This window comes from Devosia rhizoryzae, from assembly GCF_016698665.1.
Classification (GTDB): Bacteria; Pseudomonadota; Alphaproteobacteria; order Rhizobiales; family Devosiaceae; genus Devosia; species Devosia rhizoryzae.
On sequence record NZ_CP068046.1, the window covers coordinates 2531816 to 2646130 of the forward strand.

Below are 114315 nucleotides of genomic sequence, written 5' to 3' on the forward strand. Positions count from 1 at the left end.
GACCGAGGTGGCGAACTCCCCTGCTCCGATCTCGGGACGCCGCGGCACGCCAAGCTTGTTGATAATGAGCTTGGGGGCCGCTTCGGTGGGCCGCATGGCCTTGACCGCATCAGCAATATTCTTGGCATTGCGGAGGCTCGCGAGGTCCGGTTCGGCGACGATCACCACTTCATCGATGGAAGAAAGGGTCTGCCGGGTCCAGGCATTCCAGGCATGGGGAATGTCGAGGATGATCACCGGCACCGACTTCTGGCAGATTTCGAGCACCTGCTCGAAGTCGCGCTCTTCGAAATCCCAGGTGCGGTCCAGCGTTGCGGGCGCGGTCAAGAGGTTGATGTGATTGGCGGCCTTGCTCATCAGCCGGTCCAGCATGGTCTGGTCGACCTTCTGGTTGGCGAGAAGCGCATCGGCCAGGCCATGCGGCGGGTCCTGGTTGAAGTTGAGACCCGCCGTGCCGAAGGCGAGGTCCATGTCGACGATCAGACAATCCTGCCGCAGGTTCGTCGCCACGGCCCAGGCCACGTTGTGGGCTACGGTCGAGCCGCCCGCACCGCCCTTGGCGGAGATGAAGCCGACCGTGCGGCCGATCGGGGCTGCCCCTTCGGCGGCATAAAGCTCGGTGATGGCGGTGACGATGTCCTGCGAGGTGGCTGGCAGGACGATGTATTCGGAGATGCCGGAGCGGATCAGTTCGCGATAAAGCAGCACGTCGTTGACGTGGCCGAGGACGATGACGCGGGTGGAGGCGTCGCAGACTTCAGCCAGGCGGCCAAGAGCGTCGGGGATTTCCTGCGGCGGCAGGCCGGTTTCGACGATGATAAGATTGGGCGTCGGGTTGGACTTGTAGGTTTCAACGGCGCCTTCGACGCCGCCATTATGCGTCGTCAGCGCAACCTTGGACATGCGGCGATCGAAGGCGGCGCTTTCGACCAGTTGGGCCGTCTGCGAATTTTCGCAAAAGGCCTGAATGGTGATGCGCGGCACAAGACGCGCGCCGGTCGCGATCTCGGCGGCCGGTTCCTCGATCTTGGGCGGCTGTTCGGGGGTAAGGAAACTCATCAAACTACTCCTCTACCGCGATCAATCGAGCGCAAAGCCGACCGAGCCGGAGAAACCGCCCCGGAACTCGCCGGTGGCGCCAACGCCATAGCGCTTCTCAATGGCACCAAGGAAAAACGCCTCGGCATCATTGGTGATGTAGGAATTGTCCGTCGGCACAGCGATGGCGTTGGCGGGCGTGGTGGGCTGAACCAGGTAGGGCGTGACGAGGATCACGAGCTCGGTTTCCTGGCTCCGGTAGGCATTGGAGCGGAACAGGGCGCCGAGAATCGGGATATTTCCGAGGCCCGGAATCTGGTCGACGGTGCGGCTGGCACTTTCGCTGAGAAGTCCGCCGATGGCGAGGGTGGTGCCGGGCGGCAGTTCTACCGAGGTCTTGACGTCGCGCGTGGTCAGCGCCGCCGAACTGCCGGCCTGCAGCTCGGAAACACCGGTATCGATGGTCAGCGCCACCTGACCATTGGCGCGCACGGTCGGCGTGAAAGCGAGCTGAATGCCGTATTGCTTGTACTGGATCGAGGTGCCGTTGATGCTAGACGTCTGGATCGGGATTTCGCCGCCAACCAGGAACTCAGCCGGTTGGCCGGACATCGCGGTCAATGTCGGTTGCGCCAGAAGGCGCAGGGCACCGCGGTTTTCCAGCGCCCTTATGCCAGCATTGATCTGAACGGAGTCACCCAGCGGGAACGAGCCACCGATGCCATTGGAAACATTGGTTTGGCTGCTGTTGAAACCAAAGGTCGAGTTGCCCAGGGTAACGGAACCGGAGAGGTTGATGCCCAGTTGCCTCGCCACATCGCGGCGAATTTCCGACACCGTGACCTGCAGCATGACCTGCTGCGGGCCGGTCACCTGGATCAGGCTGCCGCTGGGGCCGTCGCTTTCCGAAAGCTGAGCGGCCATGGCCTCGGCAACGGCTTTATCCTCGGCGCTGTTCACCGTACCGGTGAGAACAAAATAGATCTTGTCGTTGATCGAATTGTTGGAGAGCGTTTCGACACGAATATTGGAGCCCGGAATGACGCGTGCCAAGGTCGATTCGAGCGCGCGGCCCACTTCGAGCGGCGGCTGGACGATGTTGACGTCGAGGATGCTCATGGTGCGCCCGGCATCGTCGATGAAGATGATGTTGGTCGCACCTTCGGCGATACCCTGAATGATCGCGCGAGTGCGCGACCGCATCACCGCCGCCGCGATCGAAGGCTGCGAGACCACCACTTCAGCAACGCCCGCTGGCAGATCGACAATCATCGACTTGTTGAGCTCGACCTCGAGGCTGCGCACAGCACCGTAGGCTCCGGCGGAGATGGCGATCTGTGCGTCGGCAGCTGGATAGACCGGAGCCGCTGGATAGGCGTTGCCGCCGGCAAAGACCGATGCCGGTGCCATGGCTGCCAGGAGAGTTCCGATCGCCAGCGCCAGAACCAGCCGCGGGCGGAAACGGTGCGTGTGGGCTTTTGCGTGTTCCATCTGCATCTGTTGCCTTACTGCGGCAGGACCTGCGGCACATCGGGCGCCGCCGGGACCTGGGTCTGAATCGGTGGGAGTTCGGTGTCCGTCACGTAGGGCTCGGCCGAAGACACCGGAGCGATGACATTGGGACTGGTGGTGATGACGCTCTGCTCGCGGCCGTAGCGGATGATGCGCACCGGCTGGTTGCTGGCGGGCGCGGCCGGACCGGTCTCGACGCGGTTGAAATCGGCAACCGAGCGCAGGGTCAGTGCCAGCTGGCCTAAGGTCGAGGCATTGATCAGCGTTTCGGCTTGCGGCGGGCTCAGTTCCAGGGTCGCAATCGTGGAGTCGTCAAAGGTTTCGGGCACGGGACTGGCGCCGTCGCCTTCCGCATTGCCGCCGGTCGTACCCATTTCGCCCAGGCGTTTGCCGATGGCGAGCACCCGCACGTCGGAGAGGATAACTTCAGAGCGCTGGCCAGTGGCCGTCGAGGTGGTGAGGACGACGTCTACGTGGTCATTTGGAACAACGAAGCCACCTGCGCTTGAAGCAGCAGTGACGCCGACCGACACGCCGCGCTTGCCTTCAGCAAGAACGGCAGAGAGGTAGCCCTGATCGGCGCGGACCAGCTTGGCTTCGCGGATCGGTTCACCGGGGAAAAATTCAAACCGCGCCACGGCGCCGTCCAACTGCACCGGTGCATCGGGCATGGCGTCTATGGTCACGTATTCAGGTCGGAGGGCGGTTTCCGGCCATTCCTGCCATTCTAAGCCTTCCGGGTTCAGCCTTTCGCCAATGCCGATTGCGGTCTTGGCAACAAGGATCTCGGTCTTAAGTTCCGGGACCACTTCGGTGACGATCTGTGTGTCTGGCGCAGGCGCCCTGCCGCCGCGCATCACCAGGATGGCCGCAAGGCCACCGGCGACGATAGCCACCAACAACAGGATAATACGCGCCGGTCTCATGACCCACTCCGGTTGTACGAGAGGGCCAGACAAGCCCAGTTCCACCGGCTTAACTATGAAAGCAAAGGGTCAAGGTTTAGTTAATCAGCACTTTGCGAAATGCGTTAACAACCGGTGAATACTCGCTTTTTGCAAAGGGTACCACCAAAACAACAAAGCACCCGCAGCCAGTGCGAGTGCTCCTTCTTCATATCTGTGCGCGCTCTTAGCCGGCGAGGCGCTCGAAGATGGGTGTATTGGAGTAAGTCAGCAGACCTGCAAAGGCCATGGCAATTCCATAAGGCACGCCTTGCTTGCGATCGTGGAGCCTTTCGAGCCAAGGCATGGATGCGGTATAAAGTTCGAGCGGCAGGCGGCGGATAAAAAGGATGATCAGCGTCAGCACGCCACCCAGAATTGCCGTATAGGCCAGGTATGGCAGGGTCAGTCCGAAGCCCAGCCACAGCGTCGTGGCCGCAGCAAGCTTTGCATCGCCGCCGCCAATCCAGCGCATGGCGAACATGCCGAAGGCGACCACCAATACGACAGCAGCGCAGGCAAGATGCATCAGAAATTGCTGCAAGGGTAAGCCAACCAGAAGTGCCACAATCACGAAGCCTGCCGCGAGAACAAGCACGAGCTTGTTGGAAATGCGCATGGTCAGGAGGTCGGACGTTGCCGCAAGAGCCATGGCGAATGGGAAAAACAGCAAAGCCAGCGTCGACATGGTGCTCCCTCGGCAAGCAATTCCCAATGGTAGACCGGCCGCGTTAATAAAGACCGAAAACGAAAAAGGAGGGCTCGCGCCCTCCCCTTCCAATTTCGGATATTGCTAATCAAGATGTGGCGGTCGGAACCGTCACGTCCAGACGGCCAGCGATACCGTTGAACAGGTCACCAAGATTGGTGCCGAGTGTGGTGGCGGCAAGAATAATACCGACAGAGATGAGTGCGGCAATTAGGCCGTACTCGATTGCAGTCGCGCCCGACTCGTCCTGCGCGAAACGTGCGAAAATTTTCATTCCCAGGCTCCTTTTTACACGTCCTCGAGTGACATCGTCGAACGGTCACACATCGAACATGACCGGGACGCTAGTCCTCACACGTTGAAATAGCGTTAATCGCATGAAGGTTCGGAACCAGGTGTAGAGGCACGATTTTCTTCACTTCCAACGGACTAACAAGAAAGATTGCAATTGAACTATCTCTTCATGACGTGCCCGTTACAATAGCTGTTGCATCAGTTGCTTCTTGCCCGCGCTCTTGCGCGATCCGCGCGAGTATACGCTCGAAAAAGAACTTACCTGACCGCTCTGAAGAGAAGTGTCCGGCGTTTGCCAAACATTTACCATTCGGGTGGATCGTAGAGGCAGTACCAGTACCCCGTGGATTGCTGATCATGTCCCGCCTCTTTGCCGCCATCGCCCTCGCCCTTGGCTTTGCCCTGCCCATGCCCGCGCAGGCCCAGGACGGCGCTCCGGTCAGCGTCAATGTGAACATGGCCCGCGTCCTGCGCATCAGCGCCCCGGCGGCGACGGTGATCGTCGGCAATCCCGGCATTGCCGACGTGACCATCCAGGATCCGCTGACCCTCATCCTCACCGGCAAGAGCTACGGCCAGACCAATCTCATCGTGCTGAACACGGCCGGCGAGCCGATCGCCGATACCTTGGTCGAGGTGGTACAAATGCAGGCGGGAATCATGACCGTTTACCAGGGCCAGGCCCGCACCACCCTTTCTTGCGCACCGGTTTGCCAGCCAGTCGTCATGCTGGGCGACGATAATGCCTTCGCCAGCGAAACCCTCGCCTCCTCCCAGTTGGTGCAGTCCGCTGCTGCCAACTGAAGTGTTAATCCTCCGTTAACCGGTTGGGCAGTCAACGCGAGTTTTATAACATCTGGTTAGCCTTGAGCTCCTAGCTTAGGGGGCATGATCAGGGTACTCGCCGCCCCATTGCGAAGACTTCGCCGCTGCCAGAAAGAGCTGCTGGCCGACGAGCGCGCCGTCACGGCCATCGAGTTCGGCCTGCTCGGCATCCCGTTCTTTGCGGTGATCGGCGCCATCCTGCAGACTTCGGTAATTTTCCTTGCCAGCCAAGTGCTTGAGAGTGCCGTCAACGATGCCGCACGCGAGATCCGCACCGGCCAGTTGCAACAGCGCAGCGCCACCGTCGAGACGTTTCGCACCGAAGTCTGCAACCGGCTTTTTGGCCTTTTCCCCGATTGCGCCGGACTTCATGTGCGGGTGACAACCGTCACCGATTTTCAATCCGCGACCCCCGTCCCCCCCGTCGATCCGAACTGCAGAGCGCCCTGCGATTGGACCTCGTCGGAAAGATATGAGAACCCGGTCGGCGGAAAAGTCGTGCAGGTGCAGGTGCATTACCGCTATCCGGTGTTGCTGACGCTAGGTCCGCTTGGCCTGTCCAATATGGGCGATGGGCGGCGGCTGATCGGCTCTGCCACGGTGTTCAAGACCGAGCCCTTCCCCTCATGATGCGGCTCGCCAGAACCTTGGTGGCAGGGTTACGCAGACTGGCACGGTCTCAGAAAGGTGCGGCTGCCGTAGAGTTTGCGCTGATCATGCCGATCATGCTCACGGTTTATATCGGCTCCATCGAGGCCAGCACGCTGATCATCATCGATCGCAAGGTGCAGTCAGTGGCCGGCGCGGTGGGTGACCTCGTCGCGCGCTCGGACAAGGAGATCCTGACCAAGGACCTCAAGGACTATTTCCGCGCAGCCAGCGGCATCATGACCCCCTATTCGTCGCAAGACGTGAGACAGGTTGTGACGGCCGTAAAAGTGGCCAGTAATGGTACGACTTCCGTCCTATGGCAGAGCAAATTCGAGCGCGGAACCTATACGGCCGTAAGAACGACCGCTCTGCCCAGAACCTATAGACTGCCCGACGAAATGATCGCCATCTCCAAGGGGCAGATGGTGATCGCCGCGGAGGCGAGCTATTCGTATACGCCGCTCTACGGCATCGTCATCGGCCAGGAAATCGATCTCTACCGATCCAACTTCTTCATGACGCGCTTCGAAGACGAGATCAAACTCGTTCCCTAGCGCGCTTGCCGGGGGACCGGCACCATGCAACAAGCCAGGCACCTCCCCCCGAACCGGCTTTTCGCATATGAACGATACCATCATTCCCGTTTTCGACCTGGGCGGCGTCTTCGTCGACTGGAATCCCGTCTACCTCTTCCGCAAGCTATTCGAGACCGAGGAAGAGGCGATCTGGTTTCACCAGACCATCTGCACGTCGGATTGGAACCTCGAATTCGATGCGGGCGAAATCTATGCCGAAGGCGTAGCCAAGCTGGTGACGCGATTTCCCAAATATTGGCGCGAAATCAAGGCTTTCGACGAGCGATGGACCGAAACTTTCGGGCCGTTCATCCAGGGCACGATCGACATCCATAACGAGCTGATCGAGCTGGAAATCCCGACCTTTGCGATCACCAACTTTTCCTGGGAGAAGTGGATGACGCGCCTGGGCGAATGGCCGTTCCTGGAAAAGTTCGATGGCGTGATCGTCTCGGGGCTCGAAGGCCTGGTGAAGCCTGACCCGCGCATCTATCGGGTGTTCTGCGAGCGCTATGGCTTTGCACCGGAATCCTGCGTTTTCATCGATGACAGCGAGCCCAATATCGTGGCGGCGCGCAAGTTCGGGATGCACGGCATCCATTTCCGCGACCCCGCCGAGGTGCGCAAGGAACTGATCGCGCTGGGGCTGCCGCTCAAGGCCTAAATACAAAAACCCCGGAGCGATCCGGGGTTTTCTCTTTGCGCTATTGGAAGCGCCCGCCTTTTTGGATGACTTCGATCTTGTAGCCATCCGGGTCGGTAGCAAAAAAGAAGCGGGCCACGGGCACGTTGCCGTTCTTGAAGTCGACCACCTTGCCGACGGTGAAACCCTCAGCCGTGAAACGCTCGTGCTCGGCCTGGAGATTGTCGATGACGACGGCGAGGTGCCCATAGCCGTCGCCAAGCTGATAAGGCTCGGTGCGGCCATGATTGATGGTGAGTTCGAGTTCGAAGCCGTCGAGTTCGTGGGCCATATAGACCAGCGTGAAATCGGCAAATTCCAGGCGATTGACGATTTCGAGGCCAAAGGCGCGGCGATAAAAATCGACGGAGCGCGCTTCGTCGATCACCCGGATCATCGTATGGGCTAGTTTTGCCATGGCTTACTTCGTCCCGTACATCCGATCGCCCGCATCGCCGAGGCCGGGGATGATATAGCCCTTCTCGTTGAGGTGACTGTCGATCGAGGCGGTGAAGACCGGGACGTCAGGATGCGCCTTGTTGAAGCGCTCGATGCCCTCGGGCGCGGCGAGAAGACAGAGGAAGCGGATGTTGTTGGCGCCGCGTTCCTTGAGCTTGTCGATGGCGGCCGTTGCCGAATTAGCGGTGGCCAGCATGGGGTCGACAACGATGATCAGGCGGTCTTCGAGGTTGGACGGCGCCTTGAAATAGTATTCGACCGGTTCCAGCGTTTCATGATCGCGGTAAATGCCGATATGGGCGACGCGGGCGGCGGGAACGAGGTCGAGCATGCCATCGAGCAGGCCATTGCCGGCGCGCAGGATCGAGGCGAAGACGAGTTTCTTCCCCTTGATGGCGGGCGAGTCCATCTGCGCCATGGGCGTCTCGATGGGGATCATTTCCAGTTCGAGATCGCGCGTGACTTCGTAGCACATGAGGTGGGCGATCTCGCGCAGGAGGCGCCGGAAACCGGCAATCGAGGTCTCCTTGTTGCGCATGATGGTCAGCTTGTGCTGGATCAGCGGGTGATCGATGACGGTTGCGTTGCTCATGTGATCACCTCTTAAAGGAAAATCTTGCCGTGGCGGCCGGGGGGGAGGCCGAGCCAATGGGCTATGCTCTCACCTATATCAGCGAAGGTGGGGCGAATGCCAATCTCCCCGGGCGGCAGGGCTGGGGAAAAAACCAGGATCGGGATCTGCTCGCGCGTGTGGTCGGTCCCCGGCCAGGTCGGGTCGTTGCCATGGTCCGCGGTGAGGATCAGGAGGTCATCGTGCCGAAGCTTGCTGATCAGCTCCGGCAGGCGTCGGTCGAACAGCTCCAGTGCAGCGGCATAGCCGGGGACGTCGCGGCGGTGGCCGTATTCGGAATCGAAATCGACGAAGTTGGTCATGATGAAGGCGCGGTCGGCAGCCATTTCCATGGCTTCGAGCGTGCGATCGAAGAGCTGCGGGATGCCGGTACCCTTGAGCTTGTGGGTAACGCCGGAGCCGGCATAGATGTCCGAGATCTTGCCCACGGCAAAGACCTGGTTGCCAGCCGCCTGATTGCGATCGAGCAGCGTTGGCTCAGGGGGCGAAATGGCAAAGTCGCGGCGGTTGCCGGTGCGCTTGAAGGTGTCCTGGGTCTCGCCGATGAACGGGCGGGCGATGACGCGGCCGATATTGAGCGGCTTGGTCAACTCGAAGGCGATCTCACAGAGCTTGTAGAGCCGGTCGAGGCCGAAATGGCTTTCGTGCGCGGCGATCTGGAACACCGAGTCCACCGAGGTGTAGCAGATTGGCTTGCCGGTTCGGATATGCTCCTCACCCATGGCCGCAATGATGTCGGTGCCCGAGGCATGCTTGTTGCCCAGAATGCCGGGGAGATCGGCACGGCGGATCAGTTCTTCGACAAGCTCGGGCGGGAAAGCCGGTTCGCTTTGCGGGAAGTAACCCCAATCGAAGGGGACCGGCACGCCGACGATTTCCCAGTGACCGGACGGCGTGTCCTTGCCGCGCGAGACTTCGCGGCCGACGCCAAAACGGCCGCCTTTCGGCGTCTCGGTCAGGCCGGGCGGAAGGATGCCGGTGGAGAGTTTTAAGGCGGCTCCAAAACCCATGGCATCCATGTTGGGGACGTGTAGCGGGCCGGCACGAAGTCCGTCGCGATCAGCGCGGCCATCGGCGGCCCATTCGGCAATGTGGCCCGCGGTGTTCGCGCCCTGGTCACCGTAGAGGTGGGCATCGGGCGCACCGCCGATGCCGACGCTGTCGAGGAGGCAGACAATGGCGCGGGGCATGGCGCTACTCCGTGGGGCCGACGCGATCGGCGATCAGCGGATTGCTGGAGGCCGCATCGCCCAAAGTATATGCGGCCCGCAGACGCGCCGTGGCGTCGGCTGCGCTGGCTTCGTCAGCGGCGTGAATGCGCGCGATGGGGGTGTGGCTGTCGACGACGGCGCCAAGACCGAGCAGGCGATCAAAGCCGACGCGGTGGTCGATGCTGTCGGTAGGCGTGGCGCGGCCGCCACCCAGCGCTACGACGGCCATGCCGACGCCGCGCGTGTCGATGGCGCTGATTGTCCCCTGCCCTTGCGCAAAAACGTCGAGGACGATGGGCGCGGGCGCGAGATAATCATCCATGCGCTCGACGAAATCGGCTGGCCCACCGAGGGCATGAACCATGATGGAGAAGCGCTGCGTGGCGCGACCGCTGTCGAGCGCCGAGGTAGCAAGGAGGAGGCCGGCTTCGGGCGTCGCAGCCTTGCCGGTCATCACCGCCAGTTCGGCACACAGCCCCAGGGTGACCTCGCGCAGGCGGACGTCTTGATGCGTGCCGGTCAGGAAATCGACGGCGTTGCGGACTTCGAGCCCGTTGCCGGCGGCGCTGGCCAGCGGCTCGTTCATGTCGGTAATCAGCGCGGTGGTCTTGAGCCCGGCGCCGTTCGAAACCTGCACCAGGCTCTTCGCCAGCTCGCGAGATTTTTCCAGCGTCGGCATGAAGGCGCCGGTGCCGGTCTTGACGTCGAGGATCAATGCGCCGATTCCGGCAGCGAGCTTCTTGGACAGGATCGAAGCGGTGATGAGCGGGATCGACTCGACTGTGCCGGTGACGTCGCGGACGGCGTAGAGGGTCTTGTCGGCCGGCGCCAGGTCGGTGGTCTGGCCGATGATGGCGCAGCCGGCTTCGCGCACGACCTTGCGGAAGAGGTCGTTGTCCGGGCTTGTCTGGTAGCCGGGAATGGCGTCGAACTTGTCGAGCGTTCCGCCGGTGTGGCCAAGGCCACGGCCCGAAATCATGGGCACGTAGATGCCCATGGCGGCAAGGATGGGCGCCAGCATCAGCGAAACGTTGTCGCCAACGCCGCCGGTCGAATGCTTATCGGCAACCGGCCCATCGAGATCGGACCAATCGAGCACCGTGCCACTGTCGCGCATGGCAAGGGTCAAGGCGACGCGCTCCGGCATGGTCATGTCACGGAAATAGGTCGCCATGGCGAAGGCCGCGGCCTGGGCATGAGAGACTGTGCCGGAAGCAAAGCCGGCGATGAACTGGCCGATCTCGTCCGCAGCCAGTTCCTCGCCGTTCCGCTTCCTGATGATGACTTCTTGGGGAAGAAAAGCCATCACGCCCCGTAGGGAATCCAGACGTTCTTGACCTGTGTCGCCTTGCCCAGGAAATAGTCGCCGGCAAAGCGGGGGTCGGCGAGGTCGTAGTCGAGACCGCGGCTGGTCCAGGTCTGCTTCAGGTTGCCGATCGACGCCTTCTCGATCATGGCGGAGCCTTCGGCCGAGCCCATGAACCAAAGACCGTCAACGCCGTCATGTTCGGCCAAGGTCTTGGCCAAAGCGACACTGTCGCCGGTGACGATGTTGACGACGCCGGAGGGCATGTCGGAGGTTTCGAGCACCTGGTAAAAGTCGGTCATCGAGAGCGGCGCACGGGCGGAGGGGACCAGAACAACCGTGTTGCCCATGGCGATGGCCGGCGCGAGCAGCGCGACGGAGCCGAGCAGCGGCTGGGTGTCCGGCGCAACGATGCCGAGGACGCCGAGGGGCTCGATCATCGCCGCGGCGATGGCCCGCATCGGCGGGTTGTGCACGGCGCCATCATACTTGTCGGCCCAGCCGGCAAAGGCGAAGAGCCGCTCGATGGACGCTTCGACTTCGGCCGAGCCGTCTTCGCCGGTCTGCGCCTTGAGACGGGCGGCGAATTCTGCGCGACGATAGTCGAGGTTTTCGGCAAGGAAGTAGAGGATCTGCGCGCGCGAATGCGCGGCGGTGGTGGCCCAGCCGGAGGCGGCGCGGGCGGCTTCGACGGCGTTGCGGATGTCCTTGCGATTGCCTTCGCCGACTTCACCGATGCTGAAGCCATCGGGTCCGAGCACGGGGCGGTTATAGCCGCTGTCAGGACGGGCTTGCTTGCCGCCGATATACATTTTGGCGGTCTGGTCCAGGGGGGCGGCGTCGAGGGGATTTACCTGACCTCGTGGTTCGACAAGCTCACCATGAGGTCTCACGATGCCCGGCTGTAAGTCCTTTTCCCACTTCAGCTTGAGGTAAGCGCTCATGCCTTCACGGCCGCCTTCGCGACCGAAGCCGGATTCCTTGTAGCCGCCGAAGCCGACGGCGGCGTCGAACTGGTTGGTGCCGTTGATCCAGATCACGCCGGCCTTGAGCTTGGGTGCAATGTCGAGGGCGAGGTTGATGTTCTCGCTCCAGACCGTGGCGGCAAGGCCGTAGCGGGTGTTGTTGGCCAGTTGCACCGCTTCTTCGGGCGTGCGGAAGCTCATGGCAACAAGAATAGGGCCAAAGATTTCTTCGGCCACCAGGGAATTGGCGGGCGAAACATTGGTGACCAGCGCGGGCTTGAGGAAACAGCCCTGTGCCGGCACGTCGCCGTCGGGCTCGTAGACATGGGCGCCTTCGGCGACGCCGCGCTTCATGAGGTCGCGGATGCGCTCGACCTGTACCGGGGCGACCATCGCGCCGATATCGACGGACTTGTCGAGCGGATCGCCGACGCGAAGATTGGCCATGCGGCTCTTCACCTTGGCGATGAAGCGCTCTTCAATGCTCTCCTGCACGAGAAGCCGCGAGCCGGCGCAGCAGACCTGGCCCTGGTTGAACCAGATGGCTTCGACAAGGCCTTCGACGGCGCTGTCGAGGTCGGCATCTTCGAAGACGATATAGGGCGACTTGCCGCCCAGCTCGAGCGACAGGCCCTTGCCCGAACCAGCGGTGGCGGCGCGGATGATCTTGCCGACTTCGGTCGAGCCGGTGAAGGCGATTTTGTTAACATCGGAATGGTTTACCAGCGCCGCACCGGTGTCGCCCTCGCCGGTGACGATGTTGACGACGCCCTTTGGCAGGCCGACGCGGTCGCAGATGTCGGCGAAGAGCAGCGCGGTGAGCGAGGTGAACTCGGCAGGTTTGAGGACCACGGTGTTGCCGGCGGCAAGGGCCGGGGCGATCTTCCAGGCCAGCATCAAGAGCGGGAAGTTCCAGGGGATGATCTGACCGCAGACGCCGTAGGGAACGTGGTCGGGAAACTGGCTGGCCAGATGCGTCGCCCAGCCGGCATGGTGGTAAAAATGCCGCGCCACCAATGGGATATCGGCGTCGCGCGACTCGCGGATGGGTTTGCCGTTGTCCATGGTTTCGAGCACGGCGAAGAGGCGCGCGTGCTTTTGGATCATGCGGGCAATTGCGTAGAGGTACTTGCCACGTTGGTAGCCGGGGAGTGCGCTCCAACCCGGGAAGGCGGCGCGGGCGGCCGCAACGGCGGCGTCAACATCTGCTGCACTTCCGGCGGAAATGTCTGAAAGGTGAGAACCGTTTGCCGGATTCGTGCTGGCAAAAGTCTTGCCTGGTGCGGTCCATGCGCCATCGATGAAGTGACCGAACTTGCGGTTCTTACTGTCGAGCCAGGCATTGGCCTGTTCGGCCGATTCCGGCGCCAGGCCGTAGTCGAGCGTGTCGAAGATTTGGGCGATCTTGTTCATGTCAAATCCTCAAACCAGCGGCTGGCGATAGTCGGCGGCGTAATGGCCGGTTAGGCCGTGTTCGAGCTGGCGCTCGATGTCAGTCAGAAGGCTCGAGGCGCCGAAGCGGAAGAGGTGCGGCTGCAGCCACTTGGTGCCGAGCTCTTCCTTCATCAGCGCCATGTATTTGAGCGCGTCGCCCGCGGTGGCGATGCCGCCGGCCGGCTTGTAGCCGATCTCGATGCCGGTCTCTTCGGCGAACCAGCGGATCATGCGGATCATGGTCAGCGAGGTGACGAGATTGGCGTTGACCTTTTCCTTGCCGGTCGAGGTCTTGATGAAGTCGGCGCCGGCCAGCATGCAGACGAGCGAAGCCTTGGCTATGTTGGTTTGCGTGGCGAGTTCGCCGGTGCCGAGGATGGTCTTGATATGGGCGTCGCCGCAGGCCTTGCGGAAGGCGCGGACCTGGTCGTAGAGCGCCTGCCAATCGCCGCGCAGCACCATGCCGCGTTCGATGACGATGTCGATTTCCTCGGCCCCGTCTTCGACCGACATTTCAATTTCGCGCAGCTTGGTTTCGACCGGGGCCAGTCCGTGCGGGAAGGCGGTGGAAACGGCGGCGACCGGAATGCCGGTGCCGTCCAGCGCTTCAACGGCGGTCTTGACGAAAGAGTGGTAGACGCAGACGGCGCCCGGAAGTATGCGGCGGTCGGCCATGCCGAGCTCAGCGAGGATTTCGCGGCGCACCGGGTGGCGTGCCTTGGCGCAGAGGCGCTGGACACGGCCGGCAGTGTCGTCGGCGTTGAGCGTCGTCAGATCGATCAGCGTGATGGCTTTCAGCAGCCAGGCGAGCTGATGGTCTTTCTTGACGGTACGGCGAGCGCCGATTGTCCCGGCACGGCGCTCGAGGGCGGAACGGTTCATGCGTACGCGGCCGACCCAATCAAGGTCGAGCGGGAAGCCGGGATTACGCCGATGCGTGGGCGCGGCGACGCTGTTGTCGACGACCTTCAAACTCATATCTGTCCTCCACTGCGGTGGATTGGCCGGTGATCCGGCTCTTACTTGTTCAAGAACTCGGGGCCGAAACTGTGGGGGAGAAGTTGCCCCAGAGTTTGGACCAAAGGTTGACCATCGACGCCGTGCGAGACGATTTCTACGTCTAGATCGGCGAATTCGCGGATGCGTTGGCGGCAGCCGCCGCAGGGCGTGACCGGCATGGCGCCGGGACCGGTTACATAGATGCGCTTGATGCGCTTGCCGCCGCCCGCCAGCATGGCGGCGATGGCGCTGGGCTCGGCGCAATTGCCGACTGGATAGGCGGCGTTTTCGACATTGCAGCCAGCATAGATGTTGCCGTCATCGGCGAGGATGGCGGCGCCGACCTGGAAGTTGGAATAGGGCGCATAGGCGCGGGCGCGCACGGCTTCGGCGGCGGCGAAGAGAGCTTGGTCAGTATCTGCTTGGCTCATACTAATCCTGCATTGGGGCACCATCCACCGCCCCCACCCTATCTCCGCTACGGCCTGCGGCCTAGCTGCAATACCCTCCCCCTCGAGGGGGAGGGAACAATGAAGATCACCGCTCCTTGACGTAGGGAATGCCCGAGGCCTTGGGCGCGATGGCGCGACCGATGAAGCCGGCAAGGAGAATGATGGTGAGAATATAGGGCAGCATCTGGATGAACTGCACCGGCACCTGGCCGACCACGGCGAAGTTGATGCCCTGGAGGCGGAACTGAAGTGCGTCAAGGAAGCCGAAAAGCAGGCAGACGAGGAGCGCCGGCCATGGACGCCACTTGGCAAAGATCAGCGCTGCGAGCGCGATATAGCCGCGGCCATTGGACATGTCGGGCGTAAAGCCAGCTGACTGGGCGATGGAGAGATAAGTGCCGCCGATGCCGACCAGAACCGCGGTGATGACGAGGGCCTGGTAGCGCAGCAGCGTAACCGAGATGCCGGCAGTGTCCAGCGCCTTGGGATTTTCGCCGACGGCGCGCAGGCGCAGGCCGAAACGGGTGCGGAACAGCACGAAGGCGGTGAGCGGCACGGCGAGGAAGGCGAAATAGGTCAGGATATTCTGGCCCGAGATCAGCTCGGAATAGATCTCGGCCGGGATGCGCAGCAGCGGGTTGTTGTCTGCGTTATCGGCGAAGGCGCCGAGCTCGGCGGCGTAGGGCCATTGAATGGGGCTGAGGCGCTGCGGCCCGGTGAGTGGCGGGGTTTCGCCGCCGCGGCCGAACCACGACTGGCCTAGAAAAGCGGTGAGACCGGCAGCAAGGAAGTTAAGAGCAACGCCGGAAATCGTCTGGTTGCCGCGAAGGTTGATCGAGGCAAGGCCATGAATGCCGGAAAAGGCCATGGCGACGCCCACACCGGCGAGAAGACCGATCCAGGGATTGCCGGTAACGGCGGTCGCAGCGGCGGCGCCGAAGGCCGAGCCCAAAAGCTTACCCTCAAGGCCGATGTCGACGATGCCAGCACGCTCGGAATAAAGGCCGGCAAGGCAGGCGAGCAGCAGCGGGATCGAAAGACGGATGGTGGAATCGAGGATCAGCACCATGTCGAAGAAGAACTGCATCACTTGGCCTCCGCCGACGAGAAGCGCCCGAAGAGGCGCTCCAGCGGAATGCGCAGCATGTCGCCCATGGCGCCGGTAAAGAGGATGACCATGGCCTGGATGGTGACGATCATATCGCGGGTGACCGAGGGCATGGAGAATGCCAGTTCGAGCCCGCCCTGGGTCAGCGCACCGAAAAGAATTGCCGCAAGGCCGACGCCGACGGGATGGGCGCGGCCCATGAAGGCCACGGCGATGCCGACGAAGCCGGCGCCACCGACGAAGTTGAGGATGAGGCGGCCTTCGGCGGCCCCGCCCGTGTGATTGACGGCAACGAGGCCGGCCAGGGCGCCGGAGATCACCATGGTGATGATGATCATCTTGGAGATGGAAATGCCGGCATAGCGGGTGGCGGTGGGGTTATGGCCCAGGGCGCGCATGGCGTAGCCGAACTTGGAGCGCCAGACGAGCCAGTAAAAACCCACCAGCGTGCCGATGGCGACGAAGATGGTGAGGTTGGCCGGGGCGCTGCCGAAGAAGGGAATGAAATCGCGGAGGCGCGGGATGCGAGAGATCATCTCGATCGGCGCGCTTTCGTCGGACTGCACGCCGGCGGGACGCAGGATGCGCGAGATGATGAAGTTCATCAGCGGCGTGGCGATAAGATTGAAGAGGATGGTGGTGATGACGATGTGGCTGCCGCGCTTGGCCTGCAGCACGCCGGGGATCAGCGCCCAGAGGGCACCGAAGGCTGCGCCGCCGATGATGAAGAGCGGAAACATCAGCGCCCAATGCATGCCATTGAGCGGCAGGGCGATGAGGATGACGCCCAGGCCGCCGAGATAGGCCTGGCCTTCAGGGCCGATATTGAACATGCCGGCGTGGTAGGCAAGCGAGACGGCGAGGCCGGCGAAGATGAAATCGGTGGTGTAGTAGAGCGTATAGCCAAAACCGCGACCGCTGCCGAAAGCGCCGGTCAGCATGATGTTGAGCGCTTCGAGCGGATTCTGGCCGACGGCGAGAACAATGAGGCCGCCGATGATGAAGGCCAGAAGGACGTTGAGAAGCGGCAGCAGGGCGACATCGACCCAGAGCGGCAGCGGTACGCGCGTGCTCATGGCGAGACGTCCTTGCTGGAATTGTCTTTGGGGCTGAACTCGGTGAGCGTGCGCTCGACCGGGGTCACGTGCTCGGGCATGGTGCCGGGGCCAGGCGTGCCGCCTTCGCGAGTAACGCCAGCCATGAGGAGGCCGAGCGCGCCTTCATCGGCGGTGGCCGGATCGGCTTCGCCGACGATGTGCCCATCAAACATAACGAGGATGCGGTCCGAGAGCGAGCGGATTTCATCGAGTTCGACTGAGACGAGGAGGATGGCCTTGCCCTCGTCGCGCATCTTGATGATTTCGTTGTGGATGAATTCGATAGCGCCGATATCGACGCCGCGGGTCGGCTGGCCGATCACCAGAACGTCGGGATCGCGCTCCATTTCGCGCGCCAGCACGATCTTTTGCTGATTGCCGCCCGAGAAGTTGGCGGTCTTGAGCTCGGCATTGGTGGGGCGGATGTCGAACTTGGCGATGTGCTCGCGCGCCGCCGCCTTGGCATCGGCAATGGAGAGGCCGGGGCCGCCGCCATACTTGTCCTGATAGCCGAGGACGGTATTTTCCCAGGCCTGGAAATTGGTGACGAGACCCATGCGCAACCGATCTTCGGGCACGTGGGCGAGGCCGGCAGCACGGGCGCGGGCAGCGCCGTCATCGCCTTCGAGCGAAAGCGGCTGGCCGTTGAGGTAGACGGTGCCGGAGGTCTGGTCGCGCATGCCGGTGATGGCTTCGAGAAGCTCGCTCTGGCCATTGCCGGAAACGCCGGCAAGGCCGACAATTTCGCCGGCACGCACGGAAAAGCTCACATCCTTGACGCGCGGGATCTTGAAATCGTCGGCGACGACGAGATTTTTGACCTCAAGCATGACCTTGCCCGGTGCGGCTTGGTCCTTTTCGACGCGCAACAGCACACGGCGGCCGACCATGGCTTCGGCGATTTCCGCCGGCGAGGTCTGTGCAGTTTCGAGGGTCTTGACCATGGCACCCTGGCGCATGACCGACACTTCGTCGGTGATGGCCATGATCTCGCGCAGCTTGTGCGTGATCAGGATGATGGTCTTGCCCTCGTCGCGCAGGGTGCGAAGGATGCGGAACAGGTGATCGGCCTCGGCAGGGGTGAGAACACCGGTGGGCTCGTCGAGGATGAGGATTTCGGCGCCGCGATAAAGCGCCTTGAGGATTTCGACGCGCTGTTGCTGGCCGACCGAGAGATCCTCGATGATGGCATCGGGATCAACTTCGAGGCCGTAATCCTTGGCGAGGGCGCGCAGCTGTTCGCGCGCGCGGCGCAGCGAAGTGTCGAGCAGGCGCGAGTCCTCGGCGCCCAGAACGATGTTTTCGAGGACGGTGAAATTTTCGACCAGCATGAAATGCTGGTGCACCATGCCGATGCCGAGCGCCAAGGCGTGGCGGCTGTCGGTAATGGCGTGGGGCGTGCCGTTGACGAGGATCTCGCCGCTATCGGCGGTGTAGAAGCCATAAAGGATCGACATCAGCGTCGATTTGCCGGCGCCGTTTTCGCCGACGATGCCATGCACCGTGCCGCGGCGGACAAGGAGGTCGATGTCCTTGTTGGCGTGGACCGGACCAAAATGCTTGTTGATGCGCCGCAGCTCGATGGCCGGAGACGCTGCAGCGACTGTTTCCAGTCGCTGCGATGATTGCTTGGTGACCATCAGGGGATCAGTTCCGACCCTGCATCAGACCGGGCAGGCCTGATCGGTGCGGTAGTCGTGAACTTCGAGCTCGCCGGCAATGATCTGTGCCTTGGCAGCTTCAACGGCGGTCTTCATCTCGTCGGTGATGAGCGAGGCGTTGTTGTCGTCGAAAGCGGCATCGACGCCATCTTCGGCGAGGCCGAGAACGATGGTGCCGGCAGACCAGGAACCGTTCTGCTCGTCCATGAAGGCGTTGTAGGTGGCGACGTCGACGCGCTTGACCATCGAGGTCAGGACCGAGCCGGGATAGAGGTGGTTCTGGTTGCTGTCGACGCCGATCGAGAACTTGCCGGCGTCGGCTGCGGCCTGCAGCACGCCTGCACCGGCACCGCCGGCAACCTGGTAAACAACGTCGGCGCCCTGATCGAGCTGAGACTGGGCAACTTCAACGGCGCGCGGACGATCGTTGAAGGCGTCAAAACCGGTGCCGATATAGGTTTCGAGGACGTTGATGTCGGGGTTCACCGCGACGGCGCCCTGCTTGTAGCCGCAGGCAAAGGCTTCGAGCAGATCGAGGTTGAAGGCCGGGACGACGCCGATGGTGCCGCTTTCGGACTTCATGGCGGCAAGCATGCCGACGAGGTAGGAGCCTTCCTGTTCCTTGAACAGAACCGAGCGCACGTTGGGCAGATCGACGACGGCGTCGAGGATGACGAAGTGCGTGTCGGGGAATTCGGGGGCCACGGTTTGGAGCGCGGTCACGAAGTTAAAGCCCGGGGTGACGATGGGGGAGTAGCCGCGCTCGGCGAACTGGCGCAGGAACTGCTCGCGCTGGGCGTCGCTCGAAATTTCGAGTTCGCCGAAATTGCCGCCGGTCTCGGTCTTCCACTGGGTCGCGCCGTTGTACGCAGCTTCGTTGAAGGACGCGTCGAACTTGCCGCCGCCATCATAGATCACGGCCGGATCGGCGAAGGCAGCGCCGGCAAGAACCGCGCTCAGCGCCACGCCGCCAGCGATGGCCTTGGTAAGTTTGGAAATTGTCATTGTTTATCTCCCTGTATCGCGACGCCGCAAAGGCCAGAGCCCTCTAAGCCGCCTGCGCTAACTGGCGATAAAATCGTGCAATGACGCCCTTCGCAAGAGGGGAGGCGCGATATTTTTCCGGTTGGTCAAATTTGAGGTGCACTGCCGCAGATGCAGGCAGCTTTCGCCCACAATAGGAGCAAGCTGACCGCTACCAGCGCGCCAGCATCGCCTCGAACAGGCGGCCGAAATCGAGGTCGGCATAAAGGGTGACGAGCACGGCCAAGGCGGCGATGACGTAAAGAGCGATGCTGTCGCGGGACTGAGTGGTCATGATGCAATTTGAGATAAATTGGAAAGGTCGGGTTTATCTCTAACGCAGCGGCAGCGGCGAAATCGTGGCGCCACAAAGGCGATTTTTGCTATGGTTAGCGGACGGTTAAGGCGTGCCCAGCGGTTCGATCTCGGCACCCATGGCGGTGGCAAAGCGCTCGAAGAAGCCATCGATGATGCGCTGGGCGGAATTGCCGACGATGGCCTTGCCGAGCTTCATGACCTGGCCGGAAGCGCCGCCTTCGGCGGTGAAGGCCAGAAGCGTCGCTTCACCGTCATCGGCGAGGGTGATGTTGGCGGCGCCTTCCGCCATGCCCATGAGCCCGCCCTTGCCGCGGCCGGACAGCGTATAGCTTTGCGCAGGGACGACATTGGCAAGGGCCAGCTCGCCTTTGAAGGTCGGCTTGACCATGCCCAGATTGACGGTGATCGCGAGGTCGAGGGTATCGGGACCAGACCAGGCGATGTGGCTGCAGCCGGGAATGGCGGCTTTGAGGACCTCGGGATTGTTGAGGGCTGACCAGACGGCCTCGCGGCTGGCGGCGATGCGATAGCGTCCACCAAAATCCATCAGTGAACCCAGGCCGCGCGCAGGGCAGAAAACATTGCCGAACCCAATCTTTACGTGCGGCTTTTGCGCACCAATATGGACTAAATAGTCGGCTGACCCACGAGTTGCAATTGTCAGGGGGGACGCCAGACGCAATCTAGTTTCCAGCGGGCCGCAATCCGTTCAGCGAGGAGCCGAGCATGACCGACCAAGCCACCACCACCGCAAACACCGCCACCCAGACCACAACGGCGCTGAGCGAGCGGCCATTGCAGTATCTGGACAAGGCGGTGGGGGCGATCCGCGAGCTTGGCATCTGGCCGGAAACGCAGGGCGAGCAGCCGATTATCGGGCTTCTGGAGCAGATTACCGAGCTCGATGAAACGCGCGTCATCCTGATCGGCCGCACGCTGAGCCAGGCTTCGGCTTTCAACGAAGTGGTGCGCGAGCAGGTCGCGGCGATGAAGATCGGTGAGCGCTACGAGGACATTACCAAGGGTTTCGATTCGATCCGCGACGACGCCAAGATGCTGGTGGACCAGTTGCAGGACAACAAGCTCGACTTCGGCGAGCGGGTGCAGAATGTCTGGATGAAGGTCAGCCGTGGCGATATCGCGACACGCTTCAACTCGATCCGCGACACTTATCTCGCGGTCAACCGGGACACCAAGGACCAAATCGAGCGCGAACACACGATCCTCGAGGCCTATCGCGATTTCCGCGGCGCACTGAAGCAGGCCGAAGTGATGGCGCTCGAAGTGCTGGCGACGGCTGAAAAGCATCTCGAAGACAAGAAGAACGTCCTTCAGGGATCAGCGAACGAACTCGCAGCCTATACGGGCACCGTTCCAGCGGATCGGGCGCGTCTCGAAATGGCGCGCGACGAGCGGTTGCGCGAGATGCAGAACGAGGAAAAGCGCTACCAGATCGCCAAGGATCTCGCCGACAACCTCACTATTTCCTACAATACGTCGGAAGTGGTGATGGCGCGTCTGATGCAGACCACCAATGCCAAGGAGCGCGTCTACCAGCAGTCGATCTCGTTCTTCTCGACAAATGAAACCGTGCTGACGGCGCTTTCCGCATCGTTTACCGGCATGTTCGGCCTGCATGAATCCACCGCTACACTCAATGCCATGAAGGAGGGCATGAGCAAGTCGCTCGAAACGCTTTCCGAGATCGGCGACCGGGTTCAGGAAGAAGCGGTGCGGGCTGGCTATGGCCCAACGGTGCGCGCCGATGCGGTCAAGAAGCTGGTCGATAGCGTCGTCAACTTCCAGGAAAAAAGCCGCACCATCATCAACGAGATGCGTGTCGCCTCGACCAAGAACTCGGCCGAAATCCGCGATGCCGTGGAAGACGGCAAGCGGCGCCTCGCAACGCTTGCGGCGGAGGGCAATGCCCTTCTGCTTGAAACCCGCAGCTAAGGGCTGGACCACCTCACCCCCATGAGCACCGTGACGGCGAAATCCGCAGCACCCCTCGATGAAGTCATGCTGGCGATGGACGTGGTCGATACGCTCCGTCACCGGCAGGACCTGGTGACGCGCGAACTCGACGGCGCGGCGCGCGAAAAGCAGCTGATCGAACGGTTGCGTTCGGTCTATCACCAGCAAGGCATCGAAGTGCCGGACCACATCCTCAAGGAGGGTGTGGCGGCGCTTGCCGAGGCGCGGTTCAGCTACGATCCCCCCGCCCCGGGCTTCGGGAAGACGCTGGCGCGGCTTTATGTGAGCCGCAAGCAATGGGGCGTGCCGTTTCTCGCCATTGCCGGCATGCTTCTGGTCATCGGCTTTGGATTCTTCGGCGTCTGGCAGCCCCTGGCGCGGGGACAGGCGGAGCAGGCGCGCATCGAGCTCAGCGAAGGCCTGCCAGCGCAGATCGATGCGCTCTACCAGACCATTTTCGAGGAAACCAAGGTACAGCAGGCGGTGGCGCAAGCGGACGCTTTGGTGGAGCGCGGCAAGGCTTTCGCCGCCGAGGGCAATCGCAGCGGCGCGGAGGGGATCGTGGCGCAGCTGACTGAACTGCGCGACCTTTTGCGGCAACAATATACGCTTCGAGTGGTAGGCGACCTCAACGGACTTTCCGGTTTCTGGCGCACGCCCGCCAACAATACCGATGCAACGAATTTCTACCTTGTGGTGGAAGCGCTGGATTCCAATGGCAACCCGGTGAAGCTTCCGGTGCTCAACGAGGAAACCAACCGGACCGACACGGTGTCGACCTGGGGCGTGCGCGTGCCGCCCGAGGTTTATGACAGCGTGGCGGCCGACAAGCGCGACGACGGGATCATTCAGGCCAATGTCGTTGCCCGGAAGTCCGACGGGTTCCTGGAGCCGGAATATCTGATGCCAGTATCCGGCGGCGCCGTGACGGAATGGGAAAACCCATGAGCATTCGCGGACCGCAGGCGCTGGCAAGCCTTGAAGAGGCGATGCGCGATATCCGTCGCGAGGAGGACGAGATCTCGCGCCGTGTGTCCCGTTCGGCCGAGCGCGTCACCAAGATCAAGGAAAGCGAAGCCGAGCTGTTTCGCCAATTGGCGCAGCTGCGGCTCGATCCTGCGGTGCAGTCGCAACTGGACGGGCAAATCTCAAGCGCCGAGATGCGCGCGCGGGAAATGCTCAAGACCCACGGGCGCGATGTCAGCAAGGCCGAAGAAGCGATCAGCGATCTCGATCGCAAGCGCGCGGCGCTGGTTGAACGCCGGAGCGCGGCGCTGGCGCTGCTGGAAGACCGGCGCGCCTCGCTCCAGGCACTGACGGCGTCGCTAACGGCGCAGTTGCAGGTCGACCCCCAGTTCCAGGCCAAGCGGGCGGAGGCCGAAGAGCTCGATCGCATCGCCGAACAATCGATGCGCAAGACCGAGCAGGTGGAGGCCGACCGCGAAGCCAAGGGCAAGCCTTATCGCGACGACCCGCTGTTCATGTATCTTTGGGACGCCGGCTATGGCACGTCGGCCTACAAGGCGAGCAATCTCACGCGCTATTTCGACGGGCTCGTGGCCAGCCTTGTCGGCTATCACAGGGCCCGTCCGAACTATGCCATGCTCAACGAAATCCCGCTGCGCCTGCGCGAGCATGCCGAGCAGCAGGAAGCCAATGTGCAGGCCGCCGAGGCCGAATTGGCGGCCCTAGAAGTGGGGGCGGTGGATCGTGCCGGCGGCAAGCCGCTGCGCGAGGCCATTGCGGTGACCGAAGGCGAAATCGCCAAGCTCGATGCCGAGATCGTCGCTTGCGAAGACCAGCGTGATCAGGCAGCGGCCGCTTTGCGCGCCTTGGCCGAGGGGCGCGACCCTGCCTTCGAAAGCGCCGCGGCGGAACTTGCGGCGGCGCTTGGGCGCGAGGACATCAAGACGCTTCTTGCCGAAGCGCGGCGGACGCGGACTGGGCAGGATGACACGATTGTCGCCCAGATCGACGATGCCCGCACGCGGCTGCGCGAGGAAGAAGCGGAAAGCCGCGATCAACGCGAGCGTCTCAAGGTGCTCGCGGCGCGGCGGCGCGAGCTCGAAGACATCCAGTGGGAATTCAAGAAGCAGCGCTTCGACGATCCGCAATCAAGCTTTGGGGAAGACCGGCTGGTGGGCGACCTGCTCAACGATTTCCTGCGTGGCGGCATTTCGGCGGCCAGCTACTGGGATCAGTGGCGCAAGAGCCAGAACTGGGCGCCGGGCAATGAATGGGGCGCCGGGTATCAGCGGACGCGGCAGCCGCGCAGCAACAGCCCGTGGGGCCCATCCAACGGTGGCGGCATGAGCTGGCCCGACAGCAGCTTTGGCGGCGGCGGCAACAGCAAGCCCCGCGGCGGTGGATTCGGTGGCGGCTGGGGCGGCGGTGCCGGTGGTGGCTTTTCCCGTCCGCGTACCGGGTCGATGGGCGGTGGCGGCAAGAAGGGCGGCGGCGGGTTCAAGACCGGCGGCGGGTTCTAGAGCGATCAATCACCACGCACCGGATGTCACCCCGGCGAAGGCCGGGGCCCAGCTTGAAATCTCAGGATGGGCCCCGGGTCAGGCCCGGGGTGACAATCGAGTTCGTGGCGCTGATTATGATCAGTTCACTACCGACTGGTCGCCATCAATTCCCAGACATTGCCTTCGCTATCCTCGAAGTAGGCCGAATAGCCCCATTCGGACTCGGTGCCCGGCGTGATGATGGCGCCGCCGGCGACGAGGACGCGGGAGAGGATGGTGTCGACTTCCTCGGGGCTTTCGGCGCGGTGGCTGAGGACGAAGCCGGGCGTGCCTTCGAGGCTTTCCGGCTTGCCTGCGGTCGCCGCGATCTGGTCGCGCGGGAACAGCACGAAGGAAAAGTCGTCGTCGAAAAAGAAGGCGACGTGGTCTTCACCGGCGCCGATCTGGTCATCGGCGATGTCGAACAAGGCGCGGTAGAAGGCGAAGGCGCGTTCGAGGTCGTCGACGCCGATGGTGATGATCGAGATGGATGGCTTCATCGCTCAGGCCTTTTCTGCACCGGTGGAGAACAGAGCCTCGAACTGGCCTTCCTCGATGCGCGCAGCAGCGATCACCGCCTGGGTGCGGCTATCGACATCAAGCTTTTGCAGGATCGCCGAGACGTGCGCCTTGACGGTGGCTTCCGAAATAGTGAGCTCATAGGCGATCTGCTTGTTCATCAGGCCATCGCTCAGCATCATCAAGACGCGAACCTGTTGCGGCGTCAGGGTCGCAAGGCGCTTCATCAGGCCCGATTGTTCATCCTCGCCGCCCAGCGTCGTGCCGGTGGGGACGAAAACCTCGCCCGACAGGACGGTTTCGATGGCGCGGCGGATTTCGGTGGGGCCGACGGACTTGTGCAAATACCCGGCAGCGCCAAGCTCGAAGGCGCGGCGCACGACCGTATTGTCCTCGACCGCCGAAATGATCATCACCGGGATGTCGGGATATTGCGCGCGCAGCAGCAAAAGCCCGGAAAATCCGCGGACGCCCGGCATGTTGAGATCGAGCAGCACCAGGTCGCAATCGCGGTCGGCGTCGAGCGCGGCACTGAGGCTTTCGAGATCGCCCGCTTCCTCGACGCTGACGGTGGCGTCGCCGCCGGCAAGGGTCTGGCGCAGCGCGGCGCGGAACAGGGGATGGTCATCGACGATGATGATGCGGCGGCGGGTCATGAGCGGGCCTTTCGTCTTGCGGGCCGATATTAACCCGGAACTACAAGGCTTTCCGGCATTCGTGAATGCATATTGCGACAATGCTTAACGGGTTCTTTACCATAAGTTCGCCAGTGTGGCCCCTATACCTTCGTGCTGAATCACGAGGGGTCCGTCTTTTCTTGACAGGGACCACACATGCCCCGCGCTTACCCTCAATCGGAAACTGCCGGCCTTTCCCGTGATCCGGCTGCGGGCGAGTGGCAAGCCTTGCGCGGCGAACTGGTCGCCCTGCTCGACAAGGTTGAAAGCCGCTATGCGCCGGCAGAAGCCGAAGTGCCCGAGCCGGCGGTCAGCGCCCTGTCGCGTCGCATGCAGCATCTGCGCGACCAGGTGGAAGCGCCCGAACCGACGCTGCGCCGCCGCGAGGCGCTGCGCACCGTCAAGCGCGCGGTCGACCGCTTCAGCGAGCGCGATGACGACGAAGCGCCCGCGGTGGATGACCTTACCTCTGCCATTGCCGAAATTCGCAGCCGCCAGGGCGCGCCAGGACAGCCGGCACCGATGCCGATGCGGCGCGGCTCTGATGGCGGGGAAATCCGCGAACTCAATGGCCTCGTCACCGGCATGACGCAGCGGCTGGAGCGCCTCGAGGGCGAGCTCAAGTCGCAGCGCAGCAATGCCGGCAGCGTGCGCGAGGTCGCAAGCCAGGTCGAGCAGCTGACGCAGGTCGTGGAACTCCTGGCTGGCGCCATCGGCGAGACCGGACAGGTCAAGCGCCTCGAAGGGCAGATCGCGGCGCTCAGCGTCATGATCGAACAGGCGCCCAAGACCGACCTTTCGGCCATCAACCAGCGGCTCGACGATGTGTCGGCGACCGTGGGCAAGCTTGCCGAGCTGCAGGCGCAGCAGATGGAGCGCGAAATCGGCCGCGAACAGCGCGCCACGCCCGAGATCGCCAAGATGGCCCCGGCCATGGAAAGCATCGAGGCGAGCGTGCGGTCGGTCTACGACCGGATCGATGCGATCGAGCGCAATGTGGCAATGTCCTCGGCCGATTTCGAACGGCTAACCGGCGAAATGGCCGCTTTCACCCAGGCGATGAAGGACAATACCGCAGCGCCCAAGGCGCTGATCGGCCTTGTGGAAACCATGGCCGACCGTATCGAGGCCATCGAAGGCAATGCCGAGGTGCAGGCGCTCAAGGGCGAGATCGCCGGGCTGCGCGCCGCGGTGCTGCAGGGGATCGAACCGCGCTTCGTGCGGCTGGAAAACCAGATCGAGGCGCTGAGCGACCGCATCGTGCCCGTGGATACCAGCGTGGTCGAGAACCAGCTGACGGCGCTTATGGCGCGGATGGACGATGCCGGTGCACAACTCGATGGGCTCGCACGGCTTTATAATTCAGGCGACGACCGGCCGGATTTCGAGTCGCTGGCCACGATGGTTGCGGAGCGCACCAGCGAAGCTGTGGCGCGCAAGGCGACCGCCCCGGTCGCCATGTTCGGCGCCGACAGCCTCAAGAGCATCGAAGACCGCATCACCGGTTTGATCAAATCGGCCGGCAAGACGCCGGACTATGAGAGCCTCGCGGACCTCGTGGCGGCCCGGACCTCCGAAGCGGTGGCGCGGTCGGTGCCGGCGACGCCGGACACAAACGGCAATATCGATGCGCTCGAAAAGCGCATGACCTCGCTGCTCAACACTGCCGGCAAGGATACGGCGGAACGCTTGACGCGGCTCGAGGCCATGCTGGCCGAGCGCAACGAGGCGCCTGCGCCGGTTCCGGTGCGCGCCAAGGCCCCGGCGCCAGAGCTCAAGGACGATCCGTTCGAGGCGGTCACGCAGCCGCGCCAGGGCGGTACCGAAAAGCTCGACTCCATCCTCCAGACCCTGAGCAAGGGTCCGAGCGACGCCATGCCGGTCAATCCGGCCGATGAACATCCGCTGGTGGATCGCGGGCCCAAGCCGATGGCTCAGGCTCCGAGCCGTGCACCGGCGCCGCGTGCGCCTGCGGCCTCGCCGGCGAAAGAAGTTGCGGTCCCGGTGATCGATCCCGAAAGCGTGCAGCGTCCGCCGCGCCCCCAGTCGAGTTTTGCCGAGCCGGACAACAATCCCTTCTCCGAGCCGCCCCGTGCGCCGGCGCCAACGCCGGAAGCAGCCGCAGGCCCGACCAGCACCAGCACCTTCGTCGCCGCGGCCCGCCGCGCGCAGCGCGCCAAGCAGGAAGACGTCAAACCTGCTCCCGGCAGCACCTCGCTGATCGGGCGGGCGCTGGCCCGCGTGCGCCAGAACAAGATCGACAAGGTTGAGAAGACCGAAGAGGTGTCGCTCGACGCCATGCCGGTGGCGCCGGTCGCCAAGCCGGCGGAAAAGCCGAAAAAGGAAAAGCCGGTCCGCGCCAAGCGCGAGCCGAAGGCTGCGGCAGCACCGGTTGCCGACATGCGCATGCCGATGCCGCAGGTGGCGCAGGAAAGCTTCCTCACCAAGCATCGCCGTCCACTGCTATTGGCGGCAACGCTGGTCGCGGTGTCGCTCCTGGCGCTGAACCTTGTGTTGCAGCGCATGGACACCGTCGACCCGGTGCCTGCGCCGGAAGCCGCTGCCGCTCCGGAAGAAGCGCCGGTGGGTGATGTTTCGACGATCGCTCCGCCGCGCGTCATCGACATGGTCGATCCGACCGCTACCGGATCGATCAATCCGGGCGCGCCGATGACGTTCAGCAAGCCCGCCAGCGCCAAGATCACGGCGCCGATTACCCCTGCCCTGCTGCCGGACGAGACCCCGGTCGCGATCGCACCGGCTAGCCTTGGTGCAGCGCCTGCTCTGCCTGATCTCACCCCCGTCGACCCGCCAGCCGACGTTGCGGCCGTGGCCGAGCCGTTCGACTTGCCGGCTGAAGGCGTGGGCCCGCTGGAACTGCGCGAAGCGGCTGCCAAGGGCAACGCCAAGGCGCAGTTTGAAGTCGCGGCAATCTATGGCGAAGGCCGCGCCGTTGAAAAGGACCTCGAGGAATCCGCCAAGTGGTATGAGCGCTCGGCTGCACAAGGCTTTGTGCCGGCGCAATACCGTCTGGGCAATCTCTATGAGCTCGGCAGCGGCGTTGAAAAGGATCTCGAAGAGGCCAAGCTCTGGTACCAACGCAGCGCCGAAGCCGGCAATCGCATGGCCATGCACAACCTTGCCGCGCTCCATGCTGGCGGACAGATGGGCGAGCAGGAATTCGAGGTTGCCTCGGAATGGTTTGCCCGCGCCGCAGCCCTCGGCATGACCGACAGCCAATTCAACCTCGGCATGCTTTATGCCCGCGGCCTTGGCGTCGAGCAGGATTTCGAGCAGTCCTACAAGTGGTTCTCGCTGGCAGCGCTGAGCGGCGACAAGGACGCGACGCAAGCGCGCGACGATATTGCCAAGTCGCTCACTGCCGAAGCCGTTAGCCGCATCAATGACGAGGTCAAGGCCTGGAAGATCGAGCCGGTCGACTTTGCCGCCAACTTTGCGCCGATCGGCACATGGACCGACAGCTTCGCCCCGGGCGACGCGATCGGCAGCCGCGAAGTGGTCTCAAAGGTGCAGCAGGCGCTCAACAAGCTTGGCTTCGACCTCGGCACGCCCGATGGCGTGGCCGGTCCCAAGACGCGCGATGCGATCAGCGCGTTCGAGCGGAGCACCGGCATGAGCGAGAGCGGCGCCGTTAATCCGCGGTTGCTGGCGGTTCTGGGGAGCCAACCGGTCTGATGACCGGGAGAAAGATTTGACACTGCCATGGCCCGGACATAAGCCCGGGCCATATCTCTTTTCCGCTGTGGCGGGCTTTTACGGGACCTAAAGATCTTGCAGATCTATCTGCCGATCGCCGAGCTTTCCGTGAACCTCTTCTTTCTCGTGGGGATCGGAGGGGCGGTCGGTTTCCTGTCGGGCCTGTTCGGGGTCGGCGGCGGGTTCCTGTTGACGCCCTTGCTGATCTTTTCGGGCGTGCCGACCGCCGTGGCCGTGGCCTCGGTAACCGGACAGGTCGTGGCCGCCTCGACCTCGGGTGCCTTGAGCCATTACCGGCGCGGCGGCATCGATCTCCATCTCGCCATGTATCTCGTGCTCTCCGGCGTGCTTGGCGCTTTTGGCGGCGTGGCAGCGTTTTCGCTGCTGCAGGACGCCGGTCAGCTCGATCTTGTGATCTCGCTTGGCTTCCTGATCTTGCTGGGCTCGGTCGGCGTCCTGATGCTGCAGGAATCGGTGCGGGCTTTGCTCAAGCATCGGCAGGGCATTGTGGTGCGCGAGCGGCTGCCCAACCAGCATAGCTGGATCCATGGCCTGCCCTGGCGCGTGCGGTTCAAGAAGTCGCGGCTCTATATCAGCGTCTTGCCGGTGCTGGGGATTGGGCTCTTTATCGGCTTTGTCGGTTCGCTGTTGGGCATTGGCGGCGGCTTCATCATGGTGCCGGCGCTGGTTTACCTCTTGCGCGTGCCCGGCAATGTGGTGATCGGCACCTCGCTCGCGCAGGTCGTGGCCATGATGTCGGCCACGACAATCCTTCATGCCGTGCAAAGCCAAAGCGTCGATATTCTCCTTGCCTTCTGCCTCATGGTGGGTGGTGTCGCCGGGGCACAATTTGGTGCAGCGGCAGGCAAGAACCTGCGGGGCGAACAGTTGCGCGGGCTCCTCGCGCTCTTGATCCTTGCCGTCGCCATCCGCTTCGGCCTCTCGCTGGTGCTGACGCCTGCAGACCCGTTCAGCATGGCTGTGACGAGCGTGGCGCGATGACAAGGCTCTTCGTGCTCTTCGCTGTGCTCCTGGCTTTCGCCCTGCCGGCGCAGGCACAACGACTGATTTCCGGCGTCTCCAACGACACGGTGCAGATCACATCAAGCTTTGATGGCGAGCGGCTGACCTTCTTTGGCACGATCGCGCCGGAAGCGGGTTCGACCAGCACGACCGTGGAGGGACCGTTCCAGGTTGTGATTGTGGTTCTGGGGCCGACGCAGAACCGGGTGGCGCGCGAGAAGACCAACAACTTTGGCATCTGGCTCAATACCGATCAGGTCGAGTTCCAGCGCTTTCCGAGCTACTTCCACGTGCTGTCGAACAAGCGTCTGCTCGAAATCAGCGACATTGCGACGCTCAACGCCAATTTCATCCTGCCGGAATCCTACGCCATGGCGCCAAACCCGGCCGGCTTCATGAAGACGCTGAATTTCGGCCGCGAACTGATCCGGCTGATGTCGGAGGACGGGCTGTTCGGCGTGCAGGAAACCGGCGTACAGTTCATGTCGGACACGTTCTATACTGCACAACTGACCCTGCCGAGCAGCGCGCCGCCGGGGCCCTATATTGCGCAGACATACCTTTTCAAGGATGGGGCACTGATCGCCCGCAAGTCGGAGGGGTTTGCGGTGCGCAAGATCGACTTCGAGCGCTTCCTTGCGCAGTCATCGACGCAGTATCCGCTGCTCTACGGCATCGCCTGCGTGATCCTCGCGCTGTTTACCGGTTGGCTGGGCGGCGTGATCTTCAAGCGCTAATGCCACGCCCTCGTGGTTCGAGGCTGCGCTTCGCTCCGCACCTCACCATGAGGGCTACTGAAGATCTCGAAGTAGTCCTCATCCTGAGGTGCGCAGCGTCAGCGAAGCCTCGAAGGACGAGGACGTGCCGCTAGCCGTTGACCAATCGCTTTGTCGGCACCGGATAGGTGCGGTCGCGGCCGAGCATGGTCACTTCGAGCGCCGGCATGTGGAAGAGGCCGAAGAAGGCTGGCGACAGGATGTTGATATTGCCGGCGGAGCTGCCATAGGCGGGCAGGATCATCAACCGGTTGTCGTGGACGAAGCAGGGCTTGCGCGCAGTTCGGCCGTCCATGGCGATGCGCGCGGCCGGATGAAGATGGCCACTGACATGACCCTTGGCGCCCTTGGACGGGTGGTGGATGAAGGTGAGGCCTTCGACCTGGATTTCCGGCAGGCAGGTGCCGCCGATGCAGTGCGCAATGGGGTCGTGATTGCCTGAAAGCCAGATGCATTCGACCGTGTCGCAGATGGTGTCGAGCCGCAGCCGATCGGCCGGGGTGAGCAGCGAGCTCGAGTCCGGACGATGAAAGGTATCGCCTAGCGACAGGAGGCGCCTCGCGCCGGTGCGGCGGAGGTCTGTCTCGAGCCGGGTGATGGTCATCGCCGTGTCGTAAGGCGGCAGCATCTGCCCCTTGCGGGCAAAGCTTGCCATCTTCTCGAAGTGCAGGTCGGCGACAAGCAGGGTCGACTGCGCGCGCCAGAACAGGGCGCCCGACGGCAGCGGTTCGAAATTGTGGCCGGCAAAACGCAGCAAGACTGTTTCCGTGACGGGAGCCGAAAGGGCAGCAGCGGTGTTCATATGTTCGTTCAACGCCCCAAAGTAAGGCCACCTCACCCGACGCTCACGCGTCGAATCGCCATTCGAGCTTAGCTCTCATGGCCTTCTCGCTTCAAATCACTCCACTGGAGTGATTTGCCCTCTGGGTCAGCTCGAAGTCCCCGAGGGGGCGAGGTAAGAAAGGTCAGCGCTCGCCCATCGCTTCTCGAATGAGCTCGTCTGCAGCTTCCGCCATAGCTGATTCGCGGCCTTCGCCATGAATGATCTCGCGGCCGATATCGAGGAGGATGGGCACGGCCAGGGGGGAGACACGCTCCAGCGGCTTATGGACGATGTGGTGCCGGATGCGCGTCAGCATCTGGCCCAAACGCCCGATATCGAGGAGCCCGCGGGCTGCATCGTGGCGCGTCGCCTGGATCAGAATGTGGTCGGGCTCATGGGCATAAAGCACGTCGTAGATCAGATCTGAACTCATCGTGATCTGCCGACCGGTCTTCTCCTTTCCCGGATGGCGGCGCTCGATCAGCCCGGCAATGACGGCACAGTTGCGGAAGGTCCGCTTCATCAGCGCCGATTCATCGAGCCAGGATTCCAGATCGTCGCCGAGCATGTCTTCGTCGAAAAGCTCGTCGAGCGAGAGGCGATCGGTGCGGATCAGTGCCGAGAGGTTTCCCAGCCCCCAGATGGCCAGCGAGTATTCGGAAGCGACAAAGCCGAGCGGGCGGGCGCGCATGCGCTCGAGCCGGCGGGTCAGCAGCATGCCCAGCGTTTGGTGCGCAAGCCGGCCTTCAAAGGGGTAGCAGACCATGTAGTATTGCGTGCCGCGCGGAAAGGTTTCGACCAGGAGGCTGTCGCGGCGCGGCATGACCGAGATGTCGCGCTGAAGCCGCAGCCAGTCGGAAACCTGGTCGGGCATTTTGCTCCACTCCTCGGGAGAATCCATGATGCGGCGGACGCGCTCGGCCAGGTAGGTGGACAGCGGGAAGCGGCTGCCGCCATAGGTCGGGATCTTGGGATCCTTGGAGAAGGCGCGCGACACATAGGCCTCGTTGTCCTTCATGCCCTCGAAGGCGACGATTTCGCCGCCGAAGATAAAGGTGTCGCCGATGGTCATCTGGCCGAAGAAGTATTCTTCCATTTCGCCGAGGACGCGGCCACCGGCGCCGATCGGCCCCGTGGTTCGGCCCTGCTTTTGCCCCCTGCCCCGCACCAGGCGCACCTTGATCATCGGCTCTTCGACGATGGTGCCGATGTTGAGACGGTATTGCTGGGCGACCTTGGGGTTGGCGATGCGCCACATGCCGTCCTCGGTCTGGCGCAGGCGGGCATAGCGTTCATAGGCCTGGAGCGCGTAGCCGCCGGTGGCGACGAATTCGAGCACCCGGTCGAACTGTCCGCGCGGCAGGTCGCGGAAGGGCCAGGCGCGGAGGACTTCGGCGTAAAGATCATCGGCGAAAAAGGGCGCGGCGCAGGCCATGCCGAGCACGTGCTGGGCCAGAACGTCATAGCCGCCGGGCTGGGGGTCTTCGCTATCCTGATGCCCTTCGGCGACAGCTTCCACCGCCGCTTCGCATTCGAGCACTTCGAAGCGGTTGGAGGGCACCAGCAGCGCCTTGGAGGCATCATCGAGCCGGTGATTGGCGCGGCCGATGCGCTGCAGCATGCGCGAGGAGCCCTTGGGCGCTCCGATCTGGACCACGAGATCGACATCGCCCCAGTCGATGCCAAGATCGAGGGTCGAAGTGCAGACCACGGCCTTGAGCCGCCCATCGGCCATGGCGGCCTCGACCTTGCGTCGCTGCTCGACCGATAACGAGCCATGGTGGAGGGCGATCGGCAACATCTCCTCGTTGATGTCCCACAGGCCGGAAAACAGCATTTCAGCCTGCGAGCGGGTATTGACGAAGAGGAGCGTCGTCTTGTGGGCGCGGATGATGTCGAGCAGCTCGAGGTGCGCATATTTGGCCGAGTGCCCGGCCCAGGGCAGCCGTTCTTCGGTTTCCAGAATTGCCAATTCCGGCGGCGCGCCGCCGACCATGCGCAGGAGATCGGTGGGGCGATCGAGGTTCGGTTGGGCGATCCATTCCTGCAAGAGATCTGGCCGGGCGACGGTGGCGCTGAGCGCTGTGATGCGCATTTCGGGTGCAAGGGTCGCGAGCCGGGCCAAGCCGAGCGACAGCAGTTCGCCGCGCTTATTGGTGACCAAGGCATGAAGTTCGTCGAGCACGACGCGGCGCAAGCTGCCGAACATCAGTTCGGCCTTGGGGTGGCTGATCAGAAGCGCAAGCTGTTCGGGCGTCGTCATCAGCACATGCGGCGGGCTGGTGCGCTGACGCGCGCGCTTGGCAGCGGAGGTGTCGCCGGTGCGGGCTTCCACCTTGATCGGCAGTTTCATCTCGTCGATCGGCGTCGACAGATTGCGCTGCACGTCAACGGCGAGGGCCTTGAGCGGGGAAATGTAAAGGGTGTGAAGGCCATCGAACTTGCCGTCGACCAGCTCGGTCAGGGTTGGAAGGAACCCGGCCAGGGTCTTGCCGGCACCGGTTGGGGCTATCAGCAGCTGCGAGGCGCCGCGCTGATAGGACGCAAGGACGTCGAGCTGATGTTGGCGGGGGGCCCAATTGCGGGTGGCGAACCAGTCGGCGATGACGGGGGGCAGCGTTGCAGCGCTCATGTTCTCGTCGCTTTCCCTCTCCCCTCGCGGGAGAGGGTGGATCGGCCAAAGGCCGAGACGGGTGAGGGGTATCGGGCAACATAGTGCCAAAATACGGCACCGCACCCCTCATCCGCCCTTCGGGCACCTTCTCCCGCAAGGGGAGAAGGGAGGACCGCGCTTGGGGGGACAGCCAACAAACCTGACAACGAACACCTACTGCAATTGCTCCGCAAGACTATATGATGGCGTGAACACTGCCAAACGGAGCGGACCGATGACAGAAGACTATAGGCCTCAGACTCGTTCCGGCGCCGAGCGCTTGTTTGGCGGGCGGCCGAGCTCGGTGGTGATGCGGCTGGTGCTGCTGTCGCTTCTGGTCGGCTTCGTGATGTCGGTGTTCGGCTTCAATGCCAGCGACCTGCTGCGCGGCGCAGTGGACGCCGTGCGCGAAGCGCTGCGCGATGGTGGCGGCATCGTCCGGCAGATCATCGGCTATGTCCTCGCTGGTGCAGCGGTCGTGGTGCCGATCTGGCTGCTGATGCGCCTCGCGCGGGGTGGCCGATGAGCGTCTTGCGGCTAACGCCGGCCGAGGCTCTGGCGCGGCTGGTGCCGCATATTCTGCAGATGGAAAGTGCAGCCGGTGGGCAGCGGATCGCCATTGGCCTTGCGGGTGGCCCGGGGGTCGGCAAGTCGACGCTCGCGGCAGAGCTCGTCACCATGCTCAATGCGGTCAAGCCGGGCAGCGCGGCTTTGGTGCCGATGGACGGCTTTCACATCAAGCACGCCAAGCTCGAAGAGCTGGGGGAGACCGACCGCAAAGGGGCGCCGCATACATTCGAGGGCGCGGCGTTTGTGAGCTTCCTCCACCACCTCAAGCGCGCCACCGAGCCCGTGAGCGGGCCAGGCTATAGCCGCAAGATCGAGGACACGGTCGAAGACGCCTTTACCGTGCAGCCGGAGGCACGGGTGCTGGTGGTCGAGGGCAATTACCTGTTGCTGACCGAAGGCCCTTGGGCGGGCGTACGGTCGCTGCTCGATTACGCGGTCTTCATCCACGTGCCGCGCGACATGGTCGAAGCGCGGCTGTTACGGCGGCATGGGGAAGAAGGGCTGTTCACCGACGAGCGCAACCGCGCCCATATCGCGTGCAACGACCTGCCCAATTACGAGCTGGTGGAGGGCTCGCGTGATCGGGCCGACGTGGTAATCGAGCTGGTGGTCGAGGCTTAGGAAGGCACCCCCTTCCGAGCGACGCTAGGCTCCTTCGTCGCCAAGCTTTGCTTGCCTTCCCCTCTTAGGGGGAAGGTAGCTCCTGTGACTTTGGCTCGATAGTGCCACATCAGCTGCGTTCACCTTCCCCCTCAGAGGGGAAGGCAAGCGGAGCTAAGGTGCGCAGCGCCTTAGCGAAGCTCGGAAGGGGGTGCCTTACCAAAGGCCCAGTCGTCCACCTTCGTCCCCACCAGTTCTGAAATATTAAGCTTACCCTGGGCTCGGACGGCAGCGACGAGGCCGCGCTTGACGCGGTCGAGCAGGTCGAGGCCGCCGAAGACCAAGGCTGAGTAGAACTGGATGGCGTCAGCGCCGGCTTCGAACTTGGCGAGCGCGGTTTGCGGGGAATGGATGCCGCCGACGCCGACGATGGGCATGCTGCCGACGCGCTGGCGCATCTGGGCAAGGCGCTGGGTGGAAAGCGCGAACAGCGGCTTGCCAGAGAGACCGCCGGTTTCGCTGGCATTCTCCAGGCCCGAGACTGGGTCGCGGCTGATCGTGGTGTTGGAGACGATGAGGCCATCGAGGTCGGTGTCGAGAATAACACGGGCCACGGCATCCATGCCGGCTTGGTCGAGATCGGGGGCGATCTTGAGAAGGACGGGGACGCGCGTCCTGGCCTTGGCGCGGGCACTCAGCACTTCGCCCAGAAGCCGCCGAAGGGCTTCGTCGGCCTGGAGATTGCGCAGGCCAGGCGTATTCGGCGACGAGACGTTAACGGTGAGGTAGTCGGCAAGGTCGGCAAAGCGCTGGACGCCCAGCACATAGTCGGCGACGAAATCGGCGCTGTCCTTATTGGCGCCGATATTGACGCCGAGCGCGGCGGGCACGCGCAGGCCCTTGAGGCGTTCGAAGGCGGCCTCGTGTCCTTCATTGTTGAAGCCCATGCGGTTGATGACGCCTTCGGCCTCGGGGATGCGGAACAGACGCGGCTTGGCATTGCCCTCCTGCGGGCGCGGGGTGACGGTGCCGATCTCGACCATGCCAAAACCCATCAGCGCCAGCTGGCGCGGCACTTCGGCATTCTTGTCGAAGCCTGCAGCCATGCCGACAGGATTGGCGAGGTCAAGGCCGCACAGCGTGGTCGCGAGCTCGGGCGCGTCCTTGTCCTGCTGGGTCGGCGCGAGGCCCAGCCGTAGAGCGCTGATGGTTGCGCCATGCGCCGTTTCGGGGTCCATGCGCAGGAGCGTGTCGCGCGTCAGCGATTGGAGGCCCTGAAGGCGCAGCAGCGGAGCAAGGGCGGAAAGGATCACCGGACAGCCTCTGGCAGCGTGCAATTGCCTTCGGCATCGACATCGACGGACGCCTCCCACTCGACGGCCGATAACGGCAGCGGGCCGCCATAAAGATGCGGGAACATCTGGCCGCCGCGTGACGGCTCCCAGATCAGCTCGGGCAGGTCAGCCGTGCGGACGGCTAGGATCACGAGGCCGAACTGGCCCTTGAAGTGGAGACGAAGGGTTTCAGCGAGCTGGGCGGCGGTCGAGAAATGAAGATATCCATCGGCGGCATCGATCGGCATGCCATCATAGTGGCCTGAAAGCCGTGCCGGCGCGAAGGAAGCGACTGTGGCAATCTTGTAGATGAGGTCTGGCGTGTCGGTCACGTGCGGCTCCCTGCTGTGCCGTTTGCGGTAAAGTGGATGGGGGCGCTTTACAAGCGGGGAGAGGATGGATAGGTTAGGACGATTTTCCTTAAGTGTGACTGATTTCCTTTCTGGTGAGATCCATGCTCTCGCATCGCGCCATCTGGGACGGTATTGACGGCATCGCCCGGCGTCAGGGCGTGTCGGTGTCGGCGCTTGCAAAATTGGCGGGGCTCGATCCCACCGCGTTCAACGTTTCCAAGCGCGTCAGCAAGGATGGACGGGAGCGTTGGCCCTCGACCGAAAGCATTTCCAAGATTTTGGAAGCGACGGGCGAAAGCTTCGATAGCTTCATCGAGGGGACCGGCGCCTATATCAAGGCGCATGGCGGCTTTGGCGAAAGCTGGCGCACGGCGACGGTGCCGCTCCTGGGCCTGGCGCAGGCGGGTGCAGGCGGGTTCTTCGACAGCGCTGGTTTTCCGGTCGGCCAGGGCTGGGACGAAGTGGCCCTGCCCTCGCCCGAGGACAACGGCATCTATGCGCTCGAGATTACCGGCGACAGCATGGAGCCGCTTTATCGCGAAGGGGACCGGATCGTCGTTTCCCCCACCGAGCAGGTGCGGCGCGGCGATCGGGTCGTGGTCAAGACGCGCGACGGCGAGGTGATGGCCAAGATCCTTCATCGCCAATCGGCCAAGCAGATCGAGTTGCGGTCAATCAACCCGGCCTATGAGCCGCGGCTGATCGATGTCGCCGATGTGGAATGGATGGCGCGGATCATCTGGGCCAGCCAATGAGCGCTGGGCCTGCTGCCAAACAGATGGAGCGGGTGGCAAGATGCTTTGACGCCAAGGGGCGGCTGCAGCGCTGGCCGTCCAAGCGCAGCGAGCAGGTGCTGGTGCTTTGGGTTGTGTGGTCGCAACTGCCCGACGATGTGCAGATGAGCGAAAGCGAGGTCAGCGCCATGTTGCGCGGCTGGCACGATTATGAGGACTTTGCGCTATTGCGGCGCGACCTCTGCGACCTTGATCTGCTGCGCCGCACGCCGGACGGCCGGATCTATCGCAAGATCGCTCAGGACATGCCTGAGGAAGCCCGGATCCTGGCGGAGCGGGTTGGCTAATCTTACGCCGCAGTATTCGTGGCGCGCGGATCGGCGGCCGGGAAGGTCAGCGTGGTGACGGCGCCGTCCTTGTTGGTGAAGCTCAGCGTGCCGTCGAGTGTTCGGGCAAAGCTCGAAAGGACACGGAAGCCGAGGCGGTCGCTGCCCGCCGGATCGAAGCCTTCGGGGAAGCCCGGACCAGTATCGGAGGTGGTCAGGACGTAGTCGGCGCCTACTTGCGCGAGGCTGACAACAAAGCGCCCGCTGCCGCCCGGAAAAGCATGCTTGACGGCGTTGGTGGCCAGTTCGCTGAGGATCAGCGACAGGGTGATCAGCCGGTTGACGCCGAGACGCGCGACGCTGCTTTCAACTACGATTTCGATGTCAGGGCTGCCGGCGCTCTGGAAGACATCGCGCAGCAGGTCGCCGAGATAGGCGTCGATGGCAAGATCGATATTGGTCGGGTCATAAAGCCGACGATGGATGCGCGCCATGGAGTCGAGGCGCGTCGACGCATCCTCGAAGGCGGAGACGGCATCGGGCGTGCCGCGCACGCGGCGTTTGTGCATCGACAGCAGCGCGCTGATAAAGGCCATGTTGTTGGCGGTGCGGTGCTGGAGTTCTTCGAACAAAGCCTTTTGCTGATCGAGAAGGGCCGTGGTGCGCTGTTGTTCGGCCACAAGGCGGCGTAGCGCGACGTTCATGACGTGGATAATCAGAATATCGGCGGCCAGAATAGCGACAAAGAAGAGGACGGCGATGGCGCTCTGCGTGTCGAGCGCGAAACCGCCAAAGGGCGGGATAAACCAGTACCAAGCCGAGAGGATCGAAAGGATCGCGACCACGACGCCCGGCCCGGTGCCGCAGAAAAAGGCGGTGAGGAGAACGGCGGGGAAGAAGGTGAGATATGGAAATCCCGCAGGCAGGACGTCGTTGAGCACGAACCGCACCGCAAGAGCGATGGCGAAGGCCAGAATGGCGGTGGCATAGGCGATCGCTGGACGCTTTCGGAACCACTCGCCATGGCTCAGGAGCGCCGCACTCAGACTTCCTTCAAGCACGACAAGTCCTCAAGGGCGCCCACGCCCGGCTATAATGGAAAACCTAAGCCAGGGCGCCCTGCCCCGGCATCCTGGATCAGGCCGACACCATCTTGCCTGCCAGCGCGTCGGCGATTAGCCGGCGCGTATTGACGATACCATAAAGCGCGGCGAAAGAACCAAAGCGCGGGCCGCGTTCCTGGCCGATCAGCACCTGATAAAGCATCTGGAAGAAGTCGCCGGACACGCCCGGGCCGCCCGTCGGGCTCTTCTTGGTGTGGTCTTGATAGCGCTCGAAAGTGCGCGCGACATCAAGCGCAGCGTTCTGGATGTCTTCGTTGCTGGCGTCGGCCGGCAGTTCCGCAAAGCTGGCGGAAAGCGCTTCCAGCGCCTGGCGCTCGACATCGTCGGGAGCGCGATAGGTCTTTTTCACGAAATCGCGGAAGTAGCGCATGGCGTAGCCGACCAGCGCATCGAGATGCGGATGGGTCTTGGCCGAAACGCCGGGCGCATAGGCCGAAATATAGCCCCACATGACTTCGGGCGTTTCCGGGTTGGACGCCGTCGCAAGGTTAAGCAGCAGCGCGAAGGTGACCGGCATGTCGATCTTGGGCACATTGCCGTAATGAACATGGAAGGCCGGGTTTTCGAGGCGTGCAGCAGCATCCTGGCGCTCATAGGCGGCGACGAAGCTGGCATATTCGTCGACGGCGCGCGGGATGACGTCGAAGTGGAGGCGCTTCGCGACGCGCGGCTTCTGGAACATGTAGAGGCCCAGGCTCTCGGTCGGCGCATAGGTCAGCCATTCGTCGATGGTGAGGCCATTGCCCTTGGATTTCGAGATCTTCTGGCCTTCGCTGTCGAGGAACAACTCGTAGACGTAATGCTCGGGCGGGGTGCCGCCGAGAATGGCGCAGATCCGGTCGTAGATCGTCTGGTTGGTCTGGTGATCCTTGCCGAACATCTCGAAATCGACGCCGAGCGCGGCCCAGCGCATGCCGAAGTCTGGCTTCCACTGCAGTTTTACATGACCACCGGTGACCGGCACGGTGGTGTCGCGGCCATCTTCGTCGGCAAAGGTCACGGTGCCGTTCTTGGCATCGACTTCCTTCATCGGCACATAAAGGACGCGGCCGGAAATCGGGGAAATGGGCAGGAAGGGCGAATAGGTCGCCTGCCGTTCGGCGCCCAGGGTCGGCAGCATCACGGCCATGATGTCGTCATAGCGCTCGGCAGCAAGCCGCAGCACGGTGTCGAACTTGCCGGACCGGTAGTACTCGGTAGCGCTGGCGAATTCGTAGTCGAAGCCGAAGGTGTCTAGGAAGCGGCGCAGCATGGCGTTGTTGTGATCGCCAAAGCTTGGATATTCGTTGGTCCACGGGTCAGGTACCGCGGTCAGCGGCTTTTGCAGATGCGGCTCCATCGCCTCCTTGGAGGGAACGGTTTCCGGGATTTTGCGCATGCCGTCGAGATCGTCGGAAAAGCACAAAAGCCGCGTCGGGATCTGGTCGCGGGTCAGGAGACGAAAAGCCGTGCGCACCATGGTGGTGCGCGCCACTTCGCCGAATGTGCCGATATGCGGCAGGCCCGAGGGGCCATAGCCGGTTTCGAATAGCGCTTCGCCCTTGCCGGACTTTTCGAGCCGTTTGACGATCTTGCGCGCTTCTTCGAAGGGCCAGGCGCGGGCAGACTGCGCGGGCTCAAAAAACGAAGGGTCAAGCGGGGGCAAAGCGGCAGGCGACACGGGCACTAGGCCTTTCGGGACGGGCAGAGAGAGGACGGAAAGCGTCATGTGCACGGGAACGCTTACGGCGTCAATGTCGCAGGTGGGTTGCGTGCCGCGGCGCGGCTTCCTAACTTTCTCGCCAGTTCAACAATCGAGACCCAAATCCATGAGCACTGCTGCCCACGACGCCCTCATCGACCTGATGATCGTCGCCGCCATGTCCGACAGTGCCATCACGGAAAAGGAACTGGTGCGGATTTCGGCATTGGTCGACCGTCTGCCGGTGTTCGAGGGTTTCGATCGAACGCGGCTTGAAGACGTCGCCAATGCCTGTGCCGACCGGCTTAACCAGATGGGGCTCGATGCGGTCGTGGATGCTGCCATCGACGCACTGCCGGTCAAACTGCAGGACACCGCCTATGCCGTGGCGGTCGAGGTCACGGCGGTGGACCTTTATCTCGAGCAGGAAGAGCTCCGCTTCCTTGAACTGCTGCGCGACAAGCTGACGCTCGATCGCTTGACCACGGCGGCGATCGAAGTGGCAGCGCGGGCGCGGCATCGGAAGCTGCCGGCGTGATCTTCTTCCCCTCTCCCCCTGCGGGAGAGGGTGGATCGGGCGGAGCCCGAGACGGGTGAGGGGTTGGTGGCAGTTCCCGTAAACCCCTCATCCGCCCCTTCGGGGCACCTTCTCCCGCAAGGGGAGAAGGGAAGAACAGATCAGTAGAATCCGACCGGGAACCAGCGCAGATAGAGTTCGTCCAGCGCGCCGTTTTCCTCGAGGCGCACTAGCGCCCAGTCGATGGCGTGGCGGATGGGGTCGTTGCCGGCTGGCACGGTGATGGTCAGGCCTTCGCCGAAAAGGTCGGGACGGAAATAGGCGTCGCCGGCAAAACCACAGCAGGCGAGATTGTCGTTGAGCCAGAAGGCGGCGCGCATGGCGTCGCCGAAATAGGCGTCGACGCTTCCAGTCTTGACCGCTTCCAGGGCATCGAGCTCACTGTCGAAGCCCACCTGTTCGACATCGGGCAGGTAGCGGGTCATGAATTGGGCATGGGCGCTGCCGGTGCGGACGGCTACGCGCTTGTCGGACAAGCCGGGCAGCGAGAAGCCCTCGATGGCATCCGCCGCGGTGACGAAGCGTCCTGGCAGGGCCAGATAGACCGAGGAAAAGTCGAAGCGTTCGCCGTTTTCCGGCGTCATGGCAAGGCCGGCGACCAGCGCATCGCCCTGGCTATCGGCCAGCGCATTGGCGGCCTGGTCCCAGGGCCAGGCCTGAATGGTGCAGGCCACGTCGACCTCGGCACAGATGCGGCGGGCGAGATCGATATTGAAGCCGATCAGCTCGCCGTTGCTATCGCGAAAGTTGAAGGGCGGAAAATCCGGCGTGGTGAGGAAGCGGATGGCCGGGACCTGATTGGCCGGCAGGATCTCGCGCGCGTCCGGGTCGGCGTGTTGCGGCAGGAGCTGGGCAAACGCGGGGGTGGCGAGGGTGAGGAGCGCGAAAGCCATTGTGCGGCCCACCCCCACCCAACCTCCCCCTGAAGGAGGGGGAGGAGCTGCATCGAGTTCTGGACGAGCTCTAAACCAAAGCACGGTAGTGCTCCTCCCCCGTCTTGCGGGGGAGGCTGGGTGGGGGTCTTTCCGCATCGCCCTCAAACCTGATCCAACCCGAACATCAGGTCGGCAATCAGGTCGTCCGGATCCTCGAGCCCGACTGAAAGCCGCACCAGCCCTGGCGTCACTCCGGTCTCAAGGCGTACGTCTTCGGTCAATCGGGCATGGGTGGTCGTGCGCGGATGGGTGATCAGCGATTTGCTGTCGCCAAGATTATTGGAGATCAGCACCACGGCGAGGTTGTCCGAAAGCGCGAAGGCGCCATCCTGGCCGCCCTTGACGTCGATGGCCATTAGGGTCGAGCCGCGTGTCATCTGTCGCTTGGCCAGTTCGTATTGCGGATGGCTCTGGTGATGTGGATAAATGACCCGGTTGACCTTGGGGTGGTCGGCGATCGCGGCCGCGACTTTTTCGGCGCTGTCAGTCATGCGCTCCACTCGCAGTGCATAGGTTTCGAGGCCCTTGAGCAGCACCCAGGCATTGAAGGCGGAAAGCGTCGCGCCGGTCTGGCGCAGGAAGGTATGGACGTCGCCTTCGATCAGGGCCTTGGACCCCAAGACAATGCCGCCGAGCACCCTGCCCTGGCCGTCGATATGCTTGGTGGCCGAATAGGTCACGAGATCGGCGCCGAGCTGGAGCGGCTTTTGATAAAGCGCGGTCGAAAACACGTTGTCGACGATGAGCTTGGCACCATGGGCGTGGGCGATGTCGGCGACGGCCTGGATATCGACGAGTTCGAGCGTCGGATTGGTCGGCGTCTCGATGAAGACGAGTTTGGTGTTGGGCTGCATGGCGCGGGCAAAGTTTTGCGGATCGCGACCGTCGACCAGTGTCGACTGGACGCCAAAGCGCGGGGCGTAATCTTCCACCACATAGCGGCAGCCGCCGAAGAGCGCCTGCGCGGCAACGATATGATCACCGGCGCGGACCTGGCTCATCACCGCATTGGTGACAGCGGCCATGCCCGAGGCAAAAGCGCGGGCCGCTTCGGCGCCTTCCAGCAGCGCCATGCGGTCCTGGAACATGTCGACGGTGGGGTTGGCGAAGCGGGAATAGTTGTGGCCGCCGGGGAGCTTGCCCTGGAACAGCAGTTCGGCATGTTCGGAGCTGGGATAGGAATAGCCCGAGTTCAGAAACAGCGCTTCGCTGGTCTCGTTGAAATCGGTGCGCTTGCCGCCGCCATGGACGAGCTGGGTTGCCGGCGACAGCGTCTTGGGATCGCGCAGGGGATTGTCGTTCTTGGACATCGGGCTCTTCCAACAAAAAACCGGCACGCGAATGGCGGCCGGTTACGGTCTTTAGCGAAATCTTTTAAGTGGCTGCAAGCGACCGGCCAAATCGCCACTGGGCTGTGATGTAAGGGCAATTGGCGGTTGGCGTCAATTGCAGGGGTTGCTAGGGATAGCCAAGCGCGGGGTGGAACGTTTTCTAATGAGCGAGACTTGGCCCAAGGGCGTCTTTCCGGCGCGGTTGATCGAAAAGCTGCGGGCCGGGGGCGCGATCACGGCGCGGCCGTTCGATGCCGACCAGGTGCAGCCGGCGAGCCTCGACCTGCGGCTGGGCAACACGGCTTATCGCGTGCGCTCGAGTTTTTTGCCGGGACCATCGCATTCCGTCGCCGAGCGCATCGAGGCGCTAAAACTGCACGAGATCGACCTGACGCAGGGGGCGGTCTTGGAGCGCGGATGCGTCTACCTCGTACCGCTCGAAGAAAGGCTCGACCTTCCCCTCGATGTCAGTGCTTCCGCCAATCCAAAGAGTTCAACTGGCCGATTGGACGTTTTTACCCGCGTGATCGGCGATCGGGCGCGTGGCTTCGATCAGCTGCCGGCGGGCTATAAGGGTCCGCTTTATCTCGAAATCAGCCCGCGCACTTTTCCGGTCCTGGTGCGTAGCGGCTCGCGGCTGAGCCAAATGCGGTTCCGGTCGGGCGATAGCCGCTTGACCGTCGCCGAGCATCAGGCGCTGCATCAATCGGACACGCTGGTGATCGGCGGCGAGCAGCCGGTGGATCATGGCGTGGCGCTTTCGATCGACCTTCTCGGCCAGGGCCGCGACGGCCTTGTTGGCTTTCGTTCAAAGCGCCACACCGCCGTTGTCGACGTGGACAAAAAGGACGCGCTCGACGTTCTCGACTTCTGGGACCCGCTTTATTCCCGCGGCCGCAGCGAGCTGATCCTTGACCCGGATGAATTCTATATTCTCGTGAGCCTCGAGGCCGTGCATGTGCCGCCGAGCCACGCCGCCGAGATGGTGCCCTTCGATCCGCTCGTGGGGGAATTTCGCGTCCATTATGCCGGGTTCTTCGACCCCGGCTTCGGCCACTCCGCCGCTGGCGGCACCGGCAGCCGGGCCGTGCTCGAAGTGCGCAGCCGCGAAGTGCCGTTCCTCCTCGGCCATGGCCAGATCATCGGGCGGCTGATCTATGAAAAGCTCGCTGAAGCGCCGGACCGCCTTTATGGCACCGCTTTCGGCTCCAATTATCAGGCGCAGACGCTCAAGCTTTCGAAGCATTTCAAGGTGTTCGGCGGCTGAGCCGCTGGCGAAAAAAAGGGAGGTGGCATTGCTGCACACCTCCCCTATTGCTTGAGACGGCGGGCTGGCGCCCGCCGAAAGGGATCGCTTACTGGCCAACCATTGCGGCGAGTTCGGCGAACTTTTCCTTAACCTTTGCCGGACCACTGGCATTGGCGATGTCTTCAAGGTTTGCCGGCTCGTCGCCGACCACGATCAGACCGACCATGCCCATGGCGAAGTGCGGAGCGCACTTGTAGCCGTAGGCGCCTTCGACGTCGAAGGTCACGCTGAACTCTTCGTTGATCTTGCCCTTGAACTCGTTGCCGCCTTCAGGGAACATGTCCTTGATGGTTTCGGCATTGTGACCCTTGTCGGTCGGGATGAACTTGACCGTGTCGCCAGCTTCGATCTGCAGGAAGGCCGGCTCGAACACCATTGCCTGGCCATCGGAGCCCTTGTTGAGCATGTGAACTTCATACTCGGCTGCAGAAAGCGTGAGGGTCGAGGCCAGCATCAGGGCGGCTGCGGTCAGAATGCTACGAAGTTTCAATGCAAAATCTCCAGGTATTATGATGTGCGCCGCTTCTGAGTGCAGACGCATCGTGAGTTGAGTGAGCTGCACGCGGGGTCTCGACCCTGGCCCAGCCTGTCGGCGAATTCTGCCGTCCTCCAACTAATATGTTAGGGCCTCGGTTGCCCCCTATCAATATGGCTTTGGTGCCTTTTTCAAACAAAAGGCCGGGAGGACCCATCATATTGCAGGATTGGTGGGCGGCTGCACTTGCATGGCAAAGGCGGCGAGCGCCGCATTGTACTGAGCGGCACATTCGAGCATGCCCATGTGGTTGGCGCCCTCCACACGCTGCACGGCCGCGCGGCGTACAGTCTGTGCCGCGATCTGGTCGCTGGCGACCGGTTTGGTGACGATGTCCATTTCGCCCGCGATCAGCAGCACGGGAACATCGACCTTGGCGAGCGCTCCCCTGGCATCCCAGCGGAACATGGCCAAATTGCCCTTGGCGATCTCGCCCGGCGGATTGCGCGTCGACAGCAAAGACACGTGGTTGAGCTGGCTGCGGGTTACATATTTGCCAAAGCCGACGCGGTTAGCGACATGGGTCATGCCGCTGAGGTAGCTGTGCCAGGCGCTGAGCCAGGCCAGCGGCTGCAGGAGGATGGTCAGCCGGAACACGGGCTCGAGAATGGGCCAGCGGATCGCCTGCATGAAGCGGGGCAGGATCATGGTCTTGAGCGGGTTGATATAGGTGGTGTTGAACAGCGCCGCCCCGGCGACGCGCTGGGAGAACAGCAGCGGATTGTCGCGCGCCAAAGTCTGGATGGTCATGCCGCCAATGCTGTGCCCGGCGAGTACTACCTTTGCGGCCCCGGACCATTCGATTACAGTGCCAAGGCTTGCGGCGAAGTTTTCAAGGCTCACGGGTCCTTTGGAGAGACCCAGCCCCGGCAGATCCCAAACGATCACCCGGAAGCGCTGTCCCAGATCGCGCTTGGCATAGTGCCAGATGGTGCTGTCCATCGACCAGCCATGGGTGAGGATCAGGGTCGGTCCGGAGCGCAGGCCCAGCTCCTCGACGTAGAGCATGCTCCCATTGGGACCAGGTATGGTCTGGCCCTGTCCGCGATCAGCTTTGGAGGGTTCGCCGCGATCGGGGCCGGCAAGCAGGGGCGCCAGGACGATCTTGCCGAGGAACGAAAAGGCCGCAAGGCCGATGGCCCAGTAAAGCCGCCAGTATTCGCGCACCCGGAGGATGTCACCGTTGGCCCGGCGCACCACCTCCCCATCGTACCAGGTCCAGGCGAGATAGATCATCACGCCCAAGATGATGAGGGACACGAGCGTGGTCAGAAAGCGGACAATGGCAATAAGCGGCATGGTGACTCCGGCAAAAGCGGCGCCCAGCGCCACTTGCAATCAGCGCCTCAATCACCACGCACCCCGATGGTTCCGCGGCGACCCGAACCGGTTTCGTTCCAGCCCATCGCCTCTGCATCAGGCGCATGGATCGGCAACACATCGAAGACGTTGGAGGGGCGAAATGGAGTTTTTCATGATCACCGCCCTTCTTGCCTCTCTTGCCGTGTTCTCGATCATGCTTGTTCTGGTGGACGGGGAACCCGACTGAACGTTGTCACAAGCTTGACGCTTGCCCAGATTTCCAGCATCTATCGCCCAAGGCGGGTGTAGCTCAATGGTAGAGCAGAAGCTTCCCAAGCTTACGACGAGGGTTCGATTCCCTTCACCCGCTCCAAACGCCTCCCTCACATGGCTAATCTCTTGGCGAGAGTTGACTGCACTCAGGCGGTAAAGCTGAAGTAGTGTTGACGTGATCTCGACTGTTGGACAGCGAGCCTCCCAAGCCGCCCCGCGCTGCTAATGATTCTGCTTCTTATGGCGTGGTCTATACGCTTCATGGTGACGGAGGATTGGCGGCATCGTCAGCCCTCGAACATTCTTAGCAGATCGCCAGCGCGGTTTCGCTGCGGTTGCTACGCTGATCACCTCGACTGCGATGAAGTCAGTCCACCACCGGCGGCCATCGTACTACCCGCCAGCGCTTCGGCATCGGGGAAAACATAGCTGTATACGACCGGGCATTTTCCTTGCTTACATGCAGTAATTGACTTTTGTCAGCACCCATGACTAATGCTGAAATGCAGTCCGGGGAACGCATGCCTTTACGTCCAGCTGACCAGTTGATCCATAAAGCAGCCTGGCTTTATTACACGCATGGCCTGCGCCAGGATGAGGTCGCACAACGGCTCAACCTGTCGCGTGCGTCGGTCGCGACCTATCTGCGCAAGGCCCGCGAAACTGGCATCGTTACCATCTCCACCTCGTCCCAGCTTTATACCGACGAGGCCTTGGCGCGCCGGCTCGAAGATGCAATCGGGCTCGATGCCGTGTGGATCGTGCCCGAGGATCGGGAAGCGCTCGACCCTTCGGCTGAGATGCCCGTCGTGGCGGCCACGGTGTTTCAGGAGCTGGCGCGGAGCGGCGACCGCATTGCCATCGCCTGGGGTCGCACTGTCTACCACATCGCCGACGTCATGCCTTATGCCGATCGGCAGAACGTCACGGTGGTGCAGCTATGCGGCAATCTCGGCGCACCCTATAGCTATCGGCCCGACCAGTGCACGACCGAAATCGCCCGGCGCCTCAATGCCGAGGGCATCAACTTCTATGCGCCGCTGGTGCTGAGTTCGGAGCGTCTCGCCGAGGAGCTTCGGGCCGAGCCGGTAATCCTCGAACAGCTCAAATCCATCGCCACCTGCCAGCTCGCGCTTTATTCCGTTGGCGGCATCGAGGCCGATAGCCACCTGGTGCGCTGCGGAGCGCTGACCGCCGCTGAAATGGCGGACATGGGCGAGGCGGGGGCGGCCGGCGTTATTGCGGGGCAGTTGATCGATGCCGAGGGGCAGCTGGTCGATTGCGATTACAACCGGCGCTGCATTTCCGCCGACCTCGACAGCATACGCGCGATCCCCAAACGTCTGATGGTGGTCGAAGAAGCCAACAAATTCGAGCCTCTGGTGGCCGCCATCAAGGGAAGACTGGTTTCGCACCTTGTGGTCACGACGTCGATGGCACAACGCCTGCTGTCGCGCTGGGAGGGCGCGCCAGCCTGATTTTTCCGAGGAGCCAACATGCAAAATCTTTGGCGAGACGCCGATGCGGAAGCCAGCGTCACCCGCTATGCCGATCGCGGAGTCAACCGCGACCTGGCGCTGCGTACCTATACCACGCGCCTCCTGGGCGGTGACCCGCGGCTGGTGCTGCATGGCGGCGGCAATACTTCGGTCAAGACTAGGGTCACCGATCTTGTTGGCGACGAATACGAGGTGCTCTGCGTCAAGGGCAGCGGCTGGGACATGGGCACGATCGAGCCGCAGGGCCTGCCGGCGGTAAAACTTGCGCCCCTGCTCAAGGCGCGCAAACTGGACCGGCTTTCCGACGAGGACATGGTGGCGCTGCAGCGGGCCAATCTTATCGATCCCGGCGCTCCGAACCCTAGCGTCGAGACCCTGCTTCACGCCTTCATTCCGCACAAATTCGTGGATCACACCCATTCAACGGCAATCCTCGCCATCGCCGACCAGGCGGAGAGCGAGCGGATGAGCCGGGAGCTGTTCGGGTCGCGCATGGGCTTTGTGCCCTATATCATGCCGGGTTTTGACCTCGCCAAGGCGGCGGCCGATGTCTTCGATCAGGACCCCACGGTCGACGGGCTGATCCTCGACAAGCACGGCATCTTCACCTTCGGCGAAACCGCAAAGGCGGCCTATGACCTCATGATCCATTATGTGACGGTGGCTGAGGACTTCGTGCGACAGAACGGGCGCAACCCGCTGGTGCCCGCGCGCCTGCCCGAGCGGCTTGCTGCGGTCGAAGAAATTTCCCCGATGCTGCGCGGCGCTGTCGCGCATCGGCTCGGCGAAGGCCGTTCCGAGCGGTTCGTCAGTGAGTTCCGCAGCTCCCCGGCAATCCTCGATTTTGTCAATTCAACCACGCTCGAAGACATGGCAACACGCGGCGTCTCGACGCCCGACCTTTCCATTCGCATCAAGACCGGGCCGATGGTGCTCCCGGCGCCGGATGCGGATGCGCTCGATACTTATCGCAGTGCGATCGATGAGCGCGTCACGTCCTATATGGCCGATTATACCGAGTATTTCCGCAGCAACGACGCGCGAGACGACGTCAAGCGGACCATGCTCGACCCAATGCCGCGCCTCACCATGATGCCGGGTCTTGGGCTATTCGGGCATGGGCGCACGCTCAAGGACGCAAAGATTGCGGCCGACCTTGGGGAGATGTGGATCGAGGCGGCCCGCGACGCTGAGTCCGTTGGCCGGTTCGAACCGGTCAGCCGGCCTGATCTGTTCGATCTTGAATATTGGTCGCTCGAACAGGCCAAGCTCAGTGGCGCCAAGCCCAAGCCGCTGACGGGACAAGTCGTCCTTGTCACGGGTGGCGCCGGGGCGATTGGCGCGGCAACGGTCAAGGCATTTGCGGCTCAAGGCGCTCATGCGGTGGTGCTGGACCTCGACCTTGGCCAGGCAGACGCAGTAGCAAAAGCTGCCGGTAACAATTCTATTGGCCTTGCCTGCGACGTCACCGATCCTGCATCGGTGCGTGCGGCATTCGATACGACCATGCGGGTGTTTGGGGGCGTCGACATCGTCGTATCCAATGCCGGTGCCGCCTGGGAAGGCGCGATCGCCACCCTTGATGATGCGCTGCTGCGCAAGAGTTTTGAGCTCAACTTCTTCGCCCATCAACTGGTAGCGCAGAACGCCGTGCGCGTGATGAAGCAGCAGGGCACGGGTGGCGTCTTGCTGTTCAATGCCAGCAAGCAGGCGGTCAATCCCGGTGCCAAGTTCGGCGCTTATGGCCTGCCCAAGGCGGCGACGCTGTTCCTCTCGCGCCAATATGCGCTGGAACACGGCGCCGACGGTATCCGCGTCAACGCGGTCAATGCCGATCGCATTCGTTCTGGCCTGCTGACGGGCGAGATGATCAGCAACCGCTCGCACGCCCGCGGGCTCAGCGAGAAGGATTATATGGCGGGCAATCTTCTCGGGCTCGAAGTCACGGCCGAAGATGTGGCGCAGGCCTTCGTGCACCAGGCGCTGGCCGAACGCACGACCGGCAATGTAACGACCGTCGATGGCGGCAATATCGCCGCGACGCTTCGGTAAACGAAAAGGGCGGCCCGGGAGCCGCCCTTCCCTATTCCTTACAGCAAGGCTTATTCGCGGCCTTCCGGAAGCGGCATCCAGTCGGGCGTCGCCACGTCGGCATGGGCAAACTGCGGCAGGTTGGCGCCGAGCTCTTCCATATTGGTGATGTTCTTGTCGAGCAGGTCGGCCTGGGTGATCAGGGTCGGCGGCACGATGACGCTGGCACCCGGATCTTCGCCGGCCAGCATCATGGCCAGAGCGCGGACCGAAACTTCACCCACGACGGCCGGGTTGGTTGCAGCTGTGGCGACCCAGGCACTGCCGGGCTCGCGCATGGCGGCGATGTCGGAGGTCGAGATATCCGCCGAGTAAATCTTGACCGAAGAGGTGAGGCCAGCTTCGTCCACCGCGATCTTCACGCCCTTAGCGAACTCGTCATAGGGGGCGAACATCACGGTGATGTCGGGATTGGCGGTGACCACGGAGCGGGCCTGGTTGGCGACCGAGTTGGCGATCGGGTTGTCCATGGTGCCGAACATGGCGACTTCTTCGATACCCGGATACTTTTCCTTGAACTCGCGCCAGGTTTCATCGCGGCGATCGAGCGGGGCGATGCCAGCAACATAGACGTAACCAGCGCGCCAGCTTTCGCCATTGTCCTTGACGGCTTGCTCCAGAGCGAGGCGGGCGAGATCACGGTCGGATTGCTCGATCTGGGGCACGGCCGGATTTTCGACATTGACGTCGAAGGCAACGACCTTGATGCCGGCGTCTACGGCGCGCTGCGCCGCTTCCTTCATGGATTCGGTCAGGCCATGCTGGATGATGATGCCATCGACGCCAAGAGCGATCGCCTGGTCAACCATGTCGGCCTGGAGCGCGGCATCCTGGCGGCTATCGAGCACGCGCAGATTGACACCCAGCGCGGCAGCCTGGGTCTCCACGCCCGAAAGGTAGGCCTGGAAGAAGTCGCCGGTCGAAAGGTAGCGAACCAGCGCGATTTCGACGTCGCCGGGATTGTCGAACGGAGCCGGCATGTCCTGTGCCAACGCCGTGCCGCCCAGCAGGGACGCGGCGACAAGGGCGAGGCCCAGCCTATGTAGAGTTCTGCGAGAGATCGTCATGGTTTCCTCCGGTTGATCGTATTTCGCCTAGCGCTTGCCGCGCCTTGAGAGAGCGAAGGTGAAGACAAGGGCAACGACGAGCACGGCGCCCTTGACGAAATCTTGGGTGTAATAGGGGGCATTCATCATGGTGAGCCCCTGCAGCAGCACACCGACAAAGAGGGCACCGATGGCAGTGCCGAAAGCATTGGGCTTGGCAGCGCCGAGCACGGCAAAGCCGATCAGCGCCGCAGCCACGGCATCGAGCAGAAGGTTGTTGCCCGACGCGATGTCGCCTCGGCCGAGGCGGGCCGCGAGCAAGATGCCGCCGATCGAGGCGAAGACGCCGGAAATGACATAGGCGCCGATTTTGTAGGCATTGACCGGTGCGCCGGCGAGCTGCGCAGCGCGCTCGTTGGAGCCGACGGCATACATCATGCGGCCAAAGCGCGTGTGCTCGAGGAAGAACCAGATCATCACGGCCAGCACGACCAGCACGACGACCGAAACCGGCAAGAGGCTGGGCAGGAAGAAGTCGAAGCGATGCCGGCCCAGTGCCAGGAATTCCGGACTAAAGGTGCCGTTGGCGACGCTGCCGTCGGGCATGCTCATGCCGGTGGCGATCGAGCGGCCTTCGGTGGGAATGCGTTGCAGGCCGACCAGGAGGAACATCATGCCAAGCGTTGCCAGAAGATCGGGCACGCGCATGTAGACGATCAACACGCCATTGATCAGGCCGACGACGACGCCAATGGCGAGGCAGGCCAGCGTGGCGGTCACCGCATCGCCGCCGAGGACGACCATGACATAGGACGATGCCATCATGGCGGTGGTCGCAACAGAGCCGATGGAAAGGTCGAAGCCGCCGACAACGAGAGTGGCTGTCACGCCCAGCGCCAAGATGCCGGTGATCGACACCGATTGCAGCACGAAGACCGCGCTTTGCGGCGAGGCGAAACCGCGCGTCATGGCGCTGAAGAAAATGATGAGGCCCAGCAGAAGGGTCACGAAGCCGTAGCGGATCAACACATTGCGCAGGTTGAGCGGTGCTCGGGGCCTTGCTGGCGTGGTGGCAAGAGTTTCAGTCAAGGCTAGTCACCTTATGCTGGCCGGCGATTTCGGCGAGAAGCTGGGTGACATCGACATTGCTGTTGCGATGTTCACCGACGATCGTGTGTTCGCTCATGACCAGGATACGGTCGGCGATCTCGAAGGCCTCGTCGATCTCGGTCAGGAAAACGAGGGTGGCGCGTTCATTGGCGGAGGCCCGAAGCTTGTTGCCGATGTCGCGGCGGGCCGCGATGTCGACGCCCTGGAAGGGCTCGTCGAGAATAAGCAGCTCCGCCTTCTGGCTCATCCAGCGCGCGACCATGACCTTTTGCTGGTTGCCGCCCGACAGGGTCGACATCTCGTCCCGCTCAGTGCGGCAAACGATGCCCAGTTCGGCAACCTGCTGGCGCGCCCGCAACCGCTCGGCGCCACGATTTGACACTGAATAGGGCGAGAAGCGGCGCAGAAATGGGAGCGAGATGTTCTCGTAGATGTTGAAATCGGGGACGATGCCGCTGTCGGAGCGATCCTTGGCCACGAGGAACACGCCGGCGCCGATCGCCTGGTGCGTCGAGCGCGGCGCGTAGGGCTGCCCGTTCAGCTGCATCTGGCCGGAGATGGGTTTGCGGGCACCGAACAGGGTCTCCGCCAGCACAGTCTTGCCGACCCCGACAAGCCCGGTGATCGCAACCACCTCGCCACGCCGCAGATTGAGAGAAAGGGGTTTTGCGCCCGATGCGATCTGAAGGTTCTGGGCGGTAAAGACTGTTTCGCCACCCTCGCTGACAGCGAGATCACCGCGGCCGACGCGACGGCCGAGCATGGCGTTCACTGCGCCTTCGTAGTCGAGCTCCGGGCCCTCAAAAACCCCGGATATGCGACCGTCGCGCAGCGTCACGATTTTGTCGGCGAGCCGCCGGATGTCGGACATGCGGTGGGAGATATAGAGGATGGCAACGCCGCGCGTCTTCAGGCGGTCGACCAGCGCGAACAAGCGATCAGCTTCGGCGCTCGACAGTGACGACGTCGGTTCGTCGAGGATCAGCACCTGAGGCTCGCGCGACATGGCGCGCGCAATCGCCACCATTTGCCGGTCGGCAAGCGAGAGGTCGTTGATATTGGCTCGAAGATCGAAGGAGAGGCCCATCCGGTCCGCCACTTCGCGTGCTTCGCCATAAACACCGCGGCGGTTGAAGAACCAGCGGGCGCCTTTTCCACTCAGGCGGTCGAGCGTCAGGTTGGTCGCCACGTCGAGATCGGCGACGACGCCGTCATTGATGTTCTGATGGACCGTGACAACCCCGGCCCGCATCGCCCCGGCTGGCGTGGATGGATCGTAGCTCTGGCCGGCAAGCGTCATGGTGCCGGCGTCACGGCTGTATACGCCACTGACGATGCGCACCAGCGTGGACTTGCCGGCGCCATTTGCACCCATAAGAACCGTCACGGAACCGGCGTGCAGATCCAGATCGACACCATCCAGAACCCGGATCGTGCCGAAGGATTTGCGCAGCCCCTCCACGCGGAACATGGCTTCCTCGACCATGTATTCCTCCCAATGTGGTCAGCCTATTCGTCCAGATCATCAAATGTCAAGCGCATTGACAATTGACAGAAAAGCCTCGTACCAAGACACGAGGCCACAGGAGAGCGACCCAAGATCGCCCATGGTCGCGAGGAGAAAAATGGCTGACTTTGCTGGCTTTGAACCCCTGAACGCCAAGACCTTGCCGCAGCGGCTGGGCCAGCTACCGGCGCTGCTCGACACCGCCGGTGGTCCTGCCGAGAACTGGCAGGTGCGCGAGGTCGGCGACGGCAATCTGAACCTGGTTTTCATCGTCGAGGGCAGCGCGGGCACCGTCATCGTCAAGCAGGCCCTGCCCTATGTCCGCCTTGTCGGCGACAGCTGGCCGCTGCCGCTCAAGCGCAGTTTCTTCGAGCACAAGGCTTTGACCCGCCAGGAGGAACGCGACCCCGGCAGCGTGCCGCGCATTCTCCATTTCGATGGCGAGCAGGCCATCATCGTCATGGAATTTTTGACGCCGCACGTCATCTTGCGCCGCGCCTTCATCGATGGAAGGCAGATGCCGCGTGCCTCGCGCGATCTTGGCCTATTCCTCGCGCGCACGCTGTTCCGCGGCTCGGACCTGGCCATGCCGCCGCGTGAGCGCAAGGAAGAGTTGGCGGTCTTCGCCGACAATGTCGAACTCTGCGACATTACCGAGAACCTCGTTTTCTCGGATCCCTATTTCGACGCCAAGCTCAACCGCCATACCAGCCCCGAGCTCGATGGCATCGTCGCCCAGCTGCGCGCCGATCGCGACGTCAAGGTCGAGGCACAGGTGATGAAGCACCTCTTCGCCAACAAGAACGAAACCCTTCTGCATGGCGATTTGCACACCGGCTCGGTTATGGTCACCGAAACCGAAACCCGCGTCATCGACCCTGAATTTGCCTTCTATGGCCCCATGGCCTTCGACGTGGGCGTTCTGCTTTCCAACTTCTGGATGAGTTATTTTTCGCAATCCGGCCACGGCGAACGCGGTGCGATGCAGGCCTATTTGCTGAATGGGGTCGACGAAATCTGGACCACCTTCCGCGCCGAATTCAGCCGGCTCTGGCGCGGTGAGCGAAATGGCATCCTTTATCAGCGCACGCTGTTCGAAGATCAGGGCGATCACCTGGGGTCCGAACAGGCGCTTTCTCGCGTGCTGGCCGAGATATGGACCGATGCCCTTGGCTTTGCCGGTTGCGAGATGCACCGCCGCATCCTCGGCCTCGCCCACAATGCCGATTTCGAAACCATCGACGATAGTGCCGTCCGTGCCCGCTGCGAGACCAAAGCGCTCAAACTTGGCCGCCAATTGCTCGTGGGCCGCCGGCATATCCACAGTGTGAGCGAGGTCAACGATCTTGCCGAACAGCTTGAAAAGGAGATCGTCCGGTGAAGGTTGGCGGTCAACATTATCACACGATCTGGCTCAACGAAGATGGGCGCTCGGTCGACATTATCGACCAACGCTGGCTGCCGCATGAGTTTCGCGTCGTTACACTTAAGACCGTCGACGACTTCGCGCGCGCCATCCGCGAAATGTGGGTACGCGGCGCGCCGCTGATCGGGGTCACTGCAGCCTATGGCGTCGCCATCGCCATGACCGAGGATCCCAGCGACGCCGGCCTCGACCAGACCTGGGACGTGCTGCACGAGACGCGGCCGACCGCAATCAACCTGCGCTGGGCGCTGGATGATATGCGCACGCTTCTGCGCAGCATGCCCGAAGCGCAGCGCGCCGAGGCGGCTTACAAGCGCGCAGCCGCGATTGCCGAAGAAGATGTGGAGCTTAACCGCTCCATCGGCCGTAACGGGCTCGAAATTATCCGCGAAATTGCCAAGCGCAAGAAGCCGGGCGAGCGCGTCAATATCCTCACCCACTGCAATGCCGGCTGGCTGGCAACCGTCGACTACGGCACCGCAACGGCGCCGATTTACCTTGCGACCGAAGAAGGCATTCCGATCCACGTCTATGTCGACGAAACGCGTCCCCGCAACCAGGGCGCCCAGCTTACAGCCTGGGAGCTTGACGGGCATGGCGTGCCCCATACGCTGATCGTTGATAATGCCGGCGGTCACCTGATGCAGCATGGCGATGTCGACATGGTCATCGTCGGCACCGACCGCACCACCGCCAATGGCGATGTGTGCAACAAGATCGGGACCTACCTCAAAGCCTTGGCGGCCAAGGACAACAATGTCCCCTTCTACGTCGCCCTGCCCTCCCCGACGATCGACTGGACGGTCAAGGACGGTGTCAAGGAAATCCCGATCGAGGAACGCAGCGGCGACGAAGTCACCTTCGTCCAGGGCCGCGGCATGGATGGCGCCATCATGACGGTGCGCCTCTCGCCCGAGGGCAGCCCGGCTGCAAATCCTGCCTTTGACGTCACCCCTGCCCGGCTCATTACTGGCCTCATCACCGAGCGCGGCGTGTCCGAAGCGACGCCAGAAGCGCTGCGCACCATGTTCCCCGAGCGGGCGCTGCCATGACCATCACCAACCGTCAGTCCACTGAGGACGTGGCAGCCGGCATCCGCCGCCGGGTGTTTCTCCACACGATGCGCAACAATGGCGGCTATCTGAGCCAGGCCTGCTCCGCCGCCGAAACGTTGGCTCTGCTCTATAACGAAGTGCTGGACTTGGGCGAGCCGACCCTCCCCAAAGTGCCGCTGCCTTTTGCCGGCGTGCCGTCCGCCAGCAATCCGGACGCATTTACCGGCGCCGGTTACCATGGCCCATTCTCGCCTGAATATGACCGCTTCATCATCTCGCCGGCGCATTATGCCCTCGTGATCTATTCGGCTTTGATCCAGATGGGCCGCATGGGCGAGGACGCGCTCGACTATTTCAACAAGGACGGTTCGTCGGTTGAAATGATCGGCGCAGAGCACAGTCCGGGCATGGAAGTCACCACCGGATCACTGGCACAGGGCCTCTCCATGGCCTCGGGCCTGGCCTGGGCCCGCAAGCGCCGCGGCGAAACCGGCAAGGTCTGGGTCTATATGTCGGACGGCGAATTCCAGGAGGGTCAGACCTGGGAATGCCTGGCGGCCATGAGCTTTCACGGCATCGACAATGTGCGGGTCATCGTCGACGTCAACCGCCAGCAATGCGACGGCGCCATGTCTTCGGTGCTCGACCTCGGCGACCTGCCCGCGCGCGTCGCCGCCTTCGGCGCCACGACCCGCTCGGTCGATGGTCACGATCTCGATGCCTTGCGCGACGCTGCCAACAGCGCCGAGCCCGGCAAGCCGCTGGTGATTCTCGCTAATACATCGCCCTTCCAAGGGATGCCGTTTCTCGAACGCCGCTTTCCGCGTCTTCATTACGTGCGCTTCAAGAGCAAGGACGAGCGCGAAGAAATGAAGGTGGCCATTGCCGAAGAGCTCGGCCTCGAACTCGAAAGCATCTGAGCCGATCATGGTTGAAATCGTCAATCGCCCCTATGGCAAGGCTTTCGAAGCTTTCGCCCCCAGCCGTCCGGACGTGCTGTGCCTTTCAGCAGACCTCACCTCGTCCTGCGAAGTCGATGGCTTCCGCGACCGCTATCCCGACCAGTTCCTTTCCCTGGGGATGGCCGAGCAGAACATGATGAGCTTTGCCGGCGGGCTCGCCATGCAGGGTTTCCGTCCGTTCCTTCATACTTTTGCAGTGTTTCTCTACCGGCGGCCCTATGATCAGCTGATCAACTCGATCGCATACCCGAACCGCAAGGTGCGGCTGATGGGGTTCCTGCCCGGTATCACGACGCCTGGCGGCATTACCCACCAGGCCATCGAAGATATCGCGGTGATGCGTGCGATCCCCAATATGACCATTCTCGAAACCGGCGATGCCACGGAGGTGGAGACCGTGCTTGAAGTGGCCGACGAGATCGACGGACCCGTTTATGTCCGTGTGTTGCGCGGGGAAGTGCCGAGGCTCTTCGCGACGCCGTTCGCCTTCAACAAAGTTCGTACGGTATCGGAAGGCGATGACGTCCTTGTGGTCACCTCGGGCGTCTGCACCGAAGAAGCGATGCGCGCCGCCAAGCCGCTACAGGATCGCGGCGTCGGTATCCACCACCTCCATGCCTCGACGCTCAAACCCTTCGACCGCGACACTCTGATTGCTGCCGCGCGCGGCAAGAAGGGAGTGGTCACGCTGGAGAACCACACGATCAATGGCGGCCTGGGTTCGCTGGTCGCGGAAATACTCGCCGAGGAGGGCATCGGCTTAAAACTGCGACGGCTGGGCCTGGACGATACTTTTGCCCATGGTGCGTCCAAGCCATACCTGATGAAGAAGTATGGTCTTGATGCTTCGGCGCTGGTTACGGCGATTGAAGGCCTCTTGGGCCGGCAGCTCGATGTAGCGGAGACTGAACTGGCAGGGGTGCGTCTCGATACGGTCCACTCGGCACAAAAGGCCGAAGCGCTCTGATGGCACGTTTCTCCGTCACCTACTGGCTTGACGCTCCGAACGCCGATGAAGCACGGCAACGCGCAAGCGACATAGCGCTCGAACAAACGGTCGAGATCCCGCGCGACATCGTTCCCGCGGGCTATGTCGAGGACGAAATCCTGGGGCGCGTCGAAGATGTTCGACCGGGCACCGACGAGCGCGGCGGCTTTCTTGCGGAGGTCTCCTACAGCGACGACGATGTGGGCGGCGATTTCCTCCAGCTGCTCAACGTCGTTTTCGGCAATTCCGCGCTCAAGACGGCAACACGCGTCGAGGCGATGACGCTGACCGACGCAATCGGGGCGATCTGCCCCGGACCACGGTACGGAAGCGAAGGCCTGCGGCTGCGCACCGGCCGGTCGACAGGTCCGATCCTGATGTCGGCGATCAAGCCCGTCGGGCTTCGGACGCGGGAACTTGCGGACCTTGCGCACCAGTTCGCCCTGGGCGGTATGGACATGATCAAGGACGATCACGGCCTCGCCAACCAGCATACATCGCCTTTCTCGGAACGGCTCAACGCCTGCGTGGACGCGGTCGGCGAGGCAAATGCAAAGAGTGGCTTCAACACCGTTTATGTCCCCAACATCACGGGCCCCGCGAACCAGATCCTTGATCACGCTTTCGAGGCGCAGGAGGCTGGCGCAGGCGCGGTCATGCTGGCCCCTGCGCTGGTGGGCTTGGACGTGGCCCGAACGCTTTCGGCCGATCCCGCTTTTGCCTTGCCCATCGTTTCACACCCTACGTTTGGCGGCGCCAATGTCATTACGCCGACCACCGGATTTTCGCATGGCTACTATTTCGGGCTGCTGTCGCGATTGATGGGCGTTGACGCCGTCGTCTACCCAAATTTTGGTGGGCGCTTCGGCTTCAGTGAGGCGGAGTGCCGCTCCATTGCGGATCACTGCAGCATGCCCTTCGGCAACCTCAAGGCAATTCTTCCTGCCCCGGGTGGCGGCATGAAGCTCGAAAGCGTTCCGGCCATGCGCGAGGTCTATGGCGACGACGTTATCTACCTGGTGGGTGGCGCGCTTTTGCGGGAGAAGGTCGACCTGCCCGGAGCGTGCCGACGCCTGATCGATGCCGTTCGCCGCTAAGGCAGCCAGAGGAATGATCCCCCGCCTGCAAGGCGAATTCATGCAGGGTGCCAGGACACGATGCTCAGCTCGCTGCCACCAGCGCTTGAGTATAGGCATCTGCGATCTGGCCCGAGCGGAGCTGTTCGCGGGTGAGGACTTCCACCATCTCCGCATTGCGCAGCACCATCAGGCGTTCGCACATATAGGAAACGACGGCGAGGTCATGGCTGACGATCACGAAGGTGAGGCCAAGCTCGCGCCGGAGGCGATTGAGAAGGTTGAGGATTTCGGCCTGAATCGAGACGTCGAGGGCGGAGGTAGGCTCATCGAGCAACAGCACGCGCGGCGATAGTGCCAAAGCGCGGGCGATGGCGACGCGCTGCCGCTGGCCGCCGGAAAGCTCGTGCGGGTAGCGGAACTGGAAAGCGGCAGGAAGGCCGATGAGGTCGAGCAGTTCGGCAGCGCGGCGCTGCGGGTTGTCGATGCCATTGATGATCATCGGCTCGGCGATCTGGTGGCCGATGACATAGCGCGGATGGAGCGAAGCGTAGGGGTCCTGGAACACCATCTGCACCACGCGCGCGAGCTGCTTGCGCTCGGTCTTGTGGGGATCAAGGCCGGCAACGCTGATGCTACCGGACCAGTCCGGAACGAGGCCGACGACCGTGCGCAGGATAGTGGATTTTCCCGATCCGCTTTCGCCAACGAGGCCGAAGCTCTCGCCTTCGGCAACGCTGAAGGACACGTTCTTGACCACGGCATTGCCGCCATAGCGGACGGTGAGGTTATCGATGCCGATCATGCTCATGCCCAGCTGGCCTCGCGCTGGAGGGTGGGCAATGGCTCGAGCGGCCCGTTGATCTCGGGGAGGCACGACAAAAGTCCCCGCGTATAGGGGTGCGTCGCCTCGTGAAGGCGCTTGGCCTCGATGGTTTCGACGATGCGGCCGGCATACATGACGATGACACGGTCGCAGAATTTGGACACGAGCTTGAGGTCATGGCTGATAAAGATCAGCCCCATGCCGCGGCGGGTGACCAGTTCGTCGAGGATGGACATGACCTGCATGCGGACGCTGACATCGAGCGCCGATGTGGGTTCGTCAGCGATCAGGAGGTCGGGTTCGCGCACCACCATCATGGCGATCATGACGCGCTGGCCCATGCCGCCGGAGAGCTCGTGCGGGTAGAGCTGGGCGACGCGCTCGGCCTCGCGGATATGGACCTGTTCCAGCATCTCGATGGCCTTACGATGGGCGTCGCGGCGGCTGATGCCGCGGTCGCCGATGCGGATGGCTTCAATGATCTGGTCGCCGACGCGCATCACCGGGTTGAGCGAAAATTTGGGATCCTGGAGGATCATGCCCATGCGGCCACCGCGTAGCGCGCGGCGCGTTCGGGGTGAGGCTTTTGTCAGATCGATGCTATCAAAAACGAGCTTATCTGCGCTCATTTTCGCATAGGGCGGCAACACGCCGAGCAGCGAGCGGCCGGTGAGGCTTTTTCCCGAACCACTCTCGCCGACGATGCCGAGTTTTTCGCGGCCGAGGGTGAAGGACACACCGCGCACGGCGTCCTTGAGTTCGCCCTCGTCATTGCGGAAGGCGACATGGAGGTTTTCGATTTCGACCAGATTGCTCAATTGCGCTGCCTCAGATGCGGATCGAGCAGGTCGCGCAGGGCGTCGCCCAAAAGGTTGAAGCCGAGCGAGACGACGAAAATGGCGGCGCCGGGGATGGTGGCAACCCACCACTGGTCGAAGATGAACTTGCGGCCGGTCGAGATCATGGCGCCCCATTCCGGCAGTGGTGGCTGCGCGCCGAGGCCGATGAAGCCGAGGCCGGCTGCGGTGAGGATGATACCGGCCATGTCGAAGGTCATGCGCACGATGACCGAAGAGAGACACATCGGGATGATGTGGAGGAAGACGATGCGGGCTTCGCTGGCGCCGGCCAGGCGGATGGCGTTGACGAAGTCGGAATTGCGGATGACCAGCGCCTCGGCACGGGCGAGGCGGGCATAGGGTGGCCAGGCGGTGAGGGTGATGGCGAGTGCGGCATTGACGATGCCGGGACCGAGCGCGGCGACGAAAGCCAGCGCGAGCAATAGCTTGGGGATGGAGAGGAAGACGTCGGTGATGCGCATGAAGACTGCATCGACCCAACCGCCAGCCGTGCCTGAGACGGCGCCGATGATGAGGCCGATCGGGGCGGAGGTGACGATTACCAGCCCGACAATAAGAAGAGTCAGGCGCGAGCCATAGACCAGGCGGGAATAGATATCGCGGCCCAGCTCGTCGGCGCCGAACCAGAATTCGGCATTGGGGGCCGAGAGGCGGGCGGAGAGCGTGGGCAGGTAAGGGTCGTGGGTCGCGAGGAGCGGCGCGAAGGCTGCGGTGAAGAGCAGCAGCAGCACGATAGCAAGGCCGAGCACGCCCAGGGGGTTGCGCATGAACCGGGCAGCGAAGCGCTTTAACTCGGTGATGCGCGCGGCGCGGAGGGCGGTTCGCGTATCGATTTGGTTTTCCAAACTCATTTGGCGAGCTCCCGCGAGCGTGGGTCGAGTACGCGATAAAGCACGTCGCTTAGCATGTTGAGGAGCACGAAGACGATGCCGACCAGGAGCGTGCCGCCGAGGACGGCATTCATGTCGGCAGCGAACAGCGAAGAGTAGATGTAGTTGCCGATGCCGGGCCAGGAAAAGATGGTCTCGATCAGCACCGAGCCTTCAAGCAGGCCGCCATAGGAGAGGGCGATGACGGTGACCAGGGGAATGGCGGCATTGCGCAGGGCGTGGCCCATCACCACGCGGAACTCGCTGGCGCCCTTGAGGCGGGCGGTCAGAACGTATTCGCGGCTCAGCTGGTCGAGCATCACCGAGCGGGTCATGCGCGAAATATAGGCGAGCGAATAATAGCCTAGGAGCAGCGCCGGCAAGATCATGTGGCTGACGGCGTTCCAGAAGATGTCCCATTCGCCGGCAAGCGCGCTGTCGATCAGGATCATGCCGGTAATGCGGTCGACCACGCCGACATAGAAGACGTCGAGCTGTCCGGGGCCTGCGACCCAATCAAGCAGATAATAGAAGACGAAAAGCCCAACGAGGCCGAGCCAGAAGACGGGCACCGAATAACCGACAAGACCGATGATGCGGATGACGTGGTCGGGCCATTTCTCGTGCCAATAGGCCGAGGCGACACCCATGGGGACGCCGAGCGCGACGCCGATCAGGAGGCCGATGGTCGAGAGTTCAAGCGTTGCCGGGAAGAAGTTCAAAAGATCGGTCAGCACCGGCCGTGAGGTGGAGAACGAGGTGCCGAAATCGCCGCGCAGCAGCTTCATGACGTAGTCGAAGAACTGCTGCCAAAGGGGCTTGTCGAGGCCGAGCTCGAGATAAACCCGCTGATAGACTTCGGGCAGCGCCTTCTCGCCGACAATCGAAAGCACCGGATCGATAGGCAGGATGCGGCCGATAAAGAAGGTCAGCGCCGCCAGCCCGAGCAGGGTGATGGCGACGGTGAGCAGCCAAAGCCCGACATCGATGAAAAGGCGCAGCGGTCGATAGGTCGTGGCGGGCAAATGAAAAGCCTGATTGGAAATCGCTGTAGTGCCGCATGCACGATGCGGTCCCCTCCCCCTTGAGGGGAAGGTTAGGGAGGGGGTGATTGGGTGGTCCACTATTGGACCCCCACCCTCAGTCCCTCCCCTCAAGGGGGAGGGAGGCAGATCAGGTTCGTGGAAGCTTCGGTGTGCCCGAAGCCTCAGAGCTCTATTCCTTGGTCACGGCACCGTAGCGGTCGTCCGAGAAGGTGATGCCGAGGACGACACCCTTGACGTCGGAGCGCATGGCGACGCGGCGGCTATCCTGGAACATATAAAGGAATGGCGAGCTGTCGGTATGGGCGCGCTGGATTTCTTCATACATTTCGGCGCGCTTTTCGGTGTCCTGTTCCTGGACGGCAGCCAGGACCTGGTCGGACAGCGGGCCCGAATTCCAGCCGAAGCGATCGGCAAGGTTGCCCTTGGCGCCATCGGGATCGGTGGCGTCGTTGACGGTGAAGGCCTTGGCGTTGGAATGCGGATCTGGATAGTCCGGACCCCAGAGACCCACCCAGATATCGAGATCGTGCGAACGATAACGATCGAGCCACGGGCCGCCATCGACGACCTGGAGGTCGAGGTTGATGCCGGCCTGCGCCATGGTCGCCTGAACGGCCTGGGCGTAATCGGGATAGGGCGGCACGTTCCACACCACGGTATCGAGCGTGATCGGCAGGCTGACGCCGGACTCTTCGAGCAGCGCCTTGGCCTTTTCGAGGTCGAAGGAATAGGGATTGTAGTCGATATTGCCGCCCAGGAACCCGTCGGGGATCATGGTCTGGTGCACCTTGATCGTGCCGCGGCCGATGGTTTCGGCAATGCCATCATAGTCGATGAGATATTTCATCGCTTCGATGACCTTGGGATTGCTCAAGGCCTCATCGCGGACATTGGCGCCCATGTAGTAGATGGTCGAGGAATTGCCTTCGAGCACCTGGATATCCGCATTGCCCTCGACGGCGCCGATATCGTCGGGACCGAGCTTGTTGGCAATGTCGATGTCGCCCTTTTCAAGCGCCAGGCGCTGGGTGGCGCTTTCCGGCATGTGCTGGAGGAAGATGCGCTCGACGCCCGGCGCTTCGCCCCAGTAGTTTTCGTTGCGCGACATCAGGATCGAGACTTTTGGATCCCACTTGGTCAGCACATAGGGGCCGGAACCAGCAGAATTGTCAGCCTTGAGCCACGCATTGCCATAGTCGTTGCTGCCGTCTTCGCGGGTGCCTTCGTGTTCCTTGACGAGGACGCTATCGACGATGCCGCCGGTGAAGGACGAGAGAACGTAGAGCACGAAGCTCTGGGCGTATTTCTGGTCGACTTCGATGACCAGGGTCGCATCATCCGTTGCCTTGATCTTTTCGGCGACGTTTTCCTTGGTGATGCCGAACTGGGTCAGGATGAAGGAAATGCGGCTATCGAGCAGGATGACGCGCTGCAGCGAATATTCGGCGTCCTTCGCCGTCACCGGATTGCCCGAGGCGAACTTGGCGTCCGGGTTCATGGTGAAGGTGAAGGTCTTGCCGTCCTCGGACACTTCCCAGCTTTCGGCCAGGACGCCGACGATCTTGGTCGGATCGGCGGGATCGAAGGTGACCAGCGGCTGATACATCTGCTGGCTCATCAGCACGCCACCGACCTCGGACACTTCGGCCGGATCGAGCGTGATGATGTCGTCGATCGCATCGGCAATCACGAGCGTGTCGGCGGGTGTCTCGGCAAAGGCGCCCGACACGGACATGACCGTGCCGAGAGCCGCCGCAACGAGCGTCTTGTACAAACGCATGGCAGTCTCCCTGTTTAAACTCTTATGCAGCCGGCCCTCGCCAGCTGGTGTTGGCAGCATCATCGCTCACTGATTCCGTGAAAGGTGAAGACCAGTGCGGCAATGGGTAGGATCGCTTCGGTTTCGGCGATGAGATCTGGCGTCAGAATGCCCGCGTCACCCAGGGCACAGAGCACGCCGCGCACTTCGCCACCGATGATGATGGGCGCGCAAAGCGTTGCGCCATAGCCCATTGCGACGAGCTGATCGGTTTCCGGGATGAACTGGCGCATCTGCTCGGGCGTGTCGCCGACGACGGCGCGCTTGTCGCCAAAAATGCGCCGGTTCCAGGCGCCGTCATCGATCGGGTCGAAACCACCGATGGGAAAGTTGACCGGGTCGGACGTGCCGATGCGATGAGTGACCGAATGGTCGGGCGCTACGGCGAGCCAGGTGACCGTGCGGACGCCGGGCAAGGCTTGGACGGTACTGTTGATGAGGGTGATGACCTGCTGGGGACCGGCAGCAAGGCTGTTGGCAAGGTCATGGGCAAAGGCCCGGTCGATCGGGCTCATACGGGCAGATCGACGCTATTGGTTTGCAGTTCCAAAAGGCCGCCCCAAGTCAATTCGTGGGTACTAGATGCCGAGTTGAGAGCGGTGTCAACGGGGTTCAGCCGCCGGCCGCGATGGTCTTGTGCAGAGCTTCGTCTTCGGCAGTCGGCTCGGCAAAACCGAGCTCGGCACGAATGCGGCTGGTGTCGAGCGTCAGGGGATAACGGAGGTCCGACGCTTCGGCGCGTTCCCAAAGGAGCCCGCGTTCGGAAGCTGGGACGATCTCGATGTCGATGCTGGCGCCCATGACTTCGGCGAAGCGATGGAGCCATTCTACGGGCGTGCGAACGAAGGACTGGCCGACATTGTAGATGCGTTCGGCGGCGCGCGGATCGAGTGCTGTCACGACGATGGCGTCGGCGACATCGGTCACATAGCCGTAGGAATTGGGCCAATGGGCCGCGCGTTCGTCAACGCGGATCGTGCCGCCGGCGCGGACGGCCTCGATCGCCCAGGCGAAGCGATGCTGCTTGTCGCCGGGTCCGAAGATCATCGGCGCGCGGATGACGGTGGTGGAGAAGCGCGGGTCGGAAAGCGCCGTTTCTTCAATGATGATCTTGTCGTAGTCGTCAAAGAGCGCATCATCGACGCCCTTCGGGCGGCGGGAATTGCCGCGATAGGGATAGCGGAAGCTGCGGAGCGGGTCGGTTTCGGCAGCCGGATGAGGTTGCACCGCAGGCTCTTCGCGACGCAGCAGGCCGCCGTAGTTGCTGTAAACATCCACCGACGACAGCAGCACATAACGGCGACCGGCGTCACCCAGGGCGGCCAGAACAGGGGTGGTGTTGAGCATGCCGAGGGCAAAGATGTCGATGACGGTGGTGATGCCGTGCTCGTCAAAAATTGCCGCAAGCTTTTGGCTGTCCATCCTGTCGGCGGCTTGGAAGAGGGCGCCTTCCGGCAGGTCGAGCGGGTGCTGACCGCGCGCGATCGCCACCGGCTGGAGGCCGCGCGCCGTAAGCTGCCGCACGATTGCTGACCCGATAAAGCCGGTACCGCCGAGAACGGCAACACTCATCGCATCCTCCAAAAACGACTTGGTGGCAGCCTTATACGCGCATTGCATCGCAACGCGACTGGTGATCGCGCTTAGCGGCGAAAGTGCCTCGCGCTAGTTACTGGATGCTTGAAGCGCTGCTGAAGCTGCCTGCAGGCCGGCTACGGCGTCGCCATAGCCAGTATCAGCCACGGCCTGGAAGATGCGCTTTGACTCGTTGAAGCGGCGGAGGTGGTAGTAGCTCCAGGCGCGCAGCGTCAGTAAATCGTTGCGCTCGGCCGCGTAGAGCGCCCGGCGGTCGAGCAGGTCCAGGGCACGGCTATAATCGCCGATATTGTAGGCGTTGGTGGCCTGCTGGGTCAGGATGGCGGTTTCGAGCTCGATTGCACGCCGATCGGTCAGCGGCGCGGCAGCAGCAGCTACGGCGGCTTCGTCGGGCAGGCCCATGCGAATAAAAGCCAGCGATTGCCCATAGGCAGCGTCGCTGCGGGTCGTCTCGGAGCCCGAATGGAGGGCGCGGGCAAAATGATCAACGGCCTGGGCGGGGCGGTTGAGGCCCATGAGGCACCAAGCGTGGTTGAGGGCCGCGCCCGGAGAAAGGCTCATGGGCGGCACATAGGCGGCGCAGCCGCTCGACCGTGAAGAGGCATTCTGCGGGGGCGCGGCAGCGGCAACGGTTCTGACCTCGGCCACCGGCTTTGTTTGCCGGAGCGCTTCCTGCGGCCTGGATGGACGGGGTTCGGGGAGCGGTGGGGTCGCCGCAGCGGGCGTTGTCGTCGTGGTTTGAGCGGTCCGGCCGAAATCGGCGATGCGGGTGGAGCGGCCGGCCCACTGGGTGCGGATGCTTTCGACGGTGGTGGTGTCGCCCAGGGCATTCGACGCCACCATCTTGCCATAGGCGGCGGGTTCGAGATCGGCCTGCCATTGGAGCGCGAGGCTGAACCATTCCACAGCGGTTTGCGGCTGATCGAAGTTGAAGGCGTACCAACCCAGTTCCTGGGCCGCATTGGCATCGCGCGCGCCCATGACGGTGTCGACAATGCGTCCAAGAATGTCTTCTTCGATGACGACGCGGGGCTGGGTGGCGAGATAGGCGGCGGCGGCGTCGAGATAAAGCGCGGTCAACTCGTCACTGTCGTCGCGGTAGGGGGCGAGGGCCGCTTCCGCCGCCTTGCCGTCCCGCAATTGCAAGAGCGCGACACCCAGAGCCTGGGCAGATTGGGCAGAAGGCTCGGCTTCAAGCGCCCGTTCGAACAGGCGGCGGGCTTCGTTGGTGCGGTTGCGTTGCAGCTGGTAGTAGCCCAGGAGGCGCAGGTCTTCGCCGGAGCCGCTACGTTCCACCTCGGCCTGGAACAGCGCGACATCCTCAGCGGGCGGCTGAGCGCCGCCTTCCTGCAGCGCCGCAGCGACGGAGCGGCGGGCGAGATCGAGACGAAGGCCTGCGAACTCGGCGACACCCGATGCGTCGGTTTTTTCGAGCGCAAAGAGCGGGTCGAGGTCGGCGCGGTCAAGCAGGTCGATGGCTTTCTGCATCGTCGAGTAGCGCTCGGCCGTATCCGTGCAATTGGTCAGCACATAGCTATAGGTATCGACCGCACGAGACGCATTGTCCTTCTGGGCGAAGGCCTCGGCTAGGCGCCACAGGAAGTCGACATTGTCGCAGGTAAGAAGGTCGGGCGTGTTGGCGGCGATCGAGATGACCGTGTCATAGGCCTTGGCGTCAGAAGCATTGCGCAGGCGCTCGCCCGCCTCGCCCAAGGTGAGGCTCCGCAGCAGGTCTTCGGAAGGAACGAAACTGGGGTCCGCCTGCTGTTTTTCGGCGATGGCGGCGCGGGCACCGGCGAAATCGCCGTTGTTGAACAGGTCCCAGATCGCGATGATGCCGGCGTCGGGGACATAATCCTCGGCCAATGGGTCGGCGGGCGGTTCCCAATTGGGGTAAAGGGCGCGAAGGCGGGCGATCTCCTGCTGGAGCCTTTCGGTGTCGCCCTGCTGGGCGAAATAGCGCAGGGCGGTTTCATCGACCACCGCTTGCGGCGTTGCAGGTGCCGGCGGCGAATTGACGGGGGCATTGGCTGGTGGCGTCTGGGCGGGCGGCGCGTCGAGGCTGGTTTGCACCTGTGGCGCCGGCGCCGCTTGCGCAAGGAGGGCTGGCTCTGCCGCATCGAAGACGGACGGCGCAGCGCCGGCGCTCGCGACCCAGTAGACGGCAAAGGCTGCGGCAAGAAACACAACGATATAGGGAAGAGGACGCATCAGCCGGCGCCCTCCAGGCACTCCGCATGGCTGCGGCGCAGGTGATCAAGCAAAAGCAGCTGCAGCGTCGCGGCATAATAGGAGGTTGGCGACATGGTGCGCAGATCCTCCGGCACCGCCGTGCCCGCTGCGACGCATTCCATGGCGGCGCGGATCAACTGGTAACCCGGCTCACCGATCGGCTCGATGCGAGCGCCAGAGCGGACGTTGATCTTGTAGAGCCCGGCGGCATCGGCATTGCGGCGGTAGGGGCCGAGATAGGCCGGATCGATCTCGGCGCGCATCATGTAGAGCGGGATGCGGATATTGTTGTAGCCGAATTCGGGTGGGAAATCGGGCGCCGGAACGAGGCCGCCCGCGTCAAGCGTCAGCCAGTCGGGGGGGAGGCCGGCTTTGGTGACTGCGGCGCGGCGGGCTATCTCGAGGCCGGTCTGGTAGATGCCGCTCCAGTCGGTCTCGGGGTCGATTTCCCCGAACACCGGCAGCGCCTCGAAAATCCAGTAAGAGAGGTTGAGGACCGGTCCAAGATCGGCGCCGTCAAAGCCAAGAGCGCCGGGAGAGATGGCTGGAAGGCCATCCGCCATGGTGATCATGGTCCGGCCAATGGTGCGAACGATGCTGGTAGCCTGTTCGGCGTAGCCCTCGTCGCTCCAAAGGGTACCTGCCTGGTAGAGGGCATAGGCGATCAACATGTCGCCGTCGGTGGCATTGTTGGTGTCTGGGACGTGGGGCTCACTGTCCGGTTCCCAGCGCCAGGCCGCCAGGCCGTCGTCGCGCAGCATCAGCTCGGTGCGGGTAAAGCTCAGGATGCGCTCGAAGGAGGGGCGGTCTTGCGCCAGCACGGAAAGCCAAAGGCCATAGCCCTGCCCTTCGCTATGGCTGATGCCGCCATTGGCGGTGTCCACGACCCGGCCGGAGTCTTCGACAAAGGCGTCACGGTAGGCCTGCCATTCGGCGGGTTGGATAAGCGATTGCGCATGGGCGGGCATGACGAGCAAATTCGCCAAAAGGATAGCAGCCAAAGGACGAAGCGCTTTCATTGGCGGCGTCCAAGCTGGGTCAGAACAAAAGAACTTGCGAGCATGAGCAGAACGGCACCGGCGGCGATAGCAGCAGCAAAGTAGAGGATATTGCCTGAGAACCAGTTAGCGGCGACCAAACGCAGGTTGAACAGCGAGAAGGGCTGAGTTTCGAGAACTGCCGGATTGTTGGCTTGCAGCACTGTCACCTCGCTGTCGGCAGGGGCGATGGCGCTGATGCGGCCTTCTATGCTGCGCCAATTCTTTGTGACCACGAGGCGCTCGGCGCCTTCGCGCATGGCTTTGCCATCGGCCGCAGTGAGCACGGTCCAGATGCCGCCCTCGGGGCGACGGACCTGTGACATGACGACGGCTTCCGGCGCCGCGGAATAAAGCGTGTCGGCTTGGGGAATGACCCGAAGGTCCTGAGGGTCAAGGCCGACGCGCTGGGCCAGCCAGTTGACCGGACCCGACCAGATGGCCGGTGGCGCTTCGGTGGTGAATTGGTCGAGCAGCGGATCGGCGGTTGACGCTGCTGCCGATGTCAAAGCCGTGGCGGCAACGCCGGAGGCTGCGAGGATCGGCGGCGTCATCTCGGGCAGCGGCATGACCACCAAAGCGTTCTGGTCCGGCAAGAGGTCATTTGGCGAGACAGCCTCCACCGGCAACACCTGCCCGGAGGCTGCGGCGATGCGGGACACCATCAACATGGCGCTGACAAGGCTATCGGTGCCGCTGCCTATGGCGATCGGCGAGGTCGTTGTGCCCACATAGGGCCAGCCGGAGCCTGCAGTCACCAGAAGATCGGGCATGCTGGCGGCACGCGCATAATCGGGCAACCGCAACTGGCTCGTGCTGGCAAGAACAAAGCGCGCCGGCGCCTGGCCGGTCCAGCCGGGACTGCACACCGCATCGCTTTGGGTCTGGAGATTAACCGAAATGGCGACCTCGTTGCGACCGGGGCGCAGGTTGGTCATGGGAATGCGAATAATTGTATCGCGCAAAAGCCCGCCATCGGTGCGCAGCAAAGGCGTGGCCGAGGCGATCTGGCCATTGGTGTAGATGTCGATCTCGCTGCCCGGAAGAACGTCGCTCGAATAGGCGGCATCCAGCACCAGTTCCAGTTCGCCATAGCGGTAGGCGTAGAAGTCGTAGGGCAGCTCGAATTGCAACTGGCCATTGTAGCGGCGGCCGTTGAACTCGATGGTTTCGACTCCAAGCTCAGCGAGGCTGACCGATTGGCCGCCCAGCATCATCGGGTGCGGGGTCGGCAGGTCGATGCGCGGCGAGGTTGGCGTCAGGGGTGCGCTGGCGAGGAGAGCATCACCGGCGCGGCGCACCGAAGGCCAATCGGGGCCCGAAACAAGCAGCACATTGGCGCCGCTTGCCGTTGGAAAAAGGGCAGCTAGCGGTCCGGCTGCCGCTTGCGCCTGCGCCGAAGCAAATTCCGGCGGCAAGGCGCTCGCGGGCAACATGACAACGTCAAGAACGCCGGGTTCGTATCCGGCGGACAGCTTGTCGGTGGTTTCGATCTTGAGGTCGGCGACCCGAAGAGCGATCGCCAGCTGCTGCAGCAGTTGGAGACCAGCCGATGCAGATTGGGGATCGCTGGAGGCGCTCTGCAAAAGGCGCACCGTGGTGCTGCCCTCTTCATCGACGCCCACCGCGGCAAGGTCGGCAAGGCGGGTCACCTGCCCTGTTGCGGGCGCATCGAACACCAGCCGTGCATTGCCGTCCTGCAACTGGGTCCAGAGCTCGTAAGTGGAGTCCACGGAGCAGTCGGTGCGGTGCCGCTGAGTGGCGCGGAAGTCGACGATGTTGGGGCCGGCGCGCAAGAGGCCAGACGGCAGGGCTATGGAAACGGCTGACGGTGCCGCCGAGGAGGCGATGGGCTGGCCGGAAATTTCGGTGCCGTTGATGCGGACGACCAGGGCCGATACTTCCGGCGCCACCACCAAGGCGTTGAGGTAGGAAAACTCCAGGCGAGCGGCGGCCGCCGCCTGCTCTTCGGTCAGGTAAACAATAACAGCCTGGCTGTTTTCTTCCCCTTCCAAGCGCAATTGTGGTTCGGGGAGGAGGAAGCGGGTGAAGGTCTGAACCGGGGCCGGCTGTGGGGCCGCAGGGGTGGGTTGCGGCCTCGGCGCTGGAGCCACCGGGGCCGGAACGACCAGATCGCTTTCCGGCGACATGTCGAATGGTCGGGGCGCCTGTGCAGTGGCGGGCAGCGACACGGTGGCGAACAAGGCGGCGGCAAACCAGAGGCGTTTATTCATTGGACTGCGCCTTTGCCGCGCCAAAACGCAGCAGATATCCAAGACCACGGCCGGTCTGGTAGATGGCGACGCCGATGAAGCGGATCGTGCCGCGGATGATGCCGATATTGACCTGGCGCGAGCGTTGGCGCTGCTGCCAATTGGCGGAGTTGGCGTAAAGCAGATCGGCGATAAGCCGATAGTCCTGGCCCTTTTCGGTCATGTAGCGGCAGCCCAGGACGCTGCCCTTGCCTTCCGCCGTGGTGGACTGGATGAAGACCGATAGCTCATTATGGCCATGGGTGTCCGACAGCGGAGCAAAGCGCACCTTGGCTGGCGTGCTGCGGGTCAGGCCGATCGCCGAGCCGACGCGAATGCCGATGCCGCCACTCGACACGTTGGTGATGAGGCCCTTCTGCCAAGCGCCGTCAGCGCCTTGGACTTCGCAGCGGCGTTGCACATTGACGCGACGGCTGGAGCGGATTTCGCGCCGTTCGGAAACGACACCCAAAGCGCAACCGGCCAGGATCAGGTTGAAAATGTTCCAGCCGCCCACGACCATGGTGACCTCGGCCTGGTAGGGCTCGGCGCCGACCTTGTAGATGGTCATGATGACCGCAACGATCAGCAAAAGAAAGATCAGGTAGAATGGACGCGACAGTTCCGAGAGGCGGGACACGTCGACACTTTCGTCCTTTGCCGTCACCTTGAAGGTGGGCTTGGTCGGATTGCGCGCCACCGAAACCAGGGCGCCGAAGAGGTGCACCGACTGGATGTATTCGTAAAGTTCGGAAATCCAGGGCCAGCGCCAGCGTCCAAAGAGCGAGTTCTGCATGACCAGGTTCACCACGACATAGGTGAGCGTATAGGCCGCGAACTCTCCGCCGGACGCGGTGAAAATCTGGAGGTCGAAGAACAGGTAGCAGAAGGGAGCAAAGAGAAAGATCATGCGCGGCAATGGAAAGAGCCAGAACATGACCGAGCTCATATAGGCCAGCCGCTGCACGAGCTTGAGACCGGGCTTGAACAGCGGGAAGCTGAACAGCATGATCTGCATCATGCCCTGCGCCCAGCGGGTGCGCTGGCCGATGAAGCTGGCAAAGGTTGCCGGTTGCAGGCCCGCCACCAGGGGCTTATCGACATAGATCGAATTCCAGCCGCGGCTATGCAGTTCGATGGCGGTTTCGCAATCCTCGGTGATGGAGCGACCGGCAAAGCCGCCGGTCACCTGCAGTGCCTCACGCCGCAGCAAGGCAGCCGAGCCGCAGAAAAAGGCGGCGTTCCAGCGATCGAGGCCGCGCTGGATGACGCCATAGAACATCTCGTTTTCCGAGGGCATCACCTCAAAGGTGCGCAGGTTGCGCTCCAGCGGATCGGGATTGAGAAAGAAGTGCGGCGTCTGCACCAGGAAGAGTTTGGGATCCTGGCCCATATAGGGCACGGTTTCCTGGAGGAAGTCGCGGGCCGGTGCGTGGTCGGCGTCGAACACGGCGACGAATTCGCCAGTTGAATGGGCGAGGCCGTTGTTGAGATTGCCGGCCTTGGCGTGCTCGTTGAGCGCACGGGTCAGGTAGCGGCAATCGAGTTCGGCACAGAGCTGGTTGAGCTGGTCGAAACGCTCCTGCGCCACGGCGGCGGTTTCAGGGTCGGAATGGTTGCGCTTGGCTTCGGTGCCGCCATCGTCCAGCAGCCAGACGGTGAAGCGATCCTCGAGATAGTCCATGGCCTTGGCCGCGGCGAGTGTGCCGGCCAGAAGATCGTAGTCCTCGTTATATGTGGGAATGAACACATCGACGAAGGGCACGGGCTCGTCCTTGCCCAGGCGCTTCGATGGCCGCGGCGGAACGGGATCGATGACCACAAACAGGCTGAGAAACAGCATGACGATGCAGTACATTTCGGCGAGATAAAGGATGAAGCCGAAGGTGAAGTCGACCCATTGATCGATCGGCGGCAGTGTGCTGGTGGTGCGCCAATAAGCGTATCGCAGCACGATGATGGTGCCGAAGGTCAAGAGCAGGAGGCGCCAATTGCCCTCAAGGCGCAGGGTCTTGATGACGGCCATGGTCACGAGCAAAGTCACGGCCATGACCAGATGCACCTGGACGCTCACCGGAATGGTGATGAGCAGGAAGATCGCCGCCGAAATGACGAGCCAAGCCAGAATGGTGAGGACTTTGTTGATCGCCGCCTCCTAGTTCGAGGCGCCCGGCGGAGCCGGCACAATGACGGATGGAGAGGCCGGAGGGCGGGGCACGGTCGGACCGGCTTGCGAAGCGGCACCCGAGGAGGACGTTGCCGTTGGTGGTGGCACGATGGGCGCGCCGGCGGCGGGCGTGGGGATGACCACGGCAGGCGTGGTGACCACTGCGGGAGTGACCACGGCACGAACCGGGTTGGCGCGCGGGGCACGAGCCGGAGCTGGAGCCGGTGCGGTGGGGATCACTTCGGCAAAGCCCCCTGCCCCAACCGGACGGATGGGCACACCGATAGCGCCGATGGCCGCAGGCGCACGTCCCGGCGGAAAGAGGCTGGCGTCTAGGCGAAGCTTGTACATCACCTCGACCAGTTGCTGTTCGGTCGCGCCCTGCTGACACAACTGCAGGCGAATGGTGACGGTGCCGCGATCAAGTGCGCCCGAGGGCTTGAGCGTTGGCGCTATGCGCTGCCAGGCGTAGATGCAGGTGTCGCCGGTCGGCGGCTTGCCGATGGCATAGCCGAAGGGGCCATAGGCGTTCTGCACGAAGTAGGGTGAAACGGCCATGCCCGAATTTGGCCATGCAGCGAGGGCTTCTTCGGTCAGGTTGACCTGGGTAAAGGGAATGTCGCGCAGGCCTGAATCGTCGCCGTCGCTCCCTTCGCCGGCAAACAGGATGACGGACATCTTGTTCTCGCCGGCTGTGCGCGCATTGGTGGCAAGGAATATGTCTTGTCGGACGGCGTTGGTGAAGGTGGTCGAGACGACGCTGACGATAGCGGGGCCGCCGGGGGGCGGGATGATCACTGCGTCGGAGGCCACGATAAGACGAGCTTCGCTGGGCGGCAGTTCAGTGGTTGTGGCGCAGCCCGAAAGAGCCACAGCAAGGCCAACAGCCACGAGTGCCTTGTTCCACCAGGTGTGCTCGTTTCGTCCACACTGTTTCCGACCATGCATGCGAGTTCGACCTTGAGCTCTAGGCCATACTCTCACGGACCGGCCTTACGTCTTTATTGGCCGTTTCAGAATAGTTTAATACAAGTTAAGCAAAACCTAATTTGGTCAGGATTAGGTGTCGGCGCTGCTGGCCACGCCTACTTACGCCCTCCACCGAGTGGCACGACTACTGATGGCAAAGTGGTTGGGAACTGACCGGGAGGCATGACGCCGCCCCAAGGCAAATAGTGCAGGCAAGGGTGCAAGGCCCCGCCAGAAGCAGGGCCTTGCAGGGAGTGGACTACTGAAGGTCGGCTTCGTTGATGTAGCCGGAGTCGACAACCAGTTCCTTGTAGTTGGTCTTGTCGACTTCATAGGGGGTCAGCAGCAGCGAGGGGACGACCTTGACGCCGTTGTCGTAGGTGGTGGTGTCGAGATCCGTCGGCTCGTTGCCGGACAGGGCAGCGTCGATCAGGTCAGCGGTGACGCGGGCCAGTTCGCGGGTGTCCTTGTAGACGGTCGAGTACTGTTCGCCGGCAATGATCGCCTTGATCGAGGGGACTTCGGCGTCCTGGCCCGAGATGATCGGGTAAGGCAGGTCGCCCGAACCGTAGCCGATGCCCTTGAGCGAGGAGAGGATGCCGCGCGCAACGCCGTCATTCGGAGCAAGCACGGCGTCGACACGGGTGCCGTCCGAGTACTGGGCGGACAAGATGTTGTCCATGCGAGCCTGGGCAGTGGCGCCGTCCCAACGGAGGGTACCAACCTGGTCCATGCCCATCTGGCCGGACTTGACGACCAGCACGCCGCTATCGATCAGCGGCTGGAGAACGCTCATGGCGCCGTCGTAGAAGAAGAAGGCGTTGTTGTCGTCCGGCGAACCGCCGAAGAGCTCGATATTGAACGGACCCTGGTTCTCGGGGTAGCCGAGGCCCTTGAGAATCGAGTTGGCCTGCAGCACGCCGACCTGGAAGTTGTCGAAGGTGGTGTAGTAGTCGACATTTTCGGTGTCGCGGATCAGGCGGTCATAAGCGACGACCTTGATGCCGGCTTCACCGGCAGCTTCGAGTGCTGCGCTCAGCGTCGTGCCGTCGAGGGCGGCGATGATCAGAGCCTTGGAGCCCTTGGTGATCATGTTTTCGATCTGCGACAGCTGGTTGGGGATATCGTCGCCGGCATATTGCAGGTCGACGGTGTAGCCCTTGGCTTCGAGCGCGGACTTGAGTTCAGCGCCGTCCGAGTTCCAGCGCAGGGTGGTCTGTTCCGGCATGGAGATGCCGATGCTGCCCTTGTCCTGAGCGAATGTGGCGACCGGTGCGCCGAACGCCAGAGCGCCCACCATAGCGGTTGCGACCAGAGATTTGATCAGATTCATTCTTCACTCCCAAACTGGCGCGTTAGGAAGGGTGCGGGCAGCTTTTCGGGCATGGGTGCCGATTGTACCCGAGGTACATACAACACTGATGCAGCCCTAGCTTTTCCACGAGATCGGCGCCCTTGCGCCAATGGCCCTCCCAAGCCAGCCCTCAAGAATTACGGGATAGAAGACCAATCTGCAAGTAGCTTGAGGTACGTGCCTCCGAAGCAATTGGTGCGCAATGGGCGGGGCCTTTACCCGCTTATCGCCCTGCCCAATGCGCGCTCCAGAAGCTGCGCAGCGGCGGGGGCGCCGCCTGATGATCGGATTTCGTCCTGGAGCAATCCAGCCCGGGCTTTGTAGTCGGGCCGGTTCAAGAGGTCGCCCAGCGCTGCCGCAATGCGACCGCTCTCAGAGCGATGCGACAGCACCTTGCCAGCACCGGAGTGGACAAGTCGCGCACCGATGCCGGGTTGTTCGAAGGCCAGAGGCATGCAGAGGATGGGAAGCCCGGCGGCGAGTGCGTCTAGCACGGTATTGATGCCGCCATGCGTGATCACAGCGTCGGCTTGCGACATCACTTCCTGGTAGTTCACCCAGGGCAGAACCACATCCGCGTCGATGGTTGCCGCTTGCCGGGCCGACAGCCCGTTCGCGTGCGAAACGATGAGTTTGACGCCCAGCTGCCGGCACGCCTTGGCAATGCGCCGGAACATCGACAGGCGATGGTTCTGCAGCGTGCCAAGCGATGCGAATATGGTTGGCCTTGTGTCCTTGTTTTCCGTCACCGGCCAATCGTGTTTCGCGCGGCGAAGCGGGCCGACATAGTGAAAGCTGGGGGGCAGTTGCTGGCGCGGAAAGTCGAGGCCAGGGACCAATTGACTGATGTCCGCACGCGTCGACAGGCAATCCACGACTTTTTGGCGGGGCTGGAGACTCCACGCCGCCGACCATCGGGCAACAGTTCGATCGTGGCGCGCCGTCAGCTTATCGGCGACCCAGGTTCCGACGCGATTGCGCTCGATGGCCTTTGGAGAGTCCTCATATGGCCAGTGGAGAAAGGGCAAGGGCACCAGCGGCTCTCGGTTGATTGGATGAGCTGCTGCCAGCGACGCATAGGGAAGTCCCAAATGGTCGGCTACCAGCGCACCGGCAGGCTCGAGCTGATCGCTGACAACCGCCTCGATTCCATGCTGGCGCAGCAGATCGGGGGCCTGACGACAGAGCGAATTGGTCATTTCCGCCATCTCGCGCACAAGGCTCAGAACCCCGAAGGGAAGGCCCGAGGAGCGGGTGCGTTGGGTGAATGAGGCAGGTGTCCATTCGCATTGCGATGGATCGAGTGGGAGCGACTTGAAAACCGGATCGACGTCGAGAAGGGGATGGTGAACAAGGAAGCATTGATGGCCGCGATCGTTCAGCGCCGCCGCAAGTCCTGCGGCTGGGCCGAGGTGACCCTGCAGGGGTGGGCTGAAAAAAGCTATGCGCAAAGGCTTGTCTTTCGTCGGGGGCAGGCGCGGGTCCAGGCGATCGGCACCCGATTGCACCAGATATTTGCACGACCATTTCGTCAACCGCTGTTATAGATGATCCAGTCGCGGCGGCGCTTCGTTCTGAGTGTAGCGGCTTGGCGTGCCACACGAGCTATCCCGTGTCTACTTGGAGTTTTCATTGCCGCAGCAGGAAGGACAAACGCTGATTCTGGTGGGGGCAGGCCTTGCCAGCGCCTTGATCGCGCAGCGTCTGTCACATGCCGGTACAGGGCCGCGCATTATCATGCTGGAAGGCAGTGATCTTCCATTCGGTGAACACACCTGGTCGTTCCACGACCATGATGTCGAGACTGAGGATTTTGCCTGGCTAACGCCGCTGATCGCTCATCGCTGGATGGGTCAGTCGGTTCGCTTCCAGAACCTTCAACGGCACCTGACCTCTGGTTATGCCTCCCTCACCAGCGCATCGGTCGCTGCTGCAATGGCGAAACTGCCCAATGTCGACATCCGACCCGACGCGAGGGTTGAACGCGTTGCCGCAGGTCGGGTGTTCCTGGTAGACGAAACCGAGATCGCAGCATCATGTGTCATCGACTGTCGCGGGTTTCAGCCCAGCGATGCCCTGGTTCTGGGCTATCAGAAGTTCGTTGGTCTTGAGGTCGAGCTTAAGGCGCCGCATGGGCTGGTCGATCCGGTGATCATGGACGCTTCGGTGGACCAGGAGGATGGCTACCGCTTCGTCTACTCCCTGCCCTTTTCGCCGACGCGGGTGCTGATCGAAGATACGCGCTATGCGGATGGCGAGGCGCTGGATCAGTCAGAGCTGGTCGAGGCGGTGAAGCGCTATGCGACGGCCCAGAATTGGGTCATCGGCAGCATAGTTCGCACCGAGCACGGTGTCTTGCCGATCGCTTTGGCGCATGATTTCGAGAGTTTTTGGCAATTAAGACCGGTTGATGTGCCGCAGGCCGGCATGCGGGCGGGCCTCTTTCATCCAACGACCGGCTATAGCCTTCCCGAGGCGGTGCGCGTCGCAAATCTGGTGGCCTCCCGCTGGCCCCTTGCAAGTGCCGCCTTGGCAAAAGCCATCCGCGAACATGCTGCAAAACGGCACCGGCAGCAAAGTTTTTACCGGCTGCTCAACCGCATGCTGTTTCGGGCAGCTCAGCCGGAGAGGCGCCATCTCGTGCTGGAGCGGTTTTACAAATTGCCGCAGCCCCTGATCGAGCGGTTCTATGCCGGACGTAGTACTGCAGGAGACATCGCCCGCATCCTGGTCGGGAAGCCTCCCGTGCCTGTTCATCGCGCGCTTGCCGTCCTGCGGGAAGCGCCCTTATTGAAAGCAAGACATTCGTGACCAGCACAGAGAAGACGGCCGCTGTCATCGGTGCCGGATTTGGCGGTATTGCGCTCGCCATTCGCCTCCAAAGTGCTGGCATCAAGACTACGCTTTTCGAAAAGCGCGACAAGCCCGGTGGGCGTGCCTATGTCTATACCGATGATGGCTTCACCTTCGATGCCGGCCCCACCGTCATCACCGATCCCGATTGCCTTGAACAGCTCTGGGAACTCTCCGGGCGCAAGCTTTCCGACTATGTGACGCTGATGCCGGTGACGCCCTTCTACCAGCTCTGCTGGGAGGACGGGTACCGCTTCGACTATGCCAATGACCAAGCCGAGATCGATCGGCAGATCGCGACCAAGTCGCCGGAGGATGTGGAGGGCTACCGACGCTTTTTAAGCTATTCGGAAGACCTTTATCGCGAGGGCTACGAGAAGCTCGGCACCGTGCCGTTCCTCAACTTCTGGTCGATGATAAAGGTCGCGCCGCAGCTGATGCGGCTCGAGAGTCACCGCAGCGTTTATTCCAAGGTCAGCCAGTTCATCAAAGACGACCAGCTGCGGCAGGCGTTCAGCTTCCATTCGCTCCTGGTCGGCGGCAACCCGTTCCAGACGTCTTCGATCTATGGGCTGATCCATGCGCTTGAGCGCAAGGGTGGCGTCTGGTTCGCCAAGGGTGGCACCGGGGCACTGATCGCCGGCATGGTCAAGCTGTTCGAGGATCTTGGCGGGGTCGTCCATCTCAATGCCGAGATCGACCGCATCGACGTCGACGGCGATCGGGCCAAGGCGCTGGTGCTCAAGGATGGCACGCGTCATGAATTCGATCAGATCGCCTCGAACGCCGACGTGGTCCACACCTATAAGCATATGATGCGCGGCACGAAGCGTGGCGAGGCCAATGGCAAGGCGCTTGAGAACAAGCGCTATTCCATGTCGCTATTCGTGATCTATTTCGGGCTCAAGACCACGCATCCCGAGCTCAAGCATCACATGGTGCTGTTCGGACCGCGGTATCGCGAGCTGATTTCCGAGATTTTCAGCACCGATGGTCTTGCGGACGACTTCTCGCTTTACCTTCATGCCCCGTCGGTTACCGATGACAGCCTCGCGCCTCCGGGATCGAGCGCCTATTACGTCCTTTCGCCGGTGCCGCATCTTGGGACGGCGGATATCGACTGGGAGGTCGAGGGCCCGAAATATCGCGATCGCATCCTCAAGTACCTCAACGATCGCTACATCCCGGGCCTGCTCGACGATCTGGTCACTGTGCGGCATTTCACGCCGTTCGATTTCCGCGACGAGCTCAATGCGCATCTGGGCTCAGCCTTTTCGGTGGAACCGATCCTGACGCAGAGCGCCTGGTTCCGGCCGCATAACCGCGACGACGATATCTCTAATCTTTACATCGTCGGCGCCGGCACGCATCCGGGCGCAGGCATTCCGGGCGTCGTCGGTTCGGCCAAGGCGACGGCAGGTCTGATGATCGAGGACGCCAAGGCATGAGCGACGCGGTCGTCGCCAACAGCGAAGTCTCCATTGCCCAGGGCTCGCAGAGCTTTGCCGCTGCGGCCCGGCTCTTCGACAAGCAAACGCGCGACGATGCGGTGATGCTCTACGCCTGGTGCCGCTATTGCGACGACGTCGTCGACGGGCAGACACTGGGGCATGCGCAGGAGGCCGACTTTCGCTCGGGTCAAAGCGAGCGATTGGAACTTCTGAAACAGCAAACGGCGGCGGCTCTTAGGGGAAAGCAGAGCGACGACCCGGTGTTCGAAGCCTTGCGGCGCGTAGTGACGCGGCATCAAATCCCCCACCGGCATCCGCAAGAGCTGTTGGCGGGTTTTGCGATGGACGTTGCCGACCGGCATTATGAAACCGTCGAAGACACGCTGGTTTATTGCTACCATGTCGCCGGCGTCGTGGGCGTGATGATGGCGATGATCATGGGCGTGCGCGATCCCAAGGTTCTCGACCGGGCAAGCGATCTCGGGCTGGCCTTCCAGCTTACCAATATCGCCCGCGACGTGATCGACGATGCGCGGGTCGGGCGCGTCTATGTGCCGGCCGAACTTTTGCGCGAGCATGGCATTTTGGACATCCACCCCGATGATCGTTCGCAGTGGCCCGCGCTTCATGCCGCGGCGCTGGAGCTGCTCGATCTTGCCGAGCGCTACTACGCCTCGGCCTATACGGGCATGTCGTCATTGCCGCCGCGATCGGCCTGGGCCATCGGGGCTGCGAGGCGGGTTTATCGTGCGATCGGCAGCAAGCTGCGCGCAGGCGGACCGTCGGCCTGGGAGCAGCGCGTTTCGACCAGCAAAGCCGAAAAGATAAGGCTTTTGGGACTCGCTTTGGGCGATGTCGGCGCCACCCGCGTGATCAAGCGCGACATACCGCGCAACGGTCTTTGGCAGCGCCCTTAGCTACTCTGCGGCAGAGCGCCGATCGTCTTCTTTGAGCGCGTTCTGGTCAAAGCCGCGCTTGTTGGCGTGCAGTTTCTTGACCAATTCATCGACAGGCTCGGCATAAACAAAGCCGAAGGACACGCAGCCATCGCGCCCTTCAACGGCGTGGTGCAGGCGGTGGGCCTGGTAGACGCGTTTCAGATAGCCCTTTCGCGGCAGGTATTTGAAGGGCCAGCGCTGGTGCACGAGGCCGTCGTGGAAGAAGAAGTAGAGCACTCCATAGATGGAGATGCCGACGGCGATCCACCAGATCGGCCAGACATAGGCGCCGACCACGAACAAGAACACGGCAAAGATTGCGAAAACGACGGCATAGAGATCGTTCTGTTCGAGCGCTTCGTCATGCGGCTCATGATGCGACTTGTGCCAGCCCCAGCCCCAGCCGTGCATGATGTGCTCGTGCGACCAGGCGGCGAACCATTCCATGAACACGACGGTGCCGAGGACCAGCAGCGTTGGAATGAGGTAGTGCAGAACGGAATCGATCATCAGAACTCAGTCGGCAGTTGAACTAAGAATTGCGCGGCGATGCGCCGGCAGTTTCCACCACGGCACCCACGGCGCATCATGGTGCTCATGATGATAGCCGAAGTGGAAACAGGTCATCAAAGACATAAAAGGCGAGAAGTCGTTGCTGCGCGCGCGGTGCTGGTCGGCAAAGGGCTGCTCATCGATACGGTGGGGCCGGTATGTGCCGAAATAAAAGAGCTGCAGCGAAGACAGGATTGCCGGCAAAGCCCAGAATACCAGCATGGTGGGGAAGCGTTCGCGCAGGATGACGAGGTAGATCACGACCGCGATCGTCAGGATGCCGAACTCGCGCCAGCCGAAATAATGACGGAAGAATTTGTAGTACCAGGGCCAGAAGCTCGATGAATGGTCCGGGTCGAAGTCCGGGTCATCGGGGGTACCGGCATTGCGGTGATGGGCGTGATGGTTCTCGTGGAGCTTTTCATAAGAGAAGCCCGCATAGACGAAGACGCAGAAGCGGCCGATCGCCCGGTTGAGCGCCGGCACCTGCGGCGCGAGCGTTCCGTGCATCGAGTCATGGGCGACGATGAACATGCCGACGCTTAGCCAGCACTGCAGCAGGATCACGAAGGGCGCGGCCAGCCAAAGCCCGTTTTCGGTCCAGTTGACAAAGAAGATGGCGGTGATGTGGACGGTGAGCCACGCGGCAATGATCAGCGCAGCCAGAAAGAGGCCGGTCATCCCATCGGTGTGGCTCCGGGCCTTGTCGCTTGTCGAAACACTCATGTTCAAGCTCCTTAGAGCCTCAAACGCAACCTGGACACCAGCAGCGCGATCAGTAGGGCCACCGATGCGACCGTCACCAGCCATGCCAGGTCGGGCAGAATGTGCTCGAGGCCTTCGCCGCGCCACAGCACACCATGATAGGCTTCGATCGTCCACGCATTGGGCGTGAACCAGCCGATATCCTGCAACCATGGCGGCATCATGAAGCGTGGCACCATGGAACCGCCGATTGCCGAGCAGACGAGAACGATGAAGGTCGCGATCGTATGCGCCTGTTGCTTTGACGTGCAGATCGCAGCAACGGCGAGGCCGAGCCCGGATGCGGCAAGCGCGGCTGCGATGGTGGTCAGCAGCCAAAGCGGAAGATGAGGGAGGATGTCGACCCGGTAGACCAGCGCCGCAACCACAAAGATCAGAACGACCTGCACTATGCCCTGCACGGCGAGGAACAAGAACTTGCCTAGAACAACCACGTCGGTGCCGGCAGGACCGATCGCCACACGATCCACGACGCCGGAATTGCGCTCCTCGATCAGCGTGGCCGAACTCTGCATGGCGGAGAAAAGAAGAAAGAGGATCGCTACGGCGCCGGCATAATAGGTGACGGTTGCGCCGGAGGCGCGTTCCGGTCCCGTCATTCGGGTTTCAACCAGGTTAGGCGTCTGGGCAACTTCGCGTTCCGGATCGCCAAGCTCGGCGATGACTGCGTCGAGCCTGGCGGATTGTTCGGGCGTGAAGCCGCCGACGATGGAGGCGATCTCTGGCGCCGTGCGCGACAAAGCCAGGTCCGGCAATTGGAGGCCGATCAGGCGCTGCACCTGTCCCGAAAGGATCGCGCCGGCCAGTAGCTTTGCGGGGTCGACGAGGATCAGCACCGGAGCTGAGGCTGTGTCGCCCAGTTCTGCGGCAAGGATCAGCCCGACATCGGCTTCGCCGCTATCGACACTGGCGATGGCTTCGGCCTCGCTGGTGAAGGTCTGCTCCATGATGCGCAGCGACGGCTCGGTCCGAAGCGCGGTTTCGAGCCGATCGGTCAAGGCCGAGGGCTGGGCGATGGCCAACGCCACCTGTAGCCGCATTTCGTCGCCGGTCGCTCCCGAAAAAATGGCCGCGAAGATGACGAAGATCGTCGGCGGCAGCATGAAGGCCATTGCGAGTGCGCCGCGATCACGAATGAGGCTGAGGGTCATGACCCGAAGCATCGCGCCGATCATGCGGCCTCGCCCTGCCTTGCCGCGGAATCATCTCTGGAAAGGCGAAGAAAGAGGCTGTCGAGACCGGGTTCGCGCAGCCTGATCTCGCGCGTCAGGAGACCAGACCGCTCAAGCGCATCGGTCAGGTCCTGGACCGTCCGTTCATTGCCCTGCCCCAGCATCGACCAGTTCAGATTGCCATTCGACGGCGAAAATCCAGCGCGGCGCAAAGCTTCCCCTTGGGGCGCCGTAGGGCTGGCGCGCAGTTCGACGATGATTTCGCGCTGATTGCCGAAGGCCGCAAAGATCAGGGTTCGCGGGCTGCCATGGGGGGCAATGACGCCATTGCGCAGAAAGCCGACGCGCGAACAAAGGAGCTCGGCCTGGTCCAGATCGTGGGTTGCGAGCAGCACGCCCATGCCCACATGGCTGAGCTCCTTGATGACCTCGTGCAGCCCGTTCCGGGCATCGACATCGACCCCCACCGTCGGCTCGTCCAAGATCAAAAGATCGGGCCGATGCAGGATCGCCGCCGCGATATTGACCCGGCGCTTCCAGCCACCCGAGAGATACTCGACCCGTTCACCAAGGCGGGCCTGGATGTTGGAAGCCCGGCTGGCCCAACGAACGGCATCGTCGGTCTCGGCTCGGCTCAACCCTGAGAGGCGGCCGAAAACTTCGAGGTTTTCCTGGGCCGTAAGGTGCGGGTATAAGGCGATTTCCTGCGGCACAAGGCCAACACGGCCCAGCGATTGGCGGCTGACTGGCTGCCCCATGATGGCAACCGAGCCGCCTATGGGCCGGATGCGCCCGGCAATGGTGCGGATCAGGGTAGTCTTGCCGGCACCATTGGGTCCCAGGAGACCAAAGATTTCACCCTTGGCGACATGAAGGTCGAGGCCCTGCAGGACCTCGCGGCTACCGTAACGCGTGCGCAGTTCTCGTACTTGCAGCGCGGGTAGCGCTTCAGTCATGGAAGGCTTGCCTTGGGCATTTTGAACAGACGCTGCATGAGCTCGCGGAGAGGATCGGCATTAACCCCGCTCTCTACCAGCGCCTGATCGGCACGCGCCAAGTGTTCCTGGCAGCTGAGCTGGGCTTTGCTCGCGCCGAACAGCGAGACCAGGGTTGCCTTGCTGCCGTCCTTTTGCACGTCCTTGCCCAGTTCACCCTGCGAGGCACTGATGTCCAAAATGTCGTCGGCTGTCTGGAAGGCGACCCCGAAATGGCGCGCAAAGCGTTTGACCGCCTCAACCCGATCATCGTCCATGCCGCTCAAGATCGCCCCCATCTCGGCAGCAGCGACAAACAAGACGCCGGTCTTGAGCCAATTCAATTCCTCGACCTCGGTGACCCCGATGAGACTGTCGCGGCCGTTAACGTCGATTTCCTGCCCGGCAACCAGCCCTTCCCAGCCTACTGCGTCAGACAACAACGCTGACAACCGGAGCCGCTTGGCTTCGGCAATGCCGTCGAGCCCCGCAATAATACCGAATGCCTTGGTGAGCAGCGCAATCGCAGCCAGGATTGCAGTCGACTGCCCAAAGGCGATGTGGGTGGTTGGACGCTGCCGCCGGAGTTGCGCATCATCCATGCAGGGCAGGTCGTCGAGGATCAGCGAGGCCGTATGCACCATTTCGACCGCGCAACCAGCATCCAAAACGGCGCCTTGCTCCCAAGGTTTGGGCTCGGCGATCAGATAGAGCAGGACTGGGCGCACCCGCTTGCTTTCACCCAGGAGCGCATGGCGCACAGCCTGTTGCAGATTGGGCGGAACGCCCGGCAGATCGGTGACGAGTTGCTCGAGCCGATGCTCAACCGCGCTGCGCACGGAGATCGCATCTGCGATGTCCCCGGAGCGGGATGAATTCAGATCGAGTGAGGCATTCGAGGACGTCATCGGCAAATCCCGTGTGGAGGGAAACATAGTCGGTGAACCGAAAGCGCGTCCACCACGTAAATGTGCAATAATTTGGTCTTCCAATGTCAGCGTGCAGACGATTGCTGATCACGCGAGAGAGGCTGGTAGGGCGCGTGCTGCAGGATCGTAAGAACGAACATCTCGATATTGTCCTTGGCGGTCTCGGCCGGTCCGGAGCGCATACCGGCTTCGAAAGTATCGCCTTCGAACATGTTGCGCTCCCTGAGCTTGATATGGCCGATATCGAGCTTGGTACGGACTTTATTGGAAAACGGATCAATGCGCCGCTCCTGGTGAGTTCGATGACGGGTGGCCCGGAGCGCGCTGCCGACATCAACCGCAACCTTGCCATTGCGTGCCAGTCCCTGGGTATTGCGCTGGCGGTGGGGTCGCAACGGATCGCCATCGAAAGCGGGGCACAGGCGGGGCTCGGGGCCGAGCTGCGGCAGCTGGCGCCCGACATTCCGCTTCTGGGAAATATTGGGGCAGCACAGCTCAACCTCGGCTTTGGCGTGGATCAAGCGCGTCGTGCGGTGGAGATGATCGGTGCCGATGCGCTGATCATCCACCTTAATCCGTTGCAGGAAGCGGTTCAGCCGGAGGGCGATCGGAACTGGCGTGGGCTGCTCGGCAAGATCGAACAGCTTGCATGCGAGCTGGGTGTTCCGCTTGTGGTCAAGGAAGTGGGTGCCGGAATTTCGGGCAGGGTCGCGCGCCGGCTGGCGGATGCCGGCGTTTCGGTGATCGATGTTGCAGGTGCCGGAGGCACGAGCTGGGCTGCGGTGGAAGCCGAGCGCGCCCGCGTGCCGGCGCAAGCGGCGGTTGCGCGCGCTTTCGCCGATTGGGGCATCCCGACCGCGCAGGCGATCGTAGAGGTTCGCGCCGCCTGCCCCGATGTTCAGATCATCGGCTCGGGCGGCATACGAAATGGTGTGGATGTGGCCAAGGCGATCAGGCTGGGTGCCAATGTCGTCGGACAGGCCAGCGGCATTCTCGATGCTGCCATCCGCTCTCCCGAAGATGTCATCGAGGCGCTTTCGGTCACGATGACCCAGCTTCGCGTGGCTTGCTTTTGCACCGGCTCCACCAACCTTGCGGCACTTGCAGCCGCGCCGATCCGCGACGTGAGCCGCTTCGGCTAAAGGGCGCTGCAGCAGAAATTCGGACCTGCGTCCTTAAGATAGGTTGATCTGGCGCCACCCGTTGTCCACTAATAGACGGAGCTTACGAAACCGGCGACATCCCTGGCGACGAATGAAGGATCCTTGACGCGTTGATGCCACCCTCCCTAGTGCTTGTTGTCATCGTCGCCTCTCCCTTCCTTACTGCGCTTCTTGCTGCTTCCCTTTCCGCAAATGCCCGCAATGCCGAGGCCTGGCTCTCCGGCGCTCTGACGCTTGGCCTTCTGGCGCTCACCATCGCCTTTTATCCGCAGATCACCGATGGTGGCGTCGTGCGCTACGAGATCGAGTGGCTGCCTTCGCTTGGCCTGAACCTGATCTTCCGCATGGATGGCTTTGCCTGGCTGTTTTGCGTCCTTATTACCGGAATCGGTTTTCTCGTGGTGCTCTATACGCGCTACTACATGTCGCCGAAGGACCCGGTGCCCCGGTTTTTCGCGTTTCTGCTGGCGTTCATGGGCGCCATGCTGGGCCTCGTGACGGCTGGCAACATTATCCAGCTCGCCATTTTCTGGGAGCTGACCAGCGTCATCTCGTTTCTCCTGATCGGTTATTGGTATCACCGTAGCGACGCTCGCGACGGCGCGCGCATGGCGCTGATCGTGACCGCGACTGGCGGGCTTGCCCTGTTCGTCGGGCTGCTGATCATCGGCCACATTGTTGGGAGCTATGATCTCGACGTTATCCTCGCGTCCGGCGATCTGATCCGCAATCATGGGCTCTATAATGTTGCGCTGATCCTGATGCTGCTCGGCGCCATGACCAAGAGCGCGCAGTTCCCATTCCAGTTCTGGCTGCCCCACGCCATGGCGGCGCCGACCCCGGTCTCGGCCTATCTTCATTCGGCGACCATGGTGAAGGCCGGCGTGTTTCTGCTGGTGCGTTTCTGGCCGGTGATGTCGGGCACGGATGGCTGGTTCTGGATCGTGACCTTCGCAGGCCTCATCACGATGATGATCGGGGCCTATGCGGCCCTGTTCCAGCGCGACCTCAAGGGTCTTCTGGCTTATTCCACCATCAGCCATCTGGGGCTTATCACCACCCTTATCGGCATGGGCTCGCCGCTGGCGCTGGTCGCTGCGATCTTTCACATCGCCAATCACGCGACCTTCAAGGCCTCGCTGTTCATGGCCGCGGGCATCATCGACCACGAGACCGGCACAAGGGACATCCGCCGCCTGAGCGGGCTCTACCGATTCATGCCTTTTACCGCGACCCTTGCCATGATCGCCAGTGCCGCAATGGCTGGCGTGCCACTGCTCAACGGCTTCCTGTCCAAGGAGATGTTCTTCACCGAAACGGCCGAGTTCGACCCCAACATGTTCGTCAACCTGGCGCTGCCGATCGGCGCGACGATCGCCGGCATGTTCAGCGTCGCTTATTCGATCCGCTTCGTGCATGGCGTCTTTTTCGGTCCCCCGCCCACCAAGCTCGACCGAGTTCCGCATGAGCCCCCTGCCCTGATGCGGCGGCCAATCGAACTTCTTGTCTTGATCTGCCTGGCCGTTGGCATCATTCCCGGCATTACTGTGGGGCCTTACCTTGCCGCGGCTGTTGTGTCGGTGCTTGGCGACGAAACGCCCTATTACAGCCTCTCGGTCTGGCATGGCTTCAACCTGCCGCTGATCATGAGCGTGGTCGCCCTTGTCGGTGGAGGCGTGCTGTATCTGGCCTTTTACCGTTACCTCAATTCCGAACGCGACGGCACACCGCTGCTGCACCGCTTCCGCGGGCAGCGCATCTTCGAAAAGGTGCTGGTTACGGTCACATGGCGCTGGGCTCGGGCGCTGAACTCCCTCTTCGGCACCCGCCGGCTGCAGCCGCAATTGCTGATCATCGTAGCGCTGGCCATTCTCGTTGGCGCTCTGCCCTTGTGGAACCGCGTTGGGTCTCTGGCGCTACCGGTTACACCATTTGATCCGGTATTTGCCTTCATGTGGCTGGTTGGTGGCGCTTGTGCACTGGCCGCAGCCTACCAGGCCAAATTCCACCGCTTTGCGGCGATGATCCTTCTGGGCGGCGCGGGTCTTGTCACCTGCATGACCTTTGTCTGGTTCTCCGCACCCGACCTGGCGCTGACCCAACTTGTCGTCGAAATTGCCACGACGGTGTTGATACTGCTTGGCCTTCGGTGGCTGCCACAGCGGCTGCCCACCAAGGCTACCGATGCGACAGTGCTCCGCGACCGGTTGCGGCGATATCGCGACATGGCGATCGCACTTTCGGCCGGCATTGGTCTCGCGCTGATGTCCTACCTCATCATGACCCGACCGGCGATTGACGGCATTGCCAGCTTCTTTGTCGAGAACGCCTATAAGCAGGGCGGTGGAACCAACGTGGTCAATGTCATGCTGGTGGATTTCCGCGCCTTCGATACTTTCGGCGAAATCGCCGTGCTGGGCGTTGTGGCGCTGACCGTGTTCTCGCTGCTGCGCCGCTTCCGTCCGGCGTCGGAAAGCGTAGGCAAACCCAAGCAGCAGCTTGTCCAGAACGCCTTCGATGAAGACCGGCCGGAGCGCAATCCGGGCGACACGATCGCGGCTTACCTCCTGGTGCCGTCGCAAATCATGCAATGGCTGTTTCCGGTCATCATCGTGGTGGCGATCTACCTCTTCATGCGCGGGCACGACCTGCCAGGGGGCGGTTTTGTTGGCGGCATCACCATGTCGATCGCCTTTATTCTCCAATACATGGCGGGCGGCACGCGCTGGGTTGAAGATCGGCTGCGCATCCTGCCGGTGATCTGGATCGGCTCGGGCCTTGGCATCGCGCTTCTGACAGGCGTTGGCTCGTGGGTCTTTGGCTATCCGTTCCTCACCACATATTTTCAATATGCCGAGATCCCGTGGATCGGCCGCGTGCCGCTCGCGACAGCACTGATGTTCGACCTTGGCGTCTTCATGCTCGTGGTCGGCTCGACCGTCCTCATCCTGATCGCGCTGGCGCACCAATCCGTCCGCGCTCCCAGGGTTTCGCGCGCGGCGCGAGCACGGACGGCTCCCGCGTCAGACAATGAGGGAGGACGCTGATGGAACTGGTGCTCTCCCTTGCCATCGGCGTCCTTACCGCTTCGGGTGTCTACCTCGTCCTGCGCCCCCGCACCTTTCAGGTGATCATCGGGCTCTCGCTGATCTCCTATGCGGTGAACCTGTTCATCTTCAGCATGGGACGGCTGCGGATCGATGCCGCGCCTATCATAGACCACGGCAATACGGATCCGGCCTCCTATACCGACCCGGTGCCGCAGGCCCTGGTGCTCACTGCCATCGTCATCGGCTTTGCGATGACGGCGTTGTTCCTTGTCGTCATGCTGGCCGCCCGCGGCTTTACCGGCACCGACCATGTGGATGGACGGGACTGACGCCATGAACTTTTTTGATCACCTCGTCATCTTCCCCATTCTCCTGCCGCTCGCCACAGCCGTGCTGGTCACGCTGCTCGACGATCGCTTCCGCAATCTCAAGATCGGCATCAGCGTCGGCTCGACCGCCCTGCTGGTCTGCATCGCGCTGCTGCTGGCCGTCCCGACGGTGCATCTGGGGCCATCTGATGGCGAGTTGATCAAGACCTATGCCCTGGGCGACTGGCCGATGCCGTTCGGAATCGTGCTGGTGGCAGACCGGCTATCGGTGCTGATGGTGCTGGTGACCTCGATCCTGGGTCTTGCCACCCTCACCTTTTCGCTTGCCCGCTGGTACAGCGCCGGTCCCAACTTCCCGGCAATCCTGCAGATATTGCTGATGGGGCTGAACGGCGCCTTCCTGACGGGTGACCTCTTCAATCTTTTCGTCTTCTTCGAGGTCATGCTCGCCGCATCCTATGGGCTCTTGCTGCATGGCAGCGGTACGGCGCGGGTCAAGGCATCGCTGCACTATATTGCCGTCAACCTCGTCGCCTCGTTCCTGTTTCTGATCAGTGCGGCACTGATCTATGGCGTCACCGGCACGCTCAATATGGCGGACCTCATCGTTCGCATCCCGCAGGTTGCCGCGGCCGATCGCCCGCTGCTCGATGCGGGGCTGGGACTCTTGGGCCTGACATTCCTCATCAAAGCCGGCATGTGGCCGATCAGCTTCTGGCTTCCGGGCGCCTATTCGGTTGCCGCTGCGCCGGTTGCCGCAATGTTTGCCATCATGACCAAAGTAGGCGTCTACGCGCTGTTGCGGCTTTCCTACCTGCTGTTTGCGGCCGAGGCAGAGGGCGTCATCGGCTTTAGCCACAATGTGCTGTTTGTTGGCGGTATTGCGACCCTGGCCTTTGGCACTATTGGGGTCCTTGCCGCACAAAGCAGCATGCGGCTTGCGAGCTTTCTGGTGCTTGTTTCGTCCGGCACACTTCTCGCCTCGATTGGCTTCGGCGGGGCGGGCGTGATGAGCGGCGCCTTGTTCTACCTCGTCATATCTACCTTTGCGATCGGCGCCCTTTTTCTCCTCATCGAGATCATCGAGCGTTCGCGTATTGTCGGTGCGGACGTTCTTGCCGTGACCATGGAAGCCTTCGGCGAGCGTGATGACGATGATGGGGAGCCCGAGGCCGAAGAGGCAGGCCTCGTCATTCCAGCAAGCACCGCATTCCTGGGGGTGAGCTTCGGGCTCTGCTGCCTCTTGTTGGCAGGCCTGCCGCCGCTATCGGGGTTTCTCGCAAAATTTGCCATCCTCAGCACAGCGCTCAACGCCGAGACGGTTCCGACAGCCAGAGCCTGGTGGCTCACCGGGACTTTGATCGTCTCCGGCCTTTGCGTGCTGATCGCGATGGCGCGCAGCGGCATCAATATCTTCTGGGCGACGCTCGAGCCCGGAGCCGCCAAGGCTCGCTTAAGCGAAGTGCTGCCGATCATCGTGCTGCTGGCGCTCTGCATCGGACTAAGCGCGGTGCCGGCATCGGTGCTTGGATACCTTGAAAGCACCGCGGCGCTGGTGACCGTGCCCGAATATTACGTGCTTGAAGTCATGGGTAGCGAGGCGATCACCGGCCTTGTGAGGGGAGGCACACGATGAGCCGCCTTCTTCCCTATCCGCTGCTTACCATCGCGCTGACACTGATGTGGCTGCTGCTGCAGCAGTCGATCGCCCTGGGCCACGTGCTCCTAGGCTTTGTTGTCGCCTTTGCGGCCTCACATGCCATGGCCAGATTGCAGCCGCACAAGCCCAGGATCCGACGCCCGGACCTCATCCTCAAGCTCCTGGTGGAGGTGACGGTCGACGTCTTCCGCTCCAACATCGCCGTGCTTCGCATCGTGCTGGCTGGGGAAAGGCGCAAGACCACTGCCGGCTTTATCAAGATGCCGCTCGAACTCAGAGACCCGGCAGGACTGGCGGTGCTCTCCTGCATCATCACGGCGACACCCGGCAGCGCCTGGCTTGAATACAGCCCGGTCGAAAGCACCGTCCTCATCCACGTGCTCGATCTCATCGACGAAGCCGAATGGATCGACACCATCAAGCGCCGCTATGAAACCCTCCTGGTGGAGATCTTCCAATGAGCGCAGCCATCCTCTTCTGGAGCATCACACTCGCTCAGGTCGTGCTCGCGGCGGCGATGCTGGTAACGATTTACCGGCTGATCGTCGGGCCAAGAGCGCAGGACCGGGTGCTCAGCCTCGATTCCATGTATGTGGTCGCCATGCTGCTTCTCGTCACCTTCGGCATGCGCGTCGGAACCGTCATCTATTTCGAGGTGGCGCTGCTGATCGGTCTCCTCGGCTTTGTCGGCACGGTGGCCCTCGCCAAGTTCCTGATGCGCGGCGAGGTGATCGAATGAGCTTTGACGACATCCCTCTTTGGGTTGCGATCCTCGTCGCCGCTTGCGTGCTGACCGGCGCAATTTTGACCTTTGCCGGAGCGGTCGGACTGGCGCGGATGCCCTCCTTTTACCAGCGCATCCATGCGCCCACGCTGGGCACCAGTTTTGGGGCCCTAGGGGTGCTTGCCGCTTCGGCCATTCTTTCGAGCGTGGGTGAAGGCCGCTTTGTCGCGCATGAAGTTTTGATCTTCATCTTCGTCAGCGTCACAACGCCCGTGACCCTGATGCTGCTGGCCCGCGCCGCGCTGCATCGGGATCGGGTGGAGGGTTCGAGCGAAGTGCCGGCCGCGATCGAAAAGCCGATCGATCAGTAGACGCTAGAGCTCTTCGTCGGCGCTCTGGAGGATGCCAAAAGTTTCTTCCGTCGAATGGGCGCGGCGCAACGCGTTGATCACCTGCTCCTGCCGCGCGATCTTGGCGACGCGCGAAAGTGCCTTCATCGGCTCGCCGCCCGATTGCTCGGGCAGGAGCAGCATGAAGGCCACGTCTACAGGCTCCTGGTCCACCGCTTCGAAATCGATCGGCCTTGCAAGAACAGCGCACATGCCGACGGCATGGCCAATCCCGGCGACCCGTGCGTGGGGGATGGCGATGCCATGACCCAGACCGGTCGAGCCCAGTTCCTCGCGCTCGGCAAGACCCTGCTGGCATTGCTGCCGATCAACCAGGCCCAGCTCGCCGGCACGTTGCGCGAAAAAGCCCAGGAGCTCACGCCGGTTTGCGACATTGACGCCCACAAAGATGCGCTCGGCCGGGATCAGCTCAACAATCTTCATCCGATACAATGGTCCTCTTCAGCCAGCTAAGCGGCCAAGGGTAACGGACCATGAGGCCAATGGCCAGACCTATGCTCCCGAAGGCCTTTAAGCGGCCACGCCATCAACGATGACATGGTCGAAGTGGCGGGAGCATTTCTCGACCCTGGCATCCACGCCATAAACATCGCGCAGCATGCGGGGATTGATGACGTCGAGCGCCGGGCCGCAGGCGCGCATGCGGCCATCGGCGATCAGCAGCACCTGATCGGCAAAGCGCAGCGCCTGGTTGAGGTCGTGGATGGCGATCAGAACAATCATGCCCTTCTGCCGCGCCTGCGCCTGCATGAAGCTCAGCACCTCGACCTGGCGATGAAGATCAAGGGCGCTGGTCGGCTCGTCCATCAGCATAACGTCCGGCTCGCGGACCAGGGTCTGGGCCACAGACACGAGCTGCCGCTGACCGCCGCTAAGCGCGCCAAGATCGCGAAAGGCGATGGAATTGATGTTGAGCGCATCCATGACGTGGTCGATGAAGCGCAGGTCGGCATCCTCGACAGACCAGCGGCTGCCTTGCTTTCGCGCCAGGAGGATGGACTCGTAGACGGTCAGCACCGCATTGGCCGAAGTGTCCTGCGGCATATAGCTGATGGCCTTCCTGCCTTTGGTGGAACCCGAAAGCGTCACCTCGCCCGGGCCTTTCAGGAGCCCGGCAATGCGCTTGAACAGGGTAGATTTGCCAGCGGCGTTCGGGCCGATCACGGCGACCGGCCCTGTTGCATCATTCAGCCTGTCGGCCAGGAGATCAGGATCTGGCAATGGAGGCTGTGGAGCTCGCCATTGCCGGGTTCCTACCCCTTCACGCCTGCCGAGAGCATGATCGCCTGGGTCACGCGGCGCTGGAAGATGAGGTAGAGGACCGCGACCAGGAGGGCAGCGAGGATGGCACCGGCCAGTTCGCGCGCATAGGCCACGCCGAAGGCGTCGTTGACCTGGGTGATGCCGACGGCAACGTTCATCATTTCCGGGCGCGAAACCGCAAGGAACGGCCAGAGGAAGTTGTTCCAGGCACCGATAAAGGTGACGATGGCGAGCGCTGTGGTGATGCCCCAGTTCATCGGCAGGTATATGCGCGAAAATATGCGCCACTCGCTGGCCGAGTCCATCTTGGCGGCCTCGCGGAATTCCTTAGGCACCGAGTCAAAGAAGTTCTTGTAGACGATGATCACCACGGGGTGGATCAGCTGCGGGAAGATGACGCCCAGCCAGTTGTTGATGAGCCCGAACTGGGCCATCAGAATGAAGTGGTTGACGATGAGCGCGGCGACCGGGACCATGAAGCTGGCCAGGATCATGTACCAGATCACGGTGCGGCCGGGGAACCGCAGCTGCGAGAGGGCATAGGCCGTGGTGGCGCTGATGATAAGCGTCAGGACCGTCACGCCGACCGAGGTCACCAGCGAGTTGAGATACCAGCGCCCGATCATGGTGTTGACGAACACCGACCAATAAGCCTCGAAGGTCCAGGTGCGCGGCAGGAAATCCACCGTCTTAGCGATGACCTGAGTCTCGGGCTTGAGCGAGGTGATGATGCCCCAATAGAGCGGAAACGCCCAGAGCACGGCGAAGACGACCGTGACCAGCGTCAGGATCACCCCGCCGATGTCGAGGCCCCTCCTTGTGCGATCGCGCGGGCTCGTGTCGGCGGCGAGTGCCGTGCTGCGGCTTTCGGCAACGCTCATTTTTCACCTCGGGCGCGGAGCAGCTGGAACTGCAGGACGGAGAAGACGATGACGATCACGAACAGTGCCACGGCAACGGTTGCGCCATAGCCGCCCTGGTTCTTCTGGAAGGCAAGGCTATAGATATATTGCACCATGACCATCGAGGGGTCGGGCCGTCCACCCTGGACGAAGAGGTAGACTTGGTCGAAGATTTTGAGCTGCAGGATCAGCTGAATGGTCAGAACCAGCGCCGTCACCGGCCAGATCAGGGGCCAGGTGATGCGGCGGAAAATGGTCCAGCGATTGGCATTGTCGAGCGATGCCGCCTCGTAGATATCGGGCGAGATCGAGCGCAGGCCGGCGAGGAACAAGAGAATATTGAAGCCGCAGGTCCACCAGATGGTGACAAGGGCAACGGCCGGCGTGAACAGCCACTGGGTGCGGAAGACGTTGATGTTTTCCCCGGCAATGGCTGAAATTGGATATTGCAGGATGCCGAACTGGATGTTGAACATCCAGTTCCAGAGGCGATAGACGACTGACACTGGCAGGATATAGGGCAGAAAGAACATCGCCAGGATGAGGCTTTGCTGCCAGCCCTTGAGGCGCGACACCATCATGGCGATCGCAAGCCCGATCAAGGTATTGGGGATAACCGTCAGCGCGACGAAGTAGGCCGTGTTGCGAACCGCGGTCCAGAAGCGGCGGTCATCGAACATTTCGTAGTAGTTTTCGAGACCGATCCAGCTTCCGGGCCCGATCAGGGGCGCATCGGTGAAGCTGAGATAGACCATCTGGATGGTCGGCCACAGGAACAGGATGCCATAGGTCAAGACGAAGGGAAGAATAAGCAGATAGGCGACCGCGACTTCGCGACGGTAGTTCCTGATCATGGTGCTCCGGGCCTCAAGAAGATGTCCGGCAGCTTTTGGCCGCCGGACAAGTGCAGGGAGGAGGGGTTAGTCGGCCTGGTCCTGAAGGTCGGCCTTCATTTCGTCGATCGCTTCCTGGGCGGTCATTTCGCCGTTCATGGCCGGAGAGATGTAGTTGGCAACGGCGTCATAGACGGGCGAGGCAACGCCAGCGAGCGGCGACTTGGGATCGAACACGGCAGTGTCTGCCAGGATCGAGTAGGTGGCGTTCGGTTCCTTGGTCTTGAACTCTTCGCTTTCGCGAGTGGGCGAATAGGCCGGGATGTGGCCGGCATCGGCCCAGGCAAGCGAGTTTTCGTTGAACCAGGAGATGACTTCGAGAACGGCGGCCTTCTTTTCCGGGGTCATTTCCTTGCCGACATTGTTCGGAATGGCAAAGCCATGCGAGTCAGCCCAGGTTGCCGGGTGATCGAAGAAAGTCGGGATGGCAATGGCCCCCCATTCGAAGCCGAGCTCACCCTTGGCGGCAAGGTCGGTCATGGTCGGGACTTCCCAGACGCCGTTCATGTGGAGAGCCGATTCACCGGAGGTGAAGAGGGCAACCGAGTTTTCGTATTCGGTTAGCGCAGGTGCGTAGCCGCCTTCAACCCACGAGGCCATGGTTTCGACGGCCTTGACGGCCTTCGGGATTGTTTCGTCGGGGAAGAAGGTGCCGTCTTCGCCCAGGAACACGCCGTCCTGCTGGCCGAGCAGCGAATAGAAAACGCGCCATGGCGTACCGTCGCCCGAGGTCTGGAGCGACAGCGGGGTGTCCGAAACGGCCTTCAGCTTTTCAAGCGCAGCCATGAAGTTTTCGGCGCCGTCGAGGCCGGTCGGCTTGCCATCTTCGCCAAGGAGACCGGCCTCAGCCAGCTTGTCCTTGTTGTAGTAGAGAATGATGGAGTGGATATCGAAAGGCACGGCATACTGCTTGCCATCGCTCTGACCGGCTTCCCAGTTGGCGGCAGCAAAGGTATCGGCGGAGAGACCAACGCCTGCGAGATCTTCGGTGCTGATTTCAGCCAGGGCGCCGGACTCGACCCCAAGCGGCACGCGCGAGAGGTGATAGGTCATGACATCGGGGCCTTCGCCGATGGCGGCCGAGGTCTGGACCTTGGTGTAGAACGGGGTGCCCCATTCCAGCGTCGTCGGCTGGATGGTGATTTCGCCTTCATGTTCGGTGTTAAACTGCTCGATCAGCGCCTTCATGCGCACGCCGTCACCGCCGCTGAGGAAGTCCCACCAGACGACGTTTTCCTGGGCCTGTGCGGCGCCAATCGACAGGGCTGCCACGGTGGACAGCAGGGCAATCTTGATAAACTTCTGCACGTAAAACCTCCCTTTGGGGTATGAACCCCACCGCCATTCCTCGGGCATTGCGCTCACTGGCGAAGCGTTGCGCGCCTAGTTTCAGAAAACCGCTCGTGGCGGCTCTGAATTCTTTTTCGGAGCCTCGTTGGACTCCATCCGCAGGCCTAGCGGGCCGCGTGATATGCCTTGCCGGTCGCATCAAAGACCATGGCGGCATTGCCATCGAGGGCAATGCGGATCGTGTCGCCGGCCTGAACCGCGCTTATGCCCTTGTCCTCGGCGACCAGCGTCGAGCCGTCGGACAGCTTTGTGTAAACGAGAGTGCGTTCGCCAAGGCGCTCGACCACGTCGACCACGCCTTCGATGGCGCCATTGGGATCGACATGGGTGGCCTCGGCACGTATGCCCAGGGTGAGATTATCGCGCGGCAAGCCGGAAAGAGGAACGGCGGTCTGCACCGGCGACTGGCCAGAGAAGGCGAATGTCGCTCCAGCGCCGCCCTCGCCCACCGCCGAGACCGGCAGGAAGTTCATGGCGGGCGAGCCGACGAAGCTTGCAACGAAGCGCGTCGCCGGACGGGAATAGACTTCCATCGGCGTACCGATCTGTTCGATGCGCTTGTTGTTCATGACGACGATACGCGAGGCGAGCGTCATGGCCTCTGTCTGGTCATGGGTGACGAAGATCATCGTCGCCTTGATACGATTGTGCAGTTGCGCCAGTTCGAGGCGGGTGCGGACGCGGAGGCCGGCATCGAGATTGGACAGCGGCTCGTCAAGGAGGAAGGCCTTGGGATCGCGGACGATGGCGCGGCCGATGGCGACGCGCTGCCGCTGGCCGCCGGAAAGCTGGGCGGGCTTGCGATCGAGCAGCTGGGTGATTTCGAGCATGCGCGCGGCGTCTTCCACGCGACGGGTGATTTCTTCCTTGGGCGTGCCGACATTCTGAAGGCCGAAGGACATGTTGTTGCGCACGGTCATGTGCGGATAAAGCGCGTAGTTCTGGAACACCATGGCGACGCCGCGCTCATTGGGCGGGAGCTGGTCGACGCGCTGGCCGCCGAGGTGAATTTCGCCGCCGGTGACTTCCTCGAGGCCGGCAATCATGCGCAGGAGCGTGGACTTGCCGCAGCCAGAGGGGCCAAGGAAGACAATGAACTCGCCCGAAGAGATATGCATCGAGACCTTGTCCAGAACGCTGACTGCGCCATAGGACTTGCTGACCTCTTTGAGGACGATATCGGACATCAGGCACCACTCCCAGCAGGCGATATTCGCCTTCGCCGCGCTGTCCGGGACATCCCGGATGCGCGATCATTTGTAATATTTTTCAGATGGAAATCGCCGACAGTCAATCCCTAGGTGGCAAATAAATCGCCCTTTTGGATAAACATCAGCTTTTCCGCATCAAACAGCGCGGCCCTCAGAGGATGGGTTCAGCATCCTGGGCGGCGGCGCGCGCCTTCTTGCGGGCGCTGTCGATCTGCTCGTGCGGCACCGACGCTGCGGCGAGCGTCGTGATGTCCCTCAGGGTTTCCAAGGGCAGCTTGGGCTCACGCGCGGCGGTTAGCAAGCCGTTCGTTTCCTGCTCGGTATCGGTGACCTGGGTGTAGCAATAGCCGGCGATGTGCGGCATGGCCGCGATGGCGGTGAAGATGTCGCGCAGACGGTGTTCGAAGTCCTCGGCGTTGTCGACCGTCGAATAGCCGTGCCACTTCTCGCCCTGCTTGGGGAGGTAGCTGAGGCCGCCGAATTCGGTGAGCATCACCGGCTTGTCGCCGATCGGCAGGTCGTTGAGGACGATGCGGCGGCGGGCCGGGCCCATGCCGCGCAGCATGGCTTCGATGTCGGCCGGTTCGTGGAAGCGGCTCTTGAGGCCGGCCCCGTCGGGGGCATAGTCGTGGATCGACCAGATGTCGCTTTCGACCAGCTCCCAGCCATCATTGGAGATTGCGGGGCGGCTCGGGTCGAGCGCTTTGGTGAGGTGATAAAGGGCGCTGGCATAGTGCTGCTGGTCAGGGCGATCGGCGATCTGCGAGACGCCCCAGCTTTCGTTGAGCGGCACCCAGGCGACGATGCAGGGATGGCTCTTGTCGCGGCGGATGGCGGCCATCCATTCCTTGGAAAGGCGCTCGATGGCCGAGTTGGAGAAGCTATAAGCGCTGGGCATTTCTTCCCAGACGATGAGGCCCAGGACGTCGCACCAGTAGAGGAAGCGGGGGTCTTCGATCTTTTGGTGGATGCGGACGCCGTTGAAGCCCATTTCCTTGATGAGCTCGACTTCGCGCTTGAGGGCTTCGGGGCTCGGTGCGGCGAGGTGGGACTCGGGCCAATAGTTCTGGCCCAGCACCATGCGCAGGTAATAGGGCAGGCCGTTGAGGAGGAAGCGCTGGCCCCCGGCGCCGACGCTGCGCATGCCGAGATAGGAGTGGACGCGGTCGGGCTGCGGACCTTCGAGGACGATCTCGACATCGATGAGGTTGGGGCGCTCCGGCGTCCACAGGAGAACGTCGCGATGCACACCGTTTTCGAGCTGTGGCAGGGCGATTTCGAAGCGCAGCTCGCTATCGGCCACCATCATGGTCTGCTGGGCCAAGAGCTTGCCCTGGGCGGAGAGCTTGACGGTGAGCGCGACAGGCTCGGTGGGCATGGTGTTGAGGCGGAAATCGCCACGCACGCGGTAATTGGCGACATCGGGGATGAAATGAATGTCGGTCAGATGCAGATCGGGCACGACGCTCAGCCATACCGGCTGCCAGATGCCGCTGGTGCGATAATACCAGATCGAATGGGGCGCCTCGAGCCAGTCCTGCTTGCCGCGCGGAATGCGGACGTCCTCGGGCGGATCTTCAGCGCGAAGGACGATCGTCTGCTCGCCTTCGCCAAGGGCATGTGTGATGTCTAGGGCGAAGGGCACGTGGCCGCCTTCATGGGTGCCGACGCAGTGGCCGTTGACCCAAACCGTGGCCGCATAGTCGACGGCGCCGAAATTGAGCATCAATTTTTCGCCGGGGGAAACCTGCGGCGTGGTGAAGGTGCGGTGGTACCAGATGACCGGGTGGAAGCCGGTTTCGCGGAGGCCCGAAAGCTCGCTTTCAGGGGGAAAGGGGACCACGATCTCGCGGTTAAAGGCGTCGCGCTTGTTCCACCAGGCTTGCTTGATGCCCTGATTGTCGTCGTCATGGGCAAAGCCCCAGGTGCCGCAAAGGTCGATCCAGGAGTCGCGACGAAACTGCGGATTGGGGGCGAGCGGAGAAGCGGTGGTGGTCAAGTTATCCTCGTGAGCGGCGTAAGTTTTGAAAGGCGCCTTCGGTTAGACGACGCTGTCTTGTGCCCTTTTTCCTCGCACCGGATCTTCGCCTGCCGAATTTGAGTGGCAAACTGATCCAGCGTTTGTTCCTTGTCAAAGGGGTCAGAAAAGCCGCTTGCATCCGGCGATTGGATCATGATCTGTGATACACAAAACGTTCACGACATCTGGAACACCCATGAGCCGCAATTTTCTGGTCATCGATCCCGAGGACGGCATGGAGGTGCTCAGGGGTCTGGCTTCGCCTATTCGCATCCGCATGCTGAAGCTTTTGCATGTGCAGGGGCCGCTCAACGGCAATGACATCGCGGCCAAGCTCGACCTGCCGCAATCGACGGTTTCGACCAATCTGCAAATCCTCGAAAATGCCGGCCTGATCCGCACCGAGATGCAAAAGGCGCGCAAGGGCAACCAGAAGATTTGTCACTCGACCTTTGACGAGGTGCTGGTGATGTTCAAGGAGGACATGAAGCCGCTTGGCAATAACAGCATCGAAGTGGCCATGCCGCTCGGGCTTTACACCAGTTGCGAAGTGTCGGCGCCGTGCGGCCTTTGCTCGGCCGACGGCATTATCGGCTTGCTCGATGTGCCCGACACTTTTCTTGATCCAGGCCGCATGAATGCGGGGCTGATCTGGTTCACTCGCGGCTTTGTGGAATACCAATTTCCCAACAATGCCAAGCTTGCAGACAGCACAGTCGAGGTGATGGAGTTTTCGCTAGAGCTCAGCTCGGAAGTACCCGGCACGTCGGCCGACTGGCCCAGCGACATCACGCTTTCGGTCAATGGCACCGAGATCGGGACCTGGATGTCGACGGGCGATTTCGGCGACAAGCGCGGCGTCTACACGCCGGACTGGTGGAAGCTCAAGGGCAGCCAATATGGCAAGCTCAAGAGCTGGCGGGTGACGCAGGACGGCACCTATGTCGATGGCATGAAGATCTCGCCGGTGTCGCTGGTTGACCTCGACCTTGCCCATCACCACTCGATCCGCCTCCGCATTGCGGTCAAGCAAGATGCCAAGCATCCGGGCGGCATCAACATCTTCGGCCGCGGTTTCGGCAATTACGACCAGGACATCATCCTGCGCTTGCAAACCGCCTGAGCAAAAGTGTTACTAATGGGATTGCAGATCACCCGCCACATGGATAGAACCGCTTTCGTGATATAAATCCGAAAATCGGAACCAGTGGAGGGGACCCCGTGAAAGCGACGGTTATCGCGAACAAGGATTATACGATCGCCAAGATCGACGATCGTGTCTATGGGGCGTTCCTCGAGCATTTGGGCCGCGCCGTCTACGAAGGCATCTACGAGCCCGACCATCCGACTGCGGACAAGGACGGCATGCGCGGCGACGTGATCGAGCTGGTCAAAAAGCTCAACGTGCCCGTGGTGCGCTATCCCGGCGGCAATTTCGTTTCCGCCTATAACTGGGAAGACGGCATCGGCCCCCGCGAAGATCGCCCGGTTCGTCTCGACCTTGCCTGGCATACATCTGAAAGCAACCAGGTCGGCATTCACGAATTCGCCGATTGGTGTGCCACTGTCGGGACCGAGATGATGCTGGCCGTGAACCTTGGTTCACGCGGCGTCGACGAGGCCCGCAATTTCCTCGAATATGTCAACCATCCCGGCGGCTCCTATTGGAGCGACCTGCGCATCAAGAACGGGCGCAAGGAGCCGTGGAACGTAAAGCTCTGGTGTCTCGGCAACGAGATGGACGGTCCTTGGCAGGTTGGTCACAAGACCGCCGATGAATATGGCAAACTGGCCGCCAACACCGCGCGCGCCATGCGCATGTTCGACAAATCACTCGAACTGATCGCCTGCGGCTCTTCCAATGCCGACATGCCGAGCTATCCCGATTGGGAACGCATCGTGCTCGAGCACACCTATGACCATGTGGATTACATTTCGCTCCACATGTACTTCGCCAATCGCGACGACAACACGCCCAACTTCCTGGGTCTGGCCGAAAAGCTCGACACCTATATCGAGACCGTTGCCGCCACCATCAAGCAGGTCAAGGCCAAGCGCAAATCCAAGCGCGACGTTTATATCTGCTTTGACGAATGGAATGTCTGGTACCATTCCAACAAGAAGGATCGCGAGATCCTCGATGGCAATGGCGGCTGGCCGCATGCGCCGGGTCTGCTTGAAGACATCTACAATTTTGAAGACGTGTTGATGGTCGGCCTGATCCTCAACACCTTTATCCGCCGCTCGGATGTGGTGAAGATCGCCTGCATCGCCCAGCTCGTGAACGTGATTGCCCCGATCATGACCGAAAAGGGCGGCCCGGCCTGGGCGCAGACCATCTACTTCCCTTACTATTTCGCTTCGGTCTTCGGCCGCGGCACGGCGCTGCAGTTGCAGGTCAGTTCGCCCGGCTACGAGACGCCGCATGCGAAGGTTTTGCCCTTCGTTGACGTCTCCGGCGTGCGCAACGACGATGGCACGCTGAGCTTCTTCCTCGTCAACCGCCACACCACGGACAGCATCGAGACCGAACTCGAGCTCCAGGGTTTTGCCGGCGGCACGGTGATCGACCATCAGGTCATGACCCATCCGGACCTCAAGGCGGTCAACACCGCCAAGGACCAGGAGCAGGTCGCGCCGCGCAAGGGTGAAGGCGCAACGATCGCCGACGGCAAGGTCTCGGTCACCCTGCCCCCCTACTCCTACCAGATGGTGCGCGTTCGCGTCGGCTGATGGCCGGCGTCTGCAACGGCACTCTTTAGGCACGACGGCGTTGTTCTCCCTGCGGGTGAACAGCGCCGTTTTGCTTCTGGAGAAACCATGCCGGAGAACTGGACGCAGTTGGGGGGCGGGCTTGAGCGCATGACGCGCGAACTCGTTGCGCTGCACTGGAACGAATGGACCTTGCTGCAACTCGCGCTAGTGGGCGCTGCCTGGCTCTGGGCGCAGCCGCTGGGCCGCTGGCTGGAGCGGCGCCTTGAAGAACAGGCCCGCCGCATCAAAGGCAATCCGGACCTTCTGCGTCTCGCCGTGACGCTGATCCGCCGATCGCGTCTCCTGGTCTTTGTCGTAAGCCTGCTTGTCCTCAGGCTCGTGCTCCTGGCGGCCGACCTGCCCGAGGCGACGCTCGCCATCGTCCTGCTGCTGAGCGCAGCCTGGCTCTTTCTTTCGGTCGCCACGCGCATCATCCGCAACCGCACCCTTGCACGGCTCGTCGCGCTGATCGGCTGGATCTATGTGGCGTTGCTGGTTCTTGATCTCACCGGCCCGGTGTTCCAGGCGCTCGATTACCTCGCCATCAGCATCGGCGAATTCCGCATTTCGGCACTTCTGCTGCTGCGGGCCGGTCTCGTCACGGCTGGGGTGATCTGGTGCGCCATCTTCATCAGCCACATTATCGAGAACCGCCTCAAGCGCTCCGACGATGTCTCCCCTTCCGCCAAGGTGCTGTTTTCCAAGCTGGTGCGTATCGGCCTTGTGATCGGCGCAGGAGCCTTCGCCCTTTCGGCCAGTGGCGTCGACCTCACCGCCCTGACCGTGGTGTCCGGCGCCATCGGCGTTGGCATCGGCTTCGGTCTTCAGAAGGTCGTCTCCAATTTCATTTCCGGCATCATCATCCTGCTCGACCGCTCGGTGAAGCCAGGCGATACGATCGCGGTGGGAGACACCTTTGGCTGGATCGTCGATCTGCGTGCGCGCTTTGTTTCGGTGATGACACGCGATGGCCGCAAATACCTCATCCCGAACGAGGACTTCATCACCAAGGAGGTGATCAACTGGTCCTATTCGGACGAAAATGTGCGCGTCGATGTGGAGTTCGGCGTCGCTTATGACAGCGATCCGCACCAGGTTACCGCCATTGCCATTGTCGCGGCACAAACGGTGGAGCGGGTCAGCAGCTACAAGGAGCCGGTGTGCTGGCTCACCGGGTTCAGCGCCTCGTCGCTGGATTTCAAGCTGCGCTTCTGGATCACCGATCCGCGCAATGGCCTTACCAATGTGCGCGGCCAGGTGTTGATGGCGCTCTGGGACGCCTTCAAGCAAGCCAATATCGAAATCCCATTCCCGCAATCCGATATTCGCTTCCGCACGCCGCTCGAGATCAAGCGGTCGCCTCTGCCGGACGATTTCTAGGCGCCGAGGTCCTGCATCAGTGCGGGTATTTCCGTAGGGATTTCGCGAGCCAGATAGCCCAACAATCCACGCTTCTGCATGAGCTGGTCTCCGGCTGCGGCGTGGAGGAAGACGCCCCATTGGGCCGCAAGGAGCGGGGATGCACCGCGCGCCAGAAGGCCGATGATGATGCCGGCCAGGGTGTCGCCGGAGCCGGAAGTGGCAAGTCCGACATTGCCCTCCTGGCAGAGTGCAATATGGCCCGATGGATCGACGATATGGGTGACGCTGCCCTTCATCACCACGACCATGCCGGTAGCCTCGGCGGCGCGATGCGCGGCGCCCAGGGGGTCGGCCATGACGGTGTCGCGGTCGATATCGAGGAAGCTTGCCATTTCGCCGGCATGAGGCGTCATGATCGAGCGGCCGGCGAACTTGCGCAGCAGGCCGGTTTGATCTCGAAGGCCGGTCAACGCCGCGGCATCGAAAACCAGGCTCTGGTTATCGAGGGTTTCGAGAAGTTTGGAGAACAGGGACCTTGCGTTGTCGGCATCCAGCATGCCGGGACCGAGCAGCACGGCGTCCTCTTCCTGGATCATCGTGCGGATGCGCGCGCTGTTTTCGGCGCCGATATCGCCACTCTCGGTCTCGGACAGGCCCGTCACGCGCGCCTCGGGGATGGCCAATGCCAGTCCCATGGCAGCACTGGCGACCGTCCCGATCTGCACCTTGCCGGCACCGGACCGTAGCGCGGACTCGCCGGCCAGCAAGACGGCACCCGGAACTTCCCGATGGCCGCCCACCACGACCACGCGGCCTCGCGCATCCTTGTCGACCTCGCCTTGAGGCAGCGGCAGAGGATTGGCGCGCAAGAACTCCGCCGTGATCTGGTCCATCAGAGCTTTGTTCCCACAAGGGTGGGTTCAGCAGTTACCTCGGCGCCCTGCTCTTCAAGCGGCGCGACGAAATTGTAGCGCTCGAGCACCAGATCGCCGCCGCGTCTGCCACCCTCCTGGAGCCGGTACTCGGTAATCGAGCAATTGGCGACATCGCCTTCCCGGTCGATGGCGAGGATCTGTTCCTCGCTCATGCGCTCGATGACGTAGCGGAGGCAGAGGACGACCACCTGATGGGCGACGATCATCACGTCTTCGCCGGCATGGTGGAGGCCGACGGTGTCGAGGAGGCTGCGCAGGCGCAAGACCACGTCGCACCAACTCTCGCCGGCTGGCGGGCGATGGTAGAACTTGCCCAGTTCGGTGCGGAAGCGGACCTGGTCGGGATAGCGTTCCTGGATGCCGAGGGCGGTCAGCCGGTCGAGCACGCCGAATTCTTTTTCGCGCAGGCGCTCGTCGAGGTAGAACTCGGCATCGGCAAAGCCGCCATGCTGGCTGATCAGCTCCGCTGTTTGATGCGCCCTTTCATAAGGCGAGGCCAGCACGACCTGCGGAACGCCATCTTGCTTGTGACGAGCAAACCATTTGCCGAGGGCGGTCGCCTGCTCTTCGCCGAGCGGGCTCAAGGGAACATCGATATCGCGGTGATCGATGTTGATCTCGGCAAGGCCGGCATCCATGGCGGCCTGGCGCGCGACATTGCCCATGCTTTCGCCGTGGCGGATGATCCAGAGCCGGCGCGGCCACTGATTGCGCATGCTGGCTCCGATCACTTGCGATCGCGGCGGCGAACGGCGCCCAAAGCTATGGACAGAGGCAGCGCTGCGGCCATGGCTCCGAGCGAATGGCGGCGCTCCGGTTTGAACCTGGACTTGGCTGCATTGAAGCCGGCGACCCATTCGGCGCTCTTGCCGGCAAGGTCGTCGTCGCCATGGTTTTCTCCAGCCTCTTCTCCGACGGTGTCGGCTGCGGTGGCGTCGCGCTGCCCAAGGGGCGAGTCTGCGCCAGCGGTGGAGTCGCGACGAGTCTGCTTTTCAGCTTCGGAATTGAGTTCAGCGCCGATGATGATGGCGGTGACGCTGATCCAAATCCAGGTGAGGAGTGCAATCAGGCCGCCCAGCGATCCATAGGTCGCGTCGTAATTGCCGAAATTGGCGGCGTACCAGGAGAAGAGCAGCGAAACGACCAGAATGATGACCGTGGCCAGCGCAGCACCCGGAGACACCCAGCGCCACTTGGCCTTCTGCCGGCTCGGACCGAAGCGATAAAGGGCAGCGAGACCCAGCATCAGCACGACGGCGAGCAGCACATAGGAGCCGATGCGGAGGAGCCACTCAAAGCCTTCACCGAGGCCGATGAAGCCGAGAATGGCCGGGACCACTACCGCTGCGGCGATCATCAGCATGGCGCCGACAATGCCGCCGAAGGTGAACAATAAGGCCGTGGCGTTGAGCTTGAAGAAGTTGCGGCTTTCGCGCTCGTCATAGGCAACATTCATCGCCTCGAACATGGTCTTGACGCCGGAGCTGGCGCTCCAAAGCGCTATCGCGACGGAGATCAAGAGCGCGATGCCCAGCGTGCTGCCGCCCGTACTGGTCAGCTTGGTCAGCTGTTCGTTAACAATCGCCATGCCGCCTTCGGGCACAACCGCTGAGAGCAGGTTGATGTGTTCGGCAACGGTCGCCGGATCGGCAAAGAGGCCATAGATCGAGACGAAGGCCGTGATGGTGGGGAACAGCGAGAGCAGCAGGTAATAGGTCACTGCTGCTGCAATCAGCGTGACCCGATCATCGTTGATTTCGCGATAGGTGCGCAGCAGCACATCTTTCCAGCCCGCTGGCGGAATCTGCTGAGGTCCATCGGCCTGCCGGCCGCGCGCGCTGTCACTGGTTCGTTGCTGATCCGCCATCGCCCATCTCCAAGCTCCTAACGGGCAACGATGATCTCGCCGGGCGGTTGCGCGCTCTCTATCCCGCTCGACATTTTTCGAGGCGCGGGCGCAACTTGGCTCGTTGTTAAATCACGATTAACTATACTGGTGCATCGTCCGTTAACCATAAATCTTAACCTGGTCTGGCGATGAAACTGAGCTTTGGTGTTGCGTTGCTATCAGCCGTCGCCTTGACGAATACTGCGATGGCTCAGGACGGGCAGAGCAGAGCGCTGGGCGTCACCTTCGGCCCAAGCTTTTTCGCGGCGCCTGATCTGGCTACCGGCGTTCAATCAACAGGCACGGGGACTTTCTCACCCAAAACCAGCGGTTTTGGCGCAGGTCTCAATTATGGCGTCAGTGGTGGCATGAGTGTTGGCCGCGCCGGCAACTTCGATGTCGGGGTCGGGCTGTCCGGGTTCTTGACCTTTGGCAGTTCGAACAATCGCGTCGTGGACAGTTTTAGCGGCCCAGGCACTGTCAACATCAGCGGCTATACGACGCCGGCCAATGCCAGCATCAACCTCAGCACCAACGTTATCCCCGGCACTTCCACCGCGACATCTGACATCGACCACACTAACCCTCAGGGTGGCCGCGAAGACGTCACCGTTACCGACACAAACATCGGCGGAGCGGACAACATTGGTACCGTTACCACGGCTGGCGGCGCCAACAGCTTCGCCTTGAACGCTGTCGCTACCGGCCAAGGCACGGTCAATAGCGCCGCCGCTTACGGCGCAGTCGCTGCTACCGATGGCGGCATTTTCCTGGGCGCTGGCGATCTCACCGGGCTCAGCATCACCACGGATGTCAGCCGCGGTTTCGTTTTCACCGGCCTTGACGCGACGGTCGCTTTTTCCACCAGCGTCAATGCCATGGCGGTGCAGGCCTATGCTGGGCCGAGCTACAAGTTCATCGGCCAGTCCAGCAATACGCGGATCAGCGTCGACATTCCCGAAATTGCCCCCAGCGCTACCGTGTTCCCGACCTATTCGATGGAGCGCACCGAGGCGCTGTTCGCCAGCTATTTCGGCGGCGTGGTGGGCGGCAGCATGTCCGCGCCGATCGCCGACAACCTCATCTTCTCGCTTGGGCTTGAAGGCGGCGCCTATTACGTGCGCGAAACCATGCGTGGCAACGAAAGCTATTCGGTTGCTGGTGGCGTAACACCGGTTCCCCTGACCACCGTCAACAATGCCAATGGCGTCGATTTCAGCGCCGATGGCCTTGCCTGGTCGGCGCGCATTTCGCCATCGGTGACCATGGCTCTGTCACCGCGCACGCAGCTGACCCTTGGCGCCAGTGTGGACTACCTTTCCCGCGTCGCCACGATGTCTCGCCGCGCTGCCGCTACAACCAGCACCTATGCCGGCACCGGCAACGGCAACGGCACGCTGGCTTATAATAATGCCGCACAAACCAACGGCCTGACCTTCGCCCCGATGTGGAGCATCACGCCGACAGTGTCATTTACCGGCCAGTTCTAGGCTTCACAGTAAACAAGAAAGGCCCGACAGACACCTGTCTGCCGGGCCTTGTGGTATTCGTGACGCGCTTAGTGCGAGTATTGGCTCACGTTCGAGACGTTGTTGGTGCCGTCCTGGCTGGTCGACGAGCGGTTGTCGCCACCAAGGCTGAGCTGGTTGGTGACGGACTGGTTGCCGTTGTGGACCTGCGTCGTGGTCGAAACGTTGATACCACCGATAGCGGTCTGTCCGGTCACCGCAACATTGGCGTTGCCCGACTGAGACGCCAGCGAGTCGTTGATGCCGGTCAGAGCGGTCTGGTTGGTCAGAGCTTCATTGCGGTCGCCAGACTGGCGAACTACGCCAACGCTCGTGCCCAGGATCGAAGTCTGGTTGAACTGTGAGCCATTGGAATAGCCGTTCTGGTTGGTTCCGGCTTCGTTGGTGCCGAAGAACGAGTTCTGGTTGACCTGCGAACGGTGCCAGTTGCCGGTCTGCTTGGTCACGGCGAAGTTGTCATAGCGGTCCTTGTTATTACCGAGACCGACAGCGATTTGACCAACGCCGGCATTGTTGAACTCACCGGACTGCACGGTGTCCGAATAACTGGCGGCACCAGCGCTAGAGTCCTGGCCAACGACGATGTTGTTGGCCCAACCGGCCTGCGTCTGCAGAGCGACGTTGCCGGCCTGTGCCGACGAAATGGTTACTGCGAGCATCGACGCAGCGATCAAAAATGTACGCAAGTTACTTCTCCCAATTACTCAACAACTGCTGGGGCAACGCCCGCCCGCCGGCCTCGCCAACGTCGCGATACAGATAGCAATACGCCGAAATAAAGAAAGTATTAACCTATCTATAATCGAGTAAACCGATAATTAACCTTACCGACACGTGTTAATATTAATGAATGTGTTTTATCTAAAGTTTTATATTTCTTACACTGGATGCTGCAACCGCCACGCTGCCTAGCCGTTCCCCGGACAATGGCGGACCTCCCGCCCTCAAGGAGAACAGCATGACGACCACGCAGGACATCTTCGTCGACGGCCTTCGCAACGCGCACGCCATGGAAAATCAGGCGCTTTCGATCATGAAGCCGCAGCTGAGCCGCATCGAAAACTATCCTGAGGTGCGGCAGATGCTGGAGCGCCACATCGCCGAAACCGAGGGACAGATCCAGCGGCTCGAGCAGGTCTTGGACGACCTGGGTGAAAGCAAATCCGCGCTCAAGGATTTTGGTCTTTCCGTCGCCGGTACCATGGCGAGCCTCGGCCATACCGTTGCGCCCGACGAAATCGTCAAGAACAGCTTTGCCAACTTCGCCTTCGAGAACTTCGAGATCGCGGCCTACAAGTCGCTGATCGCGCTTGCGACCCAAAGCAACAACACGCGCGCCGTCGAACTGCTTGAAATGAACCTCGATGAGGAACTGGCGATGGCCGACTGGCTCGACCAGAACATCGAAGCCGTGACCCTTCAATATGCCGCCCTGCGCGAAGCGGGCGAGCAAGCCAAGCGCTAGACGCCATGGTCGAACCGCAGGATCAGGACCTTACCGGGGACAACCCCGCCCAGTCTCGGGCGGCGCAAACAGTCGATCGCGCCGTGCTCGGCACGACGCCGCAAACGGCACGGTTAAGGACGATCCTTTTCATCGTCATTTTCATCGTCGTGGCCGGTTCGGTGTTTTACTTCCTCAACCGCGGCTGATCAGACCGCTTGCAGCCTGCCCGCGATTGGCAATACCTATTGCTGCGAGGGCAGGCAGCGGATTTTGATGGCACAGCGACAGGACACAAGCGCCAACCGGCTCGACGACGCAGCCCGCGCCGGCTGGCTTTACTATGTCGGGGGCAATACCCAGGACGAGATTGCCGCCAAAATGGGCATATCGCGCCAGTCCGCGCAGCGGCTGGTGTCGCTTTCCGTTTCCGAGGGCCTGATCAAGGTGCGGCTCGATCACCCGATCGGACGCTGCCTCGACCTTGCCGAGCAGATCAAGACGCGCTTCGGGATCAGCCATTGCGAAGTGGTCCCGTCCGATCCCGGCTCGACCTCGAGCACGATCGGGGTGGCCGAAGCCGGCGCAGCCGAAATCGAGCGATGGCTCAAGCGCCCCGACCCTATCGTCATGGCGATCGGCACGGGGCGCACGCTCAAGGCGGCGATCGAGCAATTGCAGCCGATGGAGTGCCCGCATCATAAGGTCGTGTCGCTCACGGGCAATATCGCGCCGGATGGCTCCGCTGCTTTTTATAACGTCATCTTCAACGTCGCCGACACGGTCAAGGCGCGCTCCTTTCCCATGCCTTTGCCGGTCATCGCCTCCTCCGCGCGCGAGCGCGAGATGCTGCATGGCCAGCCCATGATCACGGCAACGCTGCACCTTGCCGCGCAAGCACACATTACCTTTGTCGGCATCGGCCACCTGGGCGCAAACGCGCCATTGCTGGTCGATGGCTTCATCACCGAGGCCGAGCATCAGGAATTGCAAAAGGCCGGCGCCGTTGGCGAAATCTGCGGCTGGGTCTTCGATGCCGAGGGGCGTTTGGTGGAAGGCCATACCAATAATCGCGTGGCATCCGCACCCATCCCCTCGCGCGAAAACGGGCTGGTGATCGCCCTTGCCATGGGCGCCAACAAGGCCGCGGCTATCCGCGCCGCCCTGCTGCGGAGCCTTGCAAATGGCCTGATCACCGACGAGCGCACGGCAGCAGCGTTGCTAACGTGACCGCCGGGCAATTGCTCACACAATCGACTTTTGCGCAGATTTGCTCTCAACCCTCCTTGACAGCTTGTCGCAGCTGATGAACATTTGCCCACGACGGGAGCAAAAAATCAGCTCTCCTGGGAGGACTTCATGACTGCAAAAACCCTTTTCGCGGGTGCGCTTCTGCTTGCCCTGACCGGCACGGCCTCGGCCCAGACCCTCACCATCGCGACCGTGAACAATGGCGACATGATCCGCATGCAGGGTCTGTCGGACCAGTTCACCGAAGAAACCGGCATCGAACTCAACTGGGTCGTGCTCGAAGAAAACACGCTGCGCCAGAACGTCACCACCGACATCGCCACCAATGGCGGCCAGTATGACATCATGACCATCGGCACCTATGAAGCGCCGATCTGGGCCAAGCAGGGCTGGCTAAAGCCGCTCGATACCCTTTCCGCCGACGCCAACTACGACGTCGACGACATTCTTCCCGCCATCCGCGGCGGCCTCTCGCTCGACGGCAAGCTTTACGCCGCCCCGTTCTATGGCGAATCCAGCTTCATCATGTATCGCACCGACCTGATGGAAAAGGCCGGCCTCACCATGCCGGACGCCCCGACCTGGGAATTCATCGGCGAAGCGGCCCGCGCGATGACCGATCGCGCCAACGACATCAACGGCATCTGCCTTCGCGGCAAGGCCGGCTGGGGCGAGAACATGGCCTTCCTGACCGCCATGTCGAACTCCTTCGGCGCCCGCTGGTTCGACGAAAACTGGCAGCCGCAGTTCAACACGCCGCAGTGGAAGGAAACGCTCGACACCTACCTGTCGCTGATGGCCGATGCCGGCCCGGCCGGTGCTTCCTCCAACGGCTTCAACGAAAACCTGACGCTGTTCCAGCAGGGCAAGTGCGGCATGTGGATCGACGCCACCGTCGCTGCCTCCTTCGTCACAAACCCCAATGACTCGACCGTTGCCGACAAGGTCGGCTTTGCCCAGGCGCCCGATACCGGCCTCGGCAAGCGCGGCAATTGGCTCTGGGCCTGGTCGCTGGCCATCCCGGCCTCGTCGCAGAATGCGGAAGCCGCCGAGCAGTTCATCGGCTGGGCAACCAGCAAGGACTATCTTGCAACCGTTGCCGAAGCCGAAGGCTGGGCCAACGTTCCCCCGGGCACCCGCACTTCGCTCTACGAAAACCCCGAATACCAGGCTGCAGCACCCTTCGCGGCCATGACCCTGGCGTCGATC

105 protein-coding genes, 1 tRNA gene, 1 pseudogene and 1 riboswitch (2 of these 108 only partly in view) are annotated in these 114315 nt (G+C 62.3%); of the genes and pseudogenes, 43 read left to right on the forward strand and 64 right to left on the reverse strand.

What is annotated here, in order from left to right; translation table 11 throughout:
* The 5 genes from JI748_RS12425 to JI748_RS12445 form a co-directional block, all read right to left on the reverse strand.
* Nucleotides 1-1059: the 5' portion of an AAA family ATPase gene (locus JI748_RS12425; protein ID WP_201631116.1), read on the reverse strand. The gene continues 216 nt to the left of window position 1, outside the view; only the first 1059 of its 1275 coding nucleotides appear in the window; its start codon is at nt 1057-1059; the stop codon falls past the left edge of the window.
* Nucleotides 1060-1080: 21 nt separating this feature from the next.
* Complete coding sequence (locus tag JI748_RS12430) at nt 1081-2529, reverse strand: type II and III secretion system protein family protein (protein ID WP_201631118.1); 1449 nt, start codon at nt 2527-2529, stop codon at nt 1081-1083.
* A gap of 14 nt (nt 2530-2543) precedes the next feature.
* Nucleotides 2544-3476, reverse strand: a complete 933-nt coding sequence (gene cpaB, locus JI748_RS12435) for a Flp pilus assembly protein CpaB (RefSeq protein ID WP_201631120.1) — start codon at nt 3474-3476, stop codon at nt 2544-2546.
* A gap of 205 nt (nt 3477-3681) precedes the next feature.
* Complete coding sequence (locus JI748_RS12440; RefSeq protein WP_201631122.1) at nt 3682-4182, reverse strand: A24 family peptidase; 501 nt, start codon at nt 4180-4182, stop codon at nt 3682-3684.
* 109 nt (nt 4183-4291) lie between these two features.
* Nucleotides 4292-4477 (reverse strand): Flp family type IVb pilin, encoded by a 186-nt coding sequence (locus JI748_RS12445; RefSeq protein ID WP_201631124.1) that lies wholly within the window; start codon nt 4475-4477, stop codon nt 4292-4294.
* 377 nt (nt 4478-4854) lie between these two features.
* On the opposite strand from JI748_RS12445, the gene JI748_RS12450 reads away from it, so the two are divergent.
* The 4 genes from JI748_RS12450 to JI748_RS12465 all read left to right on the forward strand — a co-directional run bounded on the left by JI748_RS12450 (nt 4855) and on the right by JI748_RS12465 (nt 7212).
* The gene (locus JI748_RS12450; protein WP_201631126.1) at nt 4855-5301 is read left to right on the forward strand and encodes a pilus assembly protein N-terminal domain-containing protein; all 447 of its coding nucleotides are present in this window, start codon (nt 4855-4857) and stop codon (nt 5299-5301) included.
* 84 nt (nt 5302-5385) lie between these two features.
* Nucleotides 5386-5952: a TadE/TadG family type IV pilus assembly protein gene (locus JI748_RS12455; RefSeq protein WP_201631128.1), complete on the forward strand. Its 567-nt coding sequence runs from the start codon at nt 5386-5388 to the stop codon at nt 5950-5952.
* The gene (locus tag JI748_RS12460) at nt 5952-6527 is read left to right on the forward strand and encodes a TadE/TadG family type IV pilus assembly protein (protein WP_267911617.1); all 576 of its coding nucleotides are present in this window, start codon (nt 5952-5954) and stop codon (nt 6525-6527) included. The genes JI748_RS12455 and JI748_RS12460 overlap by 1 nt, the downstream gene beginning before the upstream one ends.
* 67 nt (nt 6528-6594) lie before the next feature.
* Complete coding sequence (locus JI748_RS12465; RefSeq protein WP_201631132.1) at nt 6595-7212, forward strand: HAD family hydrolase; 618 nt, start codon at nt 6595-6597, stop codon at nt 7210-7212.
* 40 nt (nt 7213-7252) lie between these two features.
* On the opposite strand, the gene JI748_RS12470 is transcribed toward JI748_RS12465, so the two are convergent.
* The 13 genes and pseudogenes from JI748_RS12470 to JI748_RS12525 all read right to left on the reverse strand — a co-directional run bounded on the left by JI748_RS12470 (nt 7253) and on the right by JI748_RS12525 (nt 20441).
* The gene (locus JI748_RS12470) at nt 7253-7648 is read right to left on the reverse strand and encodes a VOC family protein (protein ID WP_201631134.1); all 396 of its coding nucleotides are present in this window, start codon (nt 7646-7648) and stop codon (nt 7253-7255) included.
* A 3-nt stretch (nt 7649-7651) separates the two neighbouring features.
* Nucleotides 7652-8281 carry a uracil phosphoribosyltransferase gene (upp, locus tag JI748_RS12475; protein ID WP_201631136.1) on the reverse strand — a complete coding sequence of 210 codons (630 nt, stop codon included), beginning with the start codon at nt 8279-8281 and terminating at the stop codon, nt 7652-7654.
* 11 nt (nt 8282-8292) lie between these two features.
* Nucleotides 8293-9510 (reverse strand): phosphopentomutase, encoded by a 1218-nt coding sequence (locus tag JI748_RS12480; protein ID WP_201631138.1) that lies wholly within the window; start codon nt 9508-9510, stop codon nt 8293-8295.
* A 4-nt stretch (nt 9511-9514) separates the two neighbouring features.
* Complete coding sequence (gene deoA, locus JI748_RS12485; protein ID WP_201631140.1) at nt 9515-10837, reverse strand: thymidine phosphorylase; 1323 nt, start codon at nt 10835-10837, stop codon at nt 9515-9517.
* Nucleotides 10837-13215, reverse strand: coding sequence for an aldehyde dehydrogenase family protein (locus JI748_RS12490; RefSeq protein ID WP_201631142.1), 2379 nt, complete (start codon nt 13213-13215; stop codon nt 10837-10839). The genes deoA and JI748_RS12490 overlap by 1 nt, the downstream gene beginning before the upstream one ends.
* Before the next feature lie 9 nt (nt 13216-13224).
* The gene (gene deoC / locus JI748_RS12495) at nt 13225-14214 is read right to left on the reverse strand and encodes a deoxyribose-phosphate aldolase (RefSeq protein WP_164533448.1); all 990 of its coding nucleotides are present in this window, start codon (nt 14212-14214) and stop codon (nt 13225-13227) included.
* 41 nt (nt 14215-14255) lie between these two features.
* Nucleotides 14256-14666 carry a cytidine deaminase gene (locus JI748_RS12500; RefSeq protein WP_201631144.1) on the reverse strand — a complete coding sequence of 137 codons (411 nt, stop codon included), beginning with the start codon at nt 14664-14666 and terminating at the stop codon, nt 14256-14258.
* A gap of 106 nt (nt 14667-14772) precedes the next feature.
* A complete protein-coding gene (locus JI748_RS12505; protein ID WP_201637293.1) occupies nt 14773-15774 on the reverse strand; it encodes an ABC transporter permease in 1002 nt (333 codons plus the stop codon).
* Entirely contained in the window at nt 15774-16871 is a 1098-nt protein-coding gene (locus tag JI748_RS12510) for an ABC transporter permease (RefSeq protein WP_201631146.1), read from the reverse strand. The genes JI748_RS12505 and JI748_RS12510 overlap by 1 nt, the downstream gene beginning before the upstream one ends.
* Nucleotides 16872-16984: 113 nt before the next feature.
* A pseudogene (locus tag JI748_RS12515) lies at nt 16985-18532 on the reverse strand (ABC transporter ATP-binding protein); the annotation flags it as partial.
* A gap of 24 nt (nt 18533-18556) precedes the next feature.
* Nucleotides 18557-19558: a BMP family lipoprotein gene (locus JI748_RS12520; RefSeq protein ID WP_201631150.1), complete on the reverse strand. Its 1002-nt coding sequence runs from the start codon at nt 19556-19558 to the stop codon at nt 18557-18559.
* A gap of 190 nt (nt 19559-19748) precedes the next feature.
* On the reverse strand, nt 19749-19871 hold the full coding sequence (locus tag JI748_RS17505; RefSeq protein WP_267911592.1) for a hypothetical protein: 123 nt from the start codon (nt 19869-19871) through the stop codon (nt 19749-19751).
* A gap of 105 nt (nt 19872-19976) precedes the next feature.
* Nucleotides 19977-20441, reverse strand: a complete 465-nt coding sequence (locus tag JI748_RS12525) for a CoxG family protein (RefSeq protein ID WP_201631152.1) — start codon at nt 20439-20441, stop codon at nt 19977-19979.
* Between the two features lie 179 nt (nt 20442-20620).
* Between JI748_RS12525 and JI748_RS12530 the strand changes: the two genes are divergently transcribed.
* From JI748_RS12530 to JI748_RS12540, 3 genes are read left to right on the forward strand one after another with little or no spacing between them, the layout of a single operon-like run.
* Nucleotides 20621-21847: a cell surface protein gene (locus JI748_RS12530; RefSeq protein ID WP_201631154.1), complete on the forward strand. Its 1227-nt coding sequence runs from the start codon at nt 20621-20623 to the stop codon at nt 21845-21847.
* Nucleotides 21848-21868: 21 nt separating this feature from the next.
* Entirely contained in the window at nt 21869-22816 is a 948-nt protein-coding gene (locus tag JI748_RS12535) for a DUF6384 family protein (RefSeq protein ID WP_201631156.1), read from the forward strand.
* On the forward strand, nt 22813-24354 hold the full coding sequence (locus tag JI748_RS12540) for a coiled-coil domain-containing protein (protein WP_201631158.1): 1542 nt from the start codon (nt 22813-22815) through the stop codon (nt 24352-24354). Before JI748_RS12535 ends, JI748_RS12540 begins: the two co-directional genes overlap by 4 nt.
* A 128-nt stretch (nt 24355-24482) precedes the next feature.
* On the opposite strand, the gene JI748_RS12545 is transcribed toward JI748_RS12540, so the two are convergent.
* The gene (locus tag JI748_RS12545; RefSeq protein WP_201631160.1) at nt 24483-24875 is read right to left on the reverse strand and encodes a VOC family protein; all 393 of its coding nucleotides are present in this window, start codon (nt 24873-24875) and stop codon (nt 24483-24485) included.
* Nucleotides 24876-24878: 3 nt separating this feature from the next.
* Nucleotides 24879-25550 carry a response regulator gene (locus JI748_RS12550; RefSeq protein ID WP_201631162.1) on the reverse strand — a complete coding sequence of 224 codons (672 nt, stop codon included), beginning with the start codon at nt 25548-25550 and terminating at the stop codon, nt 24879-24881.
* 177 nt (nt 25551-25727) lie between these two features.
* Between JI748_RS12550 and JI748_RS12555 the strand changes: the two genes are divergently transcribed.
* From JI748_RS12555 to JI748_RS12565, 3 genes are all read left to right on the forward strand, one after another.
* Nucleotides 25728-29267 (forward strand): peptidoglycan-binding protein, encoded by a 3540-nt coding sequence (locus tag JI748_RS12555; protein WP_201631164.1) that lies wholly within the window; start codon nt 25728-25730, stop codon nt 29265-29267.
* Nucleotides 29268-29363: 96 nt separating this feature from the next.
* Nucleotides 29364-30290, forward strand: coding sequence for a sulfite exporter TauE/SafE family protein (locus JI748_RS12560; protein ID WP_201631166.1), 927 nt, complete (start codon nt 29364-29366; stop codon nt 30288-30290).
* On the forward strand, nt 30287-31048 hold the full coding sequence (locus JI748_RS12565; RefSeq protein ID WP_201631168.1) for a TIGR02186 family protein: 762 nt from the start codon (nt 30287-30289) through the stop codon (nt 31046-31048). Before JI748_RS12560 ends, JI748_RS12565 begins: the two co-directional genes overlap by 4 nt.
* Nucleotides 31049-31178: 130 nt before the next feature.
* On the opposite strand, the gene pdeM is transcribed toward JI748_RS12565, so the two are convergent.
* Nucleotides 31179-31889, reverse strand: a complete 711-nt coding sequence (pdeM, locus tag JI748_RS12570) for a ligase-associated DNA damage response endonuclease PdeM (RefSeq protein ID WP_201631170.1) — start codon at nt 31887-31889, stop codon at nt 31179-31181.
* A gap of 163 nt (nt 31890-32052) precedes the next feature.
* A complete protein-coding gene (locus JI748_RS12575) occupies nt 32053-34542 on the reverse strand; it encodes a ligase-associated DNA damage response DEXH box helicase (protein ID WP_201631172.1) in 2490 nt (829 codons plus the stop codon).
* Between the two features lie 256 nt (nt 34543-34798).
* Here JI748_RS12575 and JI748_RS12580 point away from each other — a divergent pair, with 256 nt between their 5' ends.
* A complete protein-coding gene (locus JI748_RS12580) occupies nt 34799-35089 on the forward strand; it encodes a DUF6460 domain-containing protein (RefSeq protein ID WP_201631174.1) in 291 nt (96 codons plus the stop codon).
* Nucleotides 35086-35754: a nucleoside/nucleotide kinase family protein gene (locus JI748_RS12585; RefSeq protein WP_201631176.1), complete on the forward strand. Its 669-nt coding sequence runs from the start codon at nt 35086-35088 to the stop codon at nt 35752-35754. Before JI748_RS12580 ends, JI748_RS12585 begins: the two co-directional genes overlap by 4 nt.
* Nucleotides 35755-35924: 170 nt before the next feature.
* Here the strand turns inward: JI748_RS12585 and JI748_RS12590 are convergent, their stop codons facing one another.
* Both JI748_RS12590 and JI748_RS12595 read right to left on the reverse strand, forming a co-directional pair.
* The gene (locus JI748_RS12590) at nt 35925-37043 is read right to left on the reverse strand and encodes a quinone-dependent dihydroorotate dehydrogenase (protein ID WP_407644953.1); all 1119 of its coding nucleotides are present in this window, start codon (nt 37041-37043) and stop codon (nt 35925-35927) included.
* Nucleotides 37043-37399 (reverse strand): DUF952 domain-containing protein, encoded by a 357-nt coding sequence (locus JI748_RS12595; RefSeq protein WP_201631178.1) that lies wholly within the window; start codon nt 37397-37399, stop codon nt 37043-37045. Before JI748_RS12595 ends, JI748_RS12590 begins: the two co-directional genes overlap by 1 nt.
* Before the next feature lie 122 nt (nt 37400-37521).
* Here JI748_RS12595 and JI748_RS12600 point away from each other — a divergent pair, with 122 nt between their 5' ends.
* Nucleotides 37522-38175, forward strand: a complete 654-nt coding sequence (locus JI748_RS12600) for a S24 family peptidase (protein ID WP_201631180.1) — start codon at nt 37522-37524, stop codon at nt 38173-38175.
* The gene (locus JI748_RS12605; protein ID WP_201631182.1) at nt 38172-38501 is read left to right on the forward strand and encodes a DUF2087 domain-containing protein; all 330 of its coding nucleotides are present in this window, start codon (nt 38172-38174) and stop codon (nt 38499-38501) included. Before JI748_RS12600 ends, JI748_RS12605 begins: the two co-directional genes overlap by 4 nt.
* Nucleotides 38502-38503: 2 nt before the next feature.
* On the opposite strand, the gene JI748_RS12610 is transcribed toward JI748_RS12605, so the two are convergent.
* Together JI748_RS12610 and JI748_RS12615 are read right to left on the reverse strand one after the other, a co-directional pair.
* A complete protein-coding gene (locus JI748_RS12610; protein WP_201631184.1) occupies nt 38504-39541 on the reverse strand; it encodes a sensor histidine kinase in 1038 nt (345 codons plus the stop codon).
* A 76-nt stretch (nt 39542-39617) separates the two neighbouring features.
* Nucleotides 39618-41312, reverse strand: coding sequence for a lysine--tRNA ligase (locus JI748_RS12615; protein WP_201631186.1), 1695 nt, complete (start codon nt 41310-41312; stop codon nt 39618-39620).
* A 100-nt stretch (nt 41313-41412) separates the two neighbouring features.
* On the opposite strand from JI748_RS12615, the gene JI748_RS12620 reads away from it, so the two are divergent.
* Nucleotides 41413-41823: a tellurite resistance TerB family protein gene (locus JI748_RS12620; protein ID WP_201631188.1), complete on the forward strand. Its 411-nt coding sequence runs from the start codon at nt 41413-41415 to the stop codon at nt 41821-41823.
* A gap of 140 nt (nt 41824-41963) precedes the next feature.
* Here JI748_RS12620 and JI748_RS12625 read toward each other — a convergent pair whose 3' ends face one another.
* A complete protein-coding gene (locus JI748_RS12625; RefSeq protein ID WP_201631190.1) occupies nt 41964-42755 on the reverse strand; it encodes a transporter substrate-binding domain-containing protein in 792 nt (263 codons plus the stop codon).
* A 143-nt stretch (nt 42756-42898) separates the two neighbouring features.
* Entirely contained in the window at nt 42899-44107 is a 1209-nt protein-coding gene (gene metZ / locus JI748_RS12630; RefSeq protein WP_201631192.1) for an O-succinylhomoserine sulfhydrylase, read from the reverse strand.
* A gap of 32 nt (nt 44108-44139) precedes the next feature.
* Nucleotides 44140-44215: riboswitch (SAM riboswitch) on the reverse strand.
* Between the two features lie 76 nt (nt 44216-44291).
* Here metZ and JI748_RS12635 point away from each other — a divergent pair.
* The gene (locus JI748_RS12635) at nt 44292-45395 is read left to right on the forward strand and encodes a 2'-deoxycytidine 5'-triphosphate deaminase (RefSeq protein WP_201631194.1); all 1104 of its coding nucleotides are present in this window, start codon (nt 44292-44294) and stop codon (nt 45393-45395) included.
* An 88-nt stretch (nt 45396-45483) separates the two neighbouring features.
* Here the strand turns inward: JI748_RS12635 and JI748_RS12640 are convergent, their stop codons facing one another.
* Nucleotides 45484-45891, reverse strand: a complete 408-nt coding sequence (locus JI748_RS12640; protein ID WP_233280683.1) for a pseudoazurin — start codon at nt 45889-45891, stop codon at nt 45484-45486.
* Nucleotides 45892-46128: 237 nt separating this feature from the next.
* Entirely contained in the window at nt 46129-47304 is a 1176-nt protein-coding gene (locus tag JI748_RS12645) for an alpha/beta fold hydrolase (RefSeq protein WP_233280684.1), read from the reverse strand.
* A 269-nt stretch (nt 47305-47573) separates the two neighbouring features.
* Here JI748_RS12645 and JI748_RS12650 point away from each other — a divergent pair.
* From JI748_RS12650 to JI748_RS12660, 3 genes are all read left to right on the forward strand, one after another.
* A tRNA-Gly gene (locus JI748_RS12650) sits at nt 47574-47647 on the forward strand.
* A 421-nt stretch (nt 47648-48068) separates the two neighbouring features.
* A complete protein-coding gene (locus JI748_RS12655; RefSeq protein WP_201631198.1) occupies nt 48069-49025 on the forward strand; it encodes a sugar-binding transcriptional regulator in 957 nt (318 codons plus the stop codon).
* Nucleotides 49026-49043: 18 nt separating this feature from the next.
* Nucleotides 49044-51098: a bifunctional aldolase/short-chain dehydrogenase gene (locus JI748_RS12660; protein ID WP_201631200.1), complete on the forward strand. Its 2055-nt coding sequence runs from the start codon at nt 49044-49046 to the stop codon at nt 51096-51098.
* Nucleotides 51099-51148: 50 nt separating this feature from the next.
* On the opposite strand, the gene JI748_RS12665 is transcribed toward JI748_RS12660, so the two are convergent.
* The 3 genes from JI748_RS12665 to JI748_RS12675 form a co-directional block, all read right to left on the reverse strand.
* Nucleotides 51149-52204 (reverse strand): substrate-binding domain-containing protein, encoded by a 1056-nt coding sequence (locus tag JI748_RS12665; protein ID WP_201631202.1) that lies wholly within the window; start codon nt 52202-52204, stop codon nt 51149-51151.
* Nucleotides 52205-52231: 27 nt separating this feature from the next.
* Nucleotides 52232-53152, reverse strand: a complete 921-nt coding sequence (locus JI748_RS12670) for an ABC transporter permease (protein WP_201637299.1) — start codon at nt 53150-53152, stop codon at nt 52232-52234.
* A 112-nt stretch (nt 53153-53264) separates the two neighbouring features.
* Complete coding sequence (locus JI748_RS12675) at nt 53265-54779, reverse strand: sugar ABC transporter ATP-binding protein (protein WP_201631203.1); 1515 nt, start codon at nt 54777-54779, stop codon at nt 53265-53267.
* 139 nt (nt 54780-54918) lie between these two features.
* On the opposite strand from JI748_RS12675, the gene mtnK reads away from it, so the two are divergent.
* Genes mtnK through JI748_RS12700 form a run of 5 tightly spaced genes read left to right on the forward strand, consistent with a single transcriptional unit; the run spans nt 54919 to nt 60328 of the window.
* Nucleotides 54919-56181 (forward strand): S-methyl-5-thioribose kinase, encoded by a 1263-nt coding sequence (gene mtnK, locus JI748_RS12680; protein WP_201631205.1) that lies wholly within the window; start codon nt 54919-54921, stop codon nt 56179-56181.
* Entirely contained in the window at nt 56178-57278 is a 1101-nt protein-coding gene (gene mtnA, locus JI748_RS12685) for an S-methyl-5-thioribose-1-phosphate isomerase (RefSeq protein ID WP_201631207.1), read from the forward strand. Before mtnK ends, mtnA begins: the two co-directional genes overlap by 4 nt.
* A complete protein-coding gene (locus JI748_RS12690) occupies nt 57275-58201 on the forward strand; it encodes a transketolase (RefSeq protein WP_201631209.1) in 927 nt (308 codons plus the stop codon). Before mtnA ends, JI748_RS12690 begins: the two co-directional genes overlap by 4 nt.
* Nucleotides 58202-58208: 7 nt before the next feature.
* Nucleotides 58209-59210, forward strand: a complete 1002-nt coding sequence (locus JI748_RS12695) for a transketolase family protein (RefSeq protein ID WP_201631211.1) — start codon at nt 58209-58211, stop codon at nt 59208-59210.
* Nucleotides 59210-60328 carry a RuBisCO large subunit C-terminal-like domain-containing protein gene (locus JI748_RS12700; RefSeq protein ID WP_233280515.1) on the forward strand — a complete coding sequence of 373 codons (1119 nt, stop codon included), beginning with the start codon at nt 59210-59212 and terminating at the stop codon, nt 60326-60328. Before JI748_RS12695 ends, JI748_RS12700 begins: the two co-directional genes overlap by 1 nt.
* A 64-nt stretch (nt 60329-60392) precedes the next feature.
* On the opposite strand, the gene JI748_RS12705 is transcribed toward JI748_RS12700, so the two are convergent.
* The 14 genes from JI748_RS12705 to JI748_RS12770 all read right to left on the reverse strand — a co-directional run bounded on the left by JI748_RS12705 (nt 60393) and on the right by JI748_RS12770 (nt 78551).
* Nucleotides 60393-61112, reverse strand: coding sequence for an ABC transporter ATP-binding protein (locus tag JI748_RS12705; protein WP_201631213.1), 720 nt, complete (start codon nt 61110-61112; stop codon nt 60393-60395).
* Between the two features lie 2 nt (nt 61113-61114).
* Nucleotides 61115-61951, reverse strand: coding sequence for an ABC transporter ATP-binding protein (locus JI748_RS12710; protein WP_201631215.1), 837 nt, complete (start codon nt 61949-61951; stop codon nt 61115-61117).
* Nucleotides 61948-62844, reverse strand: a complete 897-nt coding sequence (locus tag JI748_RS12715) for an ABC transporter permease (RefSeq protein ID WP_201631217.1) — start codon at nt 62842-62844, stop codon at nt 61948-61950. The genes JI748_RS12710 and JI748_RS12715 overlap by 4 nt, the downstream gene beginning before the upstream one ends.
* Nucleotides 62841-63887 carry an ABC transporter permease gene (locus JI748_RS12720; protein WP_233280516.1) on the reverse strand — a complete coding sequence of 349 codons (1047 nt, stop codon included), beginning with the start codon at nt 63885-63887 and terminating at the stop codon, nt 62841-62843. The genes JI748_RS12715 and JI748_RS12720 overlap by 4 nt, the downstream gene beginning before the upstream one ends.
* A gap of 190 nt (nt 63888-64077) precedes the next feature.
* The gene (locus JI748_RS12725) at nt 64078-65688 is read right to left on the reverse strand and encodes an ABC transporter substrate-binding protein (RefSeq protein ID WP_201631219.1); all 1611 of its coding nucleotides are present in this window, start codon (nt 65686-65688) and stop codon (nt 64078-64080) included.
* Between the two features lie 59 nt (nt 65689-65747).
* Nucleotides 65748-66242 carry a GAF domain-containing protein gene (locus tag JI748_RS12730; RefSeq protein ID WP_201631221.1) on the reverse strand — a complete coding sequence of 165 codons (495 nt, stop codon included), beginning with the start codon at nt 66240-66242 and terminating at the stop codon, nt 65748-65750.
* Nucleotides 66243-66339: 97 nt separating this feature from the next.
* The gene (locus tag JI748_RS12735) at nt 66340-67299 is read right to left on the reverse strand and encodes an NAD-dependent epimerase/dehydratase family protein (RefSeq protein ID WP_201631223.1); all 960 of its coding nucleotides are present in this window, start codon (nt 67297-67299) and stop codon (nt 66340-66342) included.
* Between the two features lie 93 nt (nt 67300-67392).
* Nucleotides 67393-69534: a tetratricopeptide repeat protein gene (locus tag JI748_RS12740; RefSeq protein ID WP_201631225.1), complete on the reverse strand. Its 2142-nt coding sequence runs from the start codon at nt 69532-69534 to the stop codon at nt 67393-67395.
* The gene (locus JI748_RS12745; protein WP_201631228.1) at nt 69534-70574 is read right to left on the reverse strand and encodes a glycosyl hydrolase family 8; all 1041 of its coding nucleotides are present in this window, start codon (nt 70572-70574) and stop codon (nt 69534-69536) included. Before JI748_RS12745 ends, JI748_RS12740 begins: the two co-directional genes overlap by 1 nt.
* Nucleotides 70571-72826, reverse strand: a complete 2256-nt coding sequence (locus JI748_RS12750) for a cellulose biosynthesis cyclic di-GMP-binding regulatory protein BcsB (protein ID WP_201631236.1) — start codon at nt 72824-72826, stop codon at nt 70571-70573. Before JI748_RS12750 ends, JI748_RS12745 begins: the two co-directional genes overlap by 4 nt.
* A complete protein-coding gene (gene bcsA / locus JI748_RS12755) occupies nt 72819-74990 on the reverse strand; it encodes a UDP-forming cellulose synthase catalytic subunit (protein WP_201637305.1) in 2172 nt (723 codons plus the stop codon). Before bcsA ends, JI748_RS12750 begins: the two co-directional genes overlap by 8 nt.
* A gap of 9 nt (nt 74991-74999) precedes the next feature.
* Entirely contained in the window at nt 75000-75902 is a 903-nt protein-coding gene (gene bcsN, locus JI748_RS12760; RefSeq protein ID WP_201631238.1) for a cellulose biosynthesis protein BcsN, read from the reverse strand.
* A gap of 337 nt (nt 75903-76239) precedes the next feature.
* Nucleotides 76240-77313 carry a multiple monosaccharide ABC transporter substrate-binding protein gene (gene chvE / locus JI748_RS12765; protein ID WP_201631240.1) on the reverse strand — a complete coding sequence of 358 codons (1074 nt, stop codon included), beginning with the start codon at nt 77311-77313 and terminating at the stop codon, nt 76240-76242.
* Nucleotides 77314-77549: 236 nt separating this feature from the next.
* Nucleotides 77550-78551, reverse strand: coding sequence for a glycosyltransferase (locus tag JI748_RS12770; RefSeq protein WP_325166913.1), 1002 nt, complete (start codon nt 78549-78551; stop codon nt 77550-77552).
* A gap of 72 nt (nt 78552-78623) precedes the next feature.
* Between JI748_RS12770 and JI748_RS17440 the strand changes: the two genes are divergently transcribed.
* The 4 genes from JI748_RS17440 to JI748_RS12785 all read left to right on the forward strand — a co-directional run bounded on the left by JI748_RS17440 (nt 78624) and on the right by JI748_RS12785 (nt 82555).
* On the forward strand, nt 78624-78881 hold the full coding sequence (locus JI748_RS17440; protein ID WP_233280700.1) for a hypothetical protein: 258 nt from the start codon (nt 78624-78626) through the stop codon (nt 78879-78881).
* An 85-nt stretch (nt 78882-78966) separates the two neighbouring features.
* The gene (crtY, locus tag JI748_RS12775; RefSeq protein ID WP_201631244.1) at nt 78967-80145 is read left to right on the forward strand and encodes a lycopene beta-cyclase CrtY; all 1179 of its coding nucleotides are present in this window, start codon (nt 78967-78969) and stop codon (nt 80143-80145) included.
* A complete protein-coding gene (locus tag JI748_RS12780) occupies nt 80142-81635 on the forward strand; it encodes a phytoene desaturase (RefSeq protein WP_233280517.1) in 1494 nt (497 codons plus the stop codon). Before crtY ends, JI748_RS12780 begins: the two co-directional genes overlap by 4 nt.
* Nucleotides 81632-82555: a phytoene/squalene synthase family protein gene (locus JI748_RS12785; RefSeq protein WP_201631246.1), complete on the forward strand. Its 924-nt coding sequence runs from the start codon at nt 81632-81634 to the stop codon at nt 82553-82555. The genes JI748_RS12780 and JI748_RS12785 overlap by 4 nt, the downstream gene beginning before the upstream one ends.
* Here JI748_RS12785 and JI748_RS12790 read toward each other — a convergent pair whose 3' ends face one another.
* The 6 genes from JI748_RS12790 to JI748_RS17445 form a co-directional block, all read right to left on the reverse strand.
* Nucleotides 82556-83086, reverse strand: coding sequence for a sterol desaturase family protein (locus tag JI748_RS12790; RefSeq protein ID WP_201631254.1), 531 nt, complete (start codon nt 83084-83086; stop codon nt 82556-82558).
* Between the two features lie 6 nt (nt 83087-83092).
* Complete coding sequence (locus tag JI748_RS12795; RefSeq protein ID WP_201631262.1) at nt 83093-83854, reverse strand: fatty acid desaturase; 762 nt, start codon at nt 83852-83854, stop codon at nt 83093-83095.
* An 11-nt stretch (nt 83855-83865) separates the two neighbouring features.
* Nucleotides 83866-85068 carry an ABC transporter permease gene (locus JI748_RS12800; protein WP_201631264.1) on the reverse strand — a complete coding sequence of 401 codons (1203 nt, stop codon included), beginning with the start codon at nt 85066-85068 and terminating at the stop codon, nt 83866-83868.
* Nucleotides 85065-86021, reverse strand: a complete 957-nt coding sequence (locus JI748_RS12805) for an ABC transporter ATP-binding protein (protein ID WP_201631266.1) — start codon at nt 86019-86021, stop codon at nt 85065-85067. Before JI748_RS12805 ends, JI748_RS12800 begins: the two co-directional genes overlap by 4 nt.
* The gene (locus JI748_RS12810; RefSeq protein ID WP_201631268.1) at nt 86018-86947 is read right to left on the reverse strand and encodes a polyprenyl synthetase family protein; all 930 of its coding nucleotides are present in this window, start codon (nt 86945-86947) and stop codon (nt 86018-86020) included. Before JI748_RS12810 ends, JI748_RS12805 begins: the two co-directional genes overlap by 4 nt.
* A gap of 86 nt (nt 86948-87033) precedes the next feature.
* A complete protein-coding gene (locus JI748_RS17445; protein ID WP_233280701.1) occupies nt 87034-87180 on the reverse strand; it encodes a hypothetical protein in 147 nt (48 codons plus the stop codon).
* On the opposite strand from JI748_RS17445, the gene fni reads away from it, so the two are divergent.
* From fni to mnhG, 7 genes are all read left to right on the forward strand, one after another.
* Nucleotides 87115-88110: a type 2 isopentenyl-diphosphate Delta-isomerase gene (gene fni / locus JI748_RS12815; RefSeq protein ID WP_233280687.1), complete on the forward strand. Its 996-nt coding sequence runs from the start codon at nt 87115-87117 to the stop codon at nt 88108-88110. The two genes, JI748_RS17445 and fni, sit on opposite strands and share 66 nt — an antisense overlap.
* A gap of 134 nt (nt 88111-88244) precedes the next feature.
* A complete protein-coding gene (locus JI748_RS12820; protein ID WP_201631272.1) occupies nt 88245-91178 on the forward strand; it encodes a monovalent cation/H+ antiporter subunit A in 2934 nt (977 codons plus the stop codon).
* Nucleotides 91178-91510, forward strand: a complete 333-nt coding sequence (locus tag JI748_RS12825; protein WP_201631274.1) for a Na+/H+ antiporter subunit C — start codon at nt 91178-91180, stop codon at nt 91508-91510. Before JI748_RS12820 ends, JI748_RS12825 begins: the two co-directional genes overlap by 1 nt.
* A 4-nt stretch (nt 91511-91514) precedes the next feature.
* Nucleotides 91515-93146, forward strand: a complete 1632-nt coding sequence (locus JI748_RS12830; RefSeq protein ID WP_201631276.1) for a monovalent cation/H+ antiporter subunit D — start codon at nt 91515-91517, stop codon at nt 93144-93146.
* On the forward strand, nt 93143-93631 hold the full coding sequence (locus tag JI748_RS12835; RefSeq protein ID WP_201631278.1) for a Na+/H+ antiporter subunit E: 489 nt from the start codon (nt 93143-93145) through the stop codon (nt 93629-93631). The genes JI748_RS12830 and JI748_RS12835 overlap by 4 nt, the downstream gene beginning before the upstream one ends.
* Nucleotides 93628-93909: a K+/H+ antiporter subunit F gene (locus JI748_RS12840; protein WP_201631280.1), complete on the forward strand. Its 282-nt coding sequence runs from the start codon at nt 93628-93630 to the stop codon at nt 93907-93909. Before JI748_RS12835 ends, JI748_RS12840 begins: the two co-directional genes overlap by 4 nt.
* A complete protein-coding gene (gene mnhG, locus JI748_RS12845; RefSeq protein ID WP_201631282.1) occupies nt 93906-94265 on the forward strand; it encodes a monovalent cation/H(+) antiporter subunit G in 360 nt (119 codons plus the stop codon). The genes JI748_RS12840 and mnhG overlap by 4 nt, the downstream gene beginning before the upstream one ends.
* Before the next feature lie 3 nt (nt 94266-94268).
* On the opposite strand, the gene JI748_RS12850 is transcribed toward mnhG, so the two are convergent.
* From JI748_RS12850 to JI748_RS12880, 7 genes are all read right to left on the reverse strand, one after another.
* Nucleotides 94269-94727 (reverse strand): PTS sugar transporter subunit IIA, encoded by a 459-nt coding sequence (locus JI748_RS12850; protein ID WP_201631285.1) that lies wholly within the window; start codon nt 94725-94727, stop codon nt 94269-94271.
* Nucleotides 94728-94814: 87 nt separating this feature from the next.
* On the reverse strand, nt 94815-95525 hold the full coding sequence (locus tag JI748_RS12855) for an ABC transporter ATP-binding protein (protein WP_201631287.1): 711 nt from the start codon (nt 95523-95525) through the stop codon (nt 94815-94817).
* Nucleotides 95526-95557: 32 nt separating this feature from the next.
* A complete protein-coding gene (locus tag JI748_RS12860) occupies nt 95558-96448 on the reverse strand; it encodes a carbohydrate ABC transporter permease (RefSeq protein ID WP_201631289.1) in 891 nt (296 codons plus the stop codon).
* Nucleotides 96445-97323 (reverse strand): carbohydrate ABC transporter permease, encoded by an 879-nt coding sequence (locus tag JI748_RS12865; RefSeq protein ID WP_201631291.1) that lies wholly within the window; start codon nt 97321-97323, stop codon nt 96445-96447. The genes JI748_RS12860 and JI748_RS12865 overlap by 4 nt, the downstream gene beginning before the upstream one ends.
* 66 nt (nt 97324-97389) lie before the next feature.
* Nucleotides 97390-98670 (reverse strand): extracellular solute-binding protein, encoded by a 1281-nt coding sequence (locus tag JI748_RS12870; protein WP_201631301.1) that lies wholly within the window; start codon nt 98668-98670, stop codon nt 97390-97392.
* Nucleotides 98671-98816: 146 nt separating this feature from the next.
* The gene (locus JI748_RS12875; protein WP_201631303.1) at nt 98817-99899 is read right to left on the reverse strand and encodes an ABC transporter ATP-binding protein; all 1083 of its coding nucleotides are present in this window, start codon (nt 99897-99899) and stop codon (nt 98817-98819) included.
* Nucleotides 99900-100074: 175 nt separating this feature from the next.
* A complete protein-coding gene (locus JI748_RS12880) occupies nt 100075-101922 on the reverse strand; it encodes a glycoside hydrolase family 2 protein (RefSeq protein WP_201631305.1) in 1848 nt (615 codons plus the stop codon).
* A gap of 217 nt (nt 101923-102139) precedes the next feature.
* On the opposite strand from JI748_RS12880, the gene JI748_RS12885 reads away from it, so the two are divergent.
* From JI748_RS12885 to JI748_RS12895, 3 genes are all read left to right on the forward strand, one after another.
* Nucleotides 102140-103066 (forward strand): ArsR/SmtB family transcription factor, encoded by a 927-nt coding sequence (locus JI748_RS12885; protein WP_201631307.1) that lies wholly within the window; start codon nt 102140-102142, stop codon nt 103064-103066.
* A gap of 98 nt (nt 103067-103164) precedes the next feature.
* A complete protein-coding gene (gene arfA, locus JI748_RS12890) occupies nt 103165-104676 on the forward strand; it encodes an arabinosylfuranosidase ArfA (protein ID WP_201631309.1) in 1512 nt (503 codons plus the stop codon).
* Between the two features lie 129 nt (nt 104677-104805).
* Entirely contained in the window at nt 104806-106077 is a 1272-nt protein-coding gene (locus JI748_RS12895; RefSeq protein ID WP_201637316.1) for a mechanosensitive ion channel family protein, read from the forward strand.
* Here JI748_RS12895 and JI748_RS12900 read toward each other — a convergent pair.
* Genes JI748_RS12900 through JI748_RS12910 form a run of 3 tightly spaced genes read right to left on the reverse strand, consistent with a single transcriptional unit; the run spans nt 106074 to nt 108861 of the window.
* Nucleotides 106074-106952, reverse strand: coding sequence for an NAD(P)H-hydrate dehydratase (locus JI748_RS12900; RefSeq protein ID WP_201631311.1), 879 nt, complete (start codon nt 106950-106952; stop codon nt 106074-106076). The two genes, JI748_RS12895 and JI748_RS12900, sit on opposite strands and share 4 nt — an antisense overlap.
* Nucleotides 106952-107710, reverse strand: coding sequence for a histidine phosphatase family protein (locus JI748_RS12905; protein WP_201631313.1), 759 nt, complete (start codon nt 107708-107710; stop codon nt 106952-106954). The genes JI748_RS12900 and JI748_RS12905 overlap by 1 nt, the downstream gene beginning before the upstream one ends.
* Nucleotides 107711-107721: 11 nt before the next feature.
* The gene (locus tag JI748_RS12910; protein ID WP_201631315.1) at nt 107722-108861 is read right to left on the reverse strand and encodes a YihY/virulence factor BrkB family protein; all 1140 of its coding nucleotides are present in this window, start codon (nt 108859-108861) and stop codon (nt 107722-107724) included.
* Nucleotides 108862-109073: 212 nt separating this feature from the next.
* On the opposite strand from JI748_RS12910, the gene JI748_RS12915 reads away from it, so the two are divergent.
* Complete coding sequence (locus JI748_RS12915; RefSeq protein WP_210338806.1) at nt 109074-110372, forward strand: hypothetical protein; 1299 nt, start codon at nt 109074-109076, stop codon at nt 110370-110372.
* Between the two features lie 68 nt (nt 110373-110440).
* On the opposite strand, the gene JI748_RS12920 is transcribed toward JI748_RS12915, so the two are convergent.
* Nucleotides 110441-111097, reverse strand: a complete 657-nt coding sequence (locus JI748_RS12920) for a hypothetical protein (protein ID WP_201631319.1) — start codon at nt 111095-111097, stop codon at nt 110441-110443.
* A 272-nt stretch (nt 111098-111369) separates the two neighbouring features.
* Here JI748_RS12920 and JI748_RS12925 point away from each other — a divergent pair, with 272 nt between their 5' ends.
* From JI748_RS12925 to JI748_RS12940, 4 genes are all read left to right on the forward strand, one after another.
* Nucleotides 111370-111876: a ferritin-like domain-containing protein gene (locus JI748_RS12925; RefSeq protein ID WP_201631321.1), complete on the forward strand. Its 507-nt coding sequence runs from the start codon at nt 111370-111372 to the stop codon at nt 111874-111876.
* Between the two features lie 5 nt (nt 111877-111881).
* Complete coding sequence (locus JI748_RS12930) at nt 111882-112064, forward strand: hypothetical protein (protein ID WP_201631323.1); 183 nt, start codon at nt 111882-111884, stop codon at nt 112062-112064.
* A gap of 67 nt (nt 112065-112131) precedes the next feature.
* Nucleotides 112132-113085 carry a sugar-binding transcriptional regulator gene (locus tag JI748_RS12935; RefSeq protein WP_201631325.1) on the forward strand — a complete coding sequence of 318 codons (954 nt, stop codon included), beginning with the start codon at nt 112132-112134 and terminating at the stop codon, nt 113083-113085.
* A gap of 129 nt (nt 113086-113214) precedes the next feature.
* On the forward strand, nt 113215-114315 hold the 5' portion of the coding sequence (locus JI748_RS12940) for an ABC transporter substrate-binding protein (protein WP_201631327.1). It continues 210 nt past the right edge of the window; only the first 1101 of its 1311 coding nucleotides appear in the window; it begins with the start codon at nt 113215-113217; its stop codon lies off the right edge, out of view.

What these genes read in the sequence shown, in the direction of transcription:
- JI748_RS12625 (WP_201631190.1), bottom strand. Translation starts at nt 42,755, where the DNA reads ATGGCTTTCGCGCTCCTCACCCTCGCCACCCCCGCGTTTGCCCAGCTC.
- JI748_RS12445 (WP_201631124.1), bottom strand. Translation starts at nt 4,477, where the DNA reads ATGAAAATTTTCGCACGTTTCGCGCAGGACGAGTCGGGCGCGACTGCA.
- JI748_RS12555 (WP_201631164.1), top strand. Translation starts at nt 25,728, where the DNA reads ATGCCCCGCGCTTACCCTCAATCGGAAACTGCCGGCCTTTCCCGTGAT.
- JI748_RS12655 (WP_201631198.1), top strand. Translation starts at nt 48,069, where the DNA reads ATGCCTTTACGTCCAGCTGACCAGTTGATCCATAAAGCAGCCTGGCTT.
- JI748_RS12905 (WP_201631313.1), bottom strand. Translation starts at nt 107,710, where the DNA reads ATGCGCAATCAGTGGCCGCGCCGGCTCTGGATCATCCGCCACGGCGAA.
- deoA (WP_201631140.1), bottom strand. Translation starts at nt 10,837, where the DNA reads ATGGCTTTTCTTCCCCAAGAAGTCATCATCAGGAAGCGGAACGGCGAG.
- JI748_RS12450 (WP_201631126.1), top strand. Translation starts at nt 4,855, where the DNA reads ATGTCCCGCCTCTTTGCCGCCATCGCCCTCGCCCTTGGCTTTGCCCTG.
- JI748_RS12635 (WP_201631194.1), top strand. Translation starts at nt 44,292, where the DNA reads ATGAGCGAGACTTGGCCCAAGGGCGTCTTTCCGGCGCGGTTGATCGAA.
- mtnK (WP_201631205.1), top strand. Translation starts at nt 54,919, where the DNA reads ATGGCTGACTTTGCTGGCTTTGAACCCCTGAACGCCAAGACCTTGCCG.
- JI748_RS12885 (WP_201631307.1), top strand. Translation starts at nt 102,140, where the DNA reads ATGAGCCGCAATTTTCTGGTCATCGATCCCGAGGACGGCATGGAGGTG.
- JI748_RS12530 (WP_201631154.1), top strand. Translation starts at nt 20,621, where the DNA reads ATGACCGACCAAGCCACCACCACCGCAAACACCGCCACCCAGACCACA.
- JI748_RS12930 (WP_201631323.1), top strand. Translation starts at nt 111,882, where the DNA reads ATGGTCGAACCGCAGGATCAGGACCTTACCGGGGACAACCCCGCCCAG.
- JI748_RS12455 (WP_201631128.1), top strand. Translation starts at nt 5,386, where the DNA reads ATGATCAGGGTACTCGCCGCCCCATTGCGAAGACTTCGCCGCTGCCAG.
- chvE (WP_201631240.1), bottom strand. Translation starts at nt 77,313, where the DNA reads ATGAATCTGATCAAATCTCTGGTCGCAACCGCTATGGTGGGCGCTCTG.
- JI748_RS12835 (WP_201631278.1), top strand. Translation starts at nt 93,143, where the DNA reads ATGAGCCGCCTTCTTCCCTATCCGCTGCTTACCATCGCGCTGACACTG.
- JI748_RS12925 (WP_201631321.1), top strand. Translation starts at nt 111,370, where the DNA reads ATGACGACCACGCAGGACATCTTCGTCGACGGCCTTCGCAACGCGCAC.
- JI748_RS12600 (WP_201631180.1), top strand. Translation starts at nt 37,522, where the DNA reads ATGCTCTCGCATCGCGCCATCTGGGACGGTATTGACGGCATCGCCCGG.
- JI748_RS12700 (WP_233280515.1), top strand. Translation starts at nt 59,210, where the DNA reads ATGGCACGTTTCTCCGTCACCTACTGGCTTGACGCTCCGAACGCCGAT.
- JI748_RS12605 (WP_201631182.1), top strand. Translation starts at nt 38,172, where the DNA reads ATGAGCGCTGGGCCTGCTGCCAAACAGATGGAGCGGGTGGCAAGATGC.
- JI748_RS12730 (WP_201631221.1), bottom strand. Translation starts at nt 66,242, where the DNA reads ATGAGCCCGATCGACCGGGCCTTTGCCCATGACCTTGCCAACAGCCTT.
- JI748_RS12715 (WP_201631217.1), bottom strand. Translation starts at nt 62,844, where the DNA reads ATGAGTTTGGAAAACCAAATCGATACGCGAACCGCCCTCCGCGCCGCG.
- JI748_RS12795 (WP_201631262.1), bottom strand. Translation starts at nt 83,854, where the DNA reads ATGAGTGTTTCGACAAGCGACAAGGCCCGGAGCCACACCGATGGGATG.
- JI748_RS12850 (WP_201631285.1), bottom strand. Translation starts at nt 94,727, where the DNA reads ATGAAGATTGTTGAGCTGATCCCGGCCGAGCGCATCTTTGTGGGCGTC.
- JI748_RS12750 (WP_201631236.1), bottom strand. Translation starts at nt 72,826, where the DNA reads ATGAATAAACGCCTCTGGTTTGCCGCCGCCTTGTTCGCCACCGTGTCG.
- JI748_RS12705 (WP_201631213.1), bottom strand. Translation starts at nt 61,112, where the DNA reads ATGATCGGCATCGATAACCTCACCGTCCGCTATGGCGGCAATGCCGTG.
- JI748_RS12900 (WP_201631311.1), bottom strand. Translation starts at nt 106,952, where the DNA reads ATGGACCAGATCACGGCGGAGTTCTTGCGCGCCAATCCTCTGCCGCTG.
- JI748_RS12430 (WP_201631118.1), bottom strand. Translation starts at nt 2,529, where the DNA reads ATGGAACACGCAAAAGCCCACACGCACCGTTTCCGCCCGCGGCTGGTT.
- JI748_RS12550 (WP_201631162.1), bottom strand. Translation starts at nt 25,550, where the DNA reads ATGACCCGCCGCCGCATCATCATCGTCGATGACCATCCCCTGTTCCGC.
- JI748_RS12935 (WP_201631325.1), top strand. Translation starts at nt 112,132, where the DNA reads ATGGCACAGCGACAGGACACAAGCGCCAACCGGCTCGACGACGCAGCC.
- JI748_RS12860 (WP_201631289.1), bottom strand. Translation starts at nt 96,448, where the DNA reads ATGAGCGTTGCCGAAAGCCGCAGCACGGCACTCGCCGCCGACACGAGC.
- upp (WP_201631136.1), bottom strand. Translation starts at nt 8,281, where the DNA reads ATGAGCAACGCAACCGTCATCGATCACCCGCTGATCCAGCACAAGCTG.
- JI748_RS12580 (WP_201631174.1), top strand. Translation starts at nt 34,799, where the DNA reads ATGACAGAAGACTATAGGCCTCAGACTCGTTCCGGCGCCGAGCGCTTG.
- JI748_RS12510 (WP_201631146.1), bottom strand. Translation starts at nt 16,871, where the DNA reads ATGAGCACGCGCGTACCGCTGCCGCTCTGGGTCGATGTCGCCCTGCTG.
- JI748_RS17505 (WP_267911592.1), bottom strand. Translation starts at nt 19,871, where the DNA reads ATGACCACTCAGTCCCGCGACAGCATCGCTCTTTACGTCATCGCCGCC.
- JI748_RS12895 (WP_201637316.1), top strand. Translation starts at nt 104,806, where the DNA reads ATGACGCGCGAACTCGTTGCGCTGCACTGGAACGAATGGACCTTGCTG.
- cpaB (WP_201631120.1), bottom strand. Translation starts at nt 3,476, where the DNA reads ATGAGACCGGCGCGTATTATCCTGTTGTTGGTGGCTATCGTCGCCGGT.
- JI748_RS12675 (WP_201631203.1), bottom strand. Translation starts at nt 54,779, where the DNA reads ATGGTCGAGGAAGCCATGTTCCGCGTGGAGGGGCTGCGCAAATCCTTC.
- JI748_RS12820 (WP_201631272.1), top strand. Translation starts at nt 88,245, where the DNA reads ATGCCACCCTCCCTAGTGCTTGTTGTCATCGTCGCCTCTCCCTTCCTT.
- mnhG (WP_201631282.1), top strand. Translation starts at nt 93,906, where the DNA reads ATGAGCTTTGACGACATCCCTCTTTGGGTTGCGATCCTCGTCGCCGCT.
- JI748_RS12840 (WP_201631280.1), top strand. Translation starts at nt 93,628, where the DNA reads ATGAGCGCAGCCATCCTCTTCTGGAGCATCACACTCGCTCAGGTCGTG.
- JI748_RS12525 (WP_201631152.1), bottom strand. Translation starts at nt 20,441, where the DNA reads ATGGATTTTGGTGGACGCTATCGCATCGCCGCCAGCCGCGAGGCCGTC.
- JI748_RS12470 (WP_201631134.1), bottom strand. Translation starts at nt 7,648, where the DNA reads ATGGCAAAACTAGCCCATACGATGATCCGGGTGATCGACGAAGCGCGC.
- JI748_RS12615 (WP_201631186.1), bottom strand. Translation starts at nt 41,312, where the DNA reads ATGACGCTTTCCGTCCTCTCTCTGCCCGTCCCGAAAGGCCTAGTGCCC.
- JI748_RS12535 (WP_201631156.1), top strand. Translation starts at nt 21,869, where the DNA reads ATGAGCACCGTGACGGCGAAATCCGCAGCACCCCTCGATGAAGTCATG.
- metZ (WP_201631192.1), bottom strand. Translation starts at nt 44,107, where the DNA reads ATGTCCAAGAACGACAATCCCCTGCGCGATCCCAAGACGCTGTCGCCG.
- JI748_RS12875 (WP_201631303.1), bottom strand. Translation starts at nt 99,899, where the DNA reads ATGTCCGATATCGTCCTCAAAGAGGTCAGCAAGTCCTATGGCGCAGTC.
- JI748_RS12460 (WP_267911617.1), top strand. Translation starts at nt 5,952, where the DNA reads ATGCGGCTCGCCAGAACCTTGGTGGCAGGGTTACGCAGACTGGCACGG.
- JI748_RS12490 (WP_201631142.1), bottom strand. Translation starts at nt 13,215, where the DNA reads ATGAACAAGATCGCCCAAATCTTCGACACGCTCGACTACGGCCTGGCG.
- deoC (WP_164533448.1), bottom strand. Translation starts at nt 14,214, where the DNA reads ATGAGTTTGAAGGTCGTCGACAACAGCGTCGCCGCGCCCACGCATCGG.
- JI748_RS12810 (WP_201631268.1), bottom strand. Translation starts at nt 86,947, where the DNA reads ATGACGTCCTCGAATGCCTCACTCGATCTGAATTCATCCCGCTCCGGG.
- JI748_RS12540 (WP_201631158.1), top strand. Translation starts at nt 22,813, where the DNA reads ATGAGCATTCGCGGACCGCAGGCGCTGGCAAGCCTTGAAGAGGCGATG.
- JI748_RS12440 (WP_201631122.1), bottom strand. Translation starts at nt 4,182, where the DNA reads ATGTCGACGCTGGCTTTGCTGTTTTTCCCATTCGCCATGGCTCTTGCG.
- JI748_RS12725 (WP_201631219.1), bottom strand. Translation starts at nt 65,688, where the DNA reads ATGCGTTTGTACAAGACGCTCGTTGCGGCGGCTCTCGGCACGGTCATG.
- JI748_RS12790 (WP_201631254.1), bottom strand. Translation starts at nt 83,086, where the DNA reads ATGATCGATTCCGTTCTGCACTACCTCATTCCAACGCTGCTGGTCCTC.
- JI748_RS12785 (WP_201631246.1), top strand. Translation starts at nt 81,632, where the DNA reads ATGAGCGACGCGGTCGTCGCCAACAGCGAAGTCTCCATTGCCCAGGGC.
- JI748_RS12500 (WP_201631144.1), bottom strand. Translation starts at nt 14,666, where the DNA reads ATGAGCCAAGCAGATACTGACCAAGCTCTCTTCGCCGCCGCCGAAGCC.
- JI748_RS12910 (WP_201631315.1), bottom strand. Translation starts at nt 108,861, where the DNA reads ATGGCGGATCAGCAACGAACCAGTGACAGCGCGCGCGGCCGGCAGGCC.
- JI748_RS12745 (WP_201631228.1), bottom strand. Translation starts at nt 70,574, where the DNA reads ATGAAAGCGCTTCGTCCTTTGGCTGCTATCCTTTTGGCGAATTTGCTC.
- JI748_RS12825 (WP_201631274.1), top strand. Translation starts at nt 91,178, where the DNA reads ATGGAACTGGTGCTCTCCCTTGCCATCGGCGTCCTTACCGCTTCGGGT.
- pdeM (WP_201631170.1), bottom strand. Translation starts at nt 31,889, where the DNA reads ATGAACACCGCTGCTGCCCTTTCGGCTCCCGTCACGGAAACAGTCTTG.
- JI748_RS12805 (WP_201631266.1), bottom strand. Translation starts at nt 86,021, where the DNA reads ATGACTGAAGCGCTACCCGCGCTGCAAGTACGAGAACTGCGCACGCGT.
- JI748_RS12465 (WP_201631132.1), top strand. Translation starts at nt 6,595, where the DNA reads ATGAACGATACCATCATTCCCGTTTTCGACCTGGGCGGCGTCTTCGTC.
- JI748_RS12695 (WP_201631211.1), top strand. Translation starts at nt 58,209, where the DNA reads ATGGTTGAAATCGTCAATCGCCCCTATGGCAAGGCTTTCGAAGCTTTC.
- JI748_RS12620 (WP_201631188.1), top strand. Translation starts at nt 41,413, where the DNA reads ATGAGCACTGCTGCCCACGACGCCCTCATCGACCTGATGATCGTCGCC.
- JI748_RS12565 (WP_201631168.1), top strand. Translation starts at nt 30,287, where the DNA reads ATGACAAGGCTCTTCGTGCTCTTCGCTGTGCTCCTGGCTTTCGCCCTG.
- JI748_RS12800 (WP_201631264.1), bottom strand. Translation starts at nt 85,068, where the DNA reads ATGATCGGCGCGATGCTTCGGGTCATGACCCTCAGCCTCATTCGTGAT.
- JI748_RS12585 (WP_201631176.1), top strand. Translation starts at nt 35,086, where the DNA reads ATGAGCGTCTTGCGGCTAACGCCGGCCGAGGCTCTGGCGCGGCTGGTG.
- JI748_RS12505 (WP_201637293.1), bottom strand. Translation starts at nt 15,774, where the DNA reads ATGCAGTTCTTCTTCGACATGGTGCTGATCCTCGATTCCACCATCCGT.
- JI748_RS12545 (WP_201631160.1), bottom strand. Translation starts at nt 24,875, where the DNA reads ATGAAGCCATCCATCTCGATCATCACCATCGGCGTCGACGACCTCGAA.
- JI748_RS12660 (WP_201631200.1), top strand. Translation starts at nt 49,044, where the DNA reads ATGCAAAATCTTTGGCGAGACGCCGATGCGGAAGCCAGCGTCACCCGC.
- JI748_RS12830 (WP_201631276.1), top strand. Translation starts at nt 91,515, where the DNA reads ATGAACTTTTTTGATCACCTCGTCATCTTCCCCATTCTCCTGCCGCTC.
- JI748_RS12520 (WP_201631150.1), bottom strand. Translation starts at nt 19,558, where the DNA reads ATGACAATTTCCAAACTTACCAAGGCCATCGCTGGCGGCGTGGCGCTG.
- JI748_RS12670 (WP_201637299.1), bottom strand. Translation starts at nt 53,152, where the DNA reads ATGACGCGCGGTTTCGCCTCGCCGCAAAGCGCGGTCTTCGTGCTGCAA.
- JI748_RS12740 (WP_201631225.1), bottom strand. Translation starts at nt 69,534, where the DNA reads ATGCGTCCTCTTCCCTATATCGTTGTGTTTCTTGCCGCAGCCTTTGCC.
- JI748_RS12735 (WP_201631223.1), bottom strand. Translation starts at nt 67,299, where the DNA reads ATGAGTGTTGCCGTTCTCGGCGGTACCGGCTTTATCGGGTCAGCAATC.
- JI748_RS12665 (WP_201631202.1), bottom strand. Translation starts at nt 52,204, where the DNA reads ATGACGATCTCTCGCAGAACTCTACATAGGCTGGGCCTCGCCCTTGTC.
- JI748_RS12575 (WP_201631172.1), bottom strand. Translation starts at nt 34,542, where the DNA reads ATGAGCGCTGCAACGCTGCCCCCCGTCATCGCCGACTGGTTCGCCACC.
- JI748_RS12640 (WP_233280683.1), bottom strand. Translation starts at nt 45,891, where the DNA reads ATGCTGGCCTCGACCCTCACGCTTTCTGCAGCCGAGTATGAAGTTCAC.
- JI748_RS12690 (WP_201631209.1), top strand. Translation starts at nt 57,275, where the DNA reads ATGACCATCACCAACCGTCAGTCCACTGAGGACGTGGCAGCCGGCATC.
- JI748_RS12865 (WP_201631291.1), bottom strand. Translation starts at nt 97,323, where the DNA reads ATGATCAGGAACTACCGTCGCGAAGTCGCGGTCGCCTATCTGCTTATT.
- JI748_RS12480 (WP_201631138.1), bottom strand. Translation starts at nt 9,510, where the DNA reads ATGCCCCGCGCCATTGTCTGCCTCCTCGACAGCGTCGGCATCGGCGGT.
- JI748_RS17445 (WP_233280701.1), bottom strand. Translation starts at nt 87,180, where the DNA reads ATGTTCGAAGGCGATACTTTCGAAGCCGGTATGCGCTCCGGACCGGCC.